Source organism: Citrobacter sp. Cpo091 (assembly GCF_030332645.1).
GTDB lineage: Bacteria > Pseudomonadota > Gammaproteobacteria > Enterobacterales > Enterobacteriaceae > Citrobacter > Citrobacter portucalensis.
The window spans coordinates 1-89,721 of record NZ_JAOWHL010000026.1 but is presented as its reverse complement, the minus strand read 5'-3'; the positions used below and the strand labels follow the sequence as shown (position 1 = coordinate 89,721).

At 53.1% G+C, this 89,721-nt stretch carries 83 protein-coding genes and 5 tRNA genes; 22 read left to right on the top strand and 66 right to left on the bottom strand.

What is annotated here, in order from left to right:
• Nucleotides 1-106: 106 nt before the first annotated feature.
• The 4 genes from hemG to pepQ are packed head-to-tail and all read right to left on the bottom strand — an operon-like array spanning nucleotide 107 to nucleotide 4,099.
• Nucleotides 107-652, bottom strand: coding sequence for a menaquinone-dependent protoporphyrinogen IX dehydrogenase (hemG, locus tag OGY04_RS02165; protein WP_032945724.1), 546 nt, complete (start codon nucleotides 650-652; stop codon nucleotides 107-109).
• A gap of 11 nt (nucleotides 653-663) precedes the next feature.
• Entirely contained in the window at nucleotides 664-2,115 is a 1,452-nt protein-coding gene (trkH, locus tag OGY04_RS02160; protein ID WP_003017848.1) for a Trk system potassium transporter TrkH, read from the bottom strand.
• A gap of 38 nt (nucleotides 2,116-2,153) precedes the next feature.
• Nucleotides 2,154-2,768, bottom strand: coding sequence for an IMPACT family protein (locus OGY04_RS02155; protein WP_003017851.1), 615 nt, complete (start codon nucleotides 2,766-2,768; stop codon nucleotides 2,154-2,156).
• Entirely contained in the window at nucleotides 2,768-4,099 is a 1,332-nt protein-coding gene (gene pepQ, locus OGY04_RS02150) for a Xaa-Pro dipeptidase (RefSeq protein ID WP_286584686.1), read from the bottom strand. The genes OGY04_RS02155 and pepQ overlap by 1 nt, the downstream gene beginning before the upstream one ends.
• A 188-nt stretch (nucleotides 4,100-4,287) precedes the next feature.
• Here pepQ and fadB point away from each other — a divergent pair, with 188 nt between their 5' ends.
• A complete protein-coding gene (gene fadB, locus OGY04_RS02145) occupies nucleotides 4,288-6,477 on the top strand; it encodes a fatty acid oxidation complex subunit alpha FadB (protein WP_286584684.1) in 2,190 nt (729 codons plus the stop codon).
• A gap of 9 nt (nucleotides 6,478-6,486) precedes the next feature.
• Nucleotides 6,487-7,650, top strand: a complete 1,164-nt coding sequence (fadA, locus tag OGY04_RS02140; protein ID WP_003828895.1) for an acetyl-CoA C-acyltransferase FadA — start codon at nucleotides 6,487-6,489, stop codon at nucleotides 7,648-7,650.
• 154 nt (nucleotides 7,651-7,804) lie between these two features.
• Here fadA and OGY04_RS02135 read toward each other — a convergent pair whose 3' ends face one another.
• The 4 genes from OGY04_RS02135 to ubiD form a co-directional block, all read right to left on the bottom strand.
• Entirely contained in the window at nucleotides 7,805-8,785 is a 981-nt protein-coding gene (locus OGY04_RS02135) for a LacI family DNA-binding transcriptional regulator (RefSeq protein WP_032945721.1), read from the bottom strand.
• Nucleotides 8,782-9,708: an ROK family protein gene (locus OGY04_RS02130; RefSeq protein WP_125363372.1), complete on the bottom strand. Its 927-nt coding sequence runs from the start codon at nucleotides 9,706-9,708 to the stop codon at nucleotides 8,782-8,784. Before OGY04_RS02130 ends, OGY04_RS02135 begins: the two co-directional genes overlap by 4 nt.
• 227 nt (nucleotides 9,709-9,935) lie before the next feature.
• Complete coding sequence (gene fre, locus OGY04_RS02125; protein WP_003828903.1) at nucleotides 9,936-10,637, bottom strand: NAD(P)H-flavin reductase; 702 nt, start codon at nucleotides 10,635-10,637, stop codon at nucleotides 9,936-9,938.
• Nucleotides 10,638-10,677: 40 nt separating this feature from the next.
• On the bottom strand, nucleotides 10,678-12,171 hold the full coding sequence (gene ubiD, locus OGY04_RS02120) for a 4-hydroxy-3-polyprenylbenzoate decarboxylase (RefSeq protein WP_003828905.1): 1,494 nt from the start codon (nucleotides 12,169-12,171) through the stop codon (nucleotides 10,678-10,680).
• Between the two features lie 204 nt (nucleotides 12,172-12,375).
• Here ubiD and rfaH point away from each other — a divergent pair, with 204 nt between their 5' ends.
• Nucleotides 12,376-12,864 carry a transcription/translation regulatory transformer protein RfaH gene (gene rfaH, locus OGY04_RS02115; RefSeq protein ID WP_003017881.1) on the top strand — a complete coding sequence of 163 codons (489 nt, stop codon included), beginning with the start codon at nucleotides 12,376-12,378 and terminating at the stop codon, nucleotides 12,862-12,864.
• 5 nt (nucleotides 12,865-12,869) lie between these two features.
• Here the strand turns inward: rfaH and tatD are convergent, their stop codons facing one another.
• The 9 genes from tatD to udp form a co-directional block, all read right to left on the bottom strand.
• Nucleotides 12,870-13,652 (bottom strand): 3'-5' ssDNA/RNA exonuclease TatD, encoded by a 783-nt coding sequence (tatD, locus tag OGY04_RS02110; RefSeq protein ID WP_079935190.1) that lies wholly within the window; start codon nucleotides 13,650-13,652, stop codon nucleotides 12,870-12,872.
• A gap of 41 nt (nucleotides 13,653-13,693) precedes the next feature.
• Nucleotides 13,694-14,485: a Sec-independent protein translocase subunit TatC gene (gene tatC / locus OGY04_RS02105; RefSeq protein ID WP_003828911.1), complete on the bottom strand. Its 792-nt coding sequence runs from the start codon at nucleotides 14,483-14,485 to the stop codon at nucleotides 13,694-13,696.
• A gap of 2 nt (nucleotides 14,486-14,487) precedes the next feature.
• Nucleotides 14,488-15,036, bottom strand: coding sequence for a Sec-independent protein translocase protein TatB (gene tatB / locus OGY04_RS02100; RefSeq protein WP_008787098.1), 549 nt, complete (start codon nucleotides 15,034-15,036; stop codon nucleotides 14,488-14,490).
• Nucleotides 15,037-15,039: 3 nt separating this feature from the next.
• The gene (tatA, locus tag OGY04_RS02095; protein ID WP_003017888.1) at nucleotides 15,040-15,294 is read right to left on the bottom strand and encodes a Sec-independent protein translocase subunit TatA; all 255 of its coding nucleotides are present in this window, start codon (nucleotides 15,292-15,294) and stop codon (nucleotides 15,040-15,042) included.
• A gap of 78 nt (nucleotides 15,295-15,372) precedes the next feature.
• Nucleotides 15,373-17,013 carry a ubiquinone biosynthesis regulatory protein kinase UbiB gene (gene ubiB, locus OGY04_RS02090; protein WP_286584683.1) on the bottom strand — a complete coding sequence of 547 codons (1,641 nt, stop codon included), beginning with the start codon at nucleotides 17,011-17,013 and terminating at the stop codon, nucleotides 15,373-15,375.
• Complete coding sequence (gene ubiJ / locus OGY04_RS02085; protein WP_003828918.1) at nucleotides 17,010-17,615, bottom strand: ubiquinone biosynthesis protein UbiJ; 606 nt, start codon at nucleotides 17,613-17,615, stop codon at nucleotides 17,010-17,012. Before ubiJ ends, ubiB begins: the two co-directional genes overlap by 4 nt.
• A 13-nt stretch (nucleotides 17,616-17,628) precedes the next feature.
• On the bottom strand, nucleotides 17,629-18,384 hold the full coding sequence (gene ubiE, locus OGY04_RS02080) for a bifunctional demethylmenaquinone methyltransferase/2-methoxy-6-polyprenyl-1,4-benzoquinol methylase UbiE (RefSeq protein ID WP_003017897.1): 756 nt from the start codon (nucleotides 18,382-18,384) through the stop codon (nucleotides 17,629-17,631).
• A 94-nt stretch (nucleotides 18,385-18,478) separates the two neighbouring features.
• A complete protein-coding gene (gene rmuC, locus OGY04_RS02075) occupies nucleotides 18,479-19,909 on the bottom strand; it encodes a DNA recombination protein RmuC (RefSeq protein WP_095533171.1) in 1,431 nt (476 codons plus the stop codon).
• Nucleotides 19,910-20,049: 140 nt separating this feature from the next.
• A complete protein-coding gene (gene udp / locus OGY04_RS02070; protein ID WP_003828923.1) occupies nucleotides 20,050-20,811 on the bottom strand; it encodes a uridine phosphorylase in 762 nt (253 codons plus the stop codon).
• 265 nt (nucleotides 20,812-21,076) lie between these two features.
• Between udp and OGY04_RS02065 the strand changes: the two genes are divergently transcribed.
• Nucleotides 21,077-21,883: a dienelactone hydrolase family protein gene (locus tag OGY04_RS02065; RefSeq protein ID WP_286584681.1), complete on the top strand. Its 807-nt coding sequence runs from the start codon at nucleotides 21,077-21,079 to the stop codon at nucleotides 21,881-21,883.
• A 96-nt stretch (nucleotides 21,884-21,979) separates the two neighbouring features.
• On the opposite strand, the gene metE is transcribed toward OGY04_RS02065, so the two are convergent.
• The gene (gene metE, locus OGY04_RS02060) at nucleotides 21,980-24,241 is read right to left on the bottom strand and encodes a 5-methyltetrahydropteroyltriglutamate--homocysteine S-methyltransferase (protein ID WP_125363368.1); all 2,262 of its coding nucleotides are present in this window, start codon (nucleotides 24,239-24,241) and stop codon (nucleotides 21,980-21,982) included.
• A 235-nt stretch (nucleotides 24,242-24,476) separates the two neighbouring features.
• Here metE and metR point away from each other — a divergent pair, with 235 nt between their 5' ends.
• Nucleotides 24,477-25,430, top strand: coding sequence for an HTH-type transcriptional regulator MetR (gene metR / locus OGY04_RS02055; RefSeq protein WP_003017908.1), 954 nt, complete (start codon nucleotides 24,477-24,479; stop codon nucleotides 25,428-25,430).
• Here metR and OGY04_RS02050 read toward each other — a convergent pair.
• From OGY04_RS02050 to pldB, 3 genes are all read right to left on the bottom strand, one after another.
• Nucleotides 25,318-26,217 carry a carboxylate/amino acid/amine transporter gene (locus OGY04_RS02050; RefSeq protein ID WP_003828930.1) on the bottom strand — a complete coding sequence of 300 codons (900 nt, stop codon included), beginning with the start codon at nucleotides 26,215-26,217 and terminating at the stop codon, nucleotides 25,318-25,320. The genes metR and OGY04_RS02050 overlap by 113 nt on opposite strands.
• A 79-nt stretch (nucleotides 26,218-26,296) precedes the next feature.
• Nucleotides 26,297-27,097 carry a sugar/pyridoxal phosphate phosphatase YigL gene (gene yigL / locus OGY04_RS02045; protein WP_008787091.1) on the bottom strand — a complete coding sequence of 267 codons (801 nt, stop codon included), beginning with the start codon at nucleotides 27,095-27,097 and terminating at the stop codon, nucleotides 26,297-26,299.
• 15 nt (nucleotides 27,098-27,112) lie between these two features.
• On the bottom strand, nucleotides 27,113-28,129 hold the full coding sequence (gene pldB, locus OGY04_RS02040) for a lysophospholipase L2 (protein ID WP_003017911.1): 1,017 nt from the start codon (nucleotides 28,127-28,129) through the stop codon (nucleotides 27,113-27,115).
• 110 nt (nucleotides 28,130-28,239) lie between these two features.
• On the opposite strand from pldB, the gene rhtB reads away from it, so the two are divergent.
• Together rhtB and OGY04_RS02030 are read left to right on the top strand one after the other, a co-directional pair.
• Nucleotides 28,240-28,860: a homoserine/homoserine lactone efflux protein gene (gene rhtB, locus OGY04_RS02035; protein ID WP_003828938.1), complete on the top strand. Its 621-nt coding sequence runs from the start codon at nucleotides 28,240-28,242 to the stop codon at nucleotides 28,858-28,860.
• A gap of 162 nt (nucleotides 28,861-29,022) precedes the next feature.
• Complete coding sequence (locus OGY04_RS02030) at nucleotides 29,023-29,907, top strand: Rpn family recombination-promoting nuclease/putative transposase (RefSeq protein ID WP_286584680.1); 885 nt, start codon at nucleotides 29,023-29,025, stop codon at nucleotides 29,905-29,907.
• Between the two features lie 38 nt (nucleotides 29,908-29,945).
• On the opposite strand, the gene rhtC is transcribed toward OGY04_RS02030, so the two are convergent.
• From rhtC to pldA, 3 genes are all read right to left on the bottom strand, one after another.
• The gene (rhtC, locus tag OGY04_RS02025) at nucleotides 29,946-30,566 is read right to left on the bottom strand and encodes a threonine export protein RhtC (RefSeq protein WP_003828942.1); all 621 of its coding nucleotides are present in this window, start codon (nucleotides 30,564-30,566) and stop codon (nucleotides 29,946-29,948) included.
• A gap of 63 nt (nucleotides 30,567-30,629) precedes the next feature.
• Nucleotides 30,630-32,459, bottom strand: coding sequence for an ATP-dependent DNA helicase RecQ (gene recQ / locus OGY04_RS02020; RefSeq protein ID WP_008787089.1), 1,830 nt, complete (start codon nucleotides 32,457-32,459; stop codon nucleotides 30,630-30,632).
• Between the two features lie 88 nt (nucleotides 32,460-32,547).
• On the bottom strand, nucleotides 32,548-33,417 hold the full coding sequence (pldA, locus tag OGY04_RS02015) for a phospholipase A (protein ID WP_286584678.1): 870 nt from the start codon (nucleotides 33,415-33,417) through the stop codon (nucleotides 32,548-32,550).
• Between the two features lie 165 nt (nucleotides 33,418-33,582).
• Between pldA and yigI the strand changes: the two genes are divergently transcribed.
• Together yigI and rarD are read left to right on the top strand one after the other, a co-directional pair.
• Entirely contained in the window at nucleotides 33,583-34,050 is a 468-nt protein-coding gene (yigI, locus tag OGY04_RS02010; protein WP_003017917.1) for an acyl-CoA thioesterase YigI, read from the top strand.
• Nucleotides 34,051-34,101: 51 nt separating this feature from the next.
• Nucleotides 34,102-34,995 (top strand): EamA family transporter RarD, encoded by an 894-nt coding sequence (rarD, locus tag OGY04_RS02005; protein WP_003828953.1) that lies wholly within the window; start codon nucleotides 34,102-34,104, stop codon nucleotides 34,993-34,995.
• Nucleotides 34,996-35,068: 73 nt separating this feature from the next.
• Here the strand turns inward: rarD and corA are convergent, their stop codons facing one another.
• The 8 genes from corA to lptM form a co-directional block, all read right to left on the bottom strand.
• Nucleotides 35,069-36,019, bottom strand: a complete 951-nt coding sequence (gene corA / locus OGY04_RS02000; protein ID WP_003017920.1) for a magnesium/cobalt transporter CorA — start codon at nucleotides 36,017-36,019, stop codon at nucleotides 35,069-35,071.
• Nucleotides 36,020-36,173: 154 nt separating this feature from the next.
• Nucleotides 36,174-36,230: a YsgD/CorL family protein gene (gene ysgD / locus OGY04_RS01995; RefSeq protein WP_212723238.1), complete on the bottom strand. Its 57-nt coding sequence runs from the start codon at nucleotides 36,228-36,230 to the stop codon at nucleotides 36,174-36,176.
• Nucleotides 36,231-36,477: 247 nt separating this feature from the next.
• Entirely contained in the window at nucleotides 36,478-38,640 is a 2,163-nt protein-coding gene (gene uvrD / locus OGY04_RS01990) for a DNA helicase II (protein ID WP_003828957.1), read from the bottom strand.
• Nucleotides 38,641-38,728: 88 nt separating this feature from the next.
• Nucleotides 38,729-39,445, bottom strand: a complete 717-nt coding sequence (gene yigB / locus OGY04_RS01985) for a 5-amino-6-(5-phospho-D-ribitylamino)uracil phosphatase YigB (RefSeq protein ID WP_279851057.1) — start codon at nucleotides 39,443-39,445, stop codon at nucleotides 38,729-38,731.
• The gene (gene xerC, locus OGY04_RS01980) at nucleotides 39,445-40,347 is read right to left on the bottom strand and encodes a tyrosine recombinase XerC (RefSeq protein ID WP_032945700.1); all 903 of its coding nucleotides are present in this window, start codon (nucleotides 40,345-40,347) and stop codon (nucleotides 39,445-39,447) included. The genes yigB and xerC overlap by 1 nt, the downstream gene beginning before the upstream one ends.
• Nucleotides 40,344-41,051: a DUF484 domain-containing protein gene (locus OGY04_RS01975; protein WP_286584675.1), complete on the bottom strand. Its 708-nt coding sequence runs from the start codon at nucleotides 41,049-41,051 to the stop codon at nucleotides 40,344-40,346. The genes xerC and OGY04_RS01975 overlap by 4 nt, the downstream gene beginning before the upstream one ends.
• Nucleotides 41,048-41,872, bottom strand: coding sequence for a diaminopimelate epimerase (gene dapF / locus OGY04_RS01970; protein WP_003017933.1), 825 nt, complete (start codon nucleotides 41,870-41,872; stop codon nucleotides 41,048-41,050). Before dapF ends, OGY04_RS01975 begins: the two co-directional genes overlap by 4 nt.
• Before the next feature lie 49 nt (nucleotides 41,873-41,921).
• Complete coding sequence (gene lptM, locus OGY04_RS01965; protein WP_003017937.1) at nucleotides 41,922-42,125, bottom strand: LPS translocon maturation chaperone LptM; 204 nt, start codon at nucleotides 42,123-42,125, stop codon at nucleotides 41,922-41,924.
• A gap of 138 nt (nucleotides 42,126-42,263) precedes the next feature.
• Here lptM and cyaY point away from each other — a divergent pair, with 138 nt between their 5' ends.
• Complete coding sequence (gene cyaY / locus OGY04_RS01960; protein WP_003828967.1) at nucleotides 42,264-42,584, top strand: iron donor protein CyaY; 321 nt, start codon at nucleotides 42,264-42,266, stop codon at nucleotides 42,582-42,584.
• A gap of 75 nt (nucleotides 42,585-42,659) precedes the next feature.
• Here cyaY and cyaA read toward each other — a convergent pair whose 3' ends face one another.
• Nucleotides 42,660-45,206 carry a class I adenylate cyclase gene (cyaA, locus tag OGY04_RS01955; protein ID WP_032934207.1) on the bottom strand — a complete coding sequence of 849 codons (2,547 nt, stop codon included), beginning with the start codon at nucleotides 45,204-45,206 and terminating at the stop codon, nucleotides 42,660-42,662.
• A gap of 394 nt (nucleotides 45,207-45,600) precedes the next feature.
• On the opposite strand from cyaA, the gene hemC reads away from it, so the two are divergent.
• Genes hemC through hemY form a run of 4 tightly spaced genes read left to right on the top strand, consistent with a single transcriptional unit; the run spans nucleotide 45,601 to nucleotide 49,684 of the window.
• Entirely contained in the window at nucleotides 45,601-46,542 is a 942-nt protein-coding gene (hemC, locus tag OGY04_RS01950) for a hydroxymethylbilane synthase (RefSeq protein WP_003828972.1), read from the top strand.
• Nucleotides 46,539-47,279: a uroporphyrinogen-III synthase gene (hemD, locus tag OGY04_RS01945; protein ID WP_003828974.1), complete on the top strand. Its 741-nt coding sequence runs from the start codon at nucleotides 46,539-46,541 to the stop codon at nucleotides 47,277-47,279. Before hemC ends, hemD begins: the two co-directional genes overlap by 4 nt.
• Before the next feature lie 21 nt (nucleotides 47,280-47,300).
• The gene (gene hemX / locus OGY04_RS01940; protein WP_048237113.1) at nucleotides 47,301-48,482 is read left to right on the top strand and encodes a uroporphyrinogen-III C-methyltransferase; all 1,182 of its coding nucleotides are present in this window, start codon (nucleotides 47,301-47,303) and stop codon (nucleotides 48,480-48,482) included.
• 2 nt (nucleotides 48,483-48,484) lie between these two features.
• A complete protein-coding gene (hemY, locus tag OGY04_RS01935) occupies nucleotides 48,485-49,684 on the top strand; it encodes a protoheme IX biogenesis protein HemY (RefSeq protein ID WP_128612347.1) in 1,200 nt (399 codons plus the stop codon).
• 454 nt (nucleotides 49,685-50,138) lie between these two features.
• On the opposite strand, the gene OGY04_RS01930 is transcribed toward hemY, so the two are convergent.
• From OGY04_RS01930 to trxA, 20 genes are all read right to left on the bottom strand, one after another.
• Nucleotides 50,139-50,215 (bottom strand) — tRNA-Pro (locus tag OGY04_RS01930).
• Between the two features lie 41 nt (nucleotides 50,216-50,256).
• Nucleotides 50,257-50,342 (bottom strand) — tRNA-Leu (locus OGY04_RS01925).
• 20 nt (nucleotides 50,343-50,362) lie between these two features.
• Nucleotides 50,363-50,438: transfer RNA gene (locus tag OGY04_RS01920), tRNA-His, on the bottom strand.
• A gap of 56 nt (nucleotides 50,439-50,494) precedes the next feature.
• A tRNA-Arg gene (locus tag OGY04_RS01915) sits at nucleotides 50,495-50,571 on the bottom strand.
• Nucleotides 50,572-50,673: 102 nt separating this feature from the next.
• Nucleotides 50,674-52,059, bottom strand: coding sequence for a bifunctional threonine/serine APC transporter ThrP (gene thrP, locus OGY04_RS01910; RefSeq protein WP_286584673.1), 1,386 nt, complete (start codon nucleotides 52,057-52,059; stop codon nucleotides 50,674-50,676).
• A 278-nt stretch (nucleotides 52,060-52,337) separates the two neighbouring features.
• Nucleotides 52,338-53,078, bottom strand: a complete 741-nt coding sequence (gene wecG / locus OGY04_RS01905; protein ID WP_003017964.1) for a lipopolysaccharide N-acetylmannosaminouronosyltransferase — start codon at nucleotides 53,076-53,078, stop codon at nucleotides 52,338-52,340.
• Nucleotides 53,078-54,433 carry an ECA oligosaccharide polymerase gene (gene wzyE, locus OGY04_RS01900; RefSeq protein ID WP_020996101.1) on the bottom strand — a complete coding sequence of 452 codons (1,356 nt, stop codon included), beginning with the start codon at nucleotides 54,431-54,433 and terminating at the stop codon, nucleotides 53,078-53,080. The genes wecG and wzyE overlap by 1 nt, the downstream gene beginning before the upstream one ends.
• Nucleotides 54,430-55,509, bottom strand: a complete 1,080-nt coding sequence (locus tag OGY04_RS01895) for a TDP-N-acetylfucosamine:lipid II N-acetylfucosaminyltransferase (protein WP_057067468.1) — start codon at nucleotides 55,507-55,509, stop codon at nucleotides 54,430-54,432. Before OGY04_RS01895 ends, wzyE begins: the two co-directional genes overlap by 4 nt.
• The gene (gene wzxE / locus OGY04_RS01890; RefSeq protein WP_286584671.1) at nucleotides 55,506-56,756 is read right to left on the bottom strand and encodes a lipid III flippase WzxE; all 1,251 of its coding nucleotides are present in this window, start codon (nucleotides 56,754-56,756) and stop codon (nucleotides 55,506-55,508) included. Before wzxE ends, OGY04_RS01895 begins: the two co-directional genes overlap by 4 nt.
• Before the next feature lies 1 nt (nucleotide 56,757).
• Entirely contained in the window at nucleotides 56,758-57,888 is a 1,131-nt protein-coding gene (gene rffA, locus OGY04_RS01885) for a dTDP-4-amino-4,6-dideoxygalactose transaminase (protein ID WP_032945690.1), read from the bottom strand.
• Between the two features lie 4 nt (nucleotides 57,889-57,892).
• On the bottom strand, nucleotides 57,893-58,570 hold the full coding sequence (gene rffC / locus OGY04_RS01880) for a dTDP-4-amino-4,6-dideoxy-D-galactose acyltransferase (protein ID WP_032945688.1): 678 nt from the start codon (nucleotides 58,568-58,570) through the stop codon (nucleotides 57,893-57,895).
• Nucleotides 58,548-59,429, bottom strand: a complete 882-nt coding sequence (gene rfbA / locus OGY04_RS01875) for a glucose-1-phosphate thymidylyltransferase RfbA (RefSeq protein ID WP_032945685.1) — start codon at nucleotides 59,427-59,429, stop codon at nucleotides 58,548-58,550. Before rfbA ends, rffC begins: the two co-directional genes overlap by 23 nt.
• A gap of 33 nt (nucleotides 59,430-59,462) precedes the next feature.
• On the bottom strand, nucleotides 59,463-60,530 hold the full coding sequence (gene rffG, locus OGY04_RS01870; protein ID WP_032945684.1) for a dTDP-glucose 4,6-dehydratase: 1,068 nt from the start codon (nucleotides 60,528-60,530) through the stop codon (nucleotides 59,463-59,465).
• Nucleotides 60,530-61,792 (bottom strand): UDP-N-acetyl-D-mannosamine dehydrogenase, encoded by a 1,263-nt coding sequence (wecC, locus tag OGY04_RS01865; RefSeq protein WP_286584670.1) that lies wholly within the window; start codon nucleotides 61,790-61,792, stop codon nucleotides 60,530-60,532. Before wecC ends, rffG begins: the two co-directional genes overlap by 1 nt.
• Nucleotides 61,789-62,919, bottom strand: a complete 1,131-nt coding sequence (gene wecB, locus OGY04_RS01860; protein WP_071446066.1) for a non-hydrolyzing UDP-N-acetylglucosamine 2-epimerase — start codon at nucleotides 62,917-62,919, stop codon at nucleotides 61,789-61,791. The genes wecC and wecB overlap by 4 nt, the downstream gene beginning before the upstream one ends.
• A gap of 55 nt (nucleotides 62,920-62,974) precedes the next feature.
• On the bottom strand, nucleotides 62,975-64,021 hold the full coding sequence (gene wzzE / locus OGY04_RS01855; protein WP_071446068.1) for an ECA polysaccharide chain length modulation protein: 1,047 nt from the start codon (nucleotides 64,019-64,021) through the stop codon (nucleotides 62,975-62,977).
• A 12-nt stretch (nucleotides 64,022-64,033) separates the two neighbouring features.
• Complete coding sequence (wecA, locus tag OGY04_RS01850; RefSeq protein ID WP_267966254.1) at nucleotides 64,034-65,164, bottom strand: UDP-N-acetylglucosamine--undecaprenyl-phosphate N-acetylglucosaminephosphotransferase; 1,131 nt, start codon at nucleotides 65,162-65,164, stop codon at nucleotides 64,034-64,036.
• A 202-nt stretch (nucleotides 65,165-65,366) separates the two neighbouring features.
• Nucleotides 65,367-66,626: a transcription termination factor Rho gene (gene rho / locus OGY04_RS01845; protein WP_002437993.1), complete on the bottom strand. Its 1,260-nt coding sequence runs from the start codon at nucleotides 66,624-66,626 to the stop codon at nucleotides 65,367-65,369.
• 87 nt (nucleotides 66,627-66,713) lie between these two features.
• Nucleotides 66,714-66,833: a rho operon leader peptide gene (locus tag OGY04_RS01840; protein WP_049259789.1), complete on the bottom strand. Its 120-nt coding sequence runs from the start codon at nucleotides 66,831-66,833 to the stop codon at nucleotides 66,714-66,716.
• 130 nt (nucleotides 66,834-66,963) lie between these two features.
• Entirely contained in the window at nucleotides 66,964-67,293 is a 330-nt protein-coding gene (trxA, locus tag OGY04_RS01835) for a thioredoxin TrxA (RefSeq protein WP_001280776.1), read from the bottom strand.
• A 143-nt stretch (nucleotides 67,294-67,436) separates the two neighbouring features.
• Here trxA and rhlB point away from each other — a divergent pair, with 143 nt between their 5' ends.
• Both rhlB and gppA read left to right on the top strand, forming a co-directional pair.
• Nucleotides 67,437-68,705 carry an ATP-dependent RNA helicase RhlB gene (gene rhlB, locus OGY04_RS01830; protein ID WP_003829013.1) on the top strand — a complete coding sequence of 423 codons (1,269 nt, stop codon included), beginning with the start codon at nucleotides 67,437-67,439 and terminating at the stop codon, nucleotides 68,703-68,705.
• 136 nt (nucleotides 68,706-68,841) lie between these two features.
• Entirely contained in the window at nucleotides 68,842-70,323 is a 1,482-nt protein-coding gene (gppA, locus tag OGY04_RS01825) for a guanosine-5'-triphosphate,3'-diphosphate diphosphatase (protein ID WP_003829016.1), read from the top strand.
• A gap of 47 nt (nucleotides 70,324-70,370) precedes the next feature.
• Here gppA and rep read toward each other — a convergent pair whose 3' ends face one another.
• The 4 genes from rep to OGY04_RS01805 all read right to left on the bottom strand — a co-directional run bounded on the left by rep (nucleotide 70,371) and on the right by OGY04_RS01805 (nucleotide 74,704).
• A complete protein-coding gene (gene rep, locus OGY04_RS01820) occupies nucleotides 70,371-72,392 on the bottom strand; it encodes a DNA helicase Rep (RefSeq protein ID WP_286584668.1) in 2,022 nt (673 codons plus the stop codon).
• A gap of 104 nt (nucleotides 72,393-72,496) precedes the next feature.
• Nucleotides 72,497-73,225 (bottom strand): nicotinamide riboside transporter PnuC, encoded by a 729-nt coding sequence (gene pnuC / locus OGY04_RS01815; protein ID WP_048237106.1) that lies wholly within the window; start codon nucleotides 73,223-73,225, stop codon nucleotides 72,497-72,499.
• The gene (locus OGY04_RS01810; protein WP_286584667.1) at nucleotides 73,225-73,974 is read right to left on the bottom strand and encodes a nucleoside phosphorylase; all 750 of its coding nucleotides are present in this window, start codon (nucleotides 73,972-73,974) and stop codon (nucleotides 73,225-73,227) included. The genes pnuC and OGY04_RS01810 overlap by 1 nt, the downstream gene beginning before the upstream one ends.
• A 25-nt stretch (nucleotides 73,975-73,999) precedes the next feature.
• Nucleotides 74,000-74,704 carry a Crp/Fnr family transcriptional regulator gene (locus tag OGY04_RS01805; protein ID WP_071446079.1) on the bottom strand — a complete coding sequence of 235 codons (705 nt, stop codon included), beginning with the start codon at nucleotides 74,702-74,704 and terminating at the stop codon, nucleotides 74,000-74,002.
• 193 nt (nucleotides 74,705-74,897) lie between these two features.
• On the opposite strand from OGY04_RS01805, the gene ppiC (OGY04_RS01800) reads away from it, so the two are divergent.
• On the top strand, nucleotides 74,898-75,179 hold the full coding sequence (gene ppiC / locus OGY04_RS01800; RefSeq protein ID WP_038634595.1) for a peptidylprolyl isomerase PpiC: 282 nt from the start codon (nucleotides 74,898-74,900) through the stop codon (nucleotides 75,177-75,179).
• Nucleotides 75,180-75,228: 49 nt separating this feature from the next.
• Complete coding sequence (gene ppiC / locus OGY04_RS01795; protein ID WP_003017999.1) at nucleotides 75,229-75,510, top strand: peptidylprolyl isomerase PpiC; 282 nt, start codon at nucleotides 75,229-75,231, stop codon at nucleotides 75,508-75,510.
• A 100-nt stretch (nucleotides 75,511-75,610) separates the two neighbouring features.
• Here ppiC (OGY04_RS01795) and ilvC read toward each other — a convergent pair whose 3' ends face one another.
• Nucleotides 75,611-77,086 carry a ketol-acid reductoisomerase gene (gene ilvC, locus OGY04_RS01790; protein WP_003829020.1) on the bottom strand — a complete coding sequence of 492 codons (1,476 nt, stop codon included), beginning with the start codon at nucleotides 77,084-77,086 and terminating at the stop codon, nucleotides 75,611-75,613.
• Nucleotides 77,087-77,250: 164 nt separating this feature from the next.
• On the opposite strand from ilvC, the gene ilvY reads away from it, so the two are divergent.
• Together ilvY and fabV are read left to right on the top strand one after the other, a co-directional pair.
• Entirely contained in the window at nucleotides 77,251-78,153 is a 903-nt protein-coding gene (gene ilvY / locus OGY04_RS01785) for an HTH-type transcriptional activator IlvY (protein ID WP_003829023.1), read from the top strand.
• A gap of 172 nt (nucleotides 78,154-78,325) precedes the next feature.
• Nucleotides 78,326-79,519 carry an enoyl-ACP reductase FabV gene (fabV, locus tag OGY04_RS01780; RefSeq protein WP_008787067.1) on the top strand — a complete coding sequence of 398 codons (1,194 nt, stop codon included), beginning with the start codon at nucleotides 78,326-78,328 and terminating at the stop codon, nucleotides 79,517-79,519.
• 63 nt (nucleotides 79,520-79,582) lie between these two features.
• Here the strand turns inward: fabV and ilvA are convergent, their stop codons facing one another.
• The 6 genes from ilvA to ilvL form a co-directional block, all read right to left on the bottom strand.
• Nucleotides 79,583-81,127, bottom strand: coding sequence for a threonine ammonia-lyase, biosynthetic (gene ilvA / locus OGY04_RS01775; RefSeq protein WP_003018007.1), 1,545 nt, complete (start codon nucleotides 81,125-81,127; stop codon nucleotides 79,583-79,585).
• Nucleotides 81,128-81,132: 5 nt separating this feature from the next.
• The gene (gene ilvD / locus OGY04_RS01770) at nucleotides 81,133-82,983 is read right to left on the bottom strand and encodes a dihydroxy-acid dehydratase (RefSeq protein WP_008787065.1); all 1,851 of its coding nucleotides are present in this window, start codon (nucleotides 82,981-82,983) and stop codon (nucleotides 81,133-81,135) included.
• 158 nt (nucleotides 82,984-83,141) lie between these two features.
• Entirely contained in the window at nucleotides 83,142-84,071 is a 930-nt protein-coding gene (locus OGY04_RS01765; protein WP_003829030.1) for a branched-chain amino acid transaminase, read from the bottom strand.
• A 17-nt stretch (nucleotides 84,072-84,088) separates the two neighbouring features.
• Nucleotides 84,089-84,352 carry an acetolactate synthase 2 small subunit gene (gene ilvM, locus OGY04_RS01760; RefSeq protein WP_003018017.1) on the bottom strand — a complete coding sequence of 88 codons (264 nt, stop codon included), beginning with the start codon at nucleotides 84,350-84,352 and terminating at the stop codon, nucleotides 84,089-84,091.
• The gene (ilvG, locus tag OGY04_RS01755) at nucleotides 84,349-85,995 is read right to left on the bottom strand and encodes an acetolactate synthase 2 catalytic subunit (RefSeq protein WP_003829032.1); all 1,647 of its coding nucleotides are present in this window, start codon (nucleotides 85,993-85,995) and stop codon (nucleotides 84,349-84,351) included. The genes ilvM and ilvG overlap by 4 nt, the downstream gene beginning before the upstream one ends.
• 139 nt (nucleotides 85,996-86,134) lie before the next feature.
• Nucleotides 86,135-86,233 (bottom strand): ilv operon leader peptide, encoded by a 99-nt coding sequence (gene ilvL / locus OGY04_RS01750; protein ID WP_001311244.1) that lies wholly within the window; start codon nucleotides 86,231-86,233, stop codon nucleotides 86,135-86,137.
• A 352-nt stretch (nucleotides 86,234-86,585) separates the two neighbouring features.
• On the opposite strand from ilvL, the gene OGY04_RS01745 reads away from it, so the two are divergent.
• Nucleotides 86,586-88,106, top strand: a complete 1,521-nt coding sequence (locus tag OGY04_RS01745; RefSeq protein WP_286584666.1) for a YifB family Mg chelatase-like AAA ATPase — start codon at nucleotides 86,586-86,588, stop codon at nucleotides 88,104-88,106.
• A 24-nt stretch (nucleotides 88,107-88,130) separates the two neighbouring features.
• Here OGY04_RS01745 and maoP read toward each other — a convergent pair whose 3' ends face one another.
• Entirely contained in the window at nucleotides 88,131-88,469 is a 339-nt protein-coding gene (gene maoP, locus OGY04_RS01740) for a macrodomain Ori organization protein MaoP (protein ID WP_003018025.1), read from the bottom strand.
• A 106-nt stretch (nucleotides 88,470-88,575) separates the two neighbouring features.
• On the opposite strand from maoP, the gene hdfR reads away from it, so the two are divergent.
• The gene (gene hdfR, locus OGY04_RS01735; protein ID WP_008787063.1) at nucleotides 88,576-89,421 is read left to right on the top strand and encodes an HTH-type transcriptional regulator HdfR; all 846 of its coding nucleotides are present in this window, start codon (nucleotides 88,576-88,578) and stop codon (nucleotides 89,419-89,421) included.
• A 99-nt stretch (nucleotides 89,422-89,520) separates the two neighbouring features.
• Here the strand turns inward: hdfR and OGY04_RS01730 are convergent.
• Nucleotides 89,521-89,596, bottom strand: a tRNA-Trp gene (locus OGY04_RS01730).
• Nucleotides 89,597-89,721 lie beyond the last annotated feature (125 nt).

The window sequence follows — 89,721 nt, the reverse complement described above, 5'->3', positions numbered from 1 at the left end:
AATCCGTTGTTCCGTGTCAGTGGAGGCGCATTATAGGGAGTTATTTCAGGCTGACAAGGGGAAATTTAAAATAATCTTCCGAGTGCGTATTTTTTATTCTTTGCGCTTATTTTAACAACGCTTTGTTGGTTAATTGGGCTATTTCCCGCGCGAATCTCGCAACCTGTTCCCAATCGGTATACACCACTTCTTTATTCGTATCCGTTTCACCACCTGACATCTTCATTATCAGTTGGATCATAACGCGGTCATACCAGCGATAGCGTGGATACAGCAAAGCACCCGCAATAACTGCACTGTGGTCTGGTCGCCACGGCGAACTCATCAGGAACTTACGCGCATAGCTGTTGGTTTGCGGCGTACGTTTCTCCGGTTTACGGGCAACCAGGTTTACGGAGTAGAACGCGCTCGGCATCGAATTCAGCCGTGTGGCATGCTTTTTCACAAACTCCTGAAAAGCAGCATGGTAATGACCGTAGCGAATCGAGGCGCCAATTACCACGCTGTCATAATTTTGCCAGTCCGGCTCCGCGGTACGATGCAAATTAACAACATCTGCCCAAACGCCCAGCTCTTTGAGTTCAGAAGCCAGATATTCAGCGATTTCACGCGTTTGTCCGTCCCGGGAAGAAAAAAGAATCAGTGTTTTCACGTGTTACTCCATTATTCACGCCAGAAGGTAGGGGTAAAGAGCACCAGCAGAGTAAAGACCTCCAGACGACCAAACAGCATATTGGCAATCAGGATCCACTTCGCCACAGGGTTCATACTGGCAAAGTTGTCAGCGACAACCCCCAGTCCTGGTCCCAGGTTATTCAACGTTGCCACTACGGAGGCAAACGCGGAGAAGTCATCAACACCGGTCGCAATAATCGCCAGCATACTGATAATAAAGACCAGCGCATAGGCAGAGAAGAATCCCCATACGGCTTCAAGAATTCGCTCCGGCAACGCACGGTTACCCAGTTTGATACTGTAAACCGCATTCGGATGGACCAGTCGTTTCAATTCGCGGTTACCCTGCTTAAACAGCAGCAGGATACGAATCACCTTCAAGCCACCGCCCGTCGACCCGGCACAGCCGCCGATAAAAGCAGAACACAGCAACAGCACTGGCAGAAACAGCGGCCAGCGGGCAATACTGTCCGTGGTAAATCCGGCGGTCGTCGCCATCGATACCACCTGGAAAAAGGCCTGGTTGATCGTCGTGAGCGCCGAGCCATAGGTATTGTGTATCCATAGCACCAGCGTACAGACTGCCACCAGCGTCAGCTGCACGCCGATAAACATGCGGAATTCCGGATCCCGCCAGTAGACCTTCAGACTACGCCCACTTAATAAAGAGAAGTGCAGACCATAGTTACAACCGGAGATCAGCAAGAAGATAGCAATGATGGTGTTAATCGTGGGACTGTCGAAATACCCCACGCTGGCATCGTGTGTGGAAAAACCACCGATGGCGATTGTGGCAAAACTGTGCCCAATGGCGTCAAACGCGGGCATCCCGGCAAACCATAGCGCCAGCGCGCACGCCACCGTCAGTAATACATAGATTAGCCACAGCGTTTTCGCCGTTTCGGCAATACGCGGGCGCATTTTATTATCTTTCAGCGGCCCCGGCATTTCTGCACGATAGAGCTGCATCCCACCAACGCCAAGAATAGGCAGGATAGCCACCGCCAGCACGATGATCCCCATCCCGCCGAACCATTGCAGCATCTGGCGATAAAAGAGAATCGCGTGTGGCAATGAATCCAGCCCCACCAGCGTCGTCGCACCTGTAGTGGTTAATCCGGAAAAGGATTCAAAAAAAGCGTCGGTTATCGTTAGATTAGGGCTTTCCGCAAAGATGAACGGTAGCGCCCCTACGCTGCCCAGAACGGTCCAGAACAAAACGACAATCAGAAATCCTTCACGCGATTTCAGCTCGCCCTTCTCTTTACGGTTTGGCCACCACAGCATGGAGCCGATCGCCAGAGCAACGAAGAAAGTTTGGGTGAATGCACGCCCTGCCCCATCGCGGTAGATGAGCGCTACCAGTCCGGGGATAATCATTGTCCCCGAGAATAAGATGACCAGTAGTCCAACGATTCGGGTGATGGCGCGAAAATGCATCTCTGCCGCTTCCTTAGTTCTTTAAAATGAGGTGGGGATTATTCTTCAATCGCTAACAATTGCAATGAACCACGACTAAAATCCGCCAGTTTTGCCGAAAACTCATCCACTTTGGCAAAAGGAAGCGCCACCCTGAGCCGAACAAAAGCCTGGTAATCACTGGCAACGACTTTACCGTCAAACTGCCCCAGCAAGGCTTCAATGCCTGCCAGCTGACCGTACTCACACTGCAAAGTATATTCGGTTAATGGCGTCTTGCGCTGTGTCGTTAACTGGCGCAACGCCTGATTCACACCACCACCGTAGGCTTTTACCAACCCTCCAGTACCGAGAAGGATACCGCCGTAGTAGCGCACGACTACAGCGGTAATCTCGCCGACACCGCTCCCCATCAGCTGCGCGAGCATCGGTTTACCTGCCGTACCCGCCGGTTCGCCATCGTCTGAAAACCCTAGCTGCTGCGAGTCATTGGGCGCACCCGCCACCCACGCCACACAATGGTGGCGGGCGTCCGGGTGTTCCGCTTTGACTGACTCAACAAACGCCTTTGCCGCTTCTACGCCGTCCGTATGGGCGAGCAGCGTAATGAAGCGGCTTTTTTTGATCTCTTCGACGACGCTAACCGGCGCCGCAGGGATTAACCAACTGTCCATTACGCCAGTTTCAAATCCCGCGTCATGTTTTCGATATTGTTTTCGTGGACCACCACGTTGTCTTCAATACGAATACCGCCGAACGGTTTCAGTGCTTCAATTTTCTGCCAGTTGAAGTGCTTGCTGAACTGTCCTTCACGCCACGGTGCCAACAGAGATTCAATGAAGTAAATGCCCGGTTCGATGGTCAGAACCATGCCTGGTTGCAGTACGCGGGTGCAACGCAGGTAAGGATACTTCGACGGCGCGGCCAGATGAGTACCGCTGTCATCCTGCATAAAGCCTGCGACATCATGTACCTGCAGACCCAGCGGGTGACCAATACCGTGCGGCATAAACGGCCCGGTAAGATCGTTTTCCACCATCGCTTCTTCACTCATACCGGTGATGATTTGATGCTTACGCAGCAGCTTCGCGATACGCTGATGGAACTGAATGTGATAATCCACGTAGCTGGTGCCTGCTTTCATGGTGGCAATCAGCGCCAGCTCTTCGTCGTTAACGTCTTTCACCAGATGCGCATAGTCGCTGTCGTTTTTCGCCGACCAGGTACGCGTCAGGTCTGCCGCATAGCCGTTGTATTCCGCACCAGCGTCGAGCAGGAAACTGCGGATTTCAGACGGTGCCTGATGATCCAGCTTGGTGTAATGAAGAACCGAAGCATGCTCGTTAAGCGCCACGATGTTGCTGTATGGCACGTCGGTGTCGCGGTGACCGGTGGCAGTCAGGTAAGCGAGGTTGATGTCAAACTCGCTCATTCCGGAACGGAACGCTTCTTCTGCTGCACGGTGTCCATTTACCGCCATTTTCTGCGCTTCGCGCATACAGGCCAGTTCGTATTCCGTTTTATAGGCGCGGTAATAATGCAGGTAGTCGATCACCCCTTTCGGGTTGATGTTGCTGGCCGCGATGTCCAGTTGCAGCGCACGTTCCGGAACCGGGCCGATGTAACCGATATTGCCTCGAGCAGCAGGCAGTTGGCTACCGATACCATCCGCTTTCGGCAGCGCGATGATCTCGATTTCTTCCGTCCAGAAAGAGGTTGGTAGCGGCTCAACGTTGTGCCAGTAATCGACCGGCAGGTAGAACCACAGTTTCGGCTTGTTTACGCCATCCACCAGCAACCAGCAGTTAGGAACCTGTGTTACAGGCACCCAGGCTTTAAATTGTGGATTGACCTTAAACGGATATGGATGATCGTCGAGAAAGACGTTAACAAGTTCGCCAGAGTGAATAAGTAACGCATCCAGTTTGAAGCGATCCAGCGCGTCGCGCGTCCGTTCCTGTAAGGTAACGATATGATTTTTATAGAGTGCGGCCAGCGATTCCATTTTCTACCCTTCTGTTTTTTGACCTCAAGTCTCCGCATCTTAGCACATCGCTTTGTGAGTGCGTGATTTCTGCCGAGCGTGATCGAATCGTCATTTCTTTAATCATTCATTTGCATTTTATTAACATAAAACACACACTTCGATTCATCTGGTATGACCAGATCACCTTGCGGATTCAGGAGACTGACATGCTTTACAAAGGCGACACCCTGTACCTCGACTGGCTGGAAGATGGCATCGCCGAACTGGTGTTCGATGCCCCTGGTTCGGTCAATAAACTCGACACGGCCACCGTTGCCAGCCTGGGCCATGCGCTTGATGTGCTGGAAAAACAACCGAATTTAAAAGGGCTGCTACTGCGTTCTAACAAAGCAGCCTTTATTGTTGGTGCCGATATCACCGAATTCCTTTCACTGTTCCTCGTGCCTGAAGAACAACTGAGCCAGTGGCTGCATTTTGCCAACAGCGTCTTTAATCGCCTCGAAGATCTGCCTGTTCCGACCCTCTCAGCGGTAAACGGCTACGCGCTGGGTGGCGGCTGCGAGTGTGTTCTGGCAACCGATTATCGTCTGGCAACGCCGGACCTGCGCATTGGCCTGCCGGAAACCAAGCTGGGCATTATGCCGGGCTTTGGCGGTTCCGTGCGTATGCCACGTATGCTGGGTGCGGACAGCGCGCTGGAAATTATTGCGGCAGGTAAGGATGTTGGTGCTGAGCAGGCGCTAAAAATCGGCCTGGTCGATGGCGTAGTGAAGCAAGACAAACTGCTTGATGGCGCGATCGCGGTATTACGTCAGGCGCTCAACGGCGACCTCGACTGGAAGGCCAAACGCCGGCCGAAGCTGGAGCCGTTGAAACTCAGCAAAATTGAAGCGGCTATGAGCTTTACCATCGCTAAAGGCATGGTGGCACAGACGGCAGGGAAGCATTATCCCGCGCCGATTACCGCGGTAAAAACCATTGAAGCAGCGGCCCGTTTTGGCCGTGAAGAAGCGCTGAATCTGGAAAATAAAAGCTTTGTTCCACTGGCGCACACCAGTGAAGCTCGCGCGCTGGTTGGGATCTTCCTTAACGATCAGTTCGTCAAAGCCAAAGCCAAAAAACTCACCAAAAATATTGAAGCACCGAAGCAAGCTGCGGTGCTGGGCGCGGGCATTATGGGCGGCGGCATCGCTTACCAGTCAGCCAGGAAAGGCGTGCCGGTTGTCATGAAAGATATCAACGACAAATCATTAACGCTGGGCATGACCGAAGCGGCCAAGCTGCTGAACAAACAGCTTGAGCGCGGCAAAATTGACGGTCTGAAAATGGCGGGCGTGATTTCCACTATTCATCCAACCCTCAACTATAGCGGTTTTGAGCGTGTGGACGTGGTGGTTGAAGCTGTCGTGGAAAACCCGAAAGTGAAAAAAGCGGTACTGGCAGAAACCGAAGATCAGGTACGCCCGGACACCGTACTGGCTTCAAATACCTCCACCATCCCAATCAACGAGCTGGCCAGCGCGCTCAAGCGCCCGGAAAACTTCTGTGGGATGCACTTCTTTAACCCAGTACACCGCATGCCACTGGTTGAGATTATTCGCGGCGAGAAAAGCTCGGATGAAACCATCGCCAAAGTTGTCGCCTGGGCAAGCCAGATGGGCAAAACCCCAATTGTGGTCAACGACTGCCCCGGTTTCTTCGTGAACCGCGTGCTGTTCCCGTATTTTGCCGGTTTCAGCCAGCTGCTGCGCGATGGGGCGGATTTCCGCAAAGTCGACAAAGTCATGGAAAAACAGTTTGGCTGGCCGATGGGCCCGGCTTATCTGCTGGACGTGGTGGGAATTGATACCGCACATCACGCGCAGGCAGTGATGTCCGCAGGCTTCCCTCAGCGTATGCAGAAAGATTATCGCGACGCGATAGACGCCCTGTTTGATGCGAACCGTTTCGGACAGAAAAACGGTCTTGGATTCTGGCGTTATAAAGAAGACAACAAGGGCAAGCCGAAGAAAGAAGAGGATGCCACCGTTGACGATCTGCTGGCAGAAGTCAGCCAGCCGAAACGCGACTTCAGTGATGAAGAGATTATCGCTCGCATGATGATCCCAATGGTCAACGAAGTGGTGCGTTGTCTGGAAGAAGGCATTATCGCCAGCCCGGCAGAAGCCGACATGGCGCTGGTGTATGGCCTGGGCTTCCCTCCGTTCCACGGCGGCGCGTTCCGCTGGCTGGATACGCTCGGCAGCGCGAAGTATCTCGATATGGCCCAGCAGTATCAACACCTCGGAGCGCTGTATGAAGTTCCGGCTGGTCTGCGTGATAAGGCGCGCCATAACGAACCGTATTATCCCCAGGTTGAGCCTGCCCGCCCGGTTGGCAGCCTGAAAACGGCTTAAGGAGTCACAATGGAACAGGTTGTAATTGTTGATGCGATCCGTACCCCGATGGGCCGTTCGAAAGGGGGCGCGTTTCGTAACGTGCGGGCAGAAGATCTCTCCGCACACTTAATGCGTAGCCTGCTGGCGCGAAATCCTGCGCTGGAGCCATCCGCGCTTGATGATATTTACTGGGGCTGTGTGCAGCAAACGCTGGAGCAGGGTTTCAACATCGCCCGTAACGCCGCGCTGCTGGCGGAAGTTCCGCACTCCGTTCCAGCCGTCACGGTCAACCGCCTGTGCGGTTCGTCCATGCAGGCGCTGCACGACGCGGCACGCATGATCATGACCGGCGATGCTCAGGCGTGCCTGATTGGCGGCGTGGAGCATATGGGCCATGTACCAATGAGCCACGGCGTTGATTTCCATCCGGGCATGAGCCGCAACGTGGCAAAAGCCGCGGGAATGATGGGTCTGACTGCGGAAATGCTCTCTCGCATGCACGGCATCAGCCGTGAAATGCAGGATGCTTTCGCCGCACGTTCACATGCTCGCGCCTGGGCTGCAACACAGTCTGGCGCATTTAAAAACGAAATCATCCCGACCGGCGGCCATGATGCCGACGGCGTGCTGAAGCAGTTTAACTACGATGAGGTTATCCGCCCGGAGACAACCGTTGAAGCGCTCTCCACCCTGCGCCCGGCGTTCGATCCGGTTAGCGGAACGGTCACTGCCGGTACCTCCTCCGCACTCTCCGACGGCGCTGCGGCGATGCTGGTCATGAGCGAAAGTCGCGCCCGTGAGCTGGGTCTGACGCCGCGTGCCCGTATTCGTTCGATGGCTGTTGTTGGCTGCGACCCTTCAATCATGGGTTACGGTCCGGTTCCGGCCTCAAAACTGGCGCTGAAAAAAGCGGGACTCTCCACCAGCGATATCGGTTTGTTTGAGATGAACGAAGCCTTTGCCGCTCAGATCCTGCCGTGCATTAAAGATCTGGGGCTGATGGAGCAGATCGATGAGAAGATCAACCTCAACGGCGGGGCGATCGCTTTGGGCCATCCGTTGGGTTGCTCTGGGGCGCGTATCAGCACCACCCTGCTCAATCTGATGGAACGCAAAGACGTACAGTTTGGCCTGGCGACGATGTGTATCGGTTTAGGCCAGGGCATCGCGACGGTATTTGAGCGAGTTTAATCAAAGCATGTGACTTATTGTAGGCCGGGCAAGCGAAGCGCCCCCGGCGACTATGCCGGATGGCGACGCTGATGCGTCTTATCCGGCCTACAACACAAATGCCATTGTATAACAATTTAGTTGCCGTTTTTCCCGCCTGTCAGGGGCGGGTTTTTTATTTCTCTGAACTACCACGTACCACTAACTGCACCGGCAACAGCAGATTCTCTTCCTGATTTTCTTCCAGCAATAAACGCAGCGCTTCACGCCCCAATTGTTGTTTATCAACCGCAATGGTGGTGAGTGGTGGATGTGACCAGGCCGCAGCATCGATATCATCAAACCCCACCAACGCAAGATCTTCCGGGATACGTATACCCTGCTGCGCACACACCCGTTGAACAACCAGCGCTGCCGCATCGTTATAGGCAAAAATAGCGTCGGGCGGCTCTGGCAGACTCAGCAATTCATTCACCGCTTCCACCAAAGATTGCTCGGTATCCAGCAGCGGCGGCGCAATGGCTTCATACTCTGGCGGCATCAGCAAACGGGCCTCATACAATGCCTGACGGTAGCCCTTCTCGCGCTGACGGATGCTGTAGTGCGCAAGCGTGCTGGCAAGAAAAGCAATACGGCTGCGACCTTGTGCAATCAAATGTTGTGTAGCAAGATAACCGCCCTGGGTGTTGTCCGGATTCACGCAAGGCAGGCCCGGCGCCCAGAGATCCACCAGCACCAACGGCAGTTTCATCTGTTGCAGCAAGCCAAGTAATTCAGGCTCAAAAAATCCGGCACAGATCAGCGCATCAGGCTGGTGCAGCAGCACCTGCTCACTCACTGCATCGCCTGGACCAATGGAGAGAAAGCTCAGCGCAATACCATGGTCACGACAGTTATCTTCTATGCCCAGCAGCAGTTGAGAGTAAAACGGCAATGCCCGGCTGATATTGTGCTGGCGGTGAAGTAAAAACAGGACGCGTTTGATCTTGTCAGTGCGCAGACGGGAAAAATCATAACCCTGCTGCTGCGCCACAGAAATAATGCGCAGCCGGGTGTCTTCACGCAGCCCCGGCTGCCCTTTTAGGGCGCGGGAAACTGCACCAACTGAAACACCACAAGCTTCGGCAATATCTCTGATACGTACAGGTTTTGTCATTTCACTCTCATTGATTCTACTATGGCTTGTTGCGCCCCCAGCCAGGCCGCACCGCGTACGCCGCTGCTGTCGCCGTGACGGGCCCGAACGATCGGTGTGCGGCACTGCTTACCAAATACGTACTGCGCCACTCGCGCCTGCAAACCCGAATACAGTAAATCGATATTGGATACCCCACCCCCAAGCACGATAACATCGGGATCGAGCGTATTCACCACGCCCGCCAACGCACGCGCCAGTTGATCGCAATAACGTTCCCATACAAAGCAGGCATCCGCATCACCCGATTCTACCTGTTGCATAATTTGTGGCACACCCACATGCTGCGCGGTGTGATTCAGGTACTGGCGTTCCAGACCGCTGCCGGAAATAAAGCTCTCAATACAGTTCAACTGTCCGCAATAGCATCTCACTCCAGCCCCGTCCTGAGATTCGTGGTAGCGCGGCAATGCATTATGCCCCCACTCTCCTGCGCAGGCGTTAGGTCCAGAGATCAAGCGGTTATCGATGCATAGTCCACCGCCGCAACCGGTACCGAGGATCACGCCAAATACCACGCTATACCCGTGTCCGCTACCGTCCATCGCTTCCGACAAGGTAAAGCAGTTGGCATCATTGGTAACCGGCACTGGCATTCCTGATGCTCGCTCAAGGTCTTGCGCAAAGGCCTGTTGATTGAGCACCAGGATGTTCGAATTCTTAATCAAACCTTCGCTATCCACCGCGCCGGGCACCCCAACGCCAACCGATAAAGGCTGATTAACGGCCAGTCTGGCCTTAGCAATCATCTCCGTCACGGCCTGGAAAAAATCACCGTAACTCTGCTTTGGTGTCGCGCACCGCTCGCGGTAAACAATTTCACCCGCGTTATCAATCACCACTGCTTCGATTTTAGTCCCGCCAATATCCAGTCCGAGCCTCATGGTTTCCTCGTTTGCGCCTCGCAATTTGATTGTGTCTAGTTTGCCAATTTTGTTTACTAAACAAAAAGAGAGCTGTCACAAAAGCTAAGTTTTGTGATTAATAGATAGGAAAAACATGTTTACTAAAGAACGTGGTGAAAAAGAGAAACAACGAGACCGGGCTTGCACCCTTTTAGAAGAAGTAAGGTTGGTGATGAATGCGCCGGAAGGGCTCCGGCGCACAGCGCTTAAATGAACGCGAAAGCGTCGCCAAACAGGCGATCTTCACGCGCACTGCGCTCATTACAGAAGAGATCGCGCGCGATTTTGGCCATTTCAAAACGCCCGGCAATGTAGATATCATGCTCCGCCAGGGTACCGTAATCCTGCAATACTGCCGTTAACACGGTTCCCGTACGACCACGCCAGCCGTCTTCAGGTTGTTCCACCACTGGCTCAACGCGCAGATTCGGGTGGTTCACAGACAGCGCTTCCAGCTCGGAGAGATCGTAGAGATGCTTCTCCTCGCGACCGCCCCAGTAAATGGTGATATCGCGGTTTGGGTTGCGCGCGAGCGCGGTAAGCAGAATAGAACGCACGTAAGAGAACCCTGTACCACCGGCAATCAGGATCAGCGGGCGCTCGTCTTCGTCACGCAGCCAGGCTTCGCCATGCGGAATGTCGACCTTGATTTCCCGGTCTTTCAGAATACGGTCCATCACGGCCATGGCGTAAAGATTTAGCTCAGAGGCGCCAACGTGCAGCTCAATGAATCCTTGCTCGTCCGGCGTTGATGCCATGGAGAACGGACGCTTATCCCTTTCATCCATCACGACCATTAAATACTGGCCAGCACGAAAGGAAAACGCCGCGTCTGGCACTAAACGAACGCGATATACGGTGTCAGTGATAGCTTCTACCGAGGTCACTTTACAGCTTAAGGTTGTCATGCGCTCTCTCTGTCGGATCAATAGGCAAAACGATCGCGCCTCAGGCGCTTTTGCCGTCATTAAAGATGGCCAGTTCATCCCAAATTGCGTCAATGCGCGCAGTCACTTCAGGATCTTTTTTAATCGGACGTCCCCATTCACGTTGGGTTTCGCCCGGCCATTTATTTGTGGCATCCAGCCCCATTTTTGAACCAAGGCCGGAAACCGGCGAGGCAAAGTCCAGGTAATCAATTGGCGTATTCTCTACCAGTACCGTATCCCGGGCCGGGTCCATACGGGTAGTAATTGCCCAAATCACATCATTCCAGTCGCGTGCGTTGACGTCATCATCGCAAACAATAACAAATTTGGTGTACATAAACTGACGCAAAAACGACCAAACACCCATCATGACGCGTTTGGCATGGCCAGCGTACTGTTTTTTCATCGTCACGACGGCCAGGCGATATGAACAGCCTTCCGGAGGTAGATAAAAATCGACAATTTCCGGGAACTGCTTTTGCAGAATAGGCACGAAGACTTCGTTCAGCGCCACGCCGAGCACCGCGGGTTCATCTGGCGGGCGTCCGGTATAGGTAGAGTGATAAATTGCATCTTCACGCTGGGTAATGTGCGTGACGGTAAAGACCGGGAAGCTATCTACTTCGTTGTAGTAGCCGGTATGATCGCCATACGGCCCTTCCGGAGCCAGCTCGCCCGGTTCAATGTACCCTTCCAGCACGATTTCTGCGCTGGCAGGCACTTCCAGGTCGTTGGAAATACATTTAACTACTTCGGTCTTGGTTCCGCGCAACAGCCCGGCAAATGCGTACTCGGATAATGTATCAGGGACCGGCGTCACGGCCCCCAGAATGGTCGCAGGATCTGCTCCTAACGCCACAGAAACCGGGAAGCGTTCACCCGGATGCGCTGCGCACCACTCCTGGTAATCAAGCGCGCCGCCGCGATGGGACAGCCAGCGCATAATGAGCTTGTTTTTGCCAATCAGTTGCTGACGATAGATGCCCAGATTCTGCCGCTCTTTATGCGGACCACGCGTTACGGTGAGCCCCCAGGTAATCAGCGGCGCGGCATCTTCCGGCCAGCAGGTCATAATCGGAATGCGGTTTAAATCAACGTCATCGCCCGAGTAGATTTTTTGCTGACAAGGTGCACCGCGCAACCGCTTAGTCGGCATGTTCAACACCTGCTTAAACTGCGGCAGCTTATCAAACAGATCGCGGAATCCTTTCGGTGGCTCTGGCTCTTTCAAAAACGCCAACAGTTTACCGACTTCTCGTAGCGCCGAGACATCTTCTTGTCCCATCCCCATCGCAACACGCTTTGGTGTGCCAAACAGGTTACACAGCACCGGCATTGAATAGCCTTTCGGATTCTCAAACAGTAACGCAGGCCCACCGGCACGCAGAGTGCGATCGGCAATTTCAGTAATTTCCAGGTGGGGATCCACCTCAAGCGAAATGCGTTTGAGCTCGCCCTGCTGTTCAAGCAGCGTCAGGAAGTCGCGTAAATCGTGATATTTCATGGCGTCCATTGTGGCCTCTTCGTAAGCGCTTCATTATACGGCGTTCATCATTGTGATGCTGTATTTTTGTTAAATTAGCGTGAACTCTGGCGATACATATAAGCCCCGGGCGTATATACCCATTGGGTTTCAGCCTGCGTTGAGGTGGGTATAATTAACTTAACGCATGGCTTTTGCTATGCTTGCGCTCAGAACAAGCGGATAAGAGTTATTATGCAATCCTGGTATTTACTGTACTGCAAACGTGGGCAACTTCAGAGAGCCCAGGAACACCTGGAAAGACAGGCGGTGAACTGCCTGACGCCTATGATCACCCTGGAAAAAATAGTGCGCGGTAAACGTACCACAGTCAGTGAACCACTATTCCCTAATTACATGTTTGTCGAGTTCGACCCGGAAGTGATCCACACCACCACTATCAATGCCACGCGTGGTGTCAGCCATTTCGTCCGTTTTGGCGCGACGCCTGCGACCGTCCCTTCTCCCGTTATTCACCAGCTTTCTATCTACAAGCCTGAAGGTATTGTGGACCCGCAAACTCCTCAGCCAGGGGACAGCGTGATTATTACTGAAGGGGCATTTGAGGGGCTAAAAGCGATCTTCACCGAACCGGATGGCGAAGCGCGTTCCATGCTACTGCTTAACCTGTTGAATAAAGAAGTTAAGCAGAGCGTGAAAAATACCGGTTTTCGAAAAATTTAAGCCGTTTAGAAGGTCACTTCGAACAACGTTCGGACGTTAGCATCAATGGTTGCTGACAGCCATTGAGGATCTTCTCCGCGCCAGTGGGCAATACGCTCAAGAATATGTGGCAGGTGCGCCGGTTCATTGCGCCGTGACGTCGGTTTAGGCGTTAAGTCGCGAGGAAGTAGGTAAGGCGCATCGGTTTCGATCAGTAGTCTTTCTACCGGAATAAACGGCAGCAGTTCCCGCAGTTCCATCCCACGGCGCTCATCACAGACCCAGCCGGTAATACCAATATAAAGCCCTCGGTCCACACAATCCTGCATTTCCTGCCGCGTTCCGGTAAAACAGTGCAGCACCGCGCCCGGGAGACTATCCAGCCACGGCTCCAGCAACGTCAGAAAACGCTCATGGGCATCTCGACAATGCATGAAAATCGGCATCTGCAGTTCAGCGGCAATGCGCAGTTGTGCCTCAAAAGCACGTTCCTGCTCCTGTGGCGTGGAGAAATTGCGATTGAAATCCAGACCACACTCGCCAATAGCGACCACCTCAGACTGGTTTGCCAGCGCGATAATCTCGTCTTCCGTTGAGGATTGCCATTGGCTACTGTCATGCGGGTGCACGCCAGCCGTGGACCAGCAACGTGGATAATGTTGCGCCAACTTCAGCGCCTGCTGGCTTTCGTGCAGGTTTGTTCCGGTCAGAAGCATACCGTTTACGCCCGCAGCAAAAGCGCGCGCCACAACATCATCCCTGTCTTTCGCAAATTGTGAACTGGTTAAATTAACGCCAATATCAAACATGCTACCTCCCATATGACAACCGCCCTGACGGGCGGTTGAATTTACTCTTCTGTTTTCTCGGTGGCTTCGGCTTCTTTTGCTTCTTCAGCCTCGTTGTCCTCATCTCGCGTACGTCGCTTACCGACATAGAAACGAGAGAAGAAAACGCCCACTTCAAACAGGCAGTACATCGGTATCGCCAACAACGTTTGCGAGAAGACATCTGGCGGAGTCAGTAACATCCCGACGACGAATGCTCCCACCACAACGTAAGGTCGTTTCTTACGCAAATCTTCAGGTGTCGTAATGCCCATCCAGCATAGCAGCACAATGGCGACAGGGACCTCAAAAGAGACACCGAAAGCCATAAATAGCGCCATTACAAAGCTGAGATAGCTGGCAATATCTGTCGATACCTGCACGCCTTGCGGAGCCGTGTTAGCCAGAAAACCAAACGCCAACGGGAAGACGACAAAATAGGCGAATGCCATGCCGATGTAGAACAACAACGAGCTGGAGACCAGCAGCGGCACAACCAGGCGACGTTCATGTTTGTACAAAGCAGGCGCAATGAATGCCCATACCTGGTAGAGGATCACTGGCGCTGACAGGATCAGCGACACCATGAAGGTTAACTTTATAGGGGTAAAGAACGGTGAGGCCACATCGGTGGCGATCATCGTTGCACCCTGCGGCATCTGTTTAATCAGCGGTGCCGCAACCATATGGTAAATGTCGTTGGCAAAGTAAACCAACGCCAGAAAGATCACGATAACCGCAATAATGCAGTTCAGGAGTCGCTTACGCAGCTCGATAAGATGCGTAATGAGCGGTTGGGTATCTTCTACAGCCATGTTTACGGTTTATCACTCGACGAGGGGGAGGATTCGACAACAGGTGCGGCAGCTTTCTTTTCTGCATCCATCAACGTGGCGGAAGTGTTTTCCGTCTGCTCTGGCGTTTTAGCACCCGCGGATTCCGGTTTTTGCTCCGGCGAACTGGCCTGGTTTTCAGCGGCGGCAGGGGTGACCCCTTCTCGCTGCGCTTCACCTTCTTTCACCACCGGATTATGGATAGTGTGCGCTTCATCGCTCGCTTTCTCAGGATCGTGCACGCTGTAAGAACGCTTCATCGATTCCGCCGCTTCACGCAGCTCATCCATTGACGCTTTCAGCTCCGGGGTCAGATTTGTCAGGCTCGCTTTCTCTACTTTCTTCAGGCTGTCCTGAAACTCCTGAAGCTTAAGCTCCTGGGTCAGTTCATTCTGAACAGTAGTTGCAAGGGAGCGCAAAGCGCGAACCCAGCCAGCAACCGTTTTTACCGCTACAGGTAATCGTTGCGGCCCCAGAACAATGAGGCCGATCACGAACACCAATAACAGTTCGCTAAAACCGATATCAAACACGGATTATACCTGCTCTTTATCTTGGCTTTTGGCGTCTTCCTTTTTCACTTCACCCTGCTTATCGGTGATGGATTTAGCAGTAAAATCAGCGTCCTGGCTGGTTTTATCTTGCTTAGGCTCATCATCACCCATCGCTTTTTTGAAGCCTTTGATCGACGCGCCAAGATCGGAACCGATGGAGCCGAGTTTCTTGGTGCCAAATAGCAGTACAACGATGACGGCAATGATCAACAACTGCCAAATACTGATACCACCCATACATGTTCCTCTGTCATAGATGATGAATTAATAAGGCCGTAGTATACGTTACACGACCTGCCTTGGGCGATGAAAAATTCAGCGCATTTTGCGCCAGCCGATCAACCAGGCTATGACGCCTCCCGCCATTAACCAGCCCGGCATAAGCCCCCACTCAGGGCGGCTTACCAGCAGGAATGTTCCACTTAGCAACAATGTTGCGCCAATGCCCAATAAATAACGGGATTGTCCCTGGCGTACATGATTCGCGTGAAGCTCGCGGGCAATCTTATCAACACTGTGCTGTAAATATTTGCCCTGGCGCAAACTGTCATACACCAGTTCAGGTATTTCTGGCATTTTTTCGACCCAGAACGGTGCTTTTTCTTTAAATGCCCTAACGAGCGCCGGAATACCGACCTGATCTTTAATCCAGGATTCGAGGAATGGCTTAGCCGTTTTCCACAAATCTAACTGAGGGTAGAGTTGTCGTCCGACACCTTCAACGTACAGTAGCGTCTTCTGGAGCAATACCAGTTGAGGCTGAACTTCCATATTGAAGCGGCGCGCAGTGTTGAACAGATTCAACAGCACGTGACCAAAGGAAATCTCCGCCAGCGGCTTTTCAAAAATCGGCTCGCACACGGTACGAATGGCAAATTCAAACTCTTCTACGTTGGTATCCGGCGGAACCCAACCAGAATCCACGTGCAGTTCAGCAACTTTGCGGTAATCGCGGTTAAAGAACGCAATGAAGTTTTCAGCCAGGTAGCGCTTATCTTCTTTGTTTAAAGAGCCCACAATCCCACAATCAATACCAATGTATTTCGGGTTTTCAGGGTGCTCATAACTGACAAAAATGTTCCCGGGGTGCATATCCGCATGGAAAAAGCTGTCGCGGAATACCTGAGTAAAGAAGACCTGAACACCACGCTCGGCCAACAATTTCATATTGGTGCCGTTCTTCTCAAGCGTGGTGACATCTGAAACCGGGATGCCGTAAATGCGCTCCATCACCATCATGTTCTGACTGCAGTAGTCGGAATACACTTCCGGGATGTACAGCATCGGACTATCTTCAAAATTACGTCGTAGCTGAATGGCGTTCGCCGATTCGCGCAGCAGATTCAGTTCATCGATCAACGTTTTTTCATATTCACGGACGACTTCTGTTGGTCGCAGGCGACGCCCATCTGGCAGCAGACGAGGAACCCAACGAGCCAGGCGGTAGATCAGTTTTAAATCCGCTTTGATGACCGGACGTATGTCCGGGCGAATAACTTTGATCACCACCTCTTTGCCATTCGATTTCAACCGCGCAGTGTGGACCTGAGCAACAGACGCAGATGCCAGTGGCGTGATCTCAAAATCATCAAACCATTCCTCAACGGGCAGCCCGCCCATGGCCTCTTCGATTTGTTTTTTCGCTCTAAGGCCATCGAACGGGGCAACCCGATCCTGCAATAGCGCAAGCTGATCGGCGATGTGCGGAGGGAAAAGGTCACGACGGGTAGAGAGCATTTGCCCAAATTTGATCCACACCGGGCCCAGTTCCTGTAAAGCCAGTCTCAGCCTTTCTCCCAGCGGTTTGTCTTTATGTCGGTTGGGCATCCAGAACAACGAGTAACGCCACAACCGAAGCGGCAGCGTGATTCGCATTTTGGGGATGAGTTCATCAAGACCGTAGCTTAAAAAAGTGCGAATGATGAAATAAAGGCGCCGTACTTCACCTGGCGTCATTTGGCCTCCAGTTTTTCCAGCCGTTTGGCCAGAGATTCAACCGCGCGCTCAACGGCTGCCGTTTCTTCAGCAAACCATGCAACCTCTAGTGGACCAGGAGCCATGCGCCACTCTTCAGTGATCGCTTCGGCGACATAGCGCTGCTGGCGCTGAAAGTTATGGCACAGGAACTTCGCTCCACCACGCAAGACTTTGCTGACCCCTTCCGCGACGATATCGCCGGTATAGGGTGCTAACAGTTCTGCAGGATCCAACTCCGCCAGATCGGCCAGCGCAACAAAGTTCTGTACTACCTGGATATCGCCCTGGACTTCCAGCTCACCGCTGCGGATAAGCGTGGTGAGTTGCTGTCGATCACGCAATTTCGGTAACACACTGGCATATGTGATTACGGTGCAATCGGCTTCGCCTTCCCATGCCCCCAGCACATCGACCTGGCGCTCGCTAAATACCAGGACTAACGGTGTTGAAAATCCTTTGAGATCAACACGCAGCACCTTACCCTGTAAACGCGTTCGGGCTGACTTCAGCGCAGGAGAACGGTACAGAAAGGTGTTGAGCAGATTTTCAACGCCTGCGGTTACTAAGGGTTTTAAAGGCATCCCCACTCTCCTGTCAGAACTTGTAACCACGATGCAGCGCAACGACACCTGCTGTCAGGTTGTAGTAATCAACGCTTTCGAACCCGGCATCTTGCATCATTGCTTTTAAGGTGTCCTGATCGGGATGCATACGGATGGACTCCGCCAAATAACGGTAGCTGTCCGCATCGCTTGCTACCATTGAACCTATGCGCGGCAGAACATGGAAAGAGTATGCGTCGTAGGCTTTGCTCAACGGTTCGATGATGGGTTTTGAGAACTCCAGCACCAGTAGACGTCCGCCCGGCTTCAATACGCGGTACATGGAGCGTAATGCTTTGTCTTTATCCGTTACGTTGCGCAGACCGAAAGAGATGGTGATGCAGTCAAACGTGTTGTCAGGGAAAGGTAATGCTTCCGCATTCGCCTGAACGTACTCAACGTTACCTACCACGCCAATATTACGCAGCTTTTCGCGACCCATTTTGAGCATTGAGTCATTGATATCCGCCAGCACAACTTTGCCGGTTTCACCAACCATGCGAGAGAATTTCGCCGTCAGATCGCCGGTACCGCCTGCTAAATCGAGAACGGTTTGCCCGCGACGCACGCCACTGCAATCAATGGTGAAGCGCTTCCACAAACGATGAATGCCAAATGACATTAAGTCATTCATAACGTCATATTTAGACGCCACAGAATGAAAAACGTGGGCCACCATGTCAGCTTTCTGCTCTTTAGCGACGGTCTGAAAGCCAAAGTGCGTCGTTTCTTGTGAATTATCCACCATCTCAGTGCCTGCTCATCCAAAAAATGTTCGAGAAGTGTAACAGATTGGGCCAATTTGCCCTACCCTTCTACCGGGTTCAACTACCCCAAATGGACTAGTTTGATTGCTGATTTACCGCTTCATCCTCGGGGTAAGACGCATCTTGTTGCGTCTCAGGGACCGAGCGCAAGCGGTATTCCTCATCCTGTGTAGTAGCTTGTTCAGCCAGCTCAGGATTTATCTCGCGCTTAATTTCCACGCCTAAACTACGAAAAGCTTCTGCCTGCGACAGGACGTTTCCACGACCGGAAGAGAGTTTTTTCATCGCCTGTCGGTAGTTGTCCTGGGCTTTGTCCAGGCTTTGACCTATTGCCGACATATCATCCACAAACAACCGCATCTTGTCATAAAGTTTGCTGGCCCGATCGGCAATTTGTTGCGCATTACGACTCTGATGCTCGTAGCGCCACAGGTTGGCGATCGTGCGCAATGCCACCAACAGCGTGGTAGGGCTCACCAGCATAATGTTATTTCTAAGCGCTTCGGTAATCAGTTCGGGCTGTCGGTCGAGCGCCAGTAAAAAAGCGGGCTCAACGGGGATAAACATCAGCACGTAGTCAAGCGTACGCAGCCCAGGAAGCTGCTGATAATCTTTGCGCCCCAGCAGTCGAATATGGTTACGCACCGAGGCGATGTGCTCCTGCAATGCACTTTCGCGGGTGTATTCGTCTTCTGCGTTAAAATAGCGCTCATAGGCGACCAGCGTCATTTTCGCATCGATCACCACATCTTTACCCTGCGGTAGCCGAACGATGACATCAGGCTGCATTCGCGAACGGGCGTCGTTTTCGATGCTGACCTGGGTTTCATATTCATAACCTTCACGCAGACCAGAGGCTTCGAGTACCCGCGTGAGTACGACCTCTCCCCAGTTACCCTGCGTTTTGTTATCGCCTTTTAATGCCCGCGTCAGGTTTACCGCCTCCTGCGCCATCTGCGCATTCAGTTGCTGGAGATTACGAATTTCGTGTGCCAGGGTATGGCGTTCTTGCGCCTCTTTACCAAAGCTATCCTGAACCTGGCGACGAAAACCGTCCAGTTGTTCACGAAGCGGCGCAAGCAGGCTGTTCAGACTTTGGCGATTTTGCTCATCAACACGGCGGTTGCTGTGCTCAAAAATACGATTCGCTAGATTTTCAAACTGTTCACTCAGACGCTGTTCGCTGTTGATCATCTGGCGGATTTTATCTTCCGCATGCTGTTGCGTTGCTTCCAGCCGGGTAGTGACTTCACGGAGATCGGCTTCCAGAGAGGTGTTGATACTGTGCAGACTGCGTAATTCGTTATTGAGGAGTTCGCACTCATCACGCCAGTGAGCTTCCTGCGAGAGCTGCTGGCGAGCGGCGCTTAGCGCAATATCCAGTTCACGTCGCTCTTCGATGAGGTCGGCGCGGATTTGATCGGCGCGTGCTTTTGTCGCCAGCCACCCTACCAGTAGCCCTGCGGCTAACGCCAACACGGCACTCATCATAATTGAAATATCCACAACGCCCCCTTACAGCAACGACTTACCCGCACAAAATAGAATTGTGCTGTATAAACGTCCAGTTTAAAAGGAATTTCCTGCGAGGCACTACGCAAAATAAAAAGGCCGAACGCGTCGGCCTTTTTGAATAGACGGGAGAATTACAGTAAACGACGCGCGGCTTCCACCACGATTTTCACCGCGTGGCTTTCCGTTTGTTTCATCGTTTCCGCATTAGGGATCTCTTGCTGAGTACGGTTCACGATAACACCCGCGACCATACCGGCACGCAGACCCTGGCTTGCGCACATGGTCAGCAGCGTAGCAGATTCCATTTCGTAGTTCATGACGCCCATAGACTGCCACTCTTCCATTGAGCCTTTGAAACGGCTCACGACACGACCAGAGAAGGTGTCATAACGCTCCTGGCCCGGGTAGAAGGTGTCAGAAGACGCGGTAACACCCACGTGAGTGGTGGCTCCGATAGATTTCGCCGCTTCCACCAGCGCGGTGGTGCACTCGAAGTCCGCAACGGCCGGGAATTCCATTGGTGCGAAGTGCAGGCTTGCACCGTCCAGACGAACAGATGCAGTGGTAACCAGTACATCACCCACGTTGATATGCGGCTGGATAGCGCCAGTCGTACCGATACGCAGGAAGGTACGAATGCCCAGCTGAGCCAGTTCTTCTACGGCAATAGAGGTGGACGGGCCGCCGATACCGGTAGAGCAAACGATCACGGCTTTACCATCCAGCTCAGCACGCCAGGTGGTGAACTCGCGATGAGATGCCAGCTTAACCGGCTTATCCATCAGCGCGGCGATCTTTTCCACACGCTCCGGGTCGCCAGGGACGATAGCAAGCGTAGCCCCTTGTAAATCGTTCTTAGTGAGGCCGAGATGAAAAACATCAGACTTAGACATAAAAACTCCTCTGTGAATCGGTTTTGTCAGAAGAAGCAAAAACACACTTTACCGAAGGCATAAACATATTTTCGTGACAGTCATCACTATGATGTAAATCAATTGCATTCGATTACCATTAAATAGTGATCTTTATCACATAAATGATGCGATATAAGTAAGCCCTGCACAAAAGATAGACCGTTTAAGGCAATGTGGTTCGTTGCATGTGTCTATAGTTAACAATGCGCTTTTTTGCTGAATATTTAAGGGTACGGAGAATACCATGACAACACGACAATCTGGCTTTGCACCTGCTGTATCTCCACCGACGTCTACCACGGTTCACACCCCGGATAATGCAATTATCGCCGGTGTAACGTCTATACCTTCACAAGGCGATGATATGCCAGCGTATCACGCACGACCAAAACAGACTGATGGCCTGCTGCCCGTAGTCATTGTCGTGCAGGAGATTTTTGGTATTCATGAGCACATTCGTGACGTTTGCCGTCGTCTGGCTCTGGAAGGGTATCTGGCTATCGCACCAGAACTCTATTTTCGCGAAGGCGATCCCAATGACTTTGCCGATATCCCTACGCTGCTTAGTGGCCTTGCCGCCAAAGTGCCTGACTCTCAGGTACTGGCCGATCTGGACCACGTCGCTAGCTGGGCCTCCCGCAACGGAGGAGATGCGCACCAGTTGATGATCACCGGATTTTGCTGGGGTGGACGCATCACCTGGCTGTATGCCGCACATAATCCGCAGTTAAAAGCGGCCGTGGCGTGGTATGGCAAACTGGTGGGTGACAAAACCCTCAACTCGCCAAAACATCCCGTTGATATCGCAACCGATCTTAACGCCCCCGTTTTGGGGCTTTATGGCGGCCAGGACACCAGCATTCCGCAAGATACCGTTGAAACAATGCGCCAGGCGCTACGCGCCGCCAATGCTAAAGCGGAAATCGTGGTCTATCCCGATGCCGGACATGCGTTCAACGCCGATTATCGCCCGAGCTATCACGAAGAGTCCGCGAAAGACGGTTGGCAGAGAATGCTGGAGTGGTTCGTGCAATACGGTGGGAAGAAATAAACGTTAATTGCCCGGTGGTGGCGACGCCTTACCGGGCCTACAACTATTGCGATTTCCTGTAACCCGGGTAAGCGCAAGCGCTTCCCGGGCAATGAATTACGCCTGACGCAGATTCTGCGCCGCTTTGACCATGTTCGCCAGCGCGGCACGGGTTTCCGGCCAGCCGCGGGTTTTCAGGCCGCAGTCCGGGTTCACCCACAGACGTTCTGCTGGAATGCGCTGCTCGGCTTTCTTCAACAGGGCTTCAATCCACTCCACGCTCGGAACGTTCGGCGAGTGAATATCGTATACGCCCGGCCCGATTTCGTTCGGATAGTCGAACTCTTCAAACGATTCCAGCAATTCCATATCAGAGCGCGAGGTTTCGATGGTAATCACGTCCGCATCCAGCGCCGCAATGGAGTCCATGATGTCGTTGAACTCGCAATAACACATGTGGGTGTGGATCTGGGTTTCATCCTTCGCTACCGCCGCGTTAATGCGGAAGGCTTCCACGCCCCACTCCAGATACGCCGCCCAGTCGCTGCGACGTAGTGGTAAACCTTCGCGCAGTGCCGGTTCATCAATCTGGATGATGCCGATACCCGCCGCTTCCAGATCCGCCACTTCATCACGCAGCGCCAGCGCGATCTGCTTCGCGATGGTTTCACGCGTCACGTCTTCACGCGGGAATGACCAGCAGAGAATGGTCACCGGACCGGTCAGCATGCCTTTTACCGGTTTGTCGGTCAGCGACTGGGCATATTTCGCCCACTCCACGGTGATCGCTTCCGGGCGGCTGACGTCGCCAATCACCACCGGCGGCTTCACGCAGCGAGAGCCGTAGCTCTGCACCCAACCGTTCTGGGTAAAGACGAAACCGTCCAGATGCTCGCCAAAGTATTCAACCATGTCATTGCGCTCGGCTTCACCGTGTACCAGCACGTCGAGACCCAGACGTTCCTGTTCAACAATCGCCTGTTTGATATGTTCCGCAATTCCGGTGCGATAGTTACCGGCATCCAGGTTGCCCTTTTTGAAGTCCAGGCGCAGGCCGCGAATTTCTGTGGTTTGCGGGAATGAACCGATAGTCGTAGTTGGCCATGCCGGCAGATTAAAGCGGGCACGTTGCGCCTCGGCACGAACCGGGTAAGCGTTAGCACGCTGGCTGTCCTGGGCGGTGATTGCCGCCAGACGTTTTTCCACTGCGGCGTTGTGTACGCGGGTAGAGTGACGACGAGCCTGAATCGGTGCACTCCACTCGACAATTGCCGCCGTATCACCGCTATTCAATGCATCGCGCAGCAGCGCCAGCTCGCCGCATTTTTGCAGGGCGAAGGCAAACCAGCTCTTCACTTCTGCATCAAGGCGGGTTTCCACACTGAGATCGATTGGGCTATGCAGCAGGGAGCAGGAAGAAGCCACCCACAGGTTACGTTTCCCGACGATATCTTTGATTTGTGCGTATTTTTCGCTGAGATCGGCACGCCAGACGTTGCGGCCGTTCACCAGCCCCGCTGACAGCAGCCAGTCGGCTGGCAGACGCGTGTGCAGCTCGGCTACATCATCTTTGCCGTGCACGAAGTCAACGTGCAGCCCCTGTACCGGCAGGGCGGTAATGGTATCCAGGTTTGGCGTTACGCCTTCGAAGTAAGTGGTCAGTAGCAGCTTCACCTGACCCGTCAGCGCGTCATAAGCAGGTTTGAAGGCGTCCAGCCACGCTTGCGGCAGCTCCAGTACCAGCGCGGGTTCATCAATTTGCACCCACTCAATACCGCGTTTCGCCAGCTCGCCCAGCACCTGCTGGTAAACCGGCAGAATGTCGTTCAACAGGCTCAGGCGATCAAACTGTTCGCCTTTCACTTTACCCAACCACAGGTAGGTTACCGGCCCCAGCAGCACAGGCTTCACCTTGTGACCGAGCGCCAGCGCTTCGTCCACTTCATCCAGCAGTTGGGTCCAGGTCAGTTTGAACTGCTGACCTTTAGTGAACTCTGGCACCATGTAGTGATAGTTGGTGTTAAACCATTTGGTCATTTCTGCCGCCGCCGCGGGTTCACCCGTTGGTGCGCGGCCACGACCAATGCGGAATAAGGTATCGATATCGACCGAGCCGTCTTTATTTTGATGGCGAGCCGGAACGTTGCCGAGCAGCAGGCTGGTAGTCAGCACGTGATCGTACCAGGCAAAATCACCCACCGGCAGCAGGTCAACGCCCGCCTGCTTCTGCTGATCCCAGTGGCGGGCACGCAGCTCGCGGCCAACGGTCAGCAAATCTTCACGGGAAGAATTTCCCGCCCAGTAGCTTTCTTGCGCTTTCTTCAACTCGCGACGCAGGCCAACGCGAGGGAAACCGAGGGTGTGATTCAATATTGTCATTTTTCTTCCTCTAATTATATGTAAATCCTATGGATTTTGAATTTAGGGAAGGCGGCAAGTTTACTCATCCCCAGGAGCTTACTGAAGTAAGTGACTGGGGTGGGGAAACGAAGCCAACGCACCATAAATTTAAAAGACGAAGGATTTTAGCCGTCCAGATGTTTACACATCCATAATTGGCGGTTACTGTATATTCCTCAAGCGCAATTTGTTCATGCCGAAGTGAAGGACTTTCATGATCGAGATTAAACACCTGAAAACGCTCCAGGCGTTGCGGAATAGTGGTTCTCTGGCAGCCGCAGCGGCGACGTTGCATCAGACCCAATCCGCCCTTTCTCACCAGTTCAGCGATCTGGAGCAGCGCCTTGGCTTTCGACTTTTTATCCGTAAAAGCCAGCCTCTGCGCTTTACGCCGCAGGGAGAAATCCTGCTGCAGTTAGCCAATCAGGTGTTGCCGCAAATTGGTCGTGCGCTGCAGGCCTGCAACGAACCGCAGCAAACCCGGCTGCGAATCGCGATTGAATGTCACAGTTGTATTCAATGGCTGACGCCCGCGCTGGAGAATTTTCGTGCCAACTGGCCGCAGGTGGAGATGGACTTTAAATCCGGCGTGACGTTCGATCCGCAACCAGCGCTACAGCAGGATGAGCTGGATCTGGTGTTAACCTCCGACATCCTGCCGCGCAGCGGATTACACTACTCACCGATGTTTGATTTTGAAGTCCGCCTGGTACTGGCGCCTGACCATCCGTTGGCCAGCAAAACACAAATCACACCGGAAGATTTGGCCAGCGAGACGCTGCTGATTTACCCGGTACAGCGGAGTCGACTGGATGTATGGCGGCATTTTCTGCAGCCTGCAGGTGTTAGTCCGTCGCTGAAAAGCGTGGATAACACCTTGCTGCTGATTCAGATGGTTGCAGCCAGAATGGGTATCGCGGCATTACCGCACTGGGTGGTGGAGAGTTTTGAACGCCAGGGCCTGGTAGTGACCAAAACCCTGGGTGATGGATTGTGGAGCCGACTGTACGCCGCCGTGCGTGATGGCGAGCAGCGACAGCCGGTCACAGAAGCGTTTATTCGCTCAGCGCGGAATCACGCCTGCGATCACCTGCCGTTTGTACGGAGTGCGGAACGACCCACTTTCGATGTACCCACAGTGAAGCCACTATCACAGCCGCACCAATGATGAAGCTTGGCCAGTGAGGTTGTTGATGCCAGATAGCCAGGTTAACCAGCAGTCCGGCAGGGACATGCATATTGTTCATTATGCCCAGCGTGCCCGCATCCACCTGGGTCGCGCCGTAGTTCCACATAAAGTAACCAATGCCGGACGCCGCCACGCCAAGAAAGACCAGAATTCCCCACTGTAGCGTGGTTGCAGGCATTTTCTGCGCATTGCCCAGCATGAACCAGGCCACGACAGCCACCATAAAGGCGCCCATATAAAACCAGGCAAAGGCGTTGTGCTGCGGCATTGGCCGTGTTTCCATCAGACGTTTATAACCCACCATACCAATGGCAAAGCTGATATTGGACAACTGCACCAACAGCAGACCGGTCCAGAAGTGGCTGGTCACCTGATCGTAACGAATGATCCCCGCGCCAATCACCGCCAGTAACGCACTAAAGGCGTAACTCCAGCGCAGACGACGTCCGCTCATCAGATCATAAATCAGCGTAATGTAGAGCGGCGTCAGCACGGTAAAGAGCAGCAGTTCTGAAACCGTCAGGTACAGATAGGCGTGAAAACTCAGCATGTACATAATGCCAAGCTGCATGGCACCCACCAGCATATACAGCCCGATCGTTTTTACGCTGTGCCCACGAGTACGTAGAAACGGCAGGAACACCAGCGCCGCCAGCCCAACGCGCACCAGCACCGCAAAATAGCTATCGACATGACCGGCAAGGTACTCGCCAAACAGGCTAAAGGAAAAGGCCCACAGAATTGTGGTAATGATGAGTAACGCCACAATGGATGTCTCTTAACAAAAGGTACACCCATTGTAGCGAAGTTTTTAGTTGACAACTGATCAACTAATGAACAGAAGGTTACTGCAAAAACAGTTCACGCAGATAGTGTGGCACGGCATCGTCGGCATTAAGACCAATGACTTCCAGTTCCGGGTGCAGATCCTTCAGGCGCTGGTGGGCGTTGCCCATGATGCAGCCTTTACCTGCCATGGAGAGCATTTCCGCATCGTTCATCCCGTCGCCAAAGGCGATGCAGTCTTTCAGGCTGTAGCCCATCGCTTTTGCTACCGCTTCCAGCGCATGACCTTTCGATACGCCGCCAGCCATGACTTCCAGACAGGTAAGCGTAGAGAAGCTGACGTTGACGCGATCGCCCCAGCGGGCGTTAATCGCCTGCTCCAGCGGCAGTAGCCTTTCGTGAGAGTCGGTGGTGAAGAACACTTTGCTGACGCCCTCAGGCTCCAGTAATGCAGGTTCAAACAGTGAATAGTTAAACACCGCTTCTTTGAAGAAACGCATTTCGTCCGGACGATGGCGATTCATAAACCACTCATCATCACGATATACGTTGGTCACGATGTCCGGGTTTGCATTCACTACGCCAAACAGGTCGCTGGCAATATCGCGATCCAGGTTATGGGAAAATACCAGATTCCCGTCAGAATCATGCACGCGCGCGCCGTTGGACGTGATCATGTAGGTTTTAATGCCGAGGTTATCGCGAATTTGCCCCACATCAACATGATGACGGCCAGTCGCAAACACGAAGTTAACGCCGCGAGCGGTCAATAACTTCAGCGTCTCTTTGGCATAAGGGGACAGAGTATGGTCGGGAGAAAGCAGCGTACCGTCTAAATCAGACGCAACAACCTGATACATAAGAAAATTCAACCTCTAGGCAAAGCGGGTTCCGCTGGATGAGTTATGCTTGTCGAAAAATTCGACAATAGCGTTAAGCGCGACTGAGCGCATGGCGTCCTTTTCAAAAAGGATCTCATGGTACGCGCCTTTGATGACAAGCGGCTGCCCCCCTTCTACAGGATGGCCTGCTGCGGCGCGGAGTTCACAAAAACGATCGTGCATGCGGTTATCTACCACACGCTCTTCTTCAGCCTGAATCAGCAGCGTCGGCGTCGCATCATCCCCGGCGCCAGCCAAAACCTGTTCGCCAGCCAGAATCCCTTCACGTACCCAGTGATAGGTGGGACCGCCAACGCGCAACCGCGGCTCATCAGCATAAAAGCGTAGATTGCGCCGATAGCGCTGTCGACTATGGGTTAACGCATTCATACCGAACGGCAGCGCCCGCCAGCGCCCGGTTCCCATCGCATAGCCTTCGCGGATCCGCGGATGCCCTTCGGCCCAGTCCAGTATATGGCGCACCATCCAGTCGGGAAAGCGCATCACAATACCAAACATCGGTGCGCAAAGCGCGATGGCATCACACTGATTCGGGTGGCGCTGCAGGAATAACGTGGCAATCGCCCCGCCCATTGAATGCGCCAGGATATAGCGTTTTCTCCACGGGCCGGGTAGCACTTCCTGCTGCCAGAAGGCGGTTAGATCGTCGACATAATCATTAAAGTTATCGACATGACCGCGATGCGGATCCGAAAGCATACGCCCGGAACGCCCCTGGCCACGGTGATCGATAATGAGAACGTCAAAACCAGAATGAAACAGGTCATACGCCAGTTCAGCGTATTTCACGTAACTTTCAATGCGTCCAGGACAGACGACGATGACGCGATCGTTTTTTTCTGCATGAAAACGAACAAAATGTACGGGAATATCATCCACGCCCGTAAATTCCGCTTCTTCCCGCTGACGCCAGAAATCTGTCAGTGGCCCCATGGAAAAAGCAGCAAACGCGTTTTCTCTTGTTTCCCAGTCTTTTTGCTGCTGAAACATCGGGTATCCAGCCTCGCTGACCAAGTAAAATCGTTTTTTTCGCCGTCACTGACACAACCTAACGGCAGTAGCGTATTGTGGCATAAAAATAGACAATTCGGGAGTTTCTCATGACCTTTGAATGGTGGTTCGCCTACCTGCTGACCTCTATTATTTTGAGCTTGTCCCCAGGCTCTGGCGCAATCAATACCATGACCACCGCCATCAGCCACGGATATCGCGGTGCCAGCGCGTCGATTGCGGGTTTGCAGACCGGGTTGGGTATTCATATCGTTCTGGTTGGCGTAGGACTGGGAACGCTATTTTCACGTTCGGTGATCGCATTTGAGGTGCTGAAGTGGGCGGGAGCGGCCTATCTGATTTGGCTGGGTATTCAACAATGGCGGGCGGCGGGTGCTATCGATCTGAACACTATGGCAAATACGCAATCGCGCAGCCGGCTGTTCAAACGCGCGGTCTTTGTTAATCTGACCAATCCTAAGAGCATAGTTTTCCTTGCCGCTCTGTTCCCGCAGTTTATCCTGCCGCAAGAACCGCAGTTGATGCAGTACGTGGTGCTTGGTGTCACGACCATCGTGGTCGATATCATTGTGATGATCGGTTACGCGACGTTGGCCACGCGCATTGCTGGCTGGATTAAAGGGCCAAAGCAAATGAAGGCGCTCAACAAAGTGTTTGGTTCGCTATTTATGCTGATAGGCGCCCTGCTGGCATCGGCAAGGCATGCCTAGCAAATGGAACGTCGCTCGCAATGAAATGCTATCTGTAAGAGCCTCTGAACATGGCTTTTCGTACTTCGCCGAAAAGGGAGAAAAGCCTTTTATCCTGTACTGTTAGACGTTGATTGCTAATGCCAGAATGCTGCCATATTCACCACTCACGGATGATTAACGATGGCGGAAGTAACAACACCACATGACGCAGTATTTAAAACCTTCCTCTCCCGCGTGGAAACCGCGCGGGACTTTATCGAACTTCATCTTCCTCCCTCGTTAATCAAAATTTGCAAACTGGAAACGCTCCGTCTGGAATCAGGCAGTTTTGTGGAGGACGATCTGCGCCCCTATTTCAGCGATATTCTCTACTCACTGGAAACCACCAGCGGACATGGCTATATACATGTGCTCATTGAGCATCAAAGCTCACCGGATAAGCACATGTCATTTCGCCTGATGCGCTACGCTATCGCAGCGATGCAGCGTCATCTTGAGGCTGGAAACGACACTCTGCCGCTGGTTATTCCTGTTCTCTTTTACCATGGCAAGCAAAGCCCATGGCAAGGCTCAATGAACTGGCTGGATCACTTTGAGGATTCTGGAACCGCCCTTCAACTTTACAGCACACCATTTCCGTTGGTGGATGTGACGGTTATTCCAGATGATGAGATCATGCAGCATCGCAGCATGGCGGCACTGACATTAGTACAAAAACACATTCGCCAGCGCGACATGGCGCAGTTGCTGGATAAACTTACCCGCCTGTTTATGCTGGAGAAGATGAGCGGACAACAAATAACCGTGCTGGTAAACTACATGGTGCAAGCAGGGAATACACAAGATGTTCAGACATTATTGTATAAGCTGGCACAGCGGGTGCCGCAGCATGGAGAAAAACTGATCACAATGGCGGATCAACTAAAGCAGATAGGCCGTGAAGAAGGGAGGCGCATTGCCCTTACTGATGTAGCAAAAGCGATGCTCAAGCGAGGTCTTGATACCGACGCGATTATGGAAATGACCGGCCTTTCGAAGGATGAGCTACAGAAGCTTGCGCAATAAGCCGCATACCGCCTGGGAGTCCCAGGCGGGCAACAAACTTAGCGCGAAATAATCAGATGGATACCAAAGCCTGCGAACAGCGCACCGGCAAAACCATCAATCCACTTCGCCAGACGCTGATAGCCACGACGCATTTTCGGGAGCGCAAACAGGCTGGCGACCACGGTAAACCACGCCAGCGTTTCCACGATAATCAGAGCAAAAATCCCCCAACGCGCACCCGTTCCCACGTTATCGCCAACGAACAATGAGAAGACGGAACCAAAATAGATAATGGCTTTAGGGTTCGCCAGGTTGGTCAGCAGACCTTTCAAAAAGCTGCGTCCGCTCTGCGCCAGCTCCACCTGCGGAGTGGGTGCTGCAACATCCTGTTTTTTAAACGCGCCGCGCAGCATCTGATAACCCATCCAGCACAGATACAGCCCCCCGCCGACCATAATAATGGTATGCAGCCAGGCCATTTTTTCGATAATCAGATGCAGGCCGAGCAGTGCCACGCCAGCCCAGACCATGACGCCGCAGGTAATGCCCAGCACGCCCATCATAGCTTCTTTGCGCGAACGGCTAACCGCAGTTTGAGAAACAAAAAAGAAATCGGGACCGGGGCTCATCAGCGCAACGATATGCACCAACGCAACGGTGAAAAATAGCGTTAACATAAAAATGACTCGCGGGGGAATAGTTCAGTGAGTCACCATCCTGGCACTTTTTTGCCCGGCTGACTACTCTTCGTCGTCACCATCAACGTGTGCGCGAATAAGCGCCATAAACTCTTTACCGAAACGCTCCAGTTTACGCATCCCCACACCGTTTACGCTTAGCATTTCACTCGGTGAAACCGGCATCTGCTCCGCCATTTCAATCAGCGTGGCGTCGTTGAACACCACGTACGGCGGAATGTTCTCTTCGTCGGCAATGGCTTTACGCAGCTTACGCAATTTGGCGAACAGTTTGCGGTCGTAGTTACCACCGAAGGATTTCTGCATCGCACGCGGTTTCAGCGCCACAATACGTGGTACAGCAAGCTGTAACGCAACGTCACCGCGCAACACCGGACGCGCGGCTTCTGTTAGCTGTAACGCGGAGTGATGAGCAATATTCTGCGTCACCAGGCCCAGGTGAATAAGCTGGCGAATAACGCTCACCCAGTGTTCGTGGCTTTGCTCGCGACCAATGCCATAGACCGGCAGTTTGTCATGAGCCAGTTCGCGAATACGCTGGTTATTCGCTCCGCGCAGAACTTCCACGACGTACCCCATGCCGAAGCGTTGGTTAACACGGTAAATCGTCGACAGCGCTTTGCGCGCATCCATAAGTCCGTCGTACTGTTTTGGCGGGTCGAGACAGATATCGCAGTTGCCACACGGCTCCTGGCGCCCTTCGCCAAAATAGTTCAGCAGCACCAGACGACGACAGGTTTGTGCCTCGGCAAACGCCCCCATCGCATTGAGCTTATGACGCTCGATATCCAGTAGTTGCCCAGCGGGTTTCTCTTCGAGGCAACGGCGTAGCCATGCCATATCAGCCGGATCGTAAAACAGCATCGCTTCCGCCGGCAGGCCATCACGCCCGGCGCGGCCGGTTTCCTGGTAATAGGATTCGATGTTACGCGGAATATCGAAATGCACCACGAAGCGTACGTTAGGTTTGTTGATCCCCATACCGAACGCCACGGTCGCCACTACGATTTGTAGGTCATCACGCTGGAATTTCTCCTGCACCTCGGCGCGTACGGCATTTTCCAGCCCGGCATGATAAGCCCCGGCGCTGATGCCACGGCTCTGCAGACGCGCGGCGGTGTCTTCGACTTTGGCGCGACTGTTACAATAGATAATGCCAGACTTACCGCGCTGCTCTTGCACGTAGCGCATCAGCTGATCGAGCGGCTTAAACTTCTCCATCAGCATGTAGCGAATGTTTGGGCGGTCAAAGCTGCTGATCTGAATTAACGGATCGTTGAGTCCCAGCAGACGCACAATGTCCAGCCTGGTTGTCTCATCCGCGGTCGCGGTCAGCGCCACAAACGGCAGCGTCGGGAAACGCTGGCGCAGCTGGCCCAGCGCAGCGTACTCGGGGCGGAAATCATGCCCCCACTGCGAAATACAGTGCGCTTCATCAACCGCCAGCAGCACCGGATTCCAGTGCGCCAGATGCTCAAGGAAGTTATCCAGCATCAGGCGTTCGGGCGCAATGTACAGTAAGCGAATCTGCCCGCTGCGACAGCCCGCCATCACCTCAAGCTGCTGTTCACGACTTTGAGTAGAATTCAGGCACGCCGCCGCCACGCCGTTGGCCAGCAGTTGATCGACCTGATCTTTCATCAGGGAAATCAGCGGGGAAACAACAACGGTGAGTCCGTTTAGCAATAATGCGGGAATTTGATAGCACAGGGATTTACCGCCGCCGGTCGGCATAACGACCAGGCAGTCGCGACCAGAGAGCACGGTATCAATGATTTCTTCCTGACCGGGGCGAAACTGTTGGTAGCCAAAGGTTTCCTGCAAAACCTGTTTAGCGCCCATTTCCAGATTCAACACTTCCGCCTGCGCCACATTAACCCCATTCGCCTGAAATAAAAACAGGCGCTATTTTCAGCGCCTGAGAGAGAAACTGCAATGATTAAAATACTCTCAATACTTATCAGAAGATATCGTTGAGCATCACGCCCACACCAACACGCGTCTGATTGAAGTTGTAGTCAATCAACGATTCGCCGTAACCACTGTAGACCTGAGTGTATAGACGCACATGCTTCGTGATGGGATAACTGGCCCCCAGCTCTGCGCCGCCGTAGCCGGTATTCCAGTTGTACTGGCCTTTCACGCTGATAACCGCGTCACCTAGGTGATACCCCATTTTCAGCTGATAGTAGCCCATGTATTTAGTGATATCAGGGTTATCGTCGGTGCTACCAATCACGTACCACGGCTTAACTTCCACCAGCCAGTTACCATTTTCAGCCATCAGACGGGTATAAAGACGGTTCCAGCTACGTGACGTGGGATCGGAACGGCCGTTGGAGTCATGGTTATAACCCATTTCGACATCACGAAGCGTCCAACCGGCAAAGCGATAATCGGTGGCGAAACCGAGGAACAATTGCGGTTCGTAGTTGGTTTCGCGAAACGGTGAAGACTCTTCACTGTTCGAAAGCTGCCACCAGGACTTCTGGGTATAGGAACCGCCAAGTACCGAGTTTGGGCCTAATATCCCGCGCCAGAGCGGAAACGCCAGGCTTAACTGAAACTTAACTTCATCTTTGCGCGCATTTTCGGACCAGCTATAACTGCTGATCACCTCTTTGTTCATGTCGCTGGTATTGGTGTAAATAAGATAGTTGGTATCATAAGGATAAAGCGTGAAAGGGTTGTCATGTTCCTGCAGCATATTGGCGATAATACTGCCACGAACCGCCGGTGCATCATGAATCTCTTTCACTGTCGCTTCCTGCGCATACGCGGTCAACGGCAGCATAATTGCTGGTAGTAACCATCCCAGAATCGCCCGCATCGGTAATGTTCTCCTGAACCAAAATATTGATGAATTGTATAATTATCTGGCAAGTATTCTACATACTTAGCTAGTTCCTCGTTAGTTATCCCGTCCTAAAGTAGAAAACAACAAATAATAAGCATAATATCAACATTTCATTAACCACCAAGATGTAGGGATCGTATGTCTGCCGTACTTACTGCTGAGGAAGCGCTGAAGTTAGTGGGTGAAATGTTTGTCTATCATATGCCGTTTAACCGGGCGCTGGGACTGGAGCTCGAACGCTATGAGAAAGAATTTGCTCAATTAGCCTTTAATAACCAACCGATGATGGTCGGAAACTGGGCGCAAAGCATTCTGCATGGCGGCGTGATCGCCTCGGCGCTGGACGTCGCCGCCGGGCTGGTATGCGTTGGGAGTACGCTGACCCGCCATGAAACAATCAGCGAGGACGAACTGCGTCAGCGGATGTCACGCATGGGTACAATCGATTTGCGTGTTGATTATCTGCGCCCCGGAAGAGGGAATCGCTTTACCGCCACCAGCAGCCTGCTGCGGGCGGGTAATAAAGTCGCTGTTGCGCGCGTGGAATTGCATAACGAAGAACAGCTTTATATTGCCAGCGCAACCGCCACTTATATGGTGGGGTAAGTGCCTAAAAAAAGGTAAACTGCTGTTACATTTCTGCAATGAGTTTTCCCGATGGATGCTAAACAAACGCGGCAGGGCGTGCTACTCGCTCTTGCTGCTTATTTTATTTGGGGTATCGCTCCCGCCTACTTCAAGCTGATTTACTATGTCCCGGCGGATGAGATCCTGACGCACCGCGTCATCTGGTCATTTTTCTTTATGGTGGTACTGATGAGCATCAGCCGCCAGTGGTCAGGCGTCAAAACGCTGCTACAAACGCCAAAGAAGATCTTCCTGCTGGCGCTCTCTGCAGTGCTCATCGGCGGAAACTGGCTGCTGTTCATTTGGGCGGTCAATAATCACCATATGCTGGAAGCCAGCCTCGGCTATTTTATTAACCCACTGGTGAATATTGTGCTGGGAATGCTATTCCTCGGTGAGCGCTTTCGTCGCATGCAGTGGCTGGCAGTACTGTTAGCCGCCTGCGGCGTGCTGGTACAGCTGTGGACCTTCGGATCGCTGCCAATAATCGCGCTGGGACTGGCGTTCAGCTTTGCGTTCTATGGGCTGGTGCGCAAGAAGATTGCCGTCGAAGCACAAACCGGCATGCTGATCGAAACCCTGTGGCTTTTACCTGTCGCCGCCATCTATCTGTTTGGCATTGCGGACAGCTCAACCAGCCATATGGGGCAAAACCCCATGTCGCTCAACCTGCTGCTGATTGCCGCGGGTGTCGTGACCACCATTCCGCTGCTGTGCTTTACCGGCGCGGCAACCCGCCTGCGTCTGTCCACGCTGGGATTCTTCCAGTATATCGGGCCTACGCTGATGTTCCTGTTGGCCGTCACCTTCTACGGTGAAGTCCCGGGAACGGATAAAATGGTCACGTTTGCGTTTATCTGGGTGGCACTGGCGATTTTCGTGATGGATGCGATTTATACGCAACGACGGGTTCGTCGGAGCTAGGGGAGTGCCGGATGGCGCTTCGCTTATCCGGCCTACAAAAGCACATCGCCGTAGGCCGGATAAAGTACAGTGATTACAGCCAGTTCTTGCGCTTAAAGTACAGATACGGCGCCAATCCCGCGAGCATCATAAAGACAATCGCGCCCGGGTAACCGAAGCTCCAGTGCAATTCCGGCATAAACTCAAAGTTCATCCCGTAGCTGGAAGCCACCAGCGTCGGCGGCAGGAATACCACAGAAACCACCGAGAAGATCTTGATGATGCGGTTCTGCTCGATGTTGATAAAGCCCATCGCCGCCTGCATCAGGAAGTTAACCTTCTGGAACAGCGATTCATTATGAGGCAGCAGGGATTCGATATCGCGCAGGATCTCACGCGCCTGCTCCAGCTGACTGCCCGGCAAACGCGCTTTACGTACCAGGAAGTTCAGCGCGCGCTGGGTATCCATCAGACACAGACGTACTTTCCAGCCGATATCTTCCAGTTCCGCCAACGTCGACAGCGCTTCGTCATACTCATCGCCCTGACGCCCTTCCATGATCACACGGCTGAGTTTTTCCAGGTCGCTGTAGATGTTTTCGATTTCATCTGCCAGCTGTTCAATTTTGGTTTCGAACAGGTCGAGCAACAGCTCGTAGGCGTTACCATCCACCATAGCCTGGTTACGCGCACGCATGCGGTACAGGCGGAAGGCCGGCAGTTCGCGCTCGCGCAGAGTAAACAGGCGGCCTTCGCGAATGGTAAATGCGACGGTTGAGTTACCCGCGTGATCGTCGGCGTCTTCGTAAAAGAAGAAGGAGTGGATGTGCAGACCGTCTTCGTCTTCAAAAAAACGTGCGGATGCTTCGATGTCTTCCAGTTCAGGGCGCGTAGCCAGATTCTGGCCCAAGTCCTTTTGCACACGGTTTCGTTCTTCGTCATCCGGCTCGACTAAATCGACCCAAACCGAACTGGCCAGGTGCTCGATCTCGTCTGCCTCAAGGCGAGTTAAACGATTGTTTTCCAGTTGAAATGCGCTCAGCATGACCGGGACTCCCAATGCAAAAAATTATCGGACAGTTCGGAGGGCACACAGAAACAAATTGGGTTTCAGACCATTAAACAGCCTGACTCAGCGCGACGGGAAAAAACAGAAGGTCGCTGACAACCGCGAAGGCTATCAGCAAAAAGGGATAGCCTTAGGAGTTGATCCTGGATGACAGGATAATGAGCCAGTATCTACTGGGTGTGTCCAAGGCGAATGTCCTCTTAGCGTAATCGTGCGCGCATGTTACGCCAGCAAAATTTTGACGTCAACACGCAACGGATGGCGAAAAAGTAATAATTTCCCCTTATACAGAAAGGTTAGCAGAGGGGAATTATTTATCTATGATTTCAGAATATTAACCGACAGATAGCCGGATGGCGCCTTCGCCTTATCCGGCCTACAAATCAAAATATTACGTTCCGCGTAGGCCTGATAAGCGCAGCGACATCAGGCGATCATACCGTTTCCAGTCTGGCGTAGGCGGCAACCAGCCATTTGATCCCCTGCCCCTGGAATGCGACCTGCAAACGACTGTGTTCGCCGCTTCCTTCCAGGTTGACGATGGTGCCCTCGCCAAATTTAGCGTGGCGCACGCGCTGGCCGAGCTTATAGCCGGTATCATTTTCCGCCATTGGCGTGCCCATCCGCTGATGGCTCACCGGGCGGCTGACAGTGGCGCGCAGGCGAACCTCTTCAACGCACGCTTCCGGCAGTTCGCCGATAAAGCGCGACGGACGATGGTAAACCTCTTTGCCGTACAGACGACGCGTTTCGGCGTAGGTCAGCGTCAGCTTTTGCATTGCACGGGTCACGCCTACGTAAGCCAGGCGGCGCTCTTCTTCGAGGCGACCACCTTCGTCCAGCGACATCTGGCTGGGGAACATACCTTCTTCCATCCCGACGATAAACACCTGCGGGAACTCCAGACCTTTCGCCGAGTGCAGCGTCATCAGCTGTACCGCATCCTGCCAGGTATCCGCCTGCCCTTCGCCCGCTTCCAGCGCGGCGTGAGACAGGAACGCCTGCAGCGGCATTAAGTCTTCGTCTTCTTCGTTGTAGCTGAACTGGCGCGTTGCCGTCACCAGCTCGTCTAAGTTTTCGATACGCGTCTGGCCTTTCTCGCCTTTTTCCTGCTCGTACATCATGCGCAGGCCGGAGTCTTTAATCACCCGGTCAGTCTGCACGTGCAGCGGCATATCGGCGGTCTCCTGCGCCAGTGCGTCAATCAGCTCCATAAAGCGCTGTAAGGCGCTGGCGGCGCGACCCGCGAGGGCTTTTTCCTGCAACAGCTCACGACAGGCCTGCCACAACGTTAGCTGGCGGTCACGGGAGGTCTGACGCACCACATCCAAAGTACGATCGCCAATCCCGCGGGTGGGCGTATTCACCACGCGCTCAAATGCGGCGTCGTCATTGCGGTTGGCGATCAGACGCAGGTAGGAAAGCGCATCTTTGATTTCCTGGCGTTCGAAGAAGCGCATCCCGCCATAAATCCGATACGGCATGCTGGCCTGTAACAACGCCTCTTCCAGTACGCGCGACTGGGCGTTGCTGCGATAAAGAATAGCGCATTGCTCCAGCGCACCACCGTTGTCCTGCCAGGTCTTGATACGATTGACCACAAAGCGCGCTTCATCGAGTTCGTTGAACGCGCAGTACAGCGAGATCGGTTCGCCGTCGACGCCATCGGTCCACAGCTTTTTACCCAGACGCCCGTTGTTGTTTTCAATCAGGGCGTTGGCCGCGCTGAGGATATTGTTAGTCGAGCGGTAGTTCTGCTCCAGGCGAATAGTTTCTGCGCCGGGGAAATCCGTGAGGAAGCGCTGGATGTTCTCCACCTGCGCTCCGCGCCAGCCGTAGATTGACTGATCGTCATCGCCGACGATCATTACCTTGCCGGTATCGCCCGCCAGCAGGCGGATCCACGCGTACTGAATGTTGTTGGTATCCTGAAATTCGTCCACCAGGATATTGGTAAAACGTTCGCGGTAGTGCTGCAGGATATGCGGTTTGTTGAGCCACAGCTCGTGGGCGCGCAGCAGCAGCTCGGCGAAATCCACCAGCCCCGCGCGGTCACACGCTTCCTGGTAAGCCTGATACACTTTCTGCCAGGTTTGCTCAACCGGGTTGCCGTAGCTTTGCAGATGATGCGGACGCAGCCCTTCGTCTTTCTGGCTGTTGATGAACCACATCGCCTGACGCGGTGGCCACTGCTTCTCATCAAGGTTCATCGCCTTGATCAGACGCTTGAGCAAACGCAGTTGGTCTTCACTGTCGAGGATCTGAAAATCCTGCGGCAGGTTCGCATCCATATGGTGCGCGCGCAGCAGACGGTGGGCCAGACCGTGGAATGTACCTACCCACATACCGCCCTGGCTGGTTCCCATTATCTGGCCGATACGGTGGCGCATTTCCGCCGCCGCTTTGTTGGTAAAGGTCACCGCCATAATGGAGTACGGCGAGTTGTTCTCAACCGTCAGTAACCAGGCGATACGGTGCACCAGCACGCGCGTTTTACCACTCCCCGCGCCTGCCAGAACCAGCATGTTGCTGCGTGGCGCGGCCACCGCTTCACGCTGTTTATCATTAAGGCTGTCGAGCAGGTAAGAAACGTCCATTGGCACCGCCGCGTAAAAGTAGGTATGGCGGATAAGCGTAGCGCCATCCGCCAAAAAGCTGGGTATATATACAGAGTTCTGCTGGTGATTATATCAGCGAGGTCAGAGATGCCAACTGTGAAATTTCGATATGCGGAAGCAAACGACTGTCTGCGGTTTGCATCAGGTTGGCATTTTCCGGTTTGATCCAGCAGGCCTGCATACCACAACGGATGGCGCCCGCGACGTCCGTCGTCAGGTCATCACCCACGTGCAGAATCTCACCCACAGGCATTTTCAGTTTTTCCGCCGCCAACGTGTACATGTCGCTAAACGGTTTTGATCGCCCGTCGGGACCGGCGCGCAGCACAAACTCAAAGTAATCACCCAGGCCAAACAGTTCCGGCTGCGCGTTACCGTTGGTGATCGCCACCAGCGGCCATTTGCGGGCCAGCGCCTTCAGCGTGTCATGCGTCGTCTGCGGGACTTCAATGCGGCTACGCCATTTGGCAAAATTCATCATCGCCGCATTCGCCCCCATTCTGGCTTCTGCCGCTGACAACCCCGCCTCCAGCATAGCGCGCTCTACGGCACGGTGACGCCATTGGGTAACATCGTGGTAGATTTCCGGCTCGGCGTCACGAACGGCCTGACGTAAGCGCTGTAGGTCGCTATTTTGCAGCGAATTCAACGCCGGATGGTAATTCTGTACAAACGCGAGCGCTTCCTGCTCGGTGCGTGTGATAACGGGACGGTTATCGTAAAGGGTGTCATCAAGGTCAAAGGTGAGCGCAGAAATGCGCCCCAAAGGCCGGTAAAAACGCATTATTTCCCCCGTTTGGCGCGCGGATGCGCCGCATCGTACACTGAAGCCAGGTGTTGAAAATCAAGATGGGTATAGATTTGAGTCGTGGAGAGATTGGCATGACCCAATAACTCCTGCACTCCGCGCAGATCGCCGCTCGACTCCAGCATATGCGTCGCAAAGGAGTGACGCAATTTGTGGGGATGTACGTGGCTGTTCAGCCCCTGCTTGATACCCCATTCAGCAAAGCGTTTCTGCACATTACGCGCCGAGATGCGTTTGCCCAGTTTGGACAGAAATAGCGCATCGTCATCGCTGCCAAATAGCCCGCGTAGATCCAGCCAGTGCTCAATCCACGCCACCGCGTTGCGGCCAATCGGCAGGCGACGCTCTTTACTGCCCTTACCCATCACCCACACTTCGCCGGTGTCGAGGTCGAGATGTTTAATATCCAGCCCAACCAACTCAGATAAACGCAGACCCGCGCCGTACATCACTTCCAGCATTGCTCTATCGCGCACGGCAAGGGGATCGTTGAGATCGATATCCAGCAGACGATTAACATCGTCGACATCGATATTTTTAGGGAGATGACGCGGTGCTTTCGGCGCGGAAACGCTTTTTGCCGGATTGGCTTTCAGCTCGCCCTGATTAACCAGCCAGTCGAAGAAACTGCGTAACGCGGAGAGACGCAGCGCCAGACTCGCCGGCCCCAGTCCTTTACGACGGCTGCGAACAGCAAAACTACGTACCATCGCAGCATCACATTGTTGCCAGCTTTGCAGACCGGTCTCTCCGGCTAACGCAATGATGGCATCAAGCTGACGCTGATAATTAAGCAATGTGATCGGGCTAAGCTGACGCTCAACGCCCAGATAGCGCAAAAAGCGCGCCACATCCTGAGAAAGGGGTGAATCGGTCATACGCGTTCAATCCAGCGCTCCAGCAGCTCCGGCAACATCAGCGAGATTTCCTGCAGCAATTGCGTGCCTTGCCCCTGCTGGTAATGATTAACGTCACGGCTGCTAAACAGCATCACGCCCAGAGAGCCATCTTGCCCGAGCATCGACATCGCCACCGAGCCTATGGCTTTCGCCTCCGGCATCATGACCAGCAATTCCGGACCATTGAGCGGCCCAAGATAGTGCTGTGACTGACCCAGACGCTGGATACGCAGCGGTTCAAAAGCCTGACGGCTTAATGCCAGATGGGTGAATTTTGATGGCGCGCCAAGTCGCCAACGATCCGGGAACAGACGAACCGTCGCTCCGGCCAGCCCTAACTCACGCGCCCAGCGATGAAATCGCATCAGCATGTCGTCAAGACTGCTGGACGACACCAGCCGCCCTTGCAGATTTAACAGACGATAGAACAGGCTTTCATTGGCGTTGGCTTGTTCCATCAACAACGCCATGTTCTCTTCCAGCACGTTAATATGATTACGTGCCCGCGCCATATGCCATTCCACTAAAGAGACCGTGCCCCGCACTGGGTGCGGAACTCGCATCGCTTCAACGGCCTGGGCATTACGGATAAAAAACTCAGGATTACGTTGCAGGTAATCGACGACCGCCCGGTCGTCCAGCTCCATGAGCGTTTCCTGTAGTTCTTCCCCTGGTTGCTTCATAAGTGAATAAATCCGTCGTAGACATGTGCCGCCGGGCCAGTCATATACAGCGGATGACCCGGACCTTTCCAGGCGATATCAAGTCGACCGCCCGGTAATTCCACCCTCACTTCTTCTGCCAGCAGACCCTGCTGGATACCGACCGCAACGGCAGCGCACGCACCGCTGCCGCAGGCCTGCGTTTCACCCGCGCCGCGCTCATAGACGCGCAGTCGGATATGCTCGCGTTTTACCACCTGCATAAATCCGATATTGGCGCGTTCAGGGAAGCGTTCGTGGCTTTCCAGAACCGGTCCCAGTGTTTCTACCGTGGCCGTATCAACATCATCAACCTGAATCACGCAGTGCGGGTTCCCCATTGAAACCACGCCGCACAATACTGTCTGTTCGGCCGCGCGCATAATATAGGTCTTCTCTGCTTTATTAGCGCGAAAAGGAACCTGCGAGGGTTCAAAATTGGGTTCGCCCATATTCACCCGCACCAGCTCGTCGTCGGTTACGGTTAATACCATACGACCATTCGCGGTACTGACGCGAATATCACGTTTATTGGTCAGCCCTTTCAGGCGAACAAAACGGGCAAAACAGCGGGCACCATTGCCACACTGTGACACTTCACTGCCGTCGGCATTAAAAATACGGTAGTGGAAATCCAGCTCCGGATCATACGGAGGCTCAACCACCAGCAGTTGATCAAATCCAACGCCGAGATGTCTGTCGGCCAGGCGGCGGATCAGCTCTGGTGAGAAAAAGACATTCTGCGTTACCGCGTCGACGACCATAAAATCGTTGCCAAGGCCATGCATTTTAGAGAATTGCATCATTCACTCCGTTCACGCGGGTACAGAAATGTAAAATCTATTCCTGCCGTTAGTAATTCACCTGAGAAGGCCCATCACTAATCCCACGATCGTTTTTCTCAGGCGTGGTGGATTGCGATTGCGGCTGAACGCTCTTGGTCGGAGGCGGCGCGGTTTTATCAGCTGGCGGGAAATAGAGCGGGCCTTTTAACCCACAGCCCGTCAGGCTGAACAGAGTAAAAATGACAGCGAGTGGCTTTAACACGTTTTTCATTATGGATTGCCTGTAAAGTTCATGCTTTCTGTTTTCTATCATCGCAGGAGAAGGCGTAAAAGCAAGAGTTTGGCTAAAAACTGCATCGCGATTTATTCCACGTTATACTGCGGGCATCACGAAAAATAGGATAAGAAAATGAACGACAGTGAATTTCATCGCCTTGCTGACACCCTGTGGATGACCATTGAAGAACGTCTGGATGACTGGGATGGCGACAGCGATATCGATTGTGAGATCAACGGCGGCGTGCTGACCATCAGCTTCGAAAACGGCAGCAAAATTATCATTAACCGTCAGGAGCCGCTCCACCAGGTGTGGCTGGCGACCAAACAGGGCGGCTACCACTTTGACCTGAAAGGCGACGAATGGATCTGCGACCGAAGCGGCGAAACTTTCTGGGATCTGTTGGAACAAGCGGCAACGCAGCAGGCGGGTGAAGAGGTGAGCTTCCGCTAAGCTTTAGTGCCGGATGCGCTTCGCTTATCCGGCCTACTTTGGCCCGGTAAGCGTCGCGCCACCGGGCAAGTTAACTCACGAGAAATACTGCTGTAACAGCGGCGTGTCGTTGTCCTGACTGGCTGGCGGAACGGCGCTAATCGGCTGGGTGCGGAACGGAATCACCTGCGCGCGCCCGTCGGTTTTCACAATCTGATAGAACTGCGGCAGGTTAAAGTTGATGAAGCTGGAGCCGTAGGTAAAACGATCATGCGACGATGAGTAGAAACGGCTGACGTCGCGTACCAACTCCTCTTTACTACCTTCGCAGTGGTGATACACCTCAGCCCGATTGCTTTCGTCCAGAATGTAGATATTAAAGCCCTGCTCATCACCCGTTTCTTCGAAAAAGAACTGAATAATCCCTTCGCTGGCAAAACCGTCGACCACCGACGGAAGTTTCACATGGTTGGTCTCAACCTGGACGGAAAGCCCGTGCAGTTTGTTATGTGAAATCGCGCCATAGAATTCAATTGCGTTTTCCAGCTTCTGTACCGAAACGTTCAGGCGCTCGAAGAACAATCCCCACGTCTGGCCGGAAACACGCAGCGCTTTGAAACGTCCGGTTTCCTGACGGGTGCTGGAGAGGCGTAATTCGATGCACTCAGACACCAGTTGCTGGACGCGGGTGCGAATTAAACCGCGCAGATGCTGGCTATAGCAGAAGACCTCGACGCTATCTGGCGGCGCGGCATCCTGGTGCATTTTGCCCAGAATCGTTTTTAACGCTTCAATCATCGCCTGCTCGCCGTTGAAGTGCAGCGTACGCACTTCATTCCACGAGTTGCGGTACAGCAGGTCGACGCTTCCTACCAGGCAATTTTGCTCTTCGCCAAAGCTGAAGACGTCCAGCTTACGGAAATCAAAATGTACCACCTGATTACGGAATGCGGCCGTTGGGTCATATTCGAGGTTAACGATAATCGCCAGATGGCGAATTTCGCATGGGCTATAGAGCGCTTTCGGCGTTGGTGCAGGCAGCCGCAGCGGGAAGTGGTGCGATACGTCGGCGACCATTTCCTGCAGCTTCGGCAAATCAACAATGCCGTTGCCCTTAATAAACAAATGCGTACGCGAGGTCAGCAGGCCGTTGAACCAGGCCCACGCCACCAGCTTGTTGAGATAGCGGTTATATTCCAGCGGCTGATGGCTGATGATCGAGTCCATGTTCGGCGCGCGGTTGTAGAGATACCAACCTGAACGGTTGGCACGACCCGGCGGTACATGGATAAAGGTCAGATTCGGTTCCGAGAGATCCGGAGATATCTGTGGGTTCACCAGCGTGACTTTACCCGGCAACGCTTCAAACGCGGCATACAGCTTACGGGTCAGCACGCCGATATCCTGCGGGCTGGCGCTGACGCTGAGGTTATTGCGCCGCGCAAAGCGGATCAGATTACGATAGCTCTGCATCATCGCATCGAGCAGTTCGTTATGCGCTTCGCGTACCTGGTCAATCTTCCAGTTAGCGCGGTTATCCAGCATGGTCAGACGGGCGTCATCCCAGCCCCACTCTTTCACTAACTGACTTAATACTTCACGACGCCAGCCCACGCAGGCGCGCTCACGGCTCAGTTTCTCACACACTTTTAAGTAGAAACATCGACGCACTAAATCCAGGCGCGTCGGATCTTCGATCGCCGTGAGGTATTCGGTAACGCGCTCCAGCATCATGCAGTAAGGGTCGAGACCAAAAGAGACGATCTCGCCATCGTGCAGGCGCTGTTTAATATCTTTCGCCAACAGGCGTGGATTTGGGTATTCCCAGGAATAGGCTTCCAGCAGCAGCGTTTTCAGCACCGCTTTGTACGGGGAGTCGATACTCTTGTACAACTGCCAGAGGCTGGCGCCAAAGTACTCTTCGGCGGAAAGCGAACTGAGTCCGCCGAGATCCAGCCATTCGTTTGGCGTTAGCACCCCCTGCGCGTAGAGCGTCATGACGTAATCGTCGTAATGCTCTTCTTCGTCGCCAGGCACCATATTCCACAGAATACGTTTACCCGCGAGGCGCACAGCGGTGCGATAGAATTCATCAAGCAACAGGATATGCTGCGTCGAGCCACAGTCTTCACCACCCAGACTGCCGCTTTCATTGTGACGGAAACGGTTTTCATCAATCAGGAAGAAACTGACCTCCACGCCCAGCGAGGCGGCCCAGCTTTCCAGCAGGCTGCATTTACGCTGCAGCAGCTGGCGCTCTTCGCTATCCAGCCAGGATTGATGGCAGACCCAGATATCAAGGTCAGAGGAACAGCTTTGCCCTACCGAAGAGGTGCTGCCCATTGAGTAAACGCCGGTGATCGGCAGTTCGCCCTTGGGAGGATCCTGCGGCGACATACCGCGGTACAGTTCCAGTTCGTTCAGGTAGTGGCGTTGGGTTTCATCAGGCGTGTAAAAGCATATGCCTTTGGGAACGTTACCATCGAGGTAACCCGGCATCAGCGGATGGTGGTAGTGCAATAATGTCGGCAGCAGACTGTATACCTGCTGGAAGGCAGGTCCCATGGCAGCAAGCGCGCGATCCACACGCAGTTGATTTATGGCATCCAGTCTCTGTTTCAGAGTCTCAATATAGAGGTACAAGACGTATCGCCTGATGTTGCTATCCGTCATGTTGTCGATTGCCGCGGCGCAAGCGCTCACAATAATCGCCATCAATTCGGATAAACCGTATGTCAAAAATAACCGTTACCTGTTTTTCGCCCATATTTTTTTATGCTGTTCAGCCGAAAAAATGGTCTAAAACGTGATCAATTTAACACCTTGCTCATTGACCGTAAAGAAAGATGCGCTACATACAAGTGTAGCACCGTTCGTTACGTGTAAATTCCTTCATACGGTCGGGAGGTTTCTCGTCATTATTCACTGCCAGTGATGATGCAGCGCCTTTTCCTCTCACTTACGTTTGAGCGTAACGCTGACATCCCTTTGATAAGGATGTTAGGATGGTCAATGATTGATAATGACGGTAACAAGCATGTTAGACAATGTTTTGAGAATTGCCACACGCCAAAGCCCCCTTGCGCTCTGGCAGGCACATTATGTCAAAGACGCCTTAATGGCAAACCACCCCGGTCTGATCGTGGAACTGGTTCCTATGGTAACCCGTGGCGATGTGATCCTTGATACCCCGCTGGCGAAGGTCGGGGGGAAAGGGTTGTTTGTTAAAGAGCTGGAAGTCGCGCTGCTGGAAAAACGCGCCGATATCGCTGTGCATTCCATGAAGGATGTGCCGGTTGAATTCCCTGACGGTCTTGGGCTGGTCACCATTTGTGAGCGAGAGGATCCGCGTGATGCTTTCGTATCAAATAAGTACAACTCGCTGGATGAACTCCCCGCAGGCAGCATCGTCGGGACATCCAGTTTGCGCCGCCAGTGCCAGTTGGCGAAGCGTCGCCCGGATCTCGTCATCCGTTCGCTGCGCGGCAACGTAGGCACGCGCCTCAGCAAACTGGATAACGGCGATTATGACGCCATTATTCTGGCGGTCGCCGGATTAAAACGTTTAGGTCTTGAGTCGCGAGTCCGCACCGCTCTGCCGCCGGAAGTCTCCCTGCCCGCTGTCGGGCAAGGCGCAGTAGGCATAGAATGTCGACTGGATGATATGCGCACTCAGGCGCTGTTAGCGCCGCTCAACCATGAAGAGACCGCGCTACGCGTCAAAGCAGAACGCGCTATGAACACCCGCCTGGAAGGGGGATGTCAGGTACCTATTGGTAGCTATGCCGAAATCATCGACGGTGAGATTTGGCTACGTGCGCTGGTCGGCGCGCCAGACGGTTCACAGATGGTATGCGGAGAACGTCGCGGCGCTACACAAGATGCCGAACAGATGGGCATCTCTCTGGCAGAAGAACTGCTGGAGAACGGTGCGCGCGCCATTCTGGCGGAAGTTTATAACGGAGAAGCCCCCGCATGAGTATTCTGGTCACCCGCCCGTCTCCCGCAGGGGAAGAGTTAGTGAGCCGACTGCGCACACTGGGGCAGGTGGCTTGGAGTTTTCCGCTCATCGAGTTTTCACCTGGTCGGGAACTGGCAACGGTTGCTTCCCGACTGTCGGCGCTGACGGAGAACGATCTGGTCTTCGCTCTCTCGCAGCACGCCGTCACCTTTGCAGATGCCGAGCTTCGCCAGCAAGAGAAAAGCTGGCCATCCCTTCCGCGTTATTTTGCCATTGGCCGTACAACGGCGCTGGCGCTGCATACTGTTAGCGGCTTCAATATTCACTACCCTCTGGATCGGGAAATTAGCGAAGTCTTGCTACAATTACCTGAATTACAAAATATTGCGGGAAAACGCGCGCTTATATTACGCGGCAACGGTGGCCGGGAGCTGATAGGTGAAACCCTGACGGCACGCGGAGCCGATGTCGATTTTTGTGAATGTTATCAACGCAGTGCAAAACATTACGATGGTGCGGAAGAAGCTATGCGCTGGCAATCCCGTGGCGTAACCACGGTGGTTGTCACCAGCGGAGAGATGCTACAACAGCTCTGGTCGCTCATTCCGCAGTGGTATCGTGAGCACTGGTTACTACGCTGTCGGCTGTTGGTCGTCAGTGAGCGTCTGGCGCACCTCGCCCGGGAACTGGGCTGGCAAGATATTAAGGTCGCTGATAACGCCGACAACGATGCGCTACTACGCGCATTACAATAACTCTCATAATGGGATGCCATAATGACGGAACAAGAAAAATCCTCCGCCGTGGTTGAAGAGACCAGGGAGGCCGTGGAAACCACGTCACAGCCAGTCAATACTGAAAAGAAGAGTAAGAACAGCACGGCGCTGATTCTGAGCGCTGTGGCGATTGCTATTGCGCTGGCTGCAGGCGTTGGGCTGTACGGCTGGGGGAAACAACAGGCAACAACACAAACGGCAACCAGCGATGCGCTGGCGAACCAGCTGACGGCGCTGCAAAAAGCGCAGGAAAGCCAAAAAGCTGAGCTGGAAGGTATTATTAAACAGCAGGCAACACAGCTGGATGAAGCCACTCGCCAGCAGGCCACGCTGGTCAAACAGCTTGATGAAGTCCAGCAAAAAGTCGCCACCATCTCCGGCAGCGATGCGGGTACATGGCTGCTGGCGCAGGCTGATTTTCTGGTGAAACTGGCCGGTCGTAAATTATGGAGCGATCAGGATGTCACCACCGCCGCTGCGCTGTTGAAAAGCGCCGACGCCAGCCTGGCGGATATGAACGACCCGAGCTTAATTACCGCGCGACGTGCGATTACTGACGACATCGCGAGCCTCTCCGCGGTGACTCAGGTCGACTATGACGGCATTATCCTGAAAGTGAATCAGCTCTCTAATCAGATTGATAATCTGCGTCTGGCCGACAACGACACCGACGATTCTCCAATGGACTCCGACAGCAGCGAGCTTTCCAGCTCGATTAGCGAATGGCGCGTCAATCTGCAAAAAAGCTGGCAGAACTTTATGGACAGCTTCATCACTATTCGTCGTCGTGATGAAACCGCCGTCCCGCTGCTGGCACCGAACCAGGACGTTTACTTACGTGAGAACATCCGTTCTCGTCTGTTAGTGGCCGCACAGGCCGTGCCGCGTCATCAGGAAGAAACATACCGCCAGGCGCTGGAAAATGTCTCCACATGGGTGCGTGCTTACTACGACACCGACGATGCAGCGACCAAAGCGTTCCTTGAAGAAGTAGACCAGCTGAGCCAGCAAAGCATCAGTATGGATGTTCCGGAAACGCTGCAGAGCCAGGCTATTCTCGACAAGTTAATGCAGACCCGCGTACGTAATTTACTGGCGCAGCCTGCCACAGCACCGGTAGCAGTAGCACCTGCGCCAGCGCCTTCGACAGATGCTCCGGCAACCGCGCCGCAAGGAGAATAATGATGCTAAAAGTATTGTTGCTCTTTGTGCTGTTGATCGCCGGGATCGTCGTCGGTCCGATGATAGCCGGTCATCAGGGTTACGTGCTGATCCAGACGGATAACTACAATATCGAAACCAGCGTGACGGGCCTGGTGATCATCCTTATCGTCGCCATGGTCGTCCTGTTTGCGATTGAATGGCTGTTGCGCCGAATCTTCCGCACCGGCGCACATACCCGTGGGTGGTTTGTGGGTCGTAAGCGACGTCGCGCCCGTAAACAGACCGAACAGGCGCTGCTCAAACTGGCAGAAGGTGACTATCAGCAGGTTGAGAAGCTGATGTCGAAAAATGCCGATCATGCAGAACAGCCGGTAGTGAATTACCTGCTGGCGGCAGAAGCGGCTCAGCAGCGCGGTGACGAAGCGCGCGCCAACCAACACCTTGAGCGTGCTGCCGAACTGGCCGGAAATGATACGATCCCGGTAGAAATCGCTCGCGTTCGCCTGCAACTGGCGCGTAATGAAAATCACGCCGCACGCCACAGCGTAGACAAACTGCTGGAAGTGACGCCACGTCATCCGGAAGTGCTGCGTCTGGCTGAGCAGGCCTACATTCGCACCGGCGCATGGAGTTCCTTGCTGGATATCATCCCATCCATGGCAAAAGCGCATGTGGGTGATGATGAGCACCGCGCCATGCTGGAACAACAGGCATGGGTTGGCTTGATGGATCAAGTCCGCGCCGATCAGGGCAGCGATGGGCTGCGTGCATGGTGGAAAAACCAGAGCCGTAAAACCCGTCATCAGGTTGCTTTGCAGGTAGCGATGGCTGAACATCTGATTGAGTGTGACGATCACGATACGGCGCAGCAGGTCATCATTGATGGTTTGAAACGTCAGTACGATGACCGCCTGGTGCTGCCGATCCCGCGTCTGAAAACCAATAATCCGGAACAGATAGAAAAAGTGCTGCGCCAGCAGATTAAAGCCGTGGGCGATCGCCCGTTGCTGTGGAGTACGCTGGGTCAGTCGTTAATGAAGCATGGGGAATGGCAGGAAGCTACGCTCGCCTTCCGTGCCGCTCTCAAACAGCGCCCGGATGCCTATGACTACGCCTGGCTTGCTGACGCGCTGGACAGATTGCACCAGCCGGAAGAAGCCGCCACCATGCGCCGTGATGGCCTGATGTTGACGCTGCAGAACAACAATCCCCCGCAGTAATTCCCTCTTGCCCGGTGGCGCCTCGCTTACCGGGCCTACATATTTTTCAATCGCATAAACAAAATCCTTCAAGTGACTTCTCGAAGGATTTTGTTTATGCATAAAAAAACGCCCGCTCGGTAAGGAGCAGGCGTTAAACAGGTCTGTATGACAACATAAATGGGTGCTTCACTCAACGTTATGTCCATGGTGTTTGATGAGGCCTGAGCGACATCTGTCTGTGGACGATAAGCACCGTAAACGGCTCTGCATCATTCCTGAGTTTATGAGGCCAGATGGCGAACATAAGAGATGGAATGAGCATCTACCCGCATATTATTGCACAACGCATGCCACGATTGCACTGCAAAAACCAGGTATTCGGACTTTTTAAGACTTCAGGAAATTCGCAGATGCGCAGGCTAAGAAGGGAAAATCTGAAAACAAAAAACCCCGCCGAAGCGGGGTTCAAAATTGGTCGGCGAGAGAGGATTCGAACCTCCGACCCACTGGTCCCAAACCAGTTGCGCTACCAAGCTGCGCTACTCGCCGTTTTACTGCTTTTTGAATTTTTAGTTCAATTCTTTAAGTCGTGGTGCGAGGGGGGGGACTCGAACCCCCACATCCTAAGGACACTAACACCTGAAGCTAGCGCGTCTACCAATTCCGCCACCTTCGCATTTCACAACTTTAAATTAATGGGGTGGCTAATGGGATTCGAACCCACGACAACTGGAATCACAATCCAGGGCTCTACCAACTGAGCTATAGCCACCACTGCAAATCTTTTACGCGGTATTAAAACCACCGCAGCTCTGGCACCCTACTAAATGGTGCGCCCGACAGGATTCGAACCTGAGACCTCTGCCTCCGGAGGGCAGCGCTCTATCCAGCTGAGCTACGGGCGCTTAGCGCCGTTGCGGGGCTGGATATTACGGAGGTCTCGGTCTTCTGTCTAGTGCTTTTTTAAAATAAATTATCGTTTGGTCATGGTTTGTGCGTTTTGTCGCTTATTCCCGCAATTTATGGGCTGTGCCATGACGATTCAGACCAAAAACCTTATAAATGAGCGTCACGGCCAGTAAGAAACCCATGCCAACAAAAAGCGACATTCGGGTATCTTCATTAAAGTACATGCCAATTAATACGCAAATCAGGAACGCCATCGTCAAATAATTCGCCCACGGGAACAGAATGGAGCGGAATGGATGACTGGCAATCGCCGCTTTATGCGCCTGACGGAAATGCAACTGGCTTATCAGGATCACAAACCACGGCACCATCCCCGGCAACACGCTGGCACTATAGACATAAACAAACACGCGCTGCGGGTTAGGAATGATGTAGTTCAGGCATGAGCCAATCAGCAGGATCGCGATAGAAATAGCCACTCCGGCAACCGGCACGCCATGGCGTGATACTTTTCCAACAACGGCAGGAAGCTGGCGATTCTTTGCCAGCGCGTAGAGCATACGCCCACAGCTGTACATGCCGCTGTTACAGCCAGACAGCGCCGCCGTCAGCACCACAAAGTTAATAATCCCTGCCGCAGCAGTAATACCAATCTTGGCAAAGGTGAGAACAAACGGGCTGCCGTTGCTGCCAATCTCATTCCACGGGAAAATAGTGACGATGACAAAAATCGCACCAACGTAGAAAATCAGAATGCGCCACAGCACTTTACCCACCGCGCTACGCAGCGTGACCTGTGGATTCTTCGCTTCCCCTGCAGTGATACCGATCAACTCCACGCCCTGGTAAGACGCCACAACAATACACAATGCCGTCAGGAAGCCCTTCCAGCCCCCAGCAAAGAAGCCGCCGTGCTCGGTCAGGTTGCCAAAACCAATCGCCTGGCCGCCATTGCCAAAGCCGAAGAAAATCACCCCAACCCCAATGACGATCATCACAATGATGGTGGTCACTTTGATCATGGCAAACCAGAACTCAATTTCACCATACAGGCGAACCGCAGCGAGGTTTGCCAACGTAACCAGTCCTACCGCGATCAGTGCGGGTATCCATTGCGCCATTTCCGGGAACCAGAACTGCACATACACCCCGATGGCGGTAATCTCTGAGATCCCCACCGCCATCCACATAAACCAGTATGACCAGGCGGTGAGATAGCCAAAGAAGGGGCTCATATAACGGTGAGCGTAAACAGCGAATGAACCTGCAACCGGCTCGAGGAATAACATCTCCCCCATAGAACGCATAATGAAAAACACGAACAGCCCGGCGACGATATACGCCAGCAGAACCGAAGGTCCCGCCCATTTAAGGGTACTGGCGGCCCCCATAAATAGCCCAACGCCAATAGTGCCCCCAAGGGCAATTAATTCGATGTGACGAGCCTCCAGCCCACGCTGTAGCTCAGGTTTGTTCTCAGCCATAAATCCTCTTGATGTGTTTGCATGCTGTCCGGTATTACCGGTTCTCGTTATGGGTACATCTTGTTATGCCATAACAGGCCATGCGGCACCGACCGCTTTACGGTTGGCGCCAAAAACACCACGGCACTGCAATGATTGTTGCGAATGGTTTCCTAAAATCGCTTAAATGGCAATTAAAGCATTCAAAAAATGAATAGATTGTGCGATAAAGCAGCGATTATGTTGTGAATAAGTAGCGTAATTAGCAGATCACGCTACTTATCAGAGGAGAGAGGGCGTCAGAGGTTGCCGGTATAGTGCCAGCGGAGATAGCGTAATAAGCGAAGTTGTCGAGTAATACGGCTCGGCTGCGACAATAAGCGATACAGCCACTCCAGCCCCAGATTTTGCCAGATTTTAGGCGCACGCTTAACGTGACCGGTAAAGACGTCGTAGGTGCCCCCGACGCCCATATACAGCGCGTCGGGGTGAGTCTTGCGGCAATCACGCATAAAGATCTCTTGTTTTGGCGAGCCCATCGCCACCGTCACAATTTGCGCACCGCTGGCGTGAATACGCTCAAACAACGCCTGACGCTGCTCTGGGGTAAAATAACCGTCCTGACTACCCACAATGTTCACGCGCCACTGTGCACGTAGTTTTGCTTCTGTTTGTGCCAGAACTTCAGGCTTGCCGCCAACCAGGAAAACTGGCGTTCCGTTTTGCCCAGCTCGCGCCATCAGCGCTTCCCAAAGGTCAGCTCCGGCCACGCGTGAAACCTGCGCCTGTGGGAATTTTTTGCGCACCGAACGCACCACGCTAATCCCATCCGCATACTTGAACTCCGCGGCGTTGATCAGCTCCCTCACTTCAGGGTTATCTTCTGCTGTCAGCATCTTCTCAGCGTTAATAGCCACCAGCGTTCCTGACCTGAGGTGTCCTTCGGCAAACAGGTAATTCAGCGCATGTTGCATATCGCGCCAGCCAATCAGTTGTAATCCGCGCAGCGAATACAGCGGCGCAGTTGTGTTATCTGTCATTACGATCCTTCAATCTGTGTCCGGGGCAGCGATTTGATTCGTTTATGAATGAGTCCCGCGCTATCAAACAGCCAGAACAACAATTTTGCCACCAGTAGGCAAACGCCGAAAATCACGAGGAAAAAGACCACTCGTGAGACAAACGAATCCAGCCCTTCACGTGCCAACACGATCATATTGAAAATGGCGCCAAAACAGAAACTGTGCAAAATCGCCGCCTTATAGCGATTGGTTTCTCGGTTACCTAGCTCATACAGCCAGTCGAACCACTTGATGATGAGCCCAACAACAATCGCGCCTAATGGTATAAACAGCGCCCCGCCCATCACCACCAGTGAACCAATTAACGTCGGCGAAATCGCCAGTCCTGAGTGGTTGTTCAACACTTCCCAGGTAAAGTAGTTCGCTGAGTTGAGTACAATACTCGGCCGCCCAGGCCACAGCCAGGAGGGAATAAAGACGTAGAAGTCACGGACGATCGGCGCCAGCCCCTGGAACTCAATATTGTGGTAATTCTGCAGCAACAGCGCCAGGTTCTCCCACGGTGAGAAGGTGTCGCGCGTAAGGTACAGGAACGTATAGAACGCCTCATCGCCGCTAACGCTCATTCCGTAGCGCTTCAACGCCAGCCAGAACATCCCGACAATGCCCAACACGCCTGCAGCGGCCAACATCCACAGCGAAATCCAGCCGCGAATAATGCCGATAAACAAGAAGATGGCAAACGCGATAATGATATTGGCACGCGTCCCACCCACAATCATATACGTCAGCAAACCAAACGCGACGGTACTCACCAGGAAGAACACCCACGCTTTGCTGTCCTGACGCAAGAAATAAACCACCAGCATTGCCGGAATGAAGAAGTAGAAGAAACGCTTCAGAGCGACGCCTGAGACTTCACTGGAAAAAATCTGGCTATAGGATTGCAGTCTGAACAGCAGGAATCCGTTGTGCATAAAGAAGATGCCCACGCTCACCAACGCAATCGCCATCAGGATAACCCAGGTCAAATGGGCTTCAACGCGATTGATGGTAAACAGCGGCCTGCGCGGCTTATCATCTACTCGTTTGCGCAAGCGCGTTTTATACGTCACGTAGTAGACGGCATAGAAACAGGCGGCTGACAGCAAGGCCTGTAGCAGGATCTCCGGCGGAGCCACTGCCACATCAAAGCGGAACACCAGGATGCTGGTTAACGGGAATCCGAAGAAGAACGTCAGCAAGAACAACAATGAGAAGAAAACATTGAAGTTAAAACGCACGCGGCGGAACTCAAACCAGGTCAGCGTGGCGATAAACAAGGTGGAGAGCAGCCAGACCACCAGAAGACCGCTGAATTGCATCAGGCTCATACGGTTTCTCCTGAAGCAATGCGCAGCGCGTTGTGCCACGGCTGCAGATAATTCGGGCTAAAGAAGGTAATAGTATTTTTATCTACCGATGCCAACTGGCGCTGCGCTTCGCGTACAACGCCTTCATTGAGATCATCAGTGGTAAATAACACCGGAAGATTTTGTTCCACCATATCCTGCCAGAAGGGATTTTCACGGTTGAGCACGCATGGGATACCCGCCTGGATCAGCAAACACAGGGTACCGATTCCCTGTTGACGGGCAAAAATAAAGTAACCCAAATCGCATTGACGCAATAACGCGAGATAAGCGTCAAATTCCAGCTTTTCACTCAAAATTTGCAGATTATCAGCGCTAAATAACGCCAGGCCGGCCTGGCGAACCTCGTCGATATAGGCCGCATTATTGGCGGGATAACCCATCGGCACAATCACATTCACCGTGTCGCCAAACTGCTGATGGACGGCGCGAAGCGCGGCAACATGCTCATTGCTGCGATCGCCAGAGTTGCCAACCAGCACCGTCATCTTGCCGCTGCGCTGGCAATCATTGCTCATGTTATTGAGTGACGGATCCATTCGCGTTGGGAAATAGAGCAACTCACCCCGCACACGGGGATGTTGCTCGGCGAAATAACGTAAATCGCCCCGTGTGGCAAACACGCAGCCCACACGATTCTGCGCCATGCGGCGAATCGGGTAAAACAGGCGGAATTTCAGCCCACTGGAGACTTCGTATAAATCAGCGCCCCAGATATGCCAGTAAAACTGCGCCGGTTTAATCCCGCCACTCAGCAGCGCCAGCCACAGGCTGGTGTTGAACTGACCGTGGAAGAAGAAACGCTGTTGGCGATCCGCTTTTGCTTTCGCGATCACAGCGTCAGCAAGCGCCTTTTTCCCGCTGTAGAAGCTTAGCGATAACGCCGGGCAGCTCTCACTGAGTCCCGCATCCTGACCGGCAACCATAAACGTGCGCGCATGCTCGCTCGTCGCGGCCAGCGAGTCGTTGAAAAACCGCAGCACGGTTTGGTTATGGTGAGGGATATCCGATCCCAGAACGTGAATCAGTACAGTCATGCCCGCCTACGCCAGAGTAAAAACACGCCACAACAAAGAGAAAAATAGACGATGTACGTTGCCATATAAGCCTGTGCCGCACCCAGCGCACCGTGTGCAGGGATCAGCCAGTGAGCAAACACCGTCAATAACATGAACTGGCTAATTTCAGCCAAAATATAAAACCGCAGCGATGCTTTCGCGATCACCAGATACCCAAAGACATACGCTCCAACTTTCAGTACATCGCCGACCAGTTGCCAGGCAAACAGATCGCGCATGGCGGTGAATTTTGCAGAGAAAAGCAGCCAGATCGCAAAATCACGCAGCAACCAAACAGTAAAGCTCGCAGCGGCAACCGCCGGTAACACGAACTTCAGCGACTTAACCACCTCGCGCGTAATGTCGCGCTTTTCGGTCAGTCGCGACAACGTCGGAAGCAAGTAAACGCTGAATGAGGCGGTAATGAATTGCAGATAAGCATCAGAGATACTGCTTACTCCCTGCCAAATCCCTACATCACCCCAACTGTACTGCGCCGCCAGCAGGTTTCGCATCATCACGTATGCCACAGGCAGCGTTACGGAGGTAATCAGCGCCATCAGGGTAAACTTGCTTAGCTGTCCAGCCAGACCGTTATCCCACGAGGGTTTCAGGTAATGCAGGGGAATCGCCCCACGCTTAATCAGCATAATAGCGGCGGGGATAACGACCAACGCGGGCACTAACGCCAGACCCAGCAAAGCGCCTTCATACCCTCCCAGGCGATAACAGCCATAATAAGCCACTACGCCCACCAGGCTACCCACAATCAGCGACAGCGCGTTACCCGCCGCATCGCGAAAGCCCTTCATCAACGCCAGCAGCAGGTTCGCCCAGGCAATACCCATTTGCACCAGCGCAACCAGTCTTACCAGCCCCTGATAATGAGTATGGCCAAACAATCCCTGACTGATTGGCGCGGCCGCCAGCAGAAAAATCACCGCCATCAGCGTAGAGAATCCCAGCACCATCGCGGAAGATGTACCGACTACCTTACGGAGCCGGGTCGGATCGTCATGGTGCTGCGCAACATATTTCGTGACGCCGTTGAAAATGCCGGCCCCCGCCAGAACACCAAGCACGGTGACCATCTGGCGGAAGTTACCCGCCTGCCCCACGCCTGCCGGGCCAAACGACACCGCCAGCAGCTTCACGACCAGCAAACCTGCACCAATTTTTACCAGCGTACTGGCTGCCGTCCATAAGGACGCTTTAGCAAGCGACATATCAGGCGAAGTAGTTGAGTAAGGTCGAAATGACCGTTCGCTGGTTTACTGGCGACAGGTTGTAAAACAGCGGCAAGCGCAGCAGACGCTCGCTCTCTTTAGTGGTGAAACGATCAACACCGGCAAATACGCCGAATTTATCGCCAGCCGGACAATCATGTAGCGGGATATAGTGGAACACCGCCATAATTTCAGCTTCTTTCAAGAAGTTAATCAACGCCGTGCGATCGTCGATATCGCGCAGCTTGATATAAAACATATGGGCATTCTGCACGCAGTTTTCCGGGACAGAAGGCAGATCAATGCGTCCGGCACGCGCCAGCGGTTCGAGAGCATCATAGTAGTTCTGCCACAGCGCCAGACGCTGCTGGTTAATACGGTCAGCCGCTTCCAGTTGTGCCCACAGATAGGCAGCCTGCAGATCGGACATCAGATAGCTGGAGCCAATATCACGCCAGGTATACTTATCCACCTGACCGCGGAAAAACTGGCTGCGGTTAGTTCCTTTTTCACGGATGATCTCTGCACGTTCCACTAATTTTTTATCATTAATCAGCGTCGCACCACCTTCACCGCCTGCGGTATAGTTTTTGGTCTCATGGAAGCTAAAGCAACCGATGTGACCAATCGTCCCCAGCGCACGACCTTTGTAAGTCGACATGACGCCCTGGGCCGCATCTTCCACGACAAACAGGTTATGTTTGGTCGCCAGCGCCATGATGGTATCCATTTCACAGGCTACGCCCGCGTAATGCACCGGAACGATAGCGCGGGTCTTGTCGGTGATCGCCGCTTCAATCAGCGTTTCGTCAATGTTCATGGTATCCGGCCGGATATCAACAAAGACAATTTTCGCGCCGCGCAGCACGAAAGCATTGGCCGTGGAGACAAACGTATAGCTCGGCATAATGACTTCATCGCCAGGCTGGATATCCAGCAGCAATGCCGCCATCTCAAGCGATGCGGTGCAGGAAGGCGTCAGCAATACTTTCTCGCTGCCAAAATGCTGTTCCAGCCACTGTTGGCAGCGACGGGTAAAACCACCGTCGCCACACAGTTTGCCGCTGTTCATCGCAGACTGCATGTAATCGAGTTCAGTGCCCACCACCGGCGGTGCGTTAAATGGAATCATCGTGTCACCTGTATAACCAATACGCGGTGCTTTCCACATTCGCACCACTGTGTATATAACGTTTAAGCGCGGCGGTATTGCCCATTTGGGTCGCCACGCGCAATGTTGTTTTACCGCGAGCCTGCGCCCAGCAAAGGGCAGCCTGCATCAGTTCTGCTCCCGCCCCACGCCCGGCCAGCAGGCCAATTCGCGCATCGGTCGCATTCAGTTCACGCAGCGAGACATAGCCACGAATATCACCTGCCGGTGTACGAAAAACGAGGCATTGATGATCGAACGTCCCCAGCACCGCGTTTTCAATCCACTGCGCATAAAAACGCGTGCTGGCATCTGCTGCATACCATGGGGCGCGAAAACGACTTTGCGCGAACGCCTGTCCTGCCAGTTGGCGTAATGCCGGGATATCCGTAGTTTGTGCTACCTGCGCACCGGGGTCGCCATGCGCACACATCACCGGCAGCACAAAATCCACTTCACCTTCAACCAGTGAGAAGCCCAACTGTTGCAGGGCATCTAATTCATGGGTATTGGCGGCAGGAATTTTTGCCTGTACCCGCGACCAGGGCTGCAACACATCCGCAGTCAGAACCGGCGCGTGTTGGTCAAAACGCACAATGGCGCTATTCACGCCAAAGAACGTATTTTCCCAGCTAAGCGGCTCAATACTGGCGCGGACGAGCACGGAGCAGCTCCAGCAGGTATTGACCATAACCCGTTTTGGCCAGTGAACTGGCAGCACGCTTCACGCCTTCGTCATCCAGCCAACCGTTACGCCAGGCGATTTCTTCCAGACAGGCTATTTTAAAGCCCTGGCGTTTTTCCACCGTCTGCACAAAAGTACTCGCTTCGATAAGACTGTCGTGCGTACCGGTATCCAGCCAGGCAAAGCCACGCCCGAGCAATTCTACCGTCAGATGTCCGTCATCAAGATACATCTGGTTGATAGACGTAATCTCCAGCTCCCCACGCTCAGAAGGTTTTACGCGTTTTGCATATTCCACCACCTTGCTGTCATAGAAATAGAGACCAGTCACTGCCCAGTTGGATTTTGGTGCTTTCGGCTTCTCTTCCAGCGAAATAGCTCGAAAATTGTCGTCAAACTCCACGACACCAAAACGTTCAGGATCCATCACCTGGTAACCAAACACCGTCGCGCCTTGCGTTCTGGCGGCTACGTGACGCAGTTTTGGACTGAATCCCTGACCAAAGAAGATATTGTCTCCTAACACCAGACATGATGGTTCACCGTTAAGGAACGTTTCACCAATGATAAACGCCTGTGCTAATCCATCCGGACTGGGTTGCTCAGCATAGTGCAATTCAATGCCGAACTCAGATCCATCGCCCAGTAAGCGCTGGAAATAGCCTTTATCTTCCGGTGTAGTGATAATCAGGATTTCGCGAATTCCCGCCAGCATCAATACTGATAACGGGTAGTAAATCATCGGCTTATCGTATATAGGCAATAGCTGCTTCGATACGCCACGCGTAATGGGATACAGGCGAGTACCTGAGCCACCCGCCAGAATGATACCTTTCATGCGTTGTCTCCTCCGGGAGCCAAAACCAGGCTGTTAGCCCTTCAGACCTAAACGTTCGCCCTGGTAACTGCCGTCCTGCACGGGTTTCCACCATGCCTGATTAGCCAGATACCACTGCACGGTTTTGCGCATTCCGCTTTCAAACGTTTCTTGCGGCATCCAGCCTAGTTCACGCGCAATTTTCGACGCGTCAATGGCATAACGCAAATCATGACCCGGGCGATCGTCCACAAAAGCGATCAAGTCGCGGTACTGCGCGATACCCTGCGGCTTTTGCGGTGCCAGCTCTTCCAACAGGCTGCAAACCGTTTCGACAACTTCCAGGTTTTTACGCTCGTTATGGCCACCGATATTATAGGTTTCTCCCACCGCGCCCGTTGTCGCCACACAATAGAGCGCCCTGGCGTGATCTTCTACATACAACCAATCACGGATCTGTTGCCCATTGCCGTAAACCGGCAACGGCTTCCCCGCCAATGCGTTGAGGATCATCAGCGGAATCAGTTTTTCCGGGAAATGGTACGGACCATAGTTGTTAGAACAGTTGGTTATCAGCGTTGGCAGACCGTAGGTACGCAGCCAGGCGCGAACCAGATGATCGCTGCTGGCTTTCGACGCGGAATAAGGGCTGCTCGGTGCATACGGTGTGGTTTCAGTGAAGAAATCATCCGTAGAATGCAGGTCGCCATACACCTCGTCAGTCGAGATATGGTGGAAACGAAACGCTGATTTTTTCTCGCTGGTTAAATCACTCCAGTAAGCGCGCGCCGCTTCCAACAGCGTGTAGGTTCCCACGATGTTAGTTTCGATAAAGGCGGCCGGACCATCAATTGAGCGATCGACGTGGCTTTCTGCCGCCAGATGCATCACGCAGTCCGGCTGATAGTGTTGAAACACCCTGTCGAGCGAAGCTCGATCGCAGATATCGACTTTCTCAAAGGTAAAACGAGGATTCTGTGCAACCGGCTCCAGCGACATCAGGTTTCCGGCATAGGTCAGCTTATCGACCACAATTGCCGCATCCTGAGTCTCCTGAATGATATGCCGTACAACCGCCGAGCCGATGAATCCCGCTCCACCGGTAACCAGAATTCGTTTCATTAGCGCCAGACCCCTTTGGTATCAACGATATATTGCTGGTGAACCGCATCGCCTTTAATGGCTTTAAATTCATTATGGTCGACCAGCAAGACCAGCACATCGGCGCTAGCCAGGGCATCGTCCAGCGCTGCCAGTTGGCACAGACCGTCCAGTTTTTTCGGCAGTTGATGGATGTTCGGTTCCACCACCAATGTTTCCCCTTTGTGCCAATGCGCGATGCTTTGCGCAATTCCCATCGCCGGGCTTTCACGTAAGTCATCAATATTCGGTTTAAATGCCAGACCAAAACAGGCAATTTTCACTTCGCTGGCCCGTTTATTGGTATCCGCCAGACAGTCGGCCACGGCAGCTTTTACCTGATCAACCACCCAATGAGGTTTACCGTCGTTTACCTCACGCGCGGTGCGAATCAATTTCGCCTGCTGCGGGTTCTGCGCCACGATAAACCACGGATCAACCGCGATACAGTGCCCGCCAACCCCCGGACCCGGTTGTAAAATATTCACGCGCGGATGGCGATTTGCCAGTCGAATCAGTTCCCAGACGTTGATCCCCTGATCGGCGCAAATCAGCGACAACTCATTGGCGAAAGCGATATTGACGTCGCGGAAGCTATTTTCAGTCAGTTTGCACATTTCCGCCGTACGGGCGTTGGTCACGACACATTCGCCCTCCAGGAAAATGTTGTACAGTTCGCTAGCACGCGCGGAACAGACGGAGGTCATTCCCCCAATCACGCGGTCGTTTTTAATCAGTTCAACCATCACCTGGCCCGGCAGCACTCGCTCTGGGCAATAAGCAATGTTAACGTCCGCGTGTTCACCGACTTGCTGTGGGAAAGTCAGATCAGGACGCATTTCAGCCAGCCATGTGGCCATCTGTTCGGTAGCCCCGACAGGCGACGTCGATTCAAGGATCACCAACGCGCCTTTTTTCAGCACCGGCGCAAGAGACTTCGCCGCAGCTTCCACATAAACCATATCGGGTTCGTGCTCCCCCTTAAACGGAGTAGGCACAGCAATCAGATAGGCATCCGCATCTACAGGGGTTGTGGTCGCACACAGAAATCCATTTGCGACCGCCGTTTTCACCACGGCGCCCAAATCTGGCTCAACGATATGAATTTCACCGCGATTAATGGTATCCACCGCGTGTTGATTTACATCTACGCCAATCACATGCTTTTGACGGGAAGCAAAGGCAGCCGCCGTCGGCAGTCCGATATAACCCAGCCCAATGACAGAAATGGTCGTAAAACTCATAGCGATATCCGATTATTTTTTAACGCGTGTAAAATGCGGCCACATGCCTGCCCGTCACCATACGGATTATGGGCGCGGCTCATGGTCTGATATTCATTGTCGTCATGCAGCAAACGCGTGACTTCTTCGACAATACGCTGCGGGTCTGTCCCTACCAGACGTACTGTGCCCGCAGTAATCGCTTCCGGACGTTCCGTCGTTTCGCGCATCACCAGTACCGGTTTCCCCAGAGATGGGGCTTCTTCCTGAATCCCACCAGAGTCGGTAAGGATCAGCCAGGCGTGATTCATCAGCCAGACAAACGGCATGTAATCCTGCGGTTCAATCAGGATGACGTTTTCAACGTGACCCAGAATACGATTAACCGGTTCGCTGACGTTAGGATTCAGGTGCACTGGATAGACAATCTGTACGTTCTGATTGGCCGCGGCAATTTCCGCCAGCGCGTGGCAAATGCGTTCAAAACCGCGACCAAAGCTTTCCCGACGATGACCGGTCACCAGAATCATTTTTTTATCAGCGGCCAGGAAAGGATAACGTTCTGCCAGATCGGTACGCAGCACCTCGTTTCCCAGTACACGGTCACGAACCCAGATCAACGCATCAATAACCGTATTACCTGTTACGAAGATACGGCTATCAGAAATGTTTTCCCGTAGCAGGTTTTGGCGCGAGTTTTCTGTTGGCGCAAAATGATACATCGCCAGATGCCCGGTCAGCGTACGGTTCGCCTCTTCCGGCCAGGGAGAGTAGAGATCGCCTGTACGTAAACCCGCCTCCACATGCCCTACCGGAATGCGTTGATAGAACGCGGCCAGGCTAGTGGCAATGGTGGTCGTGGTATCGCCGTGAACCAACACAACGTCGGGTTTAAAATCAGCCAGAATAGGCTTTAATCCTTCAAGGATTCGGCAGGTAATTTCTGTTAGTCCCTGACCTGGCTGCATAATATTGAGATCGTAGTCAGGTACAATGGAAAAAAGGTTCAACACCTGATCGAGCATCTCCCGATGCTGTGCCGTGACGCAAACTTTTGCCTCAAAATCAGGATCTTTTGCCAGCGCATGAACCAGAGGTGCCATTTTTATGGCCTCTGGTCGCGTGCCAAATACAGTCAGTACTTTCACATCGATTCTCTTCGGATTGGCAGTGAGAGCCCAGCCCCTCACTGCAACGATATTGCTAAATCGTGCGGCGACGGGTTAACGCGACACCAGCACCGATCAGAGCCCCAACGATGCCCCACATAATCATCAGGAAGGCACGACGAGGGCTGTCACGTTTTACCGGTTCCTCCGGTGTACGCAAATAACGATAGGTCTGAAAACGCGGATCCAGAGTTGGCCCAACGTTCAGTGTGTTAAGCATGGCTCGGTTTTGGAAGTAGTCCAGATCGAAATCGGGACCAACAGATTGCAGGTTTTCGAGTCGCGCCTGCAGCATAGGACGTCCGAGCAAAAACAGTTCTGAATCGGGCAACTCTTCAGCCGGAACGTCAGTGGAAGTACGCGAAATATTATGCTGTTCAGCAATTTTGAGTGCCTGCTCAATATTATGAACACGGCGAGAGAAAATCGATTTCGCCACTTCTTCCTGGCGTTTAACCTGTGCTTTCATCTGCACGGTGCGCGCAGCCCAGGCTCCCTTTAACTCGTCGTTCAGATGACGCGCTGCACGCTGACTGGCAAACGCGACGTACTGTCGCAGCAGATTGTTGGCATCAGGTGCCGTCTCGGCAATCAGTTTCACGCTGTCATTGGTATTACGAACCGCATCGCCGGGCATAAACTGAATGTTATTGATCAGTTCATCCAGCATCGCCGCATCGGCTTTACTGTTACCCACCATACGTTGCTTGTAGTAATCAGTCTGCAGCCAGAATTCACGGCGCGTATCCCATGAGGCAAGCTGCATAATAAATTCTTTATAGGCTTCATCCATCACTGACGGTTGATCCGCAGATGCAAGACTGGCCTTGATGTCCAGGTTACGCAAGAACTGCTGCTGAGAATAATAGCCGCCCAACATATTGACCGTTGGCCTGTCTGAAATCGCCGTTGCACTCCACTCCTGACGAGCAAAAAACGTATACGCGAGAGCGACTATCGCGAAGGCGAGAGCCATGCCGACAATCCACACTTTCCCTGCCCATAAGGCACGAAACAACCCACGGATATCCAGTTCATTTTCTGCGCTCACGGCGTGTTCCCCCGGTAATGGTTGTGTCATCGCATCCTCAATTCACTTGGTTAAGTTTGGTTTGCCTTCGCGGTGCCTTCGTAGCCTGCGCTTAACACGCTTAATAAATCTCGCGACCTTCCATGCCCGCTTAATACAGTAACCGTAAAGACCGAATGCCAGTAAAAAGAGCACCAACATGGCCCATTCAGGAACTAAACGAAAATATTCAGCCAGTGCACCGATAGAGGCCAGAATCGCTGCAGCCAACGTGATCAGAACAAATGCCTGTCGGGAAGTAAACCCGGCGCGCATCACTAAATGATGAATATGCTGGCGATCGGCAGAGAAAGGACTCATGCCTTTACGTAAACGACGATACATGATCGCCACCATATCCATTAACGGAATGGCGATAATCCACAGTGCAGTGACCGGGCTAATAGGATGCGTTTTACCTTGAGTGGTCTCCAGCAGGATCCAGATTACCGTAAAGCCAATCAGCGTACTCCCCGCATCGCCCATAAAGACCTTATAGCGGCGTCCAAGAATACCCAGGTTCAGCATGATGTAAGGCAGGATGGCGGCAATCATGGCAAAACACCAGATAGCCAGGCTTGTCTGACCATCGAACCACAGGATAAACCCCATCGCTGCGAATGAGACGCTGGATAGCCCGCCTAACAAGCCATCAATGCCATCCACCATATTAAAGGCGTTAATCGCCGCCCAGACGGCAAAAAGGGTGAGAAAATAACCAAAGGGACCCAACAACAACTCCCACGGGCCAAAAATATATCCCAGGCTACTTAGATAAAGCTCACCTTTTACCATCATCAAAATAGCAATCACCGCCTGAACAACTGCTCGTACTTTTACGCTGATGTCAAAACGATCGTCAAGCGCACCAACAAACACCAGCACACCTGCACAGAAGAGGTATAACGAGGCATGGGGAATGTAATAATCCGAAAGGCCAAACATGAAATTGATTCCTGCAAACACAGAAATCCCGCCCACTAACGGAATAATCCCTTGGTGACGTTTGCGGAAGTTTGGCTTATCCACTAAACCTATTTTTATGGCTACTTTTCGTGCCAAAAAAATAAAAATGGTTGTGAATAAAAAAATACTAACTAGCTCAGAGAAAGCAGCGAGTAGATTCACAGTGTATGTGTTCTCAGCATATATCATTTCCTTAAAGTATAATGCGTTAAGACGCCCCCTTGAAGAGAGCAGCTAAAACATTACACTTCCTACCTCTTGTCGGTCATGCCACTCATTGTGACAATCCATGACGCCGATAATAATGACAATTTTATCTGACCAAACATTAGGATGAATCGTAAAAGCAAAACGCCACGTAAAAACGTGGCGTTTTCAGATGATGCCCGAATCAGGAACGCTTCATCATATCGAAGAAATCGTCGTTGGTCTTGGTCATCGCCAGTTTGTTAATGAGGAATTCCATTGCATCGATTTCACCCATCGGATGGATGATTTTGCGCAGGATCCACATTTTCTGCAGCTCTTCCTGGGTAGTGAGCAGCTCTTCTTTACGGGTACCGGAACGGTTGTAGTCGATAGCCGGGAAGACGCGTTTTTCAGCAATCTTACGAGAGAGATGCAGTTCCATGTTGCCGGTACCTTTAAACTCTTCGTAGATAACTTCATCCATTTTAGAGCCGGTATCAATCAGCGCAGTCGCGATGATGGTCAGGCTACCGCCCTCTTCCACGTTACGTGCAGCACCAAAGAAACGCTTAGGACGATGCAGGGCGTTGGCGTCCACACCACCGGTCAGTACTTTACCGGAAGCCGGAACCACGGTGTTATATGCACGCGCCAGACGGGTGATGGAGTCAAGCAGAATGATAACGTCTTTCTTGTGTTCAACCAGACGTTTCGCCTTCTCGATAACCATTTCCGCAACCTGAACGTGGCGGGAGGCTGGTTCGTCAAAGGTAGAGGCAACCACTTCACCTTTCACCAGACGCTGCATCTCGGTAACTTCTTCCGGACGTTCGTCAATCAGCAGCACCATCAGCACGCAGTCAGGATGATTGTATGCAATGCTCTGCGCGATGTTCTGCAGCAGCATGGTTTTACCCGCTTTCGGCGGAGCAACAATCAGACCACGTTGGCCACGACCGATCGGCGATGCCAGATCCAGTACACGCGCCGTTAAGTCTTCAGTAGAACCGTTACCACGTTCCATACGCAGACGAGAGTTTGCGTGCAGAGGCGTTAAGTTCTCAAAGAGGATTTTGTTACGGGCGTTTTCTGGTTTGTCGTAGTTAACTTCGTTAACTTTCAACAGCGCAAAGTAGCGTTCACCTTCTTTCGGCGGGCGAATCTTACCAGAAATGGTATCACCAGTGCGGAGGTTGAAACGGCGGATTTGGCTGGGAGAAACGTAGATGTCATCAGGACCGGCGAGGTAGGAGCTGTCTGCAGAGCGGAGGAAACCAAATCCATCCTGCAATATCTCCAGCACACCGTCACCAAAGATATCTTCGCCACTCTTTGCGTGCTGCTTCAGGATGGCAAAAATAATGTCCTGCTTGCGCATACGAGCCAGGTTTTCAAGGCCCATATTTTCGCCGAGAGTGATCAGCTCAGAAACCGGCGTATTCTTTAATTCGGTAAGATTCATAATGGTGTGAGTTCTTAAACTTGGGGTAAATCTCGAACTTAATGTTGTGAATGGTATGGCAGGGTCATCCATGCCTGTTTACGGCCATCAACTCATGTCTGTTCGCTGTCTGGTCACAGGAAAGTACGCAGAACTGAAACGACAAGACGGATTGAGTGACAAGCCAGGAATCTGTCCACTTCTCGCGCGAGAAACAACGGGAAGTATTGGATATAACTAGATTCAAACTTAATAAGGTATGTTTAATACGAAGTCAACACTAACTTAGCACGACTCAAGTCGGGCGTCCAGTCATCCGAATCATTTCGAAGTAGGGTCGCCCGATCATGAGACTTCCTTACGCTAAATTAGCGTCGAGGAATTCTTTCAACTGACCTTTGGACAGCGCGCCGACTTTCGTCGCCGCAACTTCGCCGTTTTTAAACAGCAGCAGGGTCGGGATGCCACGGATACCATACTTCGGCGCGGTGCCTGGGTTTTGGTCAATGTTCAGTTTAGCAACCGTCAGTTTGCCCTGATATTCGTCAGCGATTTCATCCAGAATCGGAGCGATCATTTTGCACGGACCGCACCACTCTGCCCAGAAATCAACGAGGATTGCTCCGTCCGCTTTGAGTACATCCGTGTCAAAACTGTCGTCAGTCAGGTGAATAATTTTATCGCTCATAATAACTCCACAGGAATAAGCCTGGTGCATTGGTGTAGCATTAATCAACGACGTGTTGATGTAGCATTAACCAACTAAAGGTTGACTTTATTTCACCGGATACGCTTTCGTAAAGCAATAGTAAGCTGATATTCTACCACACTATGAGCAAAACACATTTAACAGAACAGAAGTTTTCCGACTTCGCCCTGCACCCAAAGGTGATAGAAGCCCTTGAAAATAAAGGCTTTCATAACTGTACGCCCATTCAGGCCCTCGCGCTGCCGCTAACGCTGGCTGGTCGTGATGTTGCCGGGCAGGCGCAAACCGGTACCGGAAAAACGATGGCGTTCCTGACGTCAACGTTTCATTATCTTCTCTCTCATCCCGCGATTGCCGATCGCAAGGTGAACCAACCGCGTGCGTTAATTATGGCGCCAACGCGTGAGTTAGCCGTGCAGATCCACGCCGATGCCGAGCCGCTGGCACAGACCACTGGTCTGAAATTAGGCCTGGCGTATGGCGGCGACGGTTACGATAAACAGCTGAAAGTGCTGGAAAGCGGCGTCGATATTCTTATCGGCACGACCGGTCGTCTCATCGACTATGCAAAACAGAACCACATTAATCTGGGCGCGATTCAGGTCGTGGTGCTGGATGAAGCCGATCGTATGTACGATCTGGGCTTTATTAAAGATATCCGTTGGCTGTTCCGTCGTATGCCGCCAACCACCCAACGTCTGAACATGCTGTTTTCTGCAACCCTCTCTTACCGCGTTCGCGAACTGGCGTTCGAACAGATGAATAACGCTGAGTACGTTGAAGTCGAACCGGAACAGAAAACTGGCCACCGCATTAAAGAAGAGCTCTTCTACCCTTCCAACGAAGAGAAAATGCGTTTGCTGCAAACGCTGATTGAAGAAGAGTGGCCAGATCGCGCCATTGTTTTTGCTAACACCAAGCATCGTTGTGAAGATATCTGGGGCAGCCTTGCTGCGGACGGTCATCGCGTCGGTCTGCTGACCGGTGACGTAGCACAGAAAAAACGTCTGCGTATTCTTGATGAGTTCACCCGTGGCGATCTCGACATTCTCGTTGCGACGGATGTCGCTGCGCGTGGCCTGCATATCCCAGCAGTAACGCACGTATTTAACTATGACCTGCCGGATGACTGTGAAGATTACGTTCACCGAATCGGTCGTACCGGACGTGCTGGCGCAAGCGGTCACTCTATCAGCCTGGCCTGTGAAGAGTACGCGCTGAATTTACCTGCAATCGAGACCTATATCGGCCACTCGATTCCGGTCAGCAAATATAACCCGGATGCGCTGATGACCGATCTGCCGAAGCCGTTGCGCTTAACGCGCCCGCGTACAGGCAATGGCCCACGCCGTACCGGTGGTGCTCCGCGTAATCGTCGTCGTTCAGGTTAAGAAAAGTTATGCCATACACAAAATCATTCAGCCTGTATCAAGGCGGCAAGAAAACGAATCCCGATGAGCTTACTTTAGTAAGTGATTCGGGTGAGAGAACGCAGCCAACACAGATACAGGTTGAAGGATGAAGTGTATGAATTCTACTTCGCTGTATGCAGCAATCGATCTCGGCTCGAATAGTTTTCATATGCTGGTTGTACGCGAGGTGGCAGGAAGCATCCAGACGCTCACGCGTATCAAACGCAAAGTGCGTCTGGCCGCTGGACTCAACGGTGACAACGAGCTCTCTGTTGAAGCGATGGAGCGCGGCTGGCAATGTTTGCGCCTGTTTGCTGAACGTCTGCAGGATATTCCGCATCCACAAATCCGGGTGGTCGCCACGGCAACATTACGCATCGCCGTAAATGCCGATGTGTTTATTGCCAAAGCGCAAGAGATCCTTGGCTGCCCTGTCCAGGTGATTAGCGGTGAAGAAGAAGCGCGACTGATTTATCAAGGTGTGGCCCACACAACCGGCGGTGCCGATCAGCGTCTGGTTGTGGATATTGGTGGCGCCAGCACTGAATTAGTCACCGGATCCGGCGCACAAACCACCTCTCTGTTCAGCCTGTCGATGGGCTGCGTCACCTGGCTCGAACGCTATTTTACCGATCGTAATCTGGCACAGGAAAACTTTGACGAGGCAGAGAAGGCCGCACGTGAAGTTCTGCGCCCGGTCGCCGACAAACTGCGTTTTCATGGCTGGAAAGTTTGCGTTGGTGCCTCTGGTACCGTCCAGGCGTTGCAGGAAATCATGATGGCGCAGGGTATGGATGAGCGCATTACGTTGGCCAAACTGCAGCAGCTTAAGCAGCGCGCCATTCACTGCGGTCGTCTGGAAGAGCTGGAAATCGAAGGGTTAACGCTGGAACGTGCGCTGGTATTCCCCAGCGGGCTGGCCATTCTGATTGCTATTTTCACCGAACTGAACATTCAATGCATGACCCTGGCCGGCGGCGCATTACGTGAAGGTCTGGTCTACGGCATGCTGCACCTGGCGGTGGATCAGGATATTCGTAGCCGCACATTACGCAATATCCAGCGTCGCTTTATGGTCGATACAGAGCAAGCACATCGCGTTGCTAATTTAGCGACTAAATTTCTCGATCAGGTAGAAAAAAAGTGGCATCTTGAACCGATTAGCCGCGAACTACTGATTAGTGCCTGTCAGCTGCATGAAATTGGCCTAAGCGTTGATTTTAAACAGGCACCACAGCATGCCGCTTATCTGGTGCGCAATCTCGATCTCCCGGGTTTTACCCCTGCGCAAAAGAAACTGCTAGCAACGCTGTTACTCAACCAGACCAATCCCGTCGATCTCTCTTCGCTCCACCAGCAAAACGCAGTGCCACCGCGCATCGCGGAGCATCTTTGCCGTTTGCTACGTTTGGCGATCATCTTCGCCAGCCGTCGCCGTGACGATCTTGTGCCGGAAATTCAAATGGATGCAAGAAACGAGCACCTGACGGTCACGCTACCAGAAGGCTGGCTGGAACATCATCCGCTGGGTAAAGAGTTAATCGATCAGGAAAGTCAGTGGCAAAGCTATGTCCACTGGCCGCTGGACGTTCATTAGATGTTGGTTGCCGGATAGCGCTTACACGTATCCGGCCTACAAAATACCTACTTTGCTTTGGCTTTCGCCATCATTGCCCGAATATTAGCGATGCTTGCCTGCCCTTTTTGCATCCGCTCCTCAGCGCTCACCACTTTACGCTCTTGTTCCCAGATAACGTCATCCTGTGGCAGCTCCAGCAGGAAACGACTCGGTTCCGGACGCACCAGCTCACCGTACTGACGACGCTCTTTACACAGCGTGAAGATGAGTTCTTTCTGTGCACGCGTAATCCCTACGTAAGCCAGACGACGTTCTTCGTCGATATTGTCTTCATCGATACTGCTCTGGTGCGGCAAAAATCCTTCTTCCATTCCCACCATAAACACGTAAGGGAACTCCAGCCCTTTTGAGGCATGCAGCGTCATCAACTGCACCTGATCCAGCTCTTCTTCACTCTCTCCACGCTCCATCATGTCGCGCAGGGTAAAGCGGGTAACGACCTGGGTCAGGGTCATTGGCTCTTCCAGCTCACTGCCTTCCAGCATCTCCGTCATCCAGCTGAACAGCGTATTGACGTTTTTCATACGCATTTCAGCCGCTTTCGGGCTCGGCGAGGTTTCATACAGCCAGGATTCGTAATCAATACCGTGAATAAGATCGCGCACAGCGGCAACCGGTTCGCGCTCCGCCAGGCGCTGAATTTCACCCAGCCAGTGCGTAAAGCGGGTCAGAGAGTCATACCCGCGCCCGGTCAGTGTCTGGCTAAGCCCCATATCAAAGCTGGCGGTAAACAGGCTTTTATTACGCGTCATCGCCCATTCACCCAACTTTTGCAGCGTGGCTGGACCGATTTCACGCTTTGGCGTGTTTACGATGCGCAAAAATGCGCTGTCGTCATCCGGGTTGCTCAGCACGCGCAGGTAGGCCAGCAGATCTTTAATCTCCGGACGCGAGAAGAACGACGTTCCGCCGGAAATTTTGTACGGGATACGGTTCTGCATCAGAAACTTTTCGAACACGCGCGACTGATGGTTGCCGCGATAAAGGATGGCGTAGTCTTTATATTGCGTCTTGTTCACAAAGTGATGGGCAATTAATTCCCCGGTCACACGTTCGGCTTCATGCTCTTCATTATTTGCGCTCAGCACCTTCAGCTCAGCACCGTAACCCAACTCGGAAAAGAGCCGCTTTTCAAAGACGTGTGGATTGTTCGCAATGAGGATGTTCGCCGCTTTCAGGATGCGACCTGATGAACGGTAGTTTTGCTCCAGCTTAACCACCTGCAAAGCCGGAAAATCTTTGCTCAACAGTACCAGGTTCTGCGGACGGGCGCCGCGCCAGGAGTAGATCGACTGATCATCATCGCCCACGACGGTAAAGCGCGCACGTTTCCCTACCAGCAACTTCACCAGCTCGTACTGGCTGGTGTTGGTATCCTGATATTCATCCACCAGCAGGTAGCGGATTCTGTTTTGCCAGCGCTCACGTACTTCTTCATTGCGCTGTAGCAGCAGAGTAGGCCGCAGGATCAGATCGTCAAAATCGAGGACGTTACACGCCTTCATATGCGCGTCATACAGAACATAGCAGTGGGCAAAAATACGATCGCGCTCGCCCTTTGCGCTGGCTGCCGCCTGCGCTGGCGTCATCAGATCGTTTTTCCAGTTGGAGATCGTCGAGATCAGCTGCTGAAGAATAAGCTTATCGTCTTCAATTAGCCCTTCGGTCAGTTCCTTAAGCAGGGCCACCTGGTCGGTATCATCAAACAGCGAGAAGTTCGACTTCATCCCCAGCGCCGCGTATTCGCGCTTAATGACATCCAGTCCCAGTGTGTGGAAAGTGGAGATCATCAACCCGCGTGCTTCTTTACGCCCCAGCGTTTGCGCCACGCGCTCTTTCATCTCGCGCGCAGCCTTATTGGTAAAGGTCACTGCCGCAATATGTCGTGCCTGATAGCCACATTCACGGATCAGATGGGCTATTTTGTTGGTGATAACACGCGTCTTGCCGGAACCCGCTCCCGCCAGCACCAGGCAAGGTCCGGTGACGAATTCGACGGCTTGTTGTTGTCCGGGGTTCAAACGCATAAAGGATTGCTCAATCTGTAAACACGGGGGAGGTGGATTGTAGCAGAAAGAGGGAGAAAAAGAGTATCTGGCTACCCCTGTGAGTAGCCAGAAAATCGGGTCAATCAGGAAACCGTCGCGGCAAGCGGTGTGTAACCGTTGCGCTGTGCGCTCTTGATCCAGCTGTAGGATCCCATCACCGCGATTGCCGTCAGCAGGACATATTCGAGCGACATGGCGTAGACGCCCTGCACCGCGTAAATAACCACACTAATCACGTCGATGAGCACCCACAGCAGCCAGTTTTCGACATATTTACGCGTCATCAGAATCATGGCAGCAATCGACAACACCAGCATGGTGGAATCCCAGAACGGGAAGGCATCGGGCTGAAGGTCAGGCATCGCGACCGGTATACCTATCATTTGTAGCAGTGCAATCATAATGCGGGTAAGCGCTGCAAACACCGGATCGATAAACAGCGTCATCAAAACTATCGCCACCGCGCAAACGCCGCCCAGTACCAGGGTTTGCTGACGGGAAAGCCAACGTACTTTGAGCGCTGCTTCCTGCGCCTCATTTTGCCGGCTCCACGCATACCAACCGTAAATGTTAGCGGCGAAGAAAAACACCTGTAGCAACAAGCTGGCATAGAGCTGAATCTGGAAAAAGATTGCTGCAAACAGCGTGACGTTAATCAGGCCAAACAGGTAATTGATGATTTTTTCCCGGCTGGCACACCAGATACATAACAGACCAAATACGGTACCAATGGCTTCAATCCAAGATAGTGCATAGCCGCCTTCGCCGAGAGGAATGTTGACCATTACATTGTTAATGCTAAAAAAGTCCATCACTGACCTCCTTGCTGACTATCGGAATGAATGGCGCGTAGCGCCAGGGTAATTTGCCGTTCTTCGCCCTGTTGGCACAACGTTTCCTGCTGGACATAATCATTGATACTGCTATCCAGACAACCGTTGTGGGCAACCACCACATTGAGTAATGACGCCGTACGTAACCCGCGCAGCGCACCGATGGTCATCAAAGCGGCACTTTCCATATCCGCACCCAGAACGCCGAGTGCCGACCACTGCGCATCCAGTTCCACTTCCCGGTCGGTATAAAAACTATCGTGGCTGCGCACCAGGCCACATGTGGCGGGAATATTCATCTGCCGCGCCTGCGCCATCAGTTCCCAGGTTAACTGCGGGTCGGCGCAGGCCGGATAGCCCGCAGGCGCATAGGTACGGCTGGTCCCGTCATCCGTTACCGCGGCATGGGCGATAATCACGTCACCAAGCGCAAGATTATCCTGCAATGCCCCGCAGCTGCCGATACGAATCAGGGTCTTTACACCGATTTGACGAAGTTCTTCAATGGCAATAGCCGTAGACGGTCCACCGATTCCGGTAGAGAGCACTAAAATCTCGATCCCCTGATACCAACCTCGCGCGGCGCGAAACTCACGGTTTTGACCAAGCGATTCTGGGTTATCAAGAAAATTGGCGATGCGATCGACCCGCAGCGGGTCACCCGGAAGTAGCGCATAGCGTGCGCCTGTCATCTCCTTGCTTAACTGGATATGGGGTTGCAGCGACATTCTCGCGCCTCCTTCACTCTTACGGTTATCCGATATCAGCCTCCTGCTTTAACTTTTCAGGGACTAACAACACAATGCTTTCACCATCGGTATCAATAATCTGTAACGCTTTCAGGTCATGTAAAATACGGTTAATACTGCGTGTCGTCGCCGCCAGTTCCTGACTGAGGTTTAGCTTATCCAGCAAAATTTCATTCGTTCCATCTTGTTGATAACGCAGCCATAACGCCTGGCACACTCGCTGATACAGCGAGTAAAGATTGTCGCTGCTGGCCTTTTTCGACAGCTGGTAATATTGCTGACTAAAGAAGCGCAGCATCCGCTGGTTAAAATGGTTATCTAACGCCAGCCAGCGGCTGAAGTATTCCTGCGATAAGCTCAGAAGCTGCACATGTCCTACCGCCACTACCGAACAGATGTAATGGCGCGACTCAAAAATCTCGAGTTCGCCCAGCATATCGCCTTTCCGGTAGCGGGCTTGACGATAACGACGTCCATCTTCAGCCTCATAGAAAACATCGACTTCACCGGCAATAATCAGCGAAAAACGCTGACATATTTCCCCCTGCCGACAGATAAAGGCACCGCGTTGGATCTCTTCAAAACGCCAGCGCTGCATGATGTCCAGAGGGCAATATTTCAATAATTCATAGAGCTGTGGATCGCGAACAATATCACCCAGCCCGGTAAGCCATCCGACTGAAAATTCAGTTTTTTTCATTGTATCCATGATATCTCGCTCCATGGCTGTAGGGACAGGACGGAGGTCCCCGGCAAAAGGGAATGCGGCAGAGAAAATGTCGCTCATCTCCCGTTTCCATACATCAGGCGAGACATCTGTCCCGCGATGGCGAAGAGTATATGTCCACGACTAAGACGGGTGATAAAGTAATGGGACATCTTTGAGACATGAGAACAAAATAATGGCTAAGAGCGCGGCAGCCCTACATATCCTGGTAAAAGAAGAGAAATTAGCTCTGGAGATCCTGAGCAAGCTGGATCGCGGTATTAGCTTCGATCATTTGGCAAAACGCTATTCTCGCTGCCCCTCTGGGCGCAACGGAGGCGATCTGGGCGAGTTCAAACAGGGGATGATGGTGGGACCATTTGATGCCGCTGTGTTTAGCTGCCCACTGCTTAAACCTTACGGGCCTGTAAAAACCAAATTTGGCTACCACATCATCAAAGTGCTGTATCGACGGTAAGCCATGCTAAAATCGCGAGCCTTACAGACCCCCTTTTGAAGGCACGATCATGGCAAAAACAGCAGCAGCAGTGCATATCCTTGTTAAAGAAGAGAAACTGGCACTGGATCTTCTGGAACAGATTAAAAACGGCGCCGACTTCGGCAAACTGGCGAAGAAACACTCCATCTGCCCATCAGGTAAACGCGGCGGTGATTTAGGCGAATTCCGTCAGGGCCAGATGGTTCCGGCGTTCGATAAAGTGGTCTTTTCCTGCCCTGTGCTGGAGCCAACCGGCCCGCTGCACACTCAGTTCGGTTACCACATCATTAAAGTGCTGTACCGTAACTAATAGAAAGCCCGGTGTTTAAACACCGGGCTTTTTTTGCCGGATAGCGCTTCGCTTATCCGGCCTACGAAGCGCTGTTGATATGCCATTCCTCTATGAGGAATTATCCTGCGACCGCAATGCGCTTCATATCGGTCATGTAGCCACGCAGTTTCTGGCCCACTTTCTCGATAGCATGGCCGCGAATCGCATCGTTCACGTCACGCAGCTGCGCGTTGTCTACCGCGCCTTCAGCAATCGCTTTGCCCAGGTCGCCGGTCTGCAGGGTGGTCATGAACTCTTTCAGCAGCGGTACGCAAGCGTAAGAGAACAGGTAGTTGCCGTATTCTGCGGTATCAGAGATAACCACGTTCATTTCGTACAGACGCTTACGGGCAATGGTGTTGGCGATCAGCGGCAGTTCGTGCAGTGATTCGTAGTAAGCGGATTCTTCGATGATGCCGGAATCCACCATGGTTTCGAACGCCAGCTCAACGCCCGCTTTCACCATCGCAATCATCAGAACGCCTTTATCAAAGTATTCCTGCTCGCCGATTTTACCGTCGAACTGGGCAGCGGTTTCGAACGCGGTTTTGCCGGTCTCTTCGCGCCAGGTCAGCAGTTTCTTATCGTCGTTAGCCCAGTCAGCCATCATGCCGGAAGAGAATTCACCGGAGATGATGTCATCCATGTGTTTCTGGAACAGCGGCGCCATGATCTCTTTCAGCTGTTCGGACAGCGCGTAAGCACGCAGTTTCGCCGGGTTAGACAGACGGTCCATCATCAGAGTGATGCCGCCCTGCTTCAGCGCTTCGGTGATGGTTTCCCAGCCGAACTGAATCAGTTTTTCAGCATATGCCGGGTCAGTACCCTCTTCCACCAGCTTATCGAAGCACAGCAGAGAACCGGCCTGCAGCATACCGCACAGGATAGTCTGCTCACCCATCAGATCAGATTTCACTTCCGCAACGAAGGAGGACTCCAGCACACCCGCACGGTGACCGCCAGTAGCCGCAGCCCAGGCTTTAGCAATCGCCATACCTTCGCCTTTCGGATCGTTTTCCGGGTGAACGGCGATCAGCGTAGGTACGCCGAAACCACGTTTGTACTCTTCACGAACTTCAGTACCCGGGCACTTCGGTGCCACCATCACAACGGTGATGTCTTTACGGATCTGCTCGCCCACTTCCACGATATTGAAGCCGTGGGAGTAACCCAGCGCTGCGCCGTCTTTCATCAGCGGCTGTACAGAACGCACAACGTCGGAGTGCTGCTTGTCCGGAGTCAGGTTAACCACCAGATCAGCCTGCGGGATCAGCTCTTCGTAGGTACCCACTTTGAAGCCGTTTTCGGTCGCTTTACGCCAGGAAGCGCGCTTCTCAGCAATCGCTTCTTTACGCAGTGCGTAGGAGATATCCAGACCGGAGTCACGCATGTTCAGGCCCTGGTTCAGACCCTGGGCGCCACAGCCGACGATGACCACTTTTTTACCCTGAAGGTAGCTCGCACCATCGGCGAATTCGTCGCGACCCATAAAGCGACATTTACCCAGCTGTGCCAGCTGCTGGCGCAGGTTCAGTGTATTAAAGTAGTTAGCCATGATGGTGTACTCCGTGATGTTGTGTTGTGGTGCTTATTATTCGGTTCGCAGATTTGTATTTGCGAGATTGAATCCACATTACAACAGGAAATTTATTGCGGAAATTGATATATTCACAACGTCACATTGCAATTTATGCAACGTAGAAAATCGGAGGCTCGTCTGTGGATTTACGCGATCTGAAAATGTTCCTGCATTTGGCTGAAAGTCGTCACTTTGGTCGCAGCGCGCGGGCAATGCACGTCAGCCCATCCACGCTTTCCCGACAGATTCAGCGCCTCGAAGAAGACCTCGGCCAGCCGCTGTTTGTGCGCGATAACCGTACGGTTACGCTGACCGAAGCCGGTGAAGAGCTGCGCGTGTTTGCCCAACAGACGCTGTTGCAGTACCAGCAGTTACGCCACACTCTCGATCAACAAGGGCCGTCGCTGTCAGGCGAACTACATATTTTCTGTTCGGTAACTGCCGCCTACAGCCATCTGCCGCCAATCCTTGACCGTTTCCGCGCCGAGCATCCGTCAGTGGAAATTAAGCTCACCACCGGCGACGCCGCCGATGCGATGGATAAAGTGGTCACTGGTGAAGCCGATCTGGCGATTGCCGGTAAGCCCGAAACACTGCCTGGCGCGGTGGCGTTCTCGATGCTGGAGAATCTGACGGTTGTGTTGATCGCTCCGGCGTTGCCCTGCCCGGTGCGTAATCAGGTATCGGTCGATAAGCCGGACTGGTCGACGGTGCCGTTTATCATGGCCGATCAAGGTCCAGTACGCCGCCGTATCGAGCTGTGGTTCCGCCGTCACAAAATCAGCAACCCATCGATTTACGCCACGGTGGGTGGCCACGAAGCGATGGTCTCAATGGTGGCGCTGGGCTGCGGCGTGGCGCTGCTGCCGGAAGTGGTGCTAGAAAACAGCCCGGAGCCGGTGCGTAATCGCGTGATGATTTTAGAGCGCAGTGACGAAAAAACACCGTTCGAGCTTGGCGTCTGCGCGCCGAAAAAGCGGCTGCATGAACCGCTGATCGACGCGTTTTGGAAGATTGTTCTGGAACGTAAATCCGCAGAGTAGCGCCAGCGTCAGGTCTAAAATCAGTGGTAGATTCAGTATTGGCGCTCCTTTTCTGTATAATGTCGTGATCCATTGTAGTGGGGGGCTTGTTAACCATCGCGTTAAGCAGGCCAGAACAGACGGTGTCATTGCGCACTTGACAGCGAAAATACAAACTTAATTAGCCATCATTATGATAATCAAACCAAAAATTCGTGGATTCATCTGTACAACGACCCATCCGACTGGCTGCAAAGTCAACGTGGAAAAGCAGATCGAGTATGTTAAGCAGAACGGGAAAATCGAGAACGGCCCGTCTCGCGTGCTGGTGATCGGTGCTTCCACCGGTTACGGTCTGGCTTCCAGAATTTCCGCCGCCTTTGGCAGCGGTGCCGCCACTATCGGCGTATTTTTCGAAAAACCGGGCACGGATACCAAACCAGGTTCCGCAGGCTGGTATAACTCTGCAGCTTTCGACGAAGCAGCCAAGCGTGAAGGTCTGTACTCCAAGAGCATCAACGGCGATGCGTTCTCTGACGAATGCCGTGATGAAGTGATCAAACTGATCAAAGAAGACCTGGGTCAGATTGACCTGGTGGTTTACTCACTGGCTTCCCCAGTGCGTAAAATGCCGAAAACCGGTGAAATCGTCCGTTCAGCGCTGAAGCCAATCGGTGAGGTTTACACCTCTAAAGCGATCGATACCAACAAAGATCAGATCATCACCGCCAGCATTGAGCCGGCAACCGAAGAAGAAGTTCAGAACACCGTCACCGTCATGGGCGGCGAAGACTGGGAACTGTGGATGGGCGCGCTGAGCGAAGCGGGCGTGCTGGCTGATGGTGTGAAAACCGTAGCCTACTCCTACATCGGTACCGACCTGACCTGGCCAATCTACTGGCACGGCGCGCTGGGCAAAGCGAAAGAAGACCTCGATCGCGCGGCGGGTGAGCTGCGTAACCAGCTGGCACCACTGAACGGTTCCGCTAACGTTGCCGTACTGAAGTCCGTTATCACCCAGGCATCTTCTGCGATTCCGGTAATGCCGCTGTACATCTCCATGGTCTTCAAGCTGATGAAAGCGCAGGGGATTCACGAAGGTTGTATTGAGCAGATCAACCGTCTGATGACCACCAGCCTGTACGGCGATAAAGTGGCGCTTGATGACAACCAGCGTATCCGTATGGATGACTGGGAACTGCGTGACGACATTCAGCAGGCATGTCGCGATCTGTGGCCGCTGATCACTACCGAAAACCTGGCGCAAGAAACTGACTATGCAGGATACAAGCAGGAATTCCTGAACCTGTTCGGTTTTGCCCTCGACGGTGTGGATTACGATGCTGACGTGAATACCGAAGTCGAATTCGACGTTATCACGCTGTAATCTGCTGATACAGTAGCAAAAAGGGTTCATGTTTTTACATGAACCCTTTTTTAATGGCTGTCGTTAACCCGCCAGGAAGAACCTGAACGCCGGGTTATGTGTTTCATCATGACAGTCATAACCCAGTTCATTCAGCCGCGTTTCGAAATCAGGCTCGTGTTCACCCAACTCAAACGCCGCCAGCACACGACCATAGTCAGTGCCGTGACTGCGATAGTGGAACAATGAAATATTCCAGTGCGTCCCCAGGGTATGCAGGAATTTGAGCAACGCCCCCGGCGACTCCGGAAATTCGAAGCTATAAAGACGTTCCTGTAAGGGTTTCGACGGACGTCCACCGACCATATAGCGCACGTGTAGCTTCGCCATCTCGTCATCGGACAGATCCACCACGCTATAGCCGCCCTCATTGAGCAGTTGCAGGATTTCCTTACGCTCTTCCAGCCCACGGCTCAGACGTACGCCGACAAAAATGCAGGCGTCTTTCGCATCAGCAAAGCGGTAGTTAAACTCGGTCACCGAGCGCCCGCCCAGCAGTTGGCAAAACTTCAGGAAGCTGCCCTTTTCTTCCGGGATGGTCACGGCCAGCAAGGCTTCGCGCTGTTCCCCCAGCTCGCAACGTTCGGAAACGTAGCGCAGGCCGTGGAAGTTAACGTTAGCGCCGGAAAGAACATGCGCCAGACGCTCACCGCGAATATTATGCTGGGCGATGTATTTTTTCATCCCCGCCAGCGCCAGCGCCCCGGAAGGCTCCGCCACCGCGCGTACATCTTCGAACAGGTCTTTCATTGCCGCGCAAATAGCATCGCTATCCACGGTAATAATATCGTCGAGGTATTCCTGGCACAGACGGAAGGTTTCATCGCCAATACGTTTGACCGCCACGCCTTCGGCAAAGAGACCCACTCGCGGCAGATCCACCGGATGACCGGCATCCAGCGCCGCTTTCAGACAGGCCGAATCTTCCGCTTCCACGGCAATCACTTTGATTTGCGGCATCAGCTGTTTAATTAGCACCGCAACACCTGCCGCCAGACCGCCACCACCAACTGGTACGAATACGCGATCGAGATGCGCGTCCTGCTGGAGCAGCTCCAGCGCCAGCGTGCCCTGCCCGGCAATCACCATCGGATGATCGAACGGCGGCACCCAGGTAAAACCCTGCTGCTGCGACAATTCAATCGCTTTGGCTTTGGCTTCATCAAAGTTCGCGCCGTGCAGCAGCACTTCTCCGCCGAAGCCGCGAACGGCGTCGACTTTGATATCGGCGGTAGCCGTTGGCATGACAATCAGCGCCTTCACGCCTAATCGCGCAGAAGAGAACGCGACGCCCTGAGCATGATTACCAGCCGATGCGGTAATGACGCCATGCGCTTTTTGCTCTTCGGTCAAGCCCGCCATCATGGCATAGGCACCGCGTAGCTTGAAGCTGTGAACAGGTTGACGGTCTTCGCGCTTCACCAGAATGACATTGTCGAGGCGCGAAGAGAGTTTTTCCATTTTCTGTAGCGGCGTTACCTGTGCCGCTTCGTATACCGGCGCACGCAGTACCGCTCTGAGATACTCGGCACCCTCAGGAGCGCCGGATAGAGGTTGTGAATCCGCCATGGTCATTATCCCCCGAGCTTCGACTTATCGCGCACCGCACCTTTGTCGGCACTGGTTGCCAGGCTGGCGTAGGCGCGCAGTGCAAAGGAGACCTGACGCTGACGATCTTTTGGCGTCCAGGCTTTGTCACCGCGAGCTTCCTGCGCTTCACGGCGCGCAGCGATTTCCGCATCACTCAGTTGAAGTTGAATACCACGATTCGGGATATCGATGGCAATCATGTCACCATCTTCGATAATCGCGATATTACCGCCGCTGGCCGCTTCCGGAGAAACGTGACCAATGGAAAGCCCCGAAGTACCGCCGGAGAAACGACCGTCGGTAATCAGCGCGCAAGCCTTACCGAGGCCCATCGATTTCAGGAAGGTGGTTGGGTAGAGCATTTCCTGCATGCCTGGCCCGCCTTTCGGCCCTTCGTAGCGAATGACAACCACGTCGCCAGCCACCACTTTACCGCCGAGGATGGCTTCAACCGCATCGTCCTGGCTTTCATACACTTTTGCCGGGCCGGTGAATTTCAGGATGCTGTCATCCACGCCTGCGGTTTTTACAATACAGCCGTTTTCCGCGAAGTTACCGTACAGGACTGCCAGACCGCCGTCTTTGCTGTAAGCATGTTCCAGCGAGCGGATGCAGCCTTCAGCGCGGTCGTCATCCAGCGTATCCCAACGGCAGTCCTGTGAGAACGCCTGGGTAGTACGAATGCCGGCCGGGCCTGCACGGAACATTTTTTTCACCGCGTCGTCTTTGGTCAACATCACGTCATACCGATCGAGCGTTTGCGGCAGAGTCAGCCCCAGCACGTTTTTCACGTCGCGGTTCAGCAGTCCAGCACGATCCAGTTCGCCTAAAATACCCAGTACGCCGCCTGCGCGGTGCACGTCTTCCATATGGTATTTCTGCGTACTCGGCGCCACTTTACACAGCTGCGGGACTTTGCGGGACAGCTTGTCGATATCACTCATGGTGAAGTCGATTTCCGCTTCCTGCGCGGCCGCCAGCAGGTGCAGAACGGTGTTGGTGGAGCCGCCCATGGCGATATCCAGCGTCATGGCGTTCTCAAACGCTGCCTTGCTGGCAATGTTGCGCGGCAGCGCGGAAGCATCGTCCTGCTCGTAATAACGTTTGGTCAGCTCGACGATGCGCTGGCCTGCGGTGAGGAACAGTTCTTTACGGTCGGCGTGAGTCGCCAACAGCGAACCGTTACCCGGCTGCGACAAGCCCAGCGCTTCGGTCAGGCAGTTCATCGAGTTAGCGGTGAACATACCGGAACAGGAGCCGCAGGTTGGGCAAGCGGAACGTTCAACCTGCTCGCTTTGTGAGTCGGAAACTTTCGGGTCAGCGCCCTGAATCATCGCATCAACCAGGTCGAGCTTGATGATTTGGTCAGAGAGCTTAGTTTTCCCGGCTTCCATCGGACCGCCGGAAACAAAGATCACCGGAATATTCAGGCGCAAAGAGGCCATTAACATCCCGGGGGTGATTTTGTCGCAGTTGGAGATGCAGACCATCGCATCGGCGCAGTGGGCGTTAACCATGTACTCAACGGAGTCAGCGATCAGCTCACGCGACGGCAGTGAATACAGCATGCCGCCATGACCCATGGCGATACCATCATCCACAGCAATGGTGTTGAACTCTTTCGCCACGCCGCCTGAGGCTTCGATTTGTTCGGCAACCAGCTTACCGAGATCGCGCAGGTGGACGTGACCCGGCACAAACTGGGTAAAGGAGTTCACCACAGCGATAATCGGTTTACCGAAGTCATCATCGGTCATCCCGGTGGCGCGCCACAATGCGCGGGCACCCGCCATATTGCGGCCGTGGGTGGTGGTAGCAGAACGATACTTAGGCATGCTTGATTAACTCCCGTCTGTCTTTCCCCTGCATACTTCACGCCGCAGGTGCGTTGGCCGCCTCGCTCACCCCAGTCACTTACTACAGTAAGCTCCTGGGACTTGCTGCGTTGCCGTCTTCCTGCAACGTGAATTATTTTGGGGAAATATTAATTTTGTTATTGGTTTACTGAATCCAACCAGCCGTATTTATCTTCCGTTTCACCGGTGAAGAGGCCAAAGAAGGCCTGCTGGATGCGTTTGGTGACCGGACCGCAGCGGCCTTCGCCCACCTGGATACCATCGACACTGCGTACTGGGGTGATTTCGGCCGCGGTACCGGACATGAACACTTCGTCGGCCAGGTACAGTGATTCACGAGACAGCACCTGCTCACGCACTTCGATATCGAGATCTTTCGCCAGCTTAATGATCGCGTCACGAGTGATACCCGGCAGCGCGGAAGAGGTAAACGGCGGGGTAAACAGAATGCCGTCTTTTACTTCAAACAGGTTTTCGCCCGCACCTTCGGAGATGTAGCCATTCACGTCCAGCGCAATGCCTTCCTGATAGCCATGACGACGCGCTTCGCTACCCACCAGCAGCGAAGACAGATAGTTACCGCCAGCTTTAGCAGCAGTAGGGATGGTGTTCGGCGCAACGCGGTTCCAGGAAGAAACCATCGCGTCGATCCCCTGCTCCAGCGCTTCTGCACCAAGGTAAGCACCCCACGGGAACGCGGCGATGATCACGTCAGTGGTGTATCCCGCTGGCGGGTTAACGCCCATCCCCACGTCGCCAACAAACACCAGCGGACGAATATAGGCGCTGGTCAGATTGTTTTTACGAATCACCTCGCGGCAAGCTTCCATCAGCTCATCAACGCTCTGAGAAACCGGAAAACGATAGATCTTGGCTGAATCACGCAGACGCTGCATATGTTCGCGATGACGGAACACCACCGGCCCTTTGTGAGAATCGTAGCAACGGATGCCTTCAAATACAGAAGTACCGTAGTGCAGCGCGTGGGACATCACGTGAACCTTCGCGTCTTCCCAACGAATCATCTCGCCATTAGACCAAATGTAATCAGCTTTTTTCGTCGTCATTTTTCTTCCTTTTGCGCTCAGGCGCGGATTTGTTGTGATGTGGTTGTGCTCTGGCAGATAGCAACGTGTGCAACGTCTACCAGTTTACTTAACTGACTAAACAGTAAGTCGACCGACCGGGGGCTGGCAACGGTCAATTCGATATTTATATTTTGCGCATCGCTGGCGGCTTCCATATTCATGGAGCACACCTGAAAACCGCGATGGCGTACCACGCGTAAAACACGTTCTAACGTTTCCGGATTGAAACGAGCCTCAACGGCGACCTGATGTTGCATCATGATAATTTCTCCAGCATTTCTGAGTTACTGGCACCTGGCGGTACCAGAGGCCAGACATTCTCAAGTTCGTCGATTGAGACATGAAGCAGGTATGGCCCCTCGCTGTTCAGCATGGTGTCGAGTGCCGCTTCAACCTGGTCTTTACGGGTGATGTGTTGACCTGGTATGCCGAAGGCGCTGGCCAACATGAGGAAATCGGGGTTATCGGTAAGGGTGGTTTCGCTATAACGTTCCTGGAAAAACAGCTGCTGCCATTGTCGCACCATGCCTAACCGCTGGTTGTCGAGTAAGACTATTTTCAGCGGCAACTGCTTGCGTTTTACGGTGCCCAGTTCCTGTACATTCATCATGAAGGAACCGTCGCCGGAGATACAGATTACCGTATCGTTCGGGCGAGCAACCTGCGCGCCAACCGCTGCTGGCAGGCCAAAGCCCATCGTACCCAGGCCGCTCGAGGTGATGAAATTTTCCGGGCGGGTGTAGGTCATATGCTGCGCCGACCACATCTGATGCTGACCAACATCCGTTGTCACTACGCTGTCCGCAGGCTTGCGATCGGACAACTGCTTCAACAACAGTGGCGCGTAGATAGCCTCACCGGGATGATCATAGCGCCAGGTATGCTCTGTGCGCAGTTCAGCGCTATGCTGACGCCATGCGTCAATCTTCAGAGATTGCTGCAATGCCGGCAGCAGAGAATTTAAATCACCCTGCAGGGCGACGTGCGCCTGGCGCAGCTTGTTCATTTCCGCAGGGTCGATATCCATGTGGATCACGCTGGCGTTCGGTGCGAAGGTATTCAGCTTGCCGGTCACCCGGTCATCAAAACGCGCGCCCACTGCAATCAATAAATCACATTCTTGCACTGCGAAATTTGCCGCTTTAGTGCCGTGCATCCCCAACATGCCCAAATAGTATGGGTAGTCAGCCTCTACTGCACCCAGCCCCTTCAACGTGCAGGCGACCGGCATCTGGGTTACCGCGATAAATTCACGCAGGGCCGGGACCGCCTGCGCCATACCAACGCCGCCACCAACGTACAGGATCGGCTTTTGCGCCTGCGCCAGCATTTTACGCGCCTGCTCAACGTCAGCGTGCGGGAAAACCTCTACGTTTTCGACGGTCGTAAAATACGGCTCCAGCGTACCGCTGGCCAGCTGGATGTCTTTCGGGATATCAACCAGAACCGGACCCGGACGACCGGAGTTCGCCACAGCGAAAGCCTCTGCCATGATGCGCGGCAGCTCTTCCAGTGACTGCACCAGGAAACTGTGTTTGGTGCAGGACAAAGACATACCCAGAACGTCCACTTCCTGGAACGCATCCGTTCCGATGAAAGGTGAGGCCACCTGACCGGTGATCGCCACCACAGGAACAGAATCTAACAGCGCATCGGCAAGTCCGGTGATCAGGTTGGTAGCGCCAGGACCTGAAGTGGCGATACACACGCCGGTTTTACCGGTCGCACGGGCATAGCCAATTGCCGCCATTGCCGCGCCCTGCTCGTGTCGGCACAACAGGTGTTCTACGCCGCCGTCATACAACGCATCGTAAACCGGCATAATTGCGCCACCAGGATAACCAAAGACGGTTTGAACCCCTTGTGCACGCAACGCATGTACCACCCACTGTGCCCCATTCATAGTTACATCCCCGCCGTAAATCTTGAGAAACAGAATTTTATGCTACCGTTCACTTTCTGCTCCTCGTGTATGTTTTTAAGGTCAAAAAAAACCCCCGGACCTTTCGGTGCGGGGGTCTTAGTTCGTTAAGGCTTGTTTTCTAAGCCTTTCCTCGTCCAAGTGCAGCCCCGCACGGTGGGATAATAATCACCACCACGCTAATCACGACCAGGCTAATCACTCGTAGAAGGGCTGTCATTTTTGTATTTTCTTGCATCTTGTTCGAAGGAATACCTAAAGAGTTACCATAGAATTTGCAAATGACACAAGATATTTTTTTATTCGTTTTTCTGACGCCGTTAACGGTTTAGATAAATATCGTTGTTTTTTATACAAAAAATCAAAAGTGAAAATATTTCACGTTTCAGGTGATTCTCGGCAACCCGTTCCCTACTAAAAACGTTATTCAAAAGCGTTTGCGAGCGCTATTCCAGGCTTTATGCAAGCAGTATTGAGCTACATAAAAACACGGGAATAAGCCTCTAAAAACCGTAATTATGTGAAATCTTGCCGCGATGTATTGCGACATAATGCTTTCATCAGGAGGGCTTATGTCACTATCGATTGTTCACACACGCGCTGCGCTGGGCGTGAATGCGCCAGCCATTACCATCGAGGTACATATCAGTAATGGTTTGCCTGGTTTAACCATGGTGGGATTACCCGAAACAACGGTAAAAGAGGCTCGCGATCGAGTTCGCAGTGCGATTATTAATAGCGGTTATGAATTCCCGGCGAAGAAGATAACCATAAACCTCGCTCCGGCCGATCTCCCGAAAGAAGGGGGACGATATGATTTACCTATCGCAGTTGCGCTTCTGGCAGCGTCTGAGCAGCTTACAACCCATAACCTCGATACATATGAGCTGGTAGGCGAATTAGCGCTTACAGGCGCGTTACGCGGCGTTCCCGGTGCGATATCAAGTGCAACTGAAGCTATTCGCGCAGGCAGGAGAATTATTGTCGCAAAAGAGAATGCTGCTGAAGTGGGACTGATACACGGTGAAGGGTGCCTTATTGCCGATCATCTACAGACTGTATGCGCATTTCTCGAAGGTAAGCATGATTTAGACAGACCATCATCGGCAGATTTTACCCCCTGCGCATTAGCAGATGATCTGAGCGATGTTATCGGCCAGGAACAGGGTAAACGCGGGCTGGAGCTTACCGCAGCTGGCGGTCATAACCTCTTACTCATCGGGCCGCCGGGAACGGGTAAGACCATGCTGGCCAGTCGCCTGAGAGGATTGCTTCCGCCACTGAGCAATGATGAAGCACTGGAAAGCGCCGCGATTCTAAGTCTGGTCAATTCCGACACGCTACAAAAACAGTGGAAACAACGCCCTTTTCGTTCGCCGCATCACAGTGCTTCATTAACTGCCATGGTCGGTGGCGGCTCTATTCCTGCACCAGGCGAGATATCTCTGGCGCATAACGGCATACTGTTTCTGGATGAACTTCCCGAGTTTGAGCGGCGCACGCTGGATGCACTGCGAGAGCCCATTGAGTCCGGGCAGATTCATTTATCCCGCACTCGGGCAAAAATAACTTACCCCGCGCGTTTTCAGCTTATTGCTGCCATGAATCCCAGCCCAACAGGACATTATCAGGGGAACCATAACCGCTGTACCCCAGAGCAGACACTACGCTACCTCAATCGATTATCAGGTCCATTTCTTGACCGCTTCGATCTCTCCCTCGAAATCCCCTTACCGCCTCCCGGCATACTCAGCCAGAGCCAGGTAAAAGGGGAAGATAGCGCAACGGTGAAGCAACGCGTTATGGCAGCACGAGAGCGTCAGTATCGGCGGCAGAATAAGTTAAATGCGCACCTGGACAGTCAGGATATCCATAAATACTGTCCACTGCGTAGCGACGATGCGCAGTGGCTTGAAGAAACGCTCGCGCATCTCGGATTATCCATCCGCGCCTGGTTACGCCTGATAAAGGTCGCTCGAACGATCGCGGATATAGAACAATCTGACCATATCTCTCGCCAGCACTTACAGGAAGCTGTTGGATATCGGGCGATAGACAGATTACTCATTCATTTGCAGAAACTACTGGCATAAAAAAAGGGCTTTCGCCCTTTTTTATTAATCATCAGATTCGGTGTAGTCTTCCGCACCTTCCACCTGAGGTTTCCCGCCAGACAGCGTGTGGAAGCGTTTTGGACGCTTAATGCGCGTCATGTATTTGGACCACACACGTTCAGCTTCGGTAACCGGTTCGCGCTCACCACGGCATACCGCAACAAACAGTTTTTCTTCTTCCGTTACCGGCTCACGCTTGCCCAGATCCAGCTCGTTGAAAGCATAACCGTGACGCTCAAGCAGTTGTGCTTCTTTAATGGTGAAATCACCATGACGGGAGAATCCGCGGGGATAATATTTATTATCGAAATATCGATTAGTCGTCGTAAAGCTTTCCGCCATCCTGCACGCTCCTTATTCTTTGGCCGAGCTATTTATGGCGCGGAGTATTAGTTACGCTTGACAGAGCGTCAAACAAAAGATTTAAATCATAACGACAAATAATTTTATGGAGCGAGTTGTGGATACGGAATTGTTAAAAACTTTCCTGGAAGTTAGCCGGACACGCCACTTTGGCAGGGCTGCTGAAGCGCTCTATCTGACCCAATCAGCGGTTAGTTTTCGGATCAGACAACTGGAAAATCAATTGGGTGTAAACCTGTTCACCCGACACAGAAACAATATCCGCTTAACCGCTGCAGGTGAAAAATTATTACCTTACGCTGAAACGCTGATGAATACGTGGCAAGCAGCACGTAAGGAGGTTGCGAATACCTCGCGGCATAACGAGTTTTCTATTGGTGCCAGCGCATCCCTCTGGGAATGCATGCTTAATGGCTGGCTGGGGCGTTTGTACCAATCCCAGGAGCCGCAATCCAGCCTGCAATTTGAAGCGAGGATCGCGCAGCGACAGTCGTTAGTAAAACAGCTTCATGAACGACAGCTTGATCTATTGATTACTACCGAAACGCCCAAAATGGACGAATTTAGCAGCCAACTGTTGGGATATTTCACGCTGGCGCTCTATTGCAGTTCTCCTTCACAAACCAAAGATGAACTGAATTATCTGCGTCTGGAATGGGGACCTGACTTTCAGCAACACGAGGCTGGATTGATTGCGGGAGATGAAGTGCCGGTACTTACCACCAGTTCGGCAGAATTAGCCAGGCAGCAACTTTCAGTCCTCAAAGGTTTTAGCTGGCTACCGGTCAGCTGGGCTAAAGGTAAAAGCGATCTCCATACGGTTACCGACAGTACAACGCTTTCACGCCCGTTATATGCAGTTTGGCTGCAAAATAGCGATAAACATGCGCTGATTTGCGATCTGCTGAGAACGAATATTCTGGAAGATTAAGGAAAACGCTGGCAAGGATGCCGGGAGTAAAATAGAAAGAAGGAAAAACTCAAATTACAGGTAAAAAAAATCCTTAGCAATAATGCTAAGGATTGTTTCTGGCAGGGGCGGAGAGACTCGAACTCGCGACACCCGGTTTTGGAGACCGGTGCTCTACCAACTGAGCTACGCCCCTAAATCTTCTTATCATTAAGCCTGCTTAGTAGCAGGCTTAATTTTCTAATAAGTGGCGGAACGGACGGGACTCGAACCCGCGACCCCCTGCGTGACAGGCAGGTATTCTAACCAACTGAACTACCG

Excerpts from the sequence above, each read along its gene's own strand:
- tatA (WP_003017888.1), bottom strand. The coding sequence starts at position 15,294 with ATGGGTGGTATCAGTATTTGGCAGTTGTTGATCATTGCCGTCATCGTT.
- ilvA (WP_003018007.1), bottom strand. The coding sequence starts at position 81,127 with ATGGCGGATTCACAACCTCTATCCGGCGCTCCTGAGGGTGCCGAGTAT.
- OGY04_RS02065 (WP_286584681.1), top strand. The coding sequence starts at position 21,077 with ATGACAACACGACAATCTGGCTTTGCACCTGCTGTATCTCCACCGACG.
- ilvL (WP_001311244.1), bottom strand. The coding sequence starts at position 86,233 with ATGACAGCCCTTCTACGAGTGATTAGCCTGGTCGTGATTAGCGTGGTG.
- rfaH (WP_003017881.1), top strand. The coding sequence starts at position 12,376 with ATGCAATCCTGGTATTTACTGTACTGCAAACGTGGGCAACTTCAGAGA.
- pldB (WP_003017911.1), bottom strand. The coding sequence starts at position 28,129 with ATGTTTCAGCAGCAAAAAGACTGGGAAACAAGAGAAAACGCGTTTGCT.
- rhtB (WP_003828938.1), top strand. The coding sequence starts at position 28,240 with ATGACCTTTGAATGGTGGTTCGCCTACCTGCTGACCTCTATTATTTTG.
- OGY04_RS02130 (WP_125363372.1), bottom strand. The coding sequence starts at position 9,708 with ATGAGGCTCGGACTGGATATTGGCGGGACTAAAATCGAAGCAGTGGTG.
- ubiD (WP_003828905.1), bottom strand. The coding sequence starts at position 12,171 with ATGGACGCCATGAAATATCACGATTTACGCGACTTCCTGACGCTGCTT.
- pldA (WP_286584678.1), bottom strand. The coding sequence starts at position 33,417 with ATGCGGGCGATTCTGGGATGGTTACTACCAGCAATTATGCTGCCGTTG.
- hemD (WP_003828974.1), top strand. The coding sequence starts at position 46,539 with ATGAGTATTCTGGTCACCCGCCCGTCTCCCGCAGGGGAAGAGTTAGTG.
- rho (WP_002437993.1), bottom strand. The coding sequence starts at position 66,626 with ATGAATCTTACCGAATTAAAGAATACGCCGGTTTCTGAGCTGATCACT.
- rhtC (WP_003828942.1), bottom strand. The coding sequence starts at position 30,566 with ATGTTAACGCTATTTTTCACCGTTGCGTTGGTGCATATCGTTGCGCTG.
- xerC (WP_032945700.1), bottom strand. The coding sequence starts at position 40,347 with ATGACCGATTCACCCCTTTCTCAGGATGTGGCGCGCTTTTTGCGCTAT.
- hemC (WP_003828972.1), top strand. The coding sequence starts at position 45,601 with ATGTTAGACAATGTTTTGAGAATTGCCACACGCCAAAGCCCCCTTGCG.
- wzyE (WP_020996101.1), bottom strand. The coding sequence starts at position 54,433 with ATGAGCCTGATGCAATTCAGCGGTCTTCTGGTGGTCTGGCTGCTCTCC.
- OGY04_RS02155 (WP_003017851.1), bottom strand. The coding sequence starts at position 2,768 with ATGGACAGTTGGTTAATCCCTGCGGCGCCGGTTAGCGTCGTCGAAGAG.
- OGY04_RS02030 (WP_286584680.1), top strand. The coding sequence starts at position 29,023 with ATGGCGGAAGTAACAACACCACATGACGCAGTATTTAAAACCTTCCTC.
- pnuC (WP_048237106.1), bottom strand. The coding sequence starts at position 73,225 with ATGGACTTTTTTAGCATTAACAATGTAATGGTCAACATTCCTCTCGGC.
- ubiJ (WP_003828918.1), bottom strand. The coding sequence starts at position 17,615 with ATGCCTTTAAAACCCTTAGTAACCGCAGGCGTTGAAAATCTGCTCAAC.
- fadB (WP_286584684.1), top strand. The coding sequence starts at position 4,288 with ATGCTTTACAAAGGCGACACCCTGTACCTCGACTGGCTGGAAGATGGC.
- rhlB (WP_003829013.1), top strand. The coding sequence starts at position 67,437 with ATGAGCAAAACACATTTAACAGAACAGAAGTTTTCCGACTTCGCCCTG.
- lptM (WP_003017937.1), bottom strand. The coding sequence starts at position 42,125 with ATGAAAAACGTGTTAAAGCCACTCGCTGTCATTTTTACTCTGTTCAGC.
- OGY04_RS01765 (WP_003829030.1), bottom strand. The coding sequence starts at position 84,071 with ATGACGACGAAAAAAGCTGATTACATTTGGTCTAATGGCGAGATGATT.
- cyaY (WP_003828967.1), top strand. The coding sequence starts at position 42,264 with ATGAACGACAGTGAATTTCATCGCCTTGCTGACACCCTGTGGATGACC.
- OGY04_RS01810 (WP_286584667.1), bottom strand. The coding sequence starts at position 73,974 with ATGTCGCTGCAACCCCATATCCAGTTAAGCAAGGAGATGACAGGCGCA.
- ilvD (WP_008787065.1), bottom strand. The coding sequence starts at position 82,983 with ATGCCTAAGTATCGTTCTGCTACCACCACCCACGGCCGCAATATGGCG.
- gppA (WP_003829016.1), top strand. The coding sequence starts at position 68,842 with ATGAATTCTACTTCGCTGTATGCAGCAATCGATCTCGGCTCGAATAGT.
- wecG (WP_003017964.1), bottom strand. The coding sequence starts at position 53,078 with ATGACAGATAACACAACTGCGCCGCTGTATTCGCTGCGCGGATTACAA.
- fabV (WP_008787067.1), top strand. The coding sequence starts at position 78,326 with ATGATAATCAAACCAAAAATTCGTGGATTCATCTGTACAACGACCCAT.
- ilvC (WP_003829020.1), bottom strand. The coding sequence starts at position 77,086 with ATGGCTAACTACTTTAATACACTGAACCTGCGCCAGCAGCTGGCACAG.
- fadA (WP_003828895.1), top strand. The coding sequence starts at position 6,487 with ATGGAACAGGTTGTAATTGTTGATGCGATCCGTACCCCGATGGGCCGT.
- rfbA (WP_032945685.1), bottom strand. The coding sequence starts at position 59,429 with ATGAAAGGTATCATTCTGGCGGGTGGCTCAGGTACTCGCCTGTATCCC.
- ilvG (WP_003829032.1), bottom strand. The coding sequence starts at position 85,995 with ATGAATGGGGCACAGTGGGTGGTACATGCGTTGCGTGCACAAGGGGTT.
- ilvM (WP_003018017.1), bottom strand. The coding sequence starts at position 84,352 with ATGATGCAACATCAGGTCGCCGTTGAGGCTCGTTTCAATCCGGAAACG.
- metR (WP_003017908.1), top strand. The coding sequence starts at position 24,477 with ATGATCGAGATTAAACACCTGAAAACGCTCCAGGCGTTGCGGAATAGT.
- yigI (WP_003017917.1), top strand. The coding sequence starts at position 33,583 with ATGTCTGCCGTACTTACTGCTGAGGAAGCGCTGAAGTTAGTGGGTGAA.
- ppiC (WP_003017999.1), top strand. The coding sequence starts at position 75,229 with ATGGCAAAAACAGCAGCAGCAGTGCATATCCTTGTTAAAGAAGAGAAA.
- OGY04_RS01805 (WP_071446079.1), bottom strand. The coding sequence starts at position 74,704 with ATGGATACAATGAAAAAAACTGAATTTTCAGTCGGATGGCTTACCGGG.
- trkH (WP_003017848.1), bottom strand. The coding sequence starts at position 2,115 with ATGCATTTTCGCGCCATCACCCGAATCGTTGGACTACTGGTCATCTTA.
- tatC (WP_003828911.1), bottom strand. The coding sequence starts at position 14,485 with ATGGCTGTAGAAGATACCCAACCGCTCATTACGCATCTTATCGAGCTG.
- ubiB (WP_286584683.1), bottom strand. The coding sequence starts at position 17,013 with ATGACGCCAGGTGAAGTACGGCGCCTTTATTTCATCATTCGCACTTTT.
- OGY04_RS01745 (WP_286584666.1), top strand. The coding sequence starts at position 86,586 with ATGTCACTATCGATTGTTCACACACGCGCTGCGCTGGGCGTGAATGCG.
- wzxE (WP_286584671.1), bottom strand. The coding sequence starts at position 56,756 with ATGTCGCTTGCTAAAGCGTCCTTATGGACGGCAGCCAGTACGCTGGTA.
- hemY (WP_128612347.1), top strand. The coding sequence starts at position 48,485 with ATGCTAAAAGTATTGTTGCTCTTTGTGCTGTTGATCGCCGGGATCGTC.
- hemX (WP_048237113.1), top strand. The coding sequence starts at position 47,301 with ATGACGGAACAAGAAAAATCCTCCGCCGTGGTTGAAGAGACCAGGGAG.
- udp (WP_003828923.1), bottom strand. The coding sequence starts at position 20,811 with ATGTCTAAGTCTGATGTTTTTCATCTCGGCCTCACTAAGAACGATTTA.
- corA (WP_003017920.1), bottom strand. The coding sequence starts at position 36,019 with ATGCTGAGCGCATTTCAACTGGAAAACAATCGTTTAACTCGCCTTGAG.
- tatD (WP_079935190.1), bottom strand. The coding sequence starts at position 13,652 with ATGTTTGATATTGGCGTTAATTTAACCAGTTCACAATTTGCGAAAGAC.
- hdfR (WP_008787063.1), top strand. The coding sequence starts at position 88,576 with ATGGAGCGAGTTGTGGATACGGAATTGTTAAAAACTTTCCTGGAAGTT.
- OGY04_RS01895 (WP_057067468.1), bottom strand. The coding sequence starts at position 55,509 with ATGACTGTACTGATTCACGTTCTGGGATCGGATATCCCTCACCATAAC.
- uvrD (WP_003828957.1), bottom strand. The coding sequence starts at position 38,640 with ATGGACGTTTCTTACCTGCTCGACAGCCTTAATGATAAACAGCGTGAA.
- dapF (WP_003017933.1), bottom strand. The coding sequence starts at position 41,872 with ATGCAATTCTCTAAAATGCATGGCCTTGGCAACGATTTTATGGTCGTC.
- rarD (WP_003828953.1), top strand. The coding sequence starts at position 34,102 with ATGGATGCTAAACAAACGCGGCAGGGCGTGCTACTCGCTCTTGCTGCT.
- ppiC (WP_038634595.1), top strand. The coding sequence starts at position 74,898 with ATGGCTAAGAGCGCGGCAGCCCTACATATCCTGGTAAAAGAAGAGAAA.
- wecC (WP_286584670.1), bottom strand. The coding sequence starts at position 61,792 with ATGAGTTTTACGACCATTTCTGTCATTGGGCTGGGTTATATCGGACTG.
- rffG (WP_032945684.1), bottom strand. The coding sequence starts at position 60,530 with ATGAAACGAATTCTGGTTACCGGTGGAGCGGGATTCATCGGCTCGGCG.
- wecA (WP_267966254.1), bottom strand. The coding sequence starts at position 65,164 with ATGATATATGCTGAGAACACATACACTGTGAATCTACTCGCTGCTTTC.
- yigL (WP_008787091.1), bottom strand. The coding sequence starts at position 27,097 with ATGTATCAGGTTGTTGCGTCTGATTTAGACGGTACGCTGCTTTCTCCC.
- fre (WP_003828903.1), bottom strand. The coding sequence starts at position 10,637 with ATGACAACCTTAAGCTGTAAAGTGACCTCGGTAGAAGCTATCACTGAC.
- maoP (WP_003018025.1), bottom strand. The coding sequence starts at position 88,469 with ATGGCGGAAAGCTTTACGACGACTAATCGATATTTCGATAATAAATAT.
- ubiE (WP_003017897.1), bottom strand. The coding sequence starts at position 18,384 with ATGGTGGATAATTCACAAGAAACGACGCACTTTGGCTTTCAGACCGTC.
- OGY04_RS01975 (WP_286584675.1), bottom strand. The coding sequence starts at position 41,051 with ATGAAGCAACCAGGGGAAGAACTACAGGAAACGCTCATGGAGCTGGAC.
- rep (WP_286584668.1), bottom strand. The coding sequence starts at position 72,392 with ATGCGTTTGAACCCCGGACAACAACAAGCCGTCGAATTCGTCACCGGA.
- yigB (WP_279851057.1), bottom strand. The coding sequence starts at position 39,445 with ATGCGTTTTTACCGGCCTTTGGGGCGCATTTCTGCGCTCACCTTTGAC.
- pepQ (WP_286584686.1), bottom strand. The coding sequence starts at position 4,099 with ATGGAATCGCTGGCCGCACTCTATAAAAATCATATCGTTACCTTACAG.
- OGY04_RS02135 (WP_032945721.1), bottom strand. The coding sequence starts at position 8,785 with ATGACAAAACCTGTACGTATCAGAGATATTGCCGAAGCTTGTGGTGTT.
- metE (WP_125363368.1), bottom strand. The coding sequence starts at position 24,241 with ATGACAATATTGAATCACACCCTCGGTTTCCCTCGCGTTGGCCTGCGT.
- rffA (WP_032945690.1), bottom strand. The coding sequence starts at position 57,888 with ATGATTCCATTTAACGCACCGCCGGTGGTGGGCACTGAACTCGATTAC.
- wzzE (WP_071446068.1), bottom strand. The coding sequence starts at position 64,021 with ATGACACAACCATTACCGGGGGAACACGCCGTGAGCGCAGAAAATGAA.
- trxA (WP_001280776.1), bottom strand. The coding sequence starts at position 67,293 with ATGAGCGATAAAATTATTCACCTGACTGACGACAGTTTTGACACGGAT.
- thrP (WP_286584673.1), bottom strand. The coding sequence starts at position 52,059 with ATGGCTGAGAACAAACCTGAGCTACAGCGTGGGCTGGAGGCTCGTCAC.